Here is a 115,343-nt window from a genome sequence, read left to right on the forward strand (position 1 = left end):
AGAAGTTCGAAATTGATCAACGATCCATTCCCCCACTTTGTTGTCGTAAAGTTTGGCAGATTCGACCACGGTTCCTGTCTTTTCAAAAGCTTTATAGATCTTTTTGCGCTTATCAAACTTAGCATATTTGTAGGCGATGACGAGGATGGTACTCGGCGTTGGACGCTCCACATACTTGAGCAGCAATTCTTCTTCCGACTTCCATTTCAAATCCTGCGCTTCCTTAATGATAATCAATTGATGATCGCTCATCATCGGATATCGTTTGGCCGCATTGACGATGTTCACAATGCTACTATCCTTGCCGTATAGCACGGTTTGATCAAATCCCTTCTGAGCATCGCTCAACACCTCTTTTTCCAGCGCATCACTAATCAAATCAATATAATAGGATTCGTCGCCGTGCAACAGATAGACCACGCTGAACTTTCTCTTTTTTATATCGGTAAGGATCGCATTCACATTCATAGCAGACGAAAATACGAATTTAAATGGGATTGTCCGCCGCCCAACAATTTTGTTGAGAGCGGAAATAATTGTATTTTTGCTCATGTTTGAGCCCATTCCGCTAAATTTACCACCCTATTTATCAAAAATCACACAAAAGGAAAGTAAGCTCTTTATTTTTGACGAGCTGCGAAAAAAGGATCTAGTGTTGACACCAGAAGAATGGGTAAGGCAGCACTGGATACACTATCTGCACAACCACAAACAGTACCCTAAAGCGTTGATGCAAATTGAAGGGGGCTTGAAACTGAACAGTCTCCAAAAACGAAGCGATTTATTGATATACAACAATGCGGGCGAGAAGATACTTTTGGCAGAGTTTAAGGCGCCAACTGTCAAAATTACCGAAAGCGTTTTCCAGCAAATAGCCAACTACAACAGCATCCATCGGATACCCTTACTTTTGGTTAGCAATGGCATGGAGCACTATTATTGCAAGATAGACTTTGTAGAGAACAATTTTTATTTTTTACAGGAACTGCCAAATTATAATTCGGCGCTTAATTTGTAGTAGAGATTAAAATTATAGTTTTATATTAGTCTTTTAGAAAAGGAAAAAACATTAGCGATGAACATAGATAAAAACGAATTCAGAAAATATGCCATTCAACATCACCGTATCGGCAGCCAACATGTAGACGGTTACATCTCCCGTGTTCAGCAAAACATGCCGACCAACCTCACGCCTTACATTATTGAAGAGCGTCAGATGAATGTAGCCCAAATGGACGTATTCTCCCGTTTAATGATGGACAGAATCATCTTCTTGGGGGATGGCATCAACGATCAGGTAGCAAATATTGTACAAGCACAATTGCTTTTCTTACAATCTACCGACGCACAACGTGACATTCAAATTTACATTAACTCTCCAGGAGGAAGTGTATATGCCGGTTTAGGCATATATGATACGATGCAATATATTTCGCCTGATGTGGCTACTATCTGTACCGGTATTGCTGCTTCTATGGGTGCGGTGTTATTGGTGGCAGGAGCTAAAGGTAAAAGAGCTGCATTGCGTCATTCACGTGTGATGATTCACCAGCCTTCAGGCGGAGCACAGGGTGTTGCTTCCGACATGGAGATCAACTTGCGTGAAATGTTGAAATTAAAAGAAGAATTATATACCATTATTTCTGAGCATTCGGGACAGTCTTATGAATGGGTAGAAAAATCATCGGATCGCGATTATTGGATGAAAGCGGCCGAAGCGAAAGAATTTGGTATGATTGATGAGGTATTACTACCGAAAAAAGACGTAAAATAACAAATTAATCAATGAGTAAGGTTAATAACAGAGATATCCGTTGCTCTTTCTGCGGCATCAGCAAAAATGATGCGCAGATGCTTATTGCGGGTGACGGCGCTCATATTTGTGATCGATGTGTTACGCAAGCTGGCGAGATCCTTGCCGAGGAGCTTAAGCAGCGCAAGAGTAAGTCCTTGCAGACCACGTTGAAGCTGGTGCGCCCCATGGAGATCAAGCAACACCTTGACCAATATGTAATCGGGCAGGATGACGCGAAAAAGGTCATATCAGTTTCCGTGTACAACCACTACAAAAGGCTTAACCAAAAGGTAGACAAAGACGAAATCGAGATTGAAAAATCAAATTTGATTATTGTTGGCGAAACCGGGACAGGTAAGACCTTATTGGCAAAAACGGTAGCCAAGATCCTTAACGTACCTTTCTGTATTGTTGATGCGACGGTCTTAACAGAAGCAGGATATGTTGGGGAAGACGTGGAAAGTATTCTTACTCGCTTGTTGCAAGCGGCGGATTACGATGTGGCAGCAGCTGAACGCGGCATCATTTACATCGATGAGATCGATAAGATAGCACGTAAGAGCGACAATCCATCCATCACGCGTGATGTATCAGGCGAAGGTGTACAACAGGCATTATTGAAGATCTTGGAGGGCACCAATGTCAACGTTCCACCTCAAGGTGGACGTAAGCATCCTGATCAGAAGATGATTTCCGTAAACACTAGCAACATCCTCTTTATCTGTGGTGGTGCTTTTGACGGTATACAAAAGAAAATTGCAAACCGTTTACGTACGCAGACGGTGGGTTACAAGATGAAGGAAGATGAAGAAGATATCGATCTTACGAATCTATATAAGTATATCACGCCACAGGATCTGAAAAACTTCGGGCTTATCCCGGAATTGATCGGACGCTTACCGGTATTGACTTACCTGAACCCGTTAGACAAGGAAACACTGTTGAGTATATTGACAGAGCCGAAGAATGCGCTGATTAAACAATATATGAAACTATTCCAATATGAAGGTGTAGAACTGGTCTTTGACGAGGAGGTCTACAGCTTTATCGTGGATAAAGCTTGGGAGTTTAAACTTGGTGCCCGTGGCCTGCGAAGTATTTGCGAGGCGATTATGCTGGATGCGATGTTCGAAATACCATCCACCAAGGAAGACAGCGGCGAGAAAACCTTCCACATCAATTTGGACTATGCCAAAAAGAAGTTTGCTAAATCAGACATCAAAAAGCTACAAGTTGCATAAGAAACAAAATCCCTCAGCCTGCTGAGGGATTTTTTGTATAATAAAGGGCTAGAAAGAATGGCCCTATGGTTTCATAAAAACAATATATATGACAAAAAAGAAAACAGTAGAAACGCCCATCACGCCGGGATTAAAATCAAAGAAAGACATTGTGAACAACTGGTTGCCCCGCTACACCGGCTGCCCACTGGAAGAGTTTGAACCTTATGTGCTATTGACCAATTTTTCGAAATACCTGAAGATGTTCTCGGAAATGAACGACAATGCCCCCATCTATGGTGAAGACAAAGCGATGCAGGCCTGCACGGCAGGCGGAATAACTATCATCAACTTTGGTATCGGTAGCCCCATGGCCGCAACAATCATGGATCTTCTTTCGGCCATCAACCCAAAAGCCGTTTTATTTTTGGGGAAAACAGGCGGTCTGAAGAAAAAGATTCCCGTAGGCGAACTGATTCTTCCTATTGCAGCTATCCGCGGCGAAGGTACATCCAATGACTACTTTCCGCAAGAAGTTCCTTCCCTTCCTTCCTTTGCTCTACAGAAAGCTATTTCAACGACGATTCGAGACTATTCTAGAGACTATTGGACGGGAACGGTATATACCACCAATCGCCGCGTGTGGGAACACGACAAGGCCTTTAAAAAATACCTCCGCTCTATTCGCGCGATGGCGGTAGATATGGAGACAGCAACCATTTTTAGTGTTGGCTTTTCAAACAAAATTCCTACGGGTGCGTTATTATTGGTATCCGATCAGCCGATGGTACCGGAGGGCGTAAAAACTTCCGAGAGTGACTTGGCGGTAACGGCAAAATACGTGGAAACACACCTGAACATCGGTATCGATGCATTAAAACAACTCATCAATAACGGATTGACGGTGAAACATCTGAAATTTTAAAAAGAGCTATACCGCGGATAGCTCGATACATTCGTCGTATGTGGTATAACAACATCTTGGAAACCATTGGCAATACGCCTTTAGTCAAACTCAACAAAGTAACGAAGCATCTGCAGGGAACCATTCTGGCAAAGATCGAAACTACCAATCCGGGAAATTCGATCAAAGATAGAATGGCTATCAAGATGATTGAGGATGCGGAAAAATCGGGTTTGCTCAAACCTGGAGGAACGATTATCGAGGGCACTTCAGGTAATACCGGAATGGGCTTGGCCATGGCGGCGGTGGTAAAGGGTTACCGTTGTATCTTCACAACGACGGATAAACAGTCTAAAGAAAAAATCGATGCGCTGCGCGCCTTCGGCGCGGAGGTAATCGTATGCCCAACGAATGTGGCACCGGAAGATCCCCGATCATATTATTCGGTTTCTAGCCGCTTGGAAAAAGAAGTGCCTAATGCCTGGAAGGCCAATCAGTATGACAACCCTTCCAATGCGCAGGCACATTATGAACAAACGGGTCCCGAGATATGGGAACAAACTGCAGGGAAGATTACCCATTTGGTCGTCGGGGTAGGCACTGGAGGAACGATATCGGGTGCAGCTCGGTATCTACGCGAAAAAAATCCGTCCATTAAAGTTTGGGGAATCGATACCTATGGCTCCGTATTTAAAAAATATAAGGAAACGGGCATACTCGATAAAAACGAAATATATCCGTACATCACCGAAGGTATTGGTGAAGATTTTTTGCCCGCCAATGTAGACTTTTCCGTGATTGATCACTTTGAGAAAGTGACCGATAAAGACGCAGCACTGATGACGCGGGAGATTGCACGTCAAGAAGGTATATTTGCTGGAAACTCGGCAGGCTCAGCGATTGCCGGATTGCTACAGCTGGGGCATTCTCTAGCGGCGGACGATCTCGTTGTGGTGATCTTTCATGATCACGGATCCCGCTACATGGGCAAGATGTATAACGAAGATTGGCTGCGCGAACGCGGCTTCTTGCAGGATAAAAAGCTAACGGCCAAAGCAATCTTAGCAAAACGTGGTCATCAGGATACCGTTACTGCCGATGTGCAGCACAGCATCATGGAAACGTTTAATCTCATGAAAGCGTTAAATATTTCCCAGATCCCCGTAACGCAGCAAGGGATGGTGATCAGCAAGGTAACGGAATCGGACATCTTGAATGCGCTCTTAGACAATGCAGCCTTAAAATCTGCTCCTGTGGAAACCATTGCGAGCAAAGGCTTTCCTTTTGTTGACCTTAACACTTCTATCGATAAGATTTCGACCCTAATCGACAAAGATAACCAAGCCGTATTGGTAGAAGATCAGTCAGGAAAAATAAATATCATTACACAGTACGATATTATCAATGCTATTTCCGAGATTTAGTCGTTATACCATACAGCAGAAGCTGTATACCAAATTAAATCTGCACATATATGGAAAGAAACAGTAAACTTAAACGGTTTGAATACTGGATTAAAGCAAGAATCGGTAAAATAGCCTTTATTGACATCGAACATCGTATCGCTAAACGATGGTATGGTAGCGACTATGGAGGTTTCTATGTACACCCCGATGTGCTCCACCAAGATTCCATTGTTTACTCTTTCGGTATCGGTCAGGATGTATCATTTGACAAGGCTATTATACAAGCCCACCAGTGTCAGGTATTTGGTTTTGACCCCACGCCTAAATCTATCACTTGGATAGGCGAGCAGCAATTGCCGAAACAGTTTCATTTCTATCCGGTTGGTTTAGGCACGAAAACAGAAGAAGTAAAATTTCATCTCCCCAAAAATAAGGACCATGTATCAGGCAGCGTTTTTGACCACAAGCTGGTCAGTGAGGAAGATTATGTTGCTGTTCCCTTAAAAAGCTTTGCAGACATCCTTCTGGATACAGGACACCAAGCTATCGATGTATTGAAAATGGATATTGAGGGCTCGGAGTATGTAGTAATTGAAAGTATATTGCAGGCAGGTATCCCAATCAAGCAATTGTTGTTAGAAACGCATGAACGCTTCTTCGAAGATGGCCGCGAAAAGGGCGAACGTTTTTTTCAAACGCTCTATGACCATGGCTACCGGATATTCGCCATTTCGGACACCTATCAGGAAATATCGTTGATTAAAGTATAAAGCAAGAAACTCGGACAACCTGTAGAAAAACCAGATTTAACGAAAAGCTTAATCGTCGCTAGGCTCGACTTCTTGGATAACGTATACATCTTCGTTATCCTTTTTCATTTTATAACGCTCCCGTGCGATACGCTGTATCTCGCTAGGATTGTACTGTGCGTTTTTAATAGATTTCTCCATTTGCCCAATCTCGGTTTCATAAAAAGCCTTTTCTGTTTCTAGCTTGATTTTTTCTTGCTGGTAGGCAAATTGCGTACTGACATCATAACGATCAAAGAAACACATCCAAACGACAAAAGCCGCCCCTGCAATCAGATACTTGTTTCGGATAAGTGTTAGAAATCGTTCCATACAACAAAGTTAATCATATCTCCTTAAACTTACGTAGAATTTCGCTCACTTTCTACTCCTGTACGGATCATACATATTGTCGCGCAAGAAAATAAGCATATCGATACATCAAACATAATAAAGTTTAATCAACCGTAATATAGCTAAAAAGTAAGGCGTCCCTAGCAATCTATCATAAATGATAAACTGTAGGGACGCCTTTTTTTATACAATGACGTTGATCAATTATTTCTTGATCGCGTATTTAAAGTTTTTGCCGATGAAACGAGCGTTCACACCCAATTCTTCTTCGATACGCAATAGCTGGTTGTATTTAGCCATACGATCAGAACGCGAAGCAGAACCTGTTTTGATCTGTCCACAGTTCAATGCTACTGCTAAATCAGCAATGGTTGCATCTTCTGTTTCACCAGAACGGTGAGACATCACTGAGGTATAACCAGAGTTCTGTGCTAGTGTAACCGCGTTGATTGTTTCAGTCAATGAGCCAATTTGGTTCACTTTTACCAAAATAGAGTTTGCTGTATCGTTATCAATACCTTGTTGTAAGCGTTTTGTGTTTGTTACGAACAAATCATCACCAACAAGCTGCACGCGATCGCCGATTTTTTCGGTCAATGTTTTCCAACCAGCCCAGTCGTCTTCTGCCATACCATCTTCAATAGAGATGATCGGGTATTTCTCTGTCAATTCAGCAAGGTAAGAAGCTTGCTCTTCGCTAGAACGGATAGCACCTTTATCACCTTCGAATTTAGCATAGTTGTAGCTACCGTCTTTGTAGAATTCAGAAGAAGCACAGTCTAAAGCTAAACAGATATCTTGACCAGGTGTGTAACCAGCAGTTTCGATTGCTTTCAACACCGTGTCCAACGCATCTTCCGTACCATCGAAAGTTGGAGCGAAACCACCTTCGTCACCTACAGCAGTAGATAGGTTTCTGTCGTGAAGAAGTTTTTTCAAGGTATGGAACACCTCAGTTCCCCAACGCAATGCTTCCGAAAATGAAGGAGCGCCAACAGGCATAATCATAAATTCTTGGAAAGCGATAGGCGCATCGGAGTGAGAACCACCATTGATGATGTTCATCATCGGAATAGGCAACGTGTTTGCGTTCACACCACCGATATAACGGTACAACGGTTGGTGAGACTCTTGTGCTGCAGCTTTAGCCACGGCTAAAGAAACGCCAAGAATAGCGTTAGCGCCCAATACACCTTTGTTTTCCGATCCGTCTAAATCGATCATGATTTTGTCGATCGTGTTTTGCTCGAAAACATCAACGCCTTTCAAGGCTTCCGCGATTGTTGTATTAACGTTGTCAACAGCCTTCAAAACACCTTTACCCAAGTATTTTGATTTATCGCCATCACGTAATTCAACAGCTTCGTGAATACCTGTAGAAGCTCCAGAAGGAACCGCTGCACGTCCAACAAATCCATTTTGAGTGGTTACATCTACTTCGATCGTAGGATTACCGCGCGAATCAAGAATCTGACGCGCATGAACATCAATAATTAAACTCATTTTTTTATTTTGTCTTTTTCAATTTCCCAACTTAGTGTATAATCAACACTAAGATAGCATTTATACTTAGTATATTCAAACTTACCTAAAATTTACCTACAATTATATTTTCCGTAAAAATTGTCTGTAGGACTATGATTGAGAAGGCACAATCTGTCGCTTCGCCGTTGTGAATCAACATCACAAAAAAAGACCAAACACGCGTTTGGCCTTTTATATAAAATTTATGCTTTGATCATAGCAATGAAGTCATCGAACAGGTAGCGCGAATCATGCGGGCCTGGAGAAGACTCTGGGTGATATTGCACCGAGAAAGCTTTCTTGCCTTTCAACCGAATACCTTCAATCGAGTTATCGTTTAGGTTGACATGTGTCACCTCTACTTTGTCCGACTTTTCAATATCTTCAGCCACCACGCTGAAACCATGGTTTTGCGAAGTAATCTCGCAACGGTTAGAAATGATATTCTTTACCGGATGGTTGATTCCACGATGCCCATTGTGCATCTTTTGTGTACGAATGCCATTTGCCAAAGCGAGCATCTGGTGTCCTAGACATATACCGAACATCGGTTTTTCTGCTTCAACAATCTCCTTGATTGTTTCGATAGCGTAAACTATGGCTGCCGGATCGCCAGGGCCATTAGAGATAAAATAACCATCAGGGTTCCATGCCTCCATCTCTTGGAAGGTTGTTTTGGCAGGAAATACCTTTGCATACACCTGGCGTGCATCAAAATTGCGTAAGATGTTTTTCTTAATTCCTAAGTCCAATACAGCGACACGTGTAGGCGCATTCTCTTCCCCATAAAAGTAAGGCTCTTTAGTAGAAACAACAGACGAGAGCTCAAGACCTTCCATGGAAGGAACTTCCGCCAATTGTGCTTTAAGCGACTCCACATCTAGGTTTTCAGAAGAGATAATGGCATTCATGGCACCTTTATCGCGGATATGACGCACCAATGAACGGGTGTCTATATCAGAAATACCCACTAAATTTTGCTCCTCAAAATAGGTCTGAATGGATGAATCCGCCATTTGACGGCTATAGTTGATATTGTAGTTTTTACATACCAAACCGGCAATTTGTATCTTGTCCGATTCGGTATCATCCTCGTCGATACCGTAATTACCAATATGCGCATTGGTGGTTACCATAATCTGTCCGTAGTAGGACGGATCTGTAAAAATCTCTTGATAACCTGTTGTACCTGTATTATAACAGATCTCACCTGTTGTCGTTCCAATTTTCCCGGCAGCCTTGCCATGATAAACCGTTCCGTCTTCAAGCACCAAAATGGCTGGTAATTTACTGTAGTTGGTCATTCTTGTATTTTAAAGTATTGTGTTATTAATGATAAATCTGCAGATATAAAAAAAGCCCAACTGGGCTAAAATAAAATCAAATATCCTGTAAATCAATGTAAACATTGACCATTTGCTTCGCTGCAACGAGATATGTTACCCCATTTTTCACGAGAGACAAAGGTAGATATTAAAAGTAGAAAGGCAAAATTAAAAAGTAAAAAAGTGATCTTGTGCAGGGGTGATCGTGACAGACCCAAGTTTTCTATCATCTTCGCTTTAAAAATCGTCTTCGATGATTTCCTGTACACGTCCAATCTGCCCATCCTGCAAACGAACCTTTATCCCACGGTGGTGAAAGGCAGCCGAGGTCAAGAGGTCTTTCACGATGCCTTCGGTCAAGGTTCCGCTACGCTGATCTTTCTTTAATACGATATTGACCAACATCCCCGGTTTAATATTTGCTCTTGTTTTTCCGTCCATTTCTTTATTTATAAAGGAGAGCAGCAGGTGCTACTCCCCTATTCCGTTATCTACCACTTAATAATATCGTTACCCAAAGTAAAGAGAATAAGCGCGATAAGTATAAAGAAACCGATCATCTGTGCCTTCTCCAAAAAGTTATCGCTAAGCGGCTTTCCTTGGATCATCTCCACGATCAAAAATATCACATGCCCGCCATCCAATGCCGGAATCGGCAACAAGTTCATGAAGGCAAGTGCCATGGACAACATGCCCACTAGGCTCCAAAATTTAATCCAGTTTACCTCGGTACCAAACATTTTGGCAATACCTACGGGACCAGAAATAGCTTTGTCGGCACGCACATCGCCTTTGAATATTTTACCAAATCCTTTGATATTATCCGTCACCACGGAGAAAGCTTTGCTAGCACCTATCGGTAAGGACTCGATGAAGCCATATCGCTGCACAATTTCTGGAAACTGCGGTGCGCCCAAGTTTACCCCTATAGCTGCAGTCGAATCAATGGCTCCTTTTACGTTCAGTTGCTGGCCTTGCCGAATCAATGACAATTCCACTGTTTTTCCGATATTATTCCGCAGCGCACCGGAGAATTCATCGTAAAAGCGCGTGGTATTACCATTCACGGCAATAATACTGTCGCCCTTCAAGATATTCATCCGCTCGGCGACCGATCCTTTTTCCACATCCTTCACGCTATTCAAGGGATGACGTGGACTGACAAATTCATTTTTCTTATGCTCTGCCACGGCATTTAGGATATCCGCAGGAACCTTAAGCTCCTGCTTATTTCCATCGCGCTCAATTGTAAGTACGGCGTCGCCCATCAGTACTTCTGAGCTCATCACATCACCCAAAAACTTAATTGCGGGCTTGCCGTTCACGGCCAAGATTTTATCGCCGGGTTGGATACCGATTTCTTTACCGATAATACCGGGAACCACGCCATATTGTAACTTGGAGTTGTCGATATCATTCTCACCGTAACTAAAGGTCATCATCCAGAAGATAAGGATACCAAGAATTACGTTAACAATAATTCCTCCGAGCATCACGATAAGGCGCTGCCAAGCGGGTTTGGAACGAAACTCCCATGGTTGGGGCTCCTGTTTCAACTGTTCAGTATCCATCGATTCATCGATCATTCCAGATATTTTCACATAACCACCCAAGGGCAACCATCCAATACCGTATTCACAGTCTTTATAGGTAAACTTGAACAATTTTACTCCCCAAGCATCGAAGAAAAGATAGAACTTCTCTACTTTGATACCAAAAGCCCTCGCTGCTAGAAAGTGTCCCAATTCATGCAGTATGATTAAAATTGACAGGCCTAATACCACCTGCCCGATCATCACTAATGTTCCCATTAAAAAGTAAAAATTAAAAGGTGAAAAATCAAAACTTGGCGTTCGACAATATATGTTTACAGGTTAAAGTCTACGCCATGAATTCGATTACATCTATCTAAAAGTAAAAATTTAAAAGTAAAAAATAAAACCTTGTTAACTACAGTTTACCTATTAAATTCTGTGCCACAACGCGAGATTCACGATCTATAGCCAATAAATCGCTTAAAGTCGGCTTTTCTATCTTTTTTTGCTGACACATTGTCGCTTCGATAAGATCGCTCATACCCAAAAATGAAATCCGATCTTCTAAGAATGCTCCCACAGCTACTTCATTTGCGGCGTTGAGCACACAAGCCCGATCACCACCATCCCGTAGCGCCTGATAGGCTAATTCCAGATTACGAAATGTCTGTGTATCGGCCTTTTCGAACGTGAGCGACGGATAGTTTAAGAAATTAAAGCGTTCGAAATTATTGGGTTGCCGAGAAGGATATGTCAATGCATTCTGTATGGGCAACTTCATATCAGGCAATCCCATTTGTGCCTTCATAGATCCATCAGCAAATTGTACGATGGAATGGATGATCGATTGCGGGTGCACAATTACATCAATCTGCTCTACAGACAAATCAAATAGCCACTTTGCTTCAATGACTTCCAAACCTTTGTTCATGAGCGAGGCCGAATCGATCGTAATTTTAGCGCCCATCACCCAGTTGGGATGCTTCAGTGCTTCATTTTTGGTGACGTTGGACAAAAAGTTACTATCCTTGCCACGAAAAGGCCCTCCGGAGGCTGTAAGATAGATCTTCTCGATAGGATTCTGTTGCTCTCCCATCAAACACTGGAAGATAGCCGAATGTTCGGAATCTACCGGCAGCATAGCAACCTGATGCTGCTGCACCAACCCCATAATCAATTCGCCAGCCACAACAAGTGTTTCTTTATTGGCCAACGCAATATCCTTCCCTTGTGCAATTGCGGTGACAGTTGGCCTTAGGCCAGCCGCTCCGACGATGGCGTTCAAGACCATATCAATAGCCGGATCCTGAACCACGTCTTCCAAAGCTTCTTCTCCGGCCATCACCTGAATGTCCGTCGTCGCTAAGGCTTCTTTGACCGCCTTAAAGCCATCCTGACGTACGATAACCACCGCTTTAGGTTTGAACTCCAGTGCTTGTGCGATCAATAAGTCCGTGTTATTTCCCGCTGTCAATACAGACACCTGCAACAACTCCGGAAACGCCCTTACCACGTCCAAGGCCTGCGTACCTATGCTTCCCGTGGAACCGAGTATGGCAATATTTCTTTTTTTCAAAATTTAATGCTATTAAATAATATTCTTCAGCAGTTCAGGATCATCCCCTCCGGTGTAGTCTTTCATCATATCATGGTAGGCTACGGCCATCACCAAGCTAACTGATGGAATGATGACAAACGTATTGATGACATTGAATATTTTAGCGATGATAAAATATCCAAAATATTCACAGGAGGCCTGCAGAAAATAAGCTGTGCCCATGACCAAAAACAACAGCAACAAGCGCATGGTATTGCCGCGTGTTAATGCCACACTTAGTCGAAAAGAACGCATCAGGTTAAACTGTCGATCTACAATAAAATAAGGATAAAAGGTGATGCGTATCAACACAAACATCATGATGACGCCCGTCAAAAATGGGTTGACTTCCATACTCAAGGTTTCCATTTCTACATCTAAATAAAGCAATGGGAAGCTGATAACCGAAGAAAGAAGGTAAACAACGCCTACCAAAAAGGAATACAGTATCAAGCCTAAGAGGAAATTAACAAACTGTTTTGTGGACGGAATATAATCTTTAAAATCAGCATGCTCTATTCCCCTAGCCAACAGTAAGGATCTTTTGATCAGCACGAGCTGTGTACCAAAAAATAAGGTCACGAAAATAAAACAAAACAAGGCCTTGACAACATACGAGTTGGAGTCGGCCAAGGTCATCGCCAAATAAGAAGATGAATTCGATGTGATAAATAATAGAAAACACAGCCCAGCTATAGAAAAATAATGGCTTTTCAATAGCGACAATGCCCTTAGCACCACATCATTTGCTTTAAACGTACTCTCCTTTAAATACTGTAACATGCTAATAAATAATTATGCAAATATGAGATTATTTTCGGTAGACACCCAAAATAATCTGCCGATACTATTTAAATTCCGCAGGTACCGGCTTTTCCAAAAGGTACTGGTAGTAAAATCGTACACGTTCCTTAAAATCATACGACGATTTAGACCGCGCGAAGCCGTGTCTGCTCCCCGGATAGATCATCAATTCAAAAGGAACATTGCGATCAGTCAATGCATCCACCAATTGCGTCGTGTTTTGCAGATGTACATTATCGTCTAGATCGCCGTGCATGATGCGCAAACGTCCCTTATATTGATTGACATAGGTCAATACAGACCCATCCTTATATCCTTCCGGGTTATCTTGCGGCGTATCCATCCAACGCTCGGTATAATGCGTATCGTATAGATCCCAGCTCGTTACTGGCGCCCCCGCAATACCGTAATCGAAATAATCGGCTCCTTTTGTTAAAGCCAAACAGGTCATATAACCGCCATAACTATGTCCGGTTATCAACAATTTATCATCCGCTACCCAAGGTTTTGCCTTCAACCATTTGGCAATAGTGCTATAGTCGATTATCTCCCATTTGCCCAATTGGCGGTGCATCAGTGCGACGCCCTGCTTACCAAAGTGGCCTGAAGCACGGTGATCGCATGTAATCTGAATAATGCCCGCCTGTGCCCAGTATTGATTACCTGTACCTTTCCAAGTATTACGTACACTTCCGGCATCTGGTCCGCCATAAATGCTCATCACGACAGGGTAAACCTTAGTTTCGTCGAAATTTACAGGATAAGTGACGATCACCGGTAGTTGAAATTGCCCATCTTCGGATGGAATCGTAAAGTACTCCGTTTTACCAAGGTTGTAGGTATCAAACTCAGCAGCTTTACTATCGGCCAATTCACGTAGCAGCTTTCCATTGTTGTCAAGCAACGCTACTTTAGGGGGTGTATAAACATTGGAATAGGTAGTGATAAAGTGTTTACCATCTGGAGCCACCTTTACTTGGTGCGAATATTCGCCAAAGGTGAGCCGTTTCAAGTTTTTCCCTGAATAATCCACGCGGTATAGATCTACCGTTGCCGAGTGTTCTTTACGAGCAGTGAAATACACTTTTTTGTTTTTCTCATCAACAAGCTCTAAGGAGCTTACCTGCCAATCCCCTTGCGTTAATGCATTTAACATCTTGCCATCCAAGCTGTATAAATAATAGTGTGCCCAACCGCTACGATCCGACTTCAGGATATAATGCTTGTTGTCAGCCAGGTACGTAATGCGTTCATCGTGATCCAAATTGATCCAGCTGTCCTGATGCTCGTCATACGTTTCCTGCTTACGGCCATCGGTGGGGTTCACTGCATAAAATTTCAAATTATTTTGGTCCCTATTCATCCACTGTACCATGATAGACTGACTATCAAAACTCCAGTAGGGCTGCCCAAAATATTGATCGTCCTCTTCGTTGAAATCTGCCCAAACGATGGGCGATCCGTCAACTGCAACAAAACCGATCTTTACGGTAGGATTAGGATCACCAGCTTTGGGATACCGTGTTTCCTCTAGATAGCCGTGCTGACCGGTAGATACATAGATCGGAAACATAGGCACCTTGGTATCATCAAAGCGCATGAAGGCAATCTTCTTACTGTCAGGCGACCACCAAAAGGCTTTATAATTAGTCGAACGTCCCAAGATCTCCTCATAGTAAACCCAAGAAGACCATCCATTATAGATTACGTCGGTACCATCATTGGTGTATCGCGTTTCTTTCCCCGATTCCACATCGACGCTGTAGAGATCATTTTTGCGCGTGAAGGCTACAAACTTCCCATCAGGAGAAAGTGTTGGATTTTTTTCTTCACTATCCGGCGACTGTGTTAATTGCTTGGGCGCTTGCTCGCCGTAGCGGATAAAAACGTCTTTATCTTTTACAAAAACGGTTACATCAGACTTTGCTTCCGGCGTATAGGGTTTTCGTGCATTGGTTTTCACATCCAGCGTATAGAGCTTTCCATCTGCCGCACTTCGTTCTATAAAATGCGTATTGTCAGCCCACCCGACGTATTGACTGATAGTCTTGGTCACGGACGCCTCCTGTCCCCAAGCCTGTGCAAAAGAGAGTTCTTTTTTTTGTGCCGATAGTTGCGCAACGAACAATACGCTGAGCAACGAACTTGCTATAATTCTATTCATAACAGCTAATTGATAAAGCCACGAAATTAATAATAATTAGATGATTGGTTGGGGAAACACTGTAACATGTTTAATAAAAAAAGCCACTTCGTAGTGGCTTTGATATCTATTAATTAGAATACCCTAGAAAGTGAAATCGTCTTTTCTCGCGTACTCATTGCTTTCATATGCTGAATCTTCTTGATTGGGCTCGTATCGCTTTTCAACGACATCTTGATTGGCTTTGATGTAATCAACAACCTCCGTCAACCCTTCAGCAAACTTCTCAAAATCTTCTTTGTACAAGAAAATCTTGTGCTTGATAAATTGACCATCTTCAAAACGTTTTTTGCTCTCCGTGATGGTCACGTAATAATCGTTCGAACGAGTTGCTTTTACATCAAAAAAATAAGTACGTTTTCCAGCTCTCACCTTTTTTGAAAATACTTCTTCGCGCTCTTTGTTTTCAAAATCTCCCATTAGTATTGTAAGTATTTAAGTTTAAATCCTTTTTCAGTTATAAATATATAATTATTTAATTCAATAGCCCAACTTTTTATAAAAAATATTTTTTTTTCATAATCCATTTTACCGACTGTATTTCAGGCCATTTCAGCAAAGCAGTGGTAGCGGTGGAATTTTCACCGAAAAAATAGCGGCATTTACCGAAAAAGTGCGATGTATTACCTATTTTGGCTTACTGATTTTAATGTATTGCGCTACTTTTGAATCAAACAAATAAAAACACATTGTAATGGAAAGAGAAAGAGAATATAAAACAACAACGCCACCACCCATACCGCCTAGAAATAACAAAAGCGCGAACATTGTCGGTGCGGTCATCGTTTTCTTGGGCTTGGCTTTGTTGTTAAAAAACCTAAATCTAGGTATTTGGTTTCCTCGTTGGATATTTGGGTGGGAGATGATCTTGATTATCATAGGTCTTGTGATCGGGGTTAATTCTCAATTCAAGAAAAAATCTTCTATCATTTTAATATGTATAGGTAGTCTGTTTCTATTGAAAGACTTGATGGATCTATCTTTTGGACGTGTAATTATTCCATTGGGTGCGATTATTTTAGGCATTTACTTGATTATGCGCAACCGCAACCATACGCCGCCGCCAGTTCCGCCAATAAACAACCCTACACCGGAGAAGGATGAGTTTGATTGGGATGCACGCGTAAAGTCTGAAGGCGATGCCGAAGATTCTTTTCAATCACCTTTTGATCGTACGGAAACGAATTTCACGCAACAACCCGCTCCCGAGCAACGCCAAAACAAAGGTTACTCTTATGAAGGCGAGAATTATATAAAGGTGGACTCTGTCTTTGGCAATGCCAAGAAGATCATCTTCTCAAAGAATTTCTTGGGAGGAACGATGACAAATGTTTTTGGCAGCACAGAAATCAACTTACTGCAGGCTGATATGCAACAACCCATTGCGCTAGACGTATTTCAGTTGTTTGGAAGCACAAAAATTATTGTGCCTCCACATTGGGTTGTAGCCACGACGGTTTCCTCCATCTTGAGTGAAAACGATGATCGTCGTGTGATCCTCACAAATATCATCGATCAAAGCAAATGCCTCTACATCACCGGCACTTCTATTTTTGGAAATATCACGATAAAAAATAGCTAAGCGAGGCGTAAATGATATTCAAATTGACATCCAAAAACCGCTTGATCCACGTGACGACGTGGACCATTTGCGTTTTATACTTCTTCCTTTCCTATTTTCTGCTGTGGTGGGACTGCCGGCCCAAGCCGGTAAAACCTTACGAACCTTTGATTGGCGCACTGTCCATCACGATTTGTTGTTATCTTATCTACAGCACCCTGCAATACTACCTTCCGCGTAAAAATCAATATGTCAAGATAACATTGATCTGTATCACCTTGACGGTGATGAGCGTAGGGCTGTCCATCTTTTTATTGAACCAATTCTTCGACGATTTCTCGTTGACACATTTCTACGAGGTACTTCCTTACCGATTTATCATCAACTTTCTCTTACTTCTCTGTGTGATCATCATCAACATTTTTTGGAATATCCAAGAAGAATACCAAGAAAATAAGCGAAGAAAAGAAGAATCGGAGCGTATATTACGCGATGCGGAACTGTATAACCTGAGACAGCAGCTCCAACCCCATTTTCTCTTCAATAGTTTAAATTCTATTATTGCCCTTATCGGGATAAAACCAGATGAGGCACGTAATATGACATTCCAGCTATCCGATTTTTTACGTGGTACGATGCGAAAAGATGACAAACAGCTCATTCCCCTTGCCGATGAAATAGCCCATCTACGGCTATATCTCGATATCGAAAAGGTACGTTTCGGACATCGTTTGAGCACGACATTCGAGCAGCAGGAAGAATCTAGCCGCGCCAAAGTGCCTTCCATGATTATACAGCCCTTGCTCGAAAATGCCATTAAGTTTGGCCTTTATAATGTGATCGGCAATGTCGAGATCACCGTGGACATCCGCATGGTTAACTATATGCTGCATATTACTATTACCAACCCTTTCGATTCCGACCAGTTCGAAACGAAAAAGGGAACAGGTTTTGGCCTTTCCAGCATTAAGCGTCGCCTATTTTTACTCTATAGCCGTACTGACCTCTTGGAGACTTCAATAAAAGACAATATATTTACATCCACCTTAAAGATCCCGCAATATGATTAAGACAATTGTTATCGACGATGAGCCTTTGGCACGCATGATTATCATGGAGTACCTCAAACAACACGCAGATATACAAATCGTAGCGGAATGTGGCGATGGCTTTGAAGGAGCCAAGGCTATTCAACAGCACCAACCTGACCTCGTTTTTTTGGACATACAGATGCCAAAATTAACGGGCTTTGAGATGCTGGAGATCGTGGATGAAATGCCCAATGTGATCTTTACGACAGCGTTTGACGAGTTTGCTATTAAGGCTTTTGAGAAAAATGCCATTGATTACCTACTTAAGCCGATCAGTAAAGATCGTTTTGAACAGGGGCTTGCTAAATTCCGCAATAGCCATGTAAGCAGTAGCGCTCCAGCATTGTCAGAGCAAACTTCCGCAAAGGTCGCTGCGATAACTGAGGAGGAGTCTTTGGAACGTATTGTTGTCAAAAATGGTACCCAAATCAAGATTATTCCCGTACAACAGGTCACCTTCTTGGAAGCCTATGATGATTATGTAAAGATCCACACCAAAGATGGGGTTTTCTTGAAAAACAAAACCATGAGTTCCTTTGAGAAGCAGCTTGATCCCAAACAGTTCGTCCGCGTACACCGCTCCTTTATTGCAAAGGTTGACCAACTGGCGAAAATCGAGCCCATGGAAAAGGAAAGCTACATCGCCACACTGTTGACAGGGGAGAAAATAAACATCAGTAAATCCGGCTATGCTCGATTAAAACAAATAATTGGCTTATAACTATTTGTTTCTGTAATTTTGCGACTATGAGTCGCAATTTACTATTGATGCTATCCCTATTGTTCGCTACGCTCGGCATGGGACAAAGCAAATCAGAGTTGGCCAATAAAGCCGTATTCAATAAAATAGAGTTTTTCATCAACACCAAAATGACAGACTCTATTTATAACCTAGCTTCCGCAAACTTCAAAGAGCAAATCCCTGCAGAACAGCTGGCCTTTGTCTTAAACAACTTGTATCAACTTGGCCAGATTCGGCAAGTTCAGGTGTTGGATTTCAAGCAAAATACCGCAACCTACCTGCTACAATTCGACAAACATGCCTTGCAGGCAAAATTAGCGATAGACAGCACGTTGCACTACGATCTATTGGCCTTCGGCGCCGCAGAAACTCCTGCACCCAAAAAGGAAGAGAGAACTGCCGTAATTAGCCAAGTTGAAAAGGTGTCCCCTTTGGACTTCTATATAGATTCTTTGGCCAACAGCTACGTCAAAAAAGGAAGTACCCAATCGCTAGCCATTGGGATATTTCACCAAAACAATTACAAAACTTTTTTCTATGGGGAGACAGAACCCGGAAGTCAGACCCTTCCTACCGAAACGACGCTCTATGAAATAGGATCGTTGACAAAAGTCTTTACAGCAGTACTTTTGGCAGATTTGGTAACAAAGAACGTCGTGCACTTGGATGATTCCATTGCAAAATTCCTTCCCGACTCTGTATCATCGAATCCGGCAATCCAAGGAATGACCTTTAAGGAATTGGCTAATCATACTTCCGGCCTTCCGCGCATGGCTGGAAATTGGAATAAAGTCGCTGGGTTCCAAGAGCAGGATCCTTATGCGGCATACGACCGTAATGCACTATTTGCATACCTAAAATCCTTTAAGCCCACACGCGAACCTGGAGAAAGCTACGAATACAGCAACGTTGGATTTGGCCTATTGGGCGAGTTAATTAGTATTATCACGAAGAAGCCTTACATGCAATATTTGCAAGAGACGCTTCTTACGCCGTTGCAAATGGTTAACACCACGGATAAACCCGACGCTAAAAAACAACAGGTAGTACTGAAAGTATACGATGAAGAAGGCAACAGCACGCCTACATGGAATTGGAAGGCTTTGGTCGCTGCCGGCGGTCTGAAATCGACGGTGAAGGATCTCACCTTGTTTGCCACCGAGCAGTTTAAGATGCCACAAGATGAACGGCAATATGCCATGGCACTTACGCGTCAATTCACCTTTTTTACTCCCGAAAATATGGACATCGGGCTTGCTTGGCACATGAGTATGCTGGACGGATTAATCTATTTCCACCATACCGGAGGAACTGGTGGCAGCAGCTCCTTTATAGGACTATCTCCAGATACCAAAACATCGGTGGTGGTGCTTTCCAATGCGGCGGAAAGTGTAGGAAAAATTAGTACAGCTATTATGGAGAAGCTGTTGCAGCAACCGGAATAATAAACTTGCCAGAATATACGGTAGCTTTACATTAAAAATTTCGCCGACTCTGTACCCACAGAGTCGGCGAAATCTTTAACCATAGAACAGCATCTTAAAGCTGTTCAGCAACAGCACTGTAATATTTCAGACCATCGCCTTGCTCCCGCTCAACAATGACAATATTGCTGGTTGTCGTTTGCCAAATTGCTTTTGGCGTTGCATTGTCCAATTTATTGTGAAATAATTCTTCATACAGGGCTTCAACATCTTCAGCATCGGGTTGATCAATACGGCTTACCTTAGCCGCACCGTACAATGATGTTAACAACGAAGCGAGTTCAGTATCACCCTGCTGAATACGTTCCAAAAAATCTGCAGTTGCCTTTCCTTCTGGCGAAAAAGCAATCTCCAGCGTTACATAAGGTTTTACCTCATTGTAGTACTTTGTCGAAAGAGAATAGTCCTTAGCAGAACGCTGGAAATATCCGCCTTGGTTCTTGTTACCATCTCTCCAAATTATATTTAAAAAATCTCGCTCATCCACAACGAGTATATCAAGTTGTCGACTTTGAATAACTTTGGCATCTTTATAAAAAGACAAGGAAAACGTATACGTTCCAGGTTTAGTAAAGGATTGTCCCATCCCGCCGGTGACGGAGGAGGGTAATGATTTGGCATACAAAACCTCGGGTATGGACCACACTGCAGAATCGAAGAGTTCAGTGTTCCCCGCCAGTAGAAATGGGCTTGCCGGATTTCTATCTTCGCCGACATACATATTGAGATAAACATCTTCGAAGATATTCACCTTACTTTTGTCTACTACCATAATAACGTCCTCCAAGACATTTCTCTCTACCGGCGTTTCCTCTTTCTCTGGTTCTATCGGCGCTGGATCTTTCTCGCAGGACAGAAACAAGCAGCTCGTCACCAAGCCAACTAATAAATATTTTCTCATAGAATTGTTAATTGTTGCCAAAGATATATTTTATTCTCCTTTTAAAGAAAAAAAACACAACAATATGGATTATAAAATCGTAAAGCGAAGTCGCTTGACAGGTTAATTTACGACCACCAACGCATACGGCTTTGCAAGGTGTAGTAAGCTTATCGACTTGTTATAGATGCTAGAATCTTGGTTACATCACTTTCGCCCTGAAATGATTTGATAATTTTTTTTGTGCGCGCATCGTAGATGTAGCTTGCAGGATAGTTTTCCGGCATCATCTTTTCAATAAACTCGACGCCCTGATCCTTCCAGAAAGAGACGTTCTTCTTACCTTTTAGTCCCTTTGCAAACATATTGATATATCCGTCTACATATTCCTTATCATTCATGCTGATAAAGAAAAAAGAAACCTCTTTTAGCTTATCGATATTTTTACTGATTCCAGCCCCCAGCTCTTGGCAATGACCACAACCGGGATCATAGAATATAAAGACGATCTTTCCACTGCTGGGCAACGCATTTTGCAGCATTAGGTTGCTATCATAGACATTGCGGATAGAAGAAAATGAGGGCACGGTTGCGGGCGCTTGCTGTGCGGCACAGAAGTTGAACAATGCGATGAAAAATGCGATACATCCTATTTTTGTCATTATTTACTTTTTGAAAACATATTTAAAAGTCACAAAGCCGCAAAAGCACGGAGATATCCGAAAAATACCATATATTTGGTTACAAATCAATATTTAAAAGACAAAAGATTCAACATTGTGAAAAAACGCATCGCTATCTTTGCCTCAGGCTCGGGTTCAAATGCACAGAAAATAATGGAACACTTCAAGTATTCCAACTTAGCAGAAGTGGCATTGGTTTTAAGTAACAACGCCGAAGCTTATGTGTTGCAACGCGCCGACAATTTCGAAATCCCTTCTCATGTATTCGACCGCAAAACCTTCTACGAGTCTGACGAGCTGATCGATATTTTGAAACGTTTGGAAATAGACCTCGTCGTATTAGCCGGCTTTCTGTGGTTGGTGCCGGAAAACCTGTTGAAAGCGTTTCCTAACAAGATTATCAACATCCACCCTGCGTTGTTGCCGAAATTTGGGGGTAAAGGCATGTACGGAGACCGAGTACACAAAGCAATTTTGGAAGCCGGAGAGGAAGAGCACGGCATCACCATACATTTCGTAAACGAGCATTTTGACGAAGGCGAAATCATTCAGCAGGCTAAATTTAAAGTCGAACCGGATGACACATTGGAAACTATCAAATTCAAAGGGCAGCAATTGGAGCATCAATATTTCCCGAAAGTGATCGAGAACTTATTGAAAAAATATAACTAGAAAAAACGGGACACTTCAGATGTCCCGTTTTTGTTATTAGTCTTGAAAAAGTTGTGGCAGAAATTCCGTCAGATATAAACGCCAATTAGTCCAAGTATGTCCTCCCTCACTTTCCCGATACGTATACTTCATTTGTATATCGTCCAACATCTTACGATACTGTTCCCCAGTTTTGTACAGAAAATCTTCCTTCCCCATTCCTATCCAATAGAGCCGATATCCATTATCCTTTTGTCGTTTCAGATTTTTATCAAAGTCACGGAAAACGGCATTCTCGGCCTTTTCGTTCATTCGGAATGCGGCAGAAAAAAGGCCGATATAGTCAAATGTGTTCGGTAAGTAAGAGGAGATAAACAAGGTATGTGAGCCCCCCATGGATAGACCTGCTATCGCGCGGGCACTTTTCTGCTTTTTCACACGATAGTTATGTTCTATAAATCCGATGATATCCGCGAACGACTCTTCCATTTTGCCGGAACCTACATCCGGCGTGAAGAAGTCTATCGGGTATTGTCCTCTGGACGATTCGCCGGGCGCAGCAGTATTTGACACGTGCCCATTAGGCATCACGACAAGCATAGGTTTTATTTTTCCGGAGGCAATCATATTATCCAATATCTGCGCTGCCCTTCCTAACGACGGCCAGGCTTCTTCATCACCGCCCATGCCATGCAATAAGTAAAGCACGGGATATTTTGTTTTTCCAGCTTCATAGCCCGGCGGCGTATACACCGACAAGCGTCGGGTGCTGCCCAAGGTAGGCGATTCGTACCAACGCTTGGCTATGGTTCCGTGAGGAACATCCTGTACCTTATATAATGCAGCCTGCTCCCCTCCCGTCAGAAAATAGTTAAAGGTATTGCTGACGTCCCTCACTTGGTAAACATTCAACGGGTCATTCAGTACCGCACCATCGATATCTATTTGATAGAGAAACAAATCCGAGGGCAAAGCCTCCGTGGTATAAGACCAATAGCTACCATCCTTTTGCATGGCCTGCTTTCCATTTCCCCCGAAGGCATTGCGATCCATCCAATTACCAACAATGGACAATTTCTGCGCTTGCGGCGCAAAAATGCGAAAGGTTACCTTATTATCGGCATGAACCTCGGGCGAAACCACGCGTTTCTTCTCGGCAGGTCGAATATTTTCTTGCGCTATTGTTCGCTGCAAGCCAATACAGCCTAAACATAGGCCTATTATCATTATGTTTTTCACCATCTTACATGCTTTATTGGTAGCTATTAAAGATACAAAAAGATAGCAGGAAAGGGTTGACATTAAAAATAGAAAAAGTGAAATTTTATTCCTGTAATATTTGTATCTTTGCGGCTCCAAACATAACACAATGAATCATCCTGTTAAGATTAAAAATGCTTTGGTGTCAGTATATTACAAAGACAACCTAGCGCCACTCATTCAACTACTAAACAATTACGGAGTTACTTTCTACTCTACAGGCGGTACGGAAGCTTTTATCCGTGAGCAAGGCGTTGACGTCGTTCCCGTAGAAGATCTAACAAGTTACCCTTCTATCTTGGGTGGGCGAGTAAAGACATTGCACCCTAAAGTATTCGGAGGTATCTTGGCGCGTCGTCCTCTAGAAAGTGACCAGCAACAATTAGCGCAATACGAAATTCCGGAAATCGACTTAGTAATTGTCGATTTATATCCATTTGAAGAAACCGTAGCGTCCGGCGCTGCTGCACAAGATATTATCGAAAAGATTGATATTGGAGGAATTTCTTTGATCCGCGCTGCAGCCAAGAATTTCAATGACGTAGTTATCATTTCTTCAAAAAATGATTACAAAGAATTGGAGAACATGTTAGCAGCCCAAGAAGGACAAACAACATTGGAGCAGCGTAAAGAGTTTGCTAAACGTGCGTTCAATACCTCTTCGCACTACGACACGGCAATTTTCAATTATTTCAATCAAGAGTCACCACTTCCTGTATTCAAAGAATCTATACAAGAATCACAAACCTTGCGTTACGGCGAAAACCCGCACCAAAAAGGTACATTCTTTGGCGATCTAAACGCTATGTTCGAGAAGCTGAACGGCAAAGAACTTTCCTATAACAATTTGGTTGACGTGGATGCTGCTGTTGCGATTATCGATGAATTTACGGACCCTACATTCGCGATCTTAAAGCATACCAATGCTTGTGGTGTTGCTTCACGCTCAAGCGTTAAGCAAGCATGGATCGATGCGCTAGCCTGCGATCCAGTATCAGCCTTTGGCGGTGTATTGATCACCAATGGTGAAGTGGATAAAGAAACGGCTGAGGAAATCAACAGTTTATTTTTCGAAGTATTGATTGCTCCATCCTACACAAAAGAAGCACTTACCGTACTAACGGCGAAGAAAAATCGTATCATCTTAAAGCGTAACCCTATTGAACTACCTACAGCGCAGTTCAAAACCTTATTAAACGGGGTCATCTTACAAGATAAGGACAATACTGTTGAAGGTCCTGAAGCCATGACAACGGTTACCACGGTACAACCGACAACAGAACAACTGAACGATCTATATTTTGCTAATAAGATTGTAAAGCATACCAAATCGAATACTATTGTTTTCGCAAAGGACAATACGTTGATCGCTTCCGGAGTTGGACAAACATCGCGCGTAGACGCATTGAAACAGGCTATTGAGAAAGCGCAATCTTTCGGTTTTGATGTAAAAGGAAGTGTGATGGCATCCGATGCTTTCTTCCCTTTCCCTGATTGTGTTGAAATCGCTGGAAACGCAGGTGTAGCAGCTGTCCTACAGCCCGGCGGATCCATCAAAGATCAACTATCGACCGATATGGCCAACGAAAAAGGTGTGGCTATGGTGATCACTGGTGTTAGACATTTCAAACACTAAGTATCTGCTTAGACATAAAAAATGAGCCGGTGTACGATAGTATACCGGCTCATTTTTTGTATTAACTATTCTGCGAGCAGGAGAGTTAATCTCATGACGAAGCCCCGCTAAAATACAAGCTGTCTTGCCTACAAAAGTCCGAGTAGCCAGTATATGATGATAAAGGCAACAATCGACCCCAAACATCCGAAACCTAATTTCCGGGCTCCCCAGCCAGCCAACAGAACTTTAAAAAACTTATTCATATCTGTAATTTCTAGTAAAGTATTGTGATGCGTGACTAGCACAACGTTTTCTAAACAACACAATAACGGTGCCGAGGCCTAGCTGGTCTGTTTCAAAATATCTCGCACCAGAAGTTTCCCCGAAAAGTGTTGACGCAACATTCGCCCGTCGCCGTGAATTGTCCAGACCTCCTTCGGTGCTACCTCAGCAATAAAATAAAGCAGGTCATTCCAGTCGACATGATCTGAGATATAAAGCTCAATATCGTTTTGACGTTGCAAACGCTCCCATCCAGAAGCAAATGCCTTCAGCACATTCTTTGCTTTGAAATAACTGTTGAAGGTTAAAGGTGGCACCAGATATACTTTATTGGCAGGTCCTTCCTTCATCGCTTTGCGGTTGTAGAGTGCATACTTTAAGCGCGTTGGCCCCAATTCGTCGTAGAGACGATGCACCGGATACATCTTATGGTGCACCAGCACTTCGCGCTCCGGGAGATATTCGTTAATCAGTGCAGTCAAGCGTTGCGCTTTGCCTAAGGTGTAACAACCAAGCATAATATTGCTCGCTTTATCCTTGAGCTTCAAAATCTCCAGTTTGTCATCAGGATGCTGCACCGCCGGATTAGCAAAGGTAGACTCGGTGATCAATACGTCCGCCTGTACAAGCTGCAACGGTTCACATGTTACATCTGCCTGTAGTTTATAGTCGCCTGTATAGAGGTAGCGTACACTCTTGTAAACCATCAATATCTGTGCAGATCCCAACATATGTCCTGCGGCGAAAAATGTAATCTCTACATCATGAAGCATGAACGGCTGGCTGAAAGAAACCGTCTTCATACTTTCTTCGTGCATTTTACCAAACTTGTTACGCATAAAAGCAAATGTCGCAGCCGTGGCATACATGTCTTGATGGCCATTGGTGGCATGGTCGCCATGTGCATGTGATATTAAGTTGCATGCTACTGGCGTAGCGGCATCAATAAAAAATTTACCGTAACGGCAATAGTAACCTTCGTCGGTTTTTACCAAAAAGTCTTCTAGAATCATAGGCTGTCCGAGGACGCTTTCAAAAAATAATCGTGTAATTGTAAAACTTGGGGCAACAAGGGCTGGCTTCCGTCATTGACAATCTCAAAGTCGGCAAGCTTACGCTTTTCATCGTCAGACATTTGCTTATCTATTCGCTCGAGCACCTGTTGTGCTGTCACCGCATCACGCTCCATCACCCGTTTTACACGAATAGCTGTTGGTGCGGTGACCAATATCGTAAAATCCAATGTTTTGTAGGATCCACTTTCAAAGAGCAGCGCTGCCTCCTTCAGAGAATAGGCGAATGTCTGCAGGTTGGCCCAGTCCAGCCCATGCTGGATAACGGCAGGATGTACGATAGCGTTCAATTGCGCTAGCTTGGTTTTGTCTTTAAAAACTACGGACGATAAATAGGCGCGATCTAGCTTACCATCGGCAGCATACACATGGGCACCAAACGCTTTCTCCAGCGCTGCTTTCAATTCAGCGCTGCTATTCATCAAATCTTTGGCCTCCTTATCGGCATTGTAAAATGGAACGCCCAAAGCTTGGAATATTTTCGCAACGTAACTTTTCCCTGAACCGATTCCGCCGGTGATACCTATTTTAAGTCCCATATCTCCTATATCATCTCCTCACAAAAAAATCCACGTTCTGTGGCTCCACACTAATCACCTGGCTGTAATCAGGTGTCTTGGTCAAAATCACGGGAAGACTTTGTACTTTGTTCTTCTCCCAATTTTCCATATCAACGATAGCTTCAAAGTCACGCGACGACCATTTATTATAATCTTTCAGCGACACCAAAAAAACCACCTTCACCTTACTGGGCAAGGTTCTTACCGAAGTATAACGCGAGGCGTTCTCCACCTTTAAGGGAACTTCTACCACTTTCTCTGTAATCTCCCCAACGGGAATACTTATTTCGGAAAAGGTGGGGTATATTGTGATATTGTTTTTCTGATGCTTATTGAGGTAGGCCACGGTACGAATATCTGCCCCTACATTAGTACCTTTGATGGTATCGGTTTCCAAGAAATCGATATTAGCCACATCTTCCAAGGGGCCTGTTACGGTAACATATTCAGGGTTTGCTCGGGTATCGCCAATAATACCATACTGCTTCTTAAACTGCATATTGTATACCGGTCGAACAGGAACCTTACGTTGCGTTTGCTTGGAAAAATCGAAGAACAAGGTGTCGGGACTGACCGCCACCACTTGATTGTCGACCGGAAACTGCCTATTAATATAGCCTAGCTGATTGGTAAACACTATAAAATTTCTCGTTTTCAAACCACTTAGATCAACTTGGATATGTGGGGTATCTGGATGTAGACGCTTCATAAAGATCTTCCATCCGCTGATCTTCATCCGAATGCTTACCGTATCAGACTGCAAAGGGTGAAAGGCTTTCTTCTCAGGAATATTAACATAGGAAATACCAGCATTGATGGTATAGTTTTGCACGGTAGACACCGCAAACAGCAACCACGCGACAAAGGAAATCCCCATACAACGCAAAAAAATTGCAATCTTTCTACGCTTTACTTTGCTGATCCGTGGTTGAGCCATATAGACAAAGGTAATAAAACATCATCGATTTTTGTATGGCCAAACATCGGGATTAGCATTACAAAGGGGATAAAACAAACGGAGGCAGCCTTATTGGTTGCCTCCGTATTATGGATCGAGTTCTAAACGTCCTTATTTCTTAGCAGCATCGCCGTTAGCGGCTTTGGAAGCGTCCAAAGCGATAGCTGTTTTGTCAAAGCGCATTTTTACACCTGAACCTACATCAACCAAAAATGTCGTTTCGCTAACTTCGACAATGCGACCGTGGATACCAGCCGTGGTCACGACTTTAGAATTTACACCAAGCTCTTCGATATATTTCTTATGGTCTTTTTGTTTTTTCATTTGCGGTCTGATCATAAAGAAGTAAAAAACGACAATGATCAAGATCATCGGCAAGAAGCTCATTAAGTTGCTTCCACCGGGTGCTGCTTGTAATAAAGTTGTAATCATATTTTAAAGTAAAAATTCAAAAGTAAAAAATATAAAATTGAAATAAAGCCTCTTCGCCCTTATTTTGCTAAGACCTCACCTTTCAACTGAATTGTTGTCACGCCATTTTCAGCATTGGAAACGACGGTTACAATTTTTTGTTGCTTACCGACCTGCCCATTGCTATCAAAGCTAACTTTAATTTCTCCAGTTTTGCCTGGTAAAATTGGCGTTTGCGTATAAGAAGGTGTTGTACATCCACAAGATGCGGATACTCTAGAAAGTATAACCGGTGATGTTCCTGTATTGGTAAATGCATAAACGTGTTCAACAACTTCCCCTTCTTTCACCTGACCGAAATCGAAAGCCGCTTCCGCAAATTCTACTTTCCCTGTACCTGCGGCACTCGTAGAATCAGTAGCCGTGCTATCTGCCGTTTCAGTTGCCGTGCTGTTCGAATTGCCACATCCGACAAGGGTAGCAAATGCGAAGCAGAAAAAACTTGTTTTTATTATATTCATAGCCAATTTATTATTCCAAGAACCTCAGGTTCTGATTAAAATCTCTAGTGTAAACTAATCCTTTAAACCTCTTCCCTGCTTTTGGATACGCCCTTCTTGCGCTAAATCCGCAAGGATTTTATCCAAAATACCATTGATAAAGGTATTACTTTTATTTGTACTGAAAGCTTTCGATAGCTCGATATACTCGTTGATTGTTACCTTCACCGGTATCGTCGGAAAATTCACCAGTTCACATATCGCCATCCGCATAAGCAAGTTATCGACCAATGCAATACGATCTGCCTCCCAATTCTTTGTTTTTAGCGAGATGAACTCTTGGTATTCCTTTCCATAACGAATCGTTTGCTTTAACAAATCGGCAATAAACTCGCTATCTTCGTCCCAATTGGGTGTTAAATCTGCCAACTTATTATGCACAGGATTCTCGCTGCTGAAATTTTTGAACGTCTTGGCGATCATGGCCTGCAACACTTCCTTATCCACTGTCCAGTTGATAAACTTGGTATCGAATACCTGCTCCACCTCCGTCGATTTAAGTACGATCTTTTTGAAGATAAACTTGATAATATCTTTCTCGGCGGCAATAGAACGATCTTCCTGTTTTAAATAGGCCAAATATTCTTCCGACTCCTTTAACTGTGCAAAGATCGAGCGCACAATCTCCGGATCGAAGGTCCAAGAAACATTATATTTCTTTACATACTCCAAATAGGCGCGATTTTGACGCAAAGATTCGATGAAGCTGTTGTTGTTCAACTTCGTCGTGTAGATTTTGTCTTTTTCCGTAGGCAAGAACTTGTTTGCCCTTCCCTCCGCATCGATAAGTACATATTCCGCAACCTCATCAAGTAAGTTCAGCGTCCAGATGTACATCTGGTTAACCTCATCCACACTTGTAAAAAGTGCCTTTTCAAAATCCTTCACTTGTTTATCCTCTGATAAACTGAACGCATAAAGCGTTTGCATAACTTTCACCCGAAGGTGCCTTCTATTAAGCATAATTTAATTTAAAGAACGATTGTATATAAATAAGAACGTATTATACTTTATTGCGGTCTATGCTATGATGCATAGTACCTGTTTATCTTTTTATTTTTTTGACGTCAAAGATACGCTTTTCCGCCAATTGTTTTGCTGCCTCAAAGGTTGTAATATTATCTTCCTGCGATTTTTGAATGACGTGACGCGTCGCATTGTATATATTTTTGACTAAAGCCTCTGTGCGGTCGTTGCCATATCCTTCCAGTTCCGAATAGCAGCTGATCAAAGCACCAGAGTTAATCAAGAAATCTGGCGTATAGAGAATATTCTGCTCCTTCAATAGTCTGTTTGTTACTTCTTCATCCTTCAACTGGTTATTCGCTGATCCGGCTATGATTTTGCAACGCATACGCGGCACCGTTTCGGGATTCACCGTTCCCCCCAAAGCGCAAGGTGCATACACATCTGCATCCAATTCGAAGCTTGTAGAGTAGGTAATCGGCTCTGCTTTATACTTGGCGGCAATCTTCATTTTACGTTCTTCCGTCATGTCGGAAACGTAGACCCGTGCATTCTCTGCACGCAACATGCTGACCAACTGTTCCCCTACACTACCCACACCCTGAACGGCTACTTTTCGGCCGGCGAGGCTATCATCGCCGTACAACTCCTTGATGGCCGCTTTAATGCCATAGAATACGCCTCGTGCGGCAAAGACCGTCGTATCTCCACCACCGTTTAGCGAGGCTGGCAAGCCGGCCACATAGTTGGTTTCCGAAAGCATGTATTCTAAATCCTTTTGCGTAGTACCGATATCGGTAGATGCCACAAAGTTACCGTTTAGTCCTTCTACAAATTGTCCGAAACGACGCATCAATACCTCCGTTTTTTCCGTTCGGTTGTTGCCAATAATAATCGCACTTCCGCCACCTAGATTTAAACCAGCTAATGAGGCCTTATAGGTGATCGCTTCGGAAAGACGTAAAGCATCATCGATGGCATCCGGTAGAGACTCGTAAGGGAGCATACGCACACCACCAATAGCCGGTCCTAACGTCGTATCATGGATCGCGACGATAGCCTGCAACCCCACTGCTTTATCATGACAAAAGAATAAATTTTGATGGCCAGAAATGCCCATCTTATCAAATACAGAGGAATTGTTTGCTTCCATACCTTTAAATAATGCGTTGCGTTACGAATAACTCCTGCAAAAGTAGGAATAATTTCCCGCACCCTATTTCTATAATTTTGATTATTTGTACAATTGCAATAGGCTGACAGAAGCCTACACCTGGCAAGGTCTAAAATCAAAATTTTAGCCTTACATTTGTCCCTGATGAAAGAGCTGGCTTATCTTAATAAATACTTTTACAAGTACCGTTGGAAACTGATCCCTGGGGTAATTTTTGTCGTAATCTCCAACTATTTTGGGATATTACCTGCAAAAGTAATCCGGGAAGCTTTTGATCTGGTTAAAGAAAACATCGATCTCTTTCGTTTGTATGATGGATTTGAGCGTCAAGATCTCGTTTATCAGGTTTTCGGAAGCAGTCTACTGTTTTTCGGCTTTGTCGTTTTGCTCCTCGCCCTATTGCGTGGCGTGTTTCTCTTCTTCATGCGGCAAACCATTATCCTGACGTCCAGACACATTGAATATGACCTAAAGAATGAGATATACCAGCACTACCAGCAGCTTGATTTCGCATTTTTCCGCAAAAACAACACCGGCGATATGATGAATCGCGCAACGGAAGACGTCAACCAAGTGCGTAATTACTTAGGCCCAGCCATTATGTATGCGATCAATACCTTGGTATTATCTATTATGGTTATCTATGCGATGTATGACGTCAACCCTAAGTTAGCGACATACTCCCTGTTGCCTATACCTGTGCTTTCTGTTGTTATCCTTTACGTCAATAAGATCATCAATTTGCGAAGCGAAAGAATACAACGTCAACTTTCTACCTTGTCCTCCTTCGTTCAAGAAACCTTTTCTGGCATTCGCGTTATCAAGACCTATACTAGAGAACAGCAGAAAATGGATGTTTTTGCGAAAGAGAGTAACGTGTACAATCAAGTATCACTTGATCTGGTAAGGGTGCAAGCCATCTTTTTTCCATTGATTATTTTCCTTATTGGTTTCAGCACAATCATTACTGTCTACGTGGGCGGTATCGAAGTAAACAATGGGACAATTACGGCAGGTAATATTGCAGAGTTTATCCTATATGTGAACCAACTAACCTTCCCGGCGATGTCTTTAGCTTGGGTCACCTCACTTTTCCAACGCGCTGCGGCATCACAAAAGCGCATTAACGAGTTTCTGAAAACCGAATCGGAGATCCCCGATGGAGAGCTAGCGTTGCCTTTGCAAGGCAGTATCCATGTGGAGAACATCAGCTTCACCTATCCGGAGACAGGAATAAAAGCTATCGACAACCTTTCGTTCCACATCCCGCAGGGAAAAACCATGGCCATAATCGGGAAGACAGGATCGGGTAAGTCTACACTAGCCAACCTGCTACTACGCATGTATGATGTTGACAGCGGTAGTATACAATATGATGGCGTGCCGATCCAACAGCTAAAAACAGAGAGTCTGCGCGAACAGATCGGATTTGTTCCACAGCAAGTATTTCTATTCTCTGACACCATTGCCAACAACATTGCATTTGGAAAAGACACCTTAGAAATAGAGAAGGCCGAACAGGCAGCCAAAGATGCAGCAGTGTATGACAACATCATCGGTTTTGAGGATGGCTTCCAAACCGCAATCGGCGAACGAGGCATCACCCTTTCGGGTGGGCAAAAGCAACGTGTGTCCATCGCTCGAGCGCTTATCAAAGATCCGCAGGTATTGATATTTGACGATTGTCTTTCTGCTGTTGACACCAAAACAGAGGAGGAGATCCTGCATAACCTCGGTCGTATCATGAGAAATAAAACCAGCATATTTATCGCCCATCGGATATCAACCATCAAAAATGCTGATCATATTTTAGTGCTTGATCAAGGAAAAATAGTGGAGCAGGGCACTCACCAAGAGCTTATGGCGGCCGAGGGCGAGTATTTTGAACTGCACGAAAAACAATTGTTAGAAGCAGAGTAATTTTTTGTATTAAATAATTCTTGATAATATGTATATTGCAGGACTATTAACTCCTGTTATGCGCCATTTATTAGCAATTGTTTACATCTTCCTGTCGGGCATAGTGCTCGGACAAAACACCGAATTTCCTAACGTCAACCGGGCCTATTTTGCGGCACCTATACCCGAAATAGGGAACGACAAAAGTGCCGTCGTTATAGCCGAAGTGGGAAAAACCCAGTTGGAGATTGTCGAGTCCGAACAAGCTCTATTGGTTGTCCATGATTATAAAGCCCGTATTAAGATTTTGAAAAAAGAAGGTGTGGAACAGGCCAACTTCGAAATTCCGCTTTATGCTTTCGGCACAACGTTCGAAAAGATCGTGGAAATCAAAGGAAAGACCTACACCTTAAAAGACCAACAGATCGTAGAAACCGAAATGCCCAGCAAAGCTATTTTTTTAGATAAGGCATCACCTTATCTACATCTAGCGCGCTTTACATTGCCGCAGGTAGAAGAAGGATCCATCATAGACATACAATACCGGATACTTTCGCCAGACATTCTTAATTTCAGATCTTGGGAGTTTCAGCAGGATATCCCTAAGCTGTCAAGCGTTTACACAGCGATCATGCCATCCACCTACCAGTACCAGGTTTCTTTGAGAGGCCCCTATAAACTAAAAGATACCAAAAGCGAAATCTTACGGGAATATTTCCTGATCAATGGTACGCGGAACGACTGTTCAAAGATTACCTATATCATGGAAGATATACCGGCTTTTGAAGAAGAAGATTATATGCTGGCTGCCAAGAACTACAAATCTGCCATCAGCTTCGAATTAGAACAATATTACCTGAGCAATGGATCGAAATTTAAGGTTACCAAGGAGTGGCGCGACGTTGACCGCGAGTTGCTGAGCGAGAAATCCTTTGGCGGTCAACTTAAAAAAGAAGATATTTTCGCCGACATGTTACCGGTGATCCTGCTGGATAAAAATAGTGCGAGTGAAAAGGCGCGTGCTGTATATGCCTTTATCCAAAAGAACATCAAATGGAACGAAGTTTACGGCAAGTATGCCCAATATGGCATTAAAGAAAGCCTAGAACAACATAGCGGCAATGCTGCGGACGTTAACTTGGCACTGATTACCGCACTCAATGCAGCGGGAATACCTGCATATCCCATTCTCGTTTCCACACGACAAAATGGAATCCCAAACAATTTACACCCCGTCATTTCAAACTTCAATTATGTCATTGCCGGCGCAGAAATTGACGGTAAAACGGTCTTACTAGATGCAACGGATCATTTCACTTCCTTTGGTGAGCTTCCGTTGCGCTGCGTAAACGATCGTGGACGAATCATCTATTCCAAGAAATCTTCCGAATGGATTCCGTTGGTTAATGAACAGCCCTCTATGATGACCTTCACCATACTCGGAAAGATCGACAGCGCAGAAAACATCACTGGCAAGTTAAGCGTCAGTTACAAAGGGCTTGATGCATTACGCAAACGAAACGAAATTGCTTCCTTTACTAGCGAAGAGGAGTATCTGGAAGATGTAACGGCAAAAACAACAAATATGCAATTGCAAAACGGAAGCATTACCAATCTGCATAACAATGATGAATTTTTGGTAGAGCAGTTTGATGTAGAGCTACCTCTTGCCGACTACCTACGCGACGGCGTGTTGAGTTTCAACCCGATTTTTCTGAACCGCATCGCCAAAAACCCGTTCAATCTCAACGAGAGGCTTTATCAGGTAGATCTGGGCTCAAAGCGACATGTGACGCACAACGTTAACATCGAACTGCCCAGTCATTACTCCATAAAATCGCTTCCAAAAAATGTGAGTATGAAGCTCCCTGAAGAAGCCGCTAAATACAGCTACCAAACCATGCATGAAGACAAGCATCTGGTCTTTAAGCAGATTTTATCATTGAACAAACCCATATTCTCTGTTGATGAGTATTTTCACCTGAAGGAATTCTATTCGCGAATTATTCAGCAGCAGAACCAAGAGTTTGAGCTCCAGAAAATGCCGTAGCTTTTGGGCGGAGAACGATTAAAATGTTATATTCGCAAACAACTGTACTCCACCATTGTTAAATGGTGAAAAGACCATTCACATTCATGCGAAGTTATTTAGTCGTTCTCCTATTCCTGCTGACCCTCCAACCTGCTTCTGCACAAAACATCATCCTTAAAGATACCATCACTAATCAGGCAAAGGACACCATCGTTCCCACATTCGAGCATCTCTATGATATCAGCGATGCTTTCAAGGACATCAGCCGGTTCATCCGGCGAGACACCTCCAAAAGAGTTCACCGCAAGCCATCCGGCATCTCCATTCTCCCAAACATTAACTATAACCCGAGTATAGGTTTTCAGATTGGTGCTAAGGTTGTTGGAGGGCTTTACCTAGGCGAGCGAGAGAACACGGCCATGTCCACATTCGCCACGGCGCTTAGCTACACCACACGCGGAATTATGGTAGGCTATCTCGCACACGACACCTACACCCGCCATAACAAATGGAACGTGAAAGGTGGGGTGGTCATCGCCCGAATGGTGGCACTAGACTATGGCATGGGCATGGGGCATACCATTCCCACAGATATTCCGGAAGAAGAAGTGCTGAACAATCCGGAACGCAACCGTTACGTGAATCAATATACCGTGTATGGCTTTAACGAGCGTCTCTATAAGCAACTTTCGCCAGGGATGTTCGTGGGCGCTGGCGTGTTCGTCGAATTGAAACGCAACATCCACACGTTGGGCACTTATGAAACAACGCCGTTGAACGTTTACAGCGAGCTCACGGGATATAACCCTAGCCGATACAACAACAATGGATTGCAATTTAATTGGCAATACATGACTCGTGACAATCCAAACAGTGCTTACAAAGGTATTTATGCCGACATCGTGTTGCGCATGAGCCAAACTTGGATGGGCAGCGAACAAGCCTCTTACCAGTTGCAGACAGACTTCCGTAAATATTGGCCATTATCCAGCACTCGTCCAAACCATGTACTCGCCTTTTGGCACTGGGGATCCTACAACGTAGCCGGTCGCTTAGGCTACCTAGATCTCCCTGGCACCGGACGCGACACCTATGCTCGTATTGGGCGAGGATATACGGCTGGCTATTTTAAGGGTAATTCGTTCTTTTATTCGGAAGTTGAATATCGTTTCCCCCTATTGCGTAACCAATTTTTAAGCGGTGTGGTATTTGCAAATGTGCAAACGGCCGATGACCGACTAGGCACCACGCTTTTCCAAAAGTGGCAGCCTGCCGCCGGAACAGGGTTACGCCTACTGTTCAATAAAGCAACACGTACCAACTTGTGCATCGACTACGCAGTAGGTCGATTCGGACAACGCGGTCTCTTTCTAGGTTTGAATGAAGCCTTTTAATACGGGCATACTAAACAGTCGAAAAACACATATATCAATATCCCGCCATCAGCGGGTATGGATAAAAACTACGGAAACAAAATGCGTCACTTCCCCTCTATAATAGCCTTGTTCTGCCTGTTAGTTGGCAAATCGCCTTTATTGCACAGCCAAGAGCGACAAGATACAACAGCGTTGAAGCCGGTGAGCATTCAAGCTTACTTTCGGGAACAACCCTTACTTGGTCTAACGGCATCTGGTCAAACGATAGACGCCCAGCAGATACAGAGCCAACAAACCACTACTCTCCTTCCTTCTATAAACACCATAGCAGGACTACGCATGGAAGAGCGCTCGCCGGGCAGTTACCGACTGGCTATGCGTGGAAGCTTGATCCGTTCGCCCTTTGGTATCCGAAACACAAAAATATATGTAGGTGAATTCCCATTGACAGATGCCGGCGGAAACACGTACCTGAACTTAATTGATCCTGCCGCAATTGCATCAGTCAACATTTTGAAAGGTTCTGATGGTTCGCTCTATGGAGCCAACTCTGGTGGGATAATCCGCATAGAACCTAAAGGTTTTGGCAATCCGGCTACCAAACATGAGCTCCTGCTTTCCAGCGGATCTTATGGCCTCTTTCAAGAGCAGCTCTCTTGGCAGCAAAAAATAGCAGACAATTATTCCTTCTCGTTCGACCAGTCGTTTACCCGATCGGATGGCTATCGCGAAAACACAGCCTTGAACAAAAAGACTTTTCAGACAGCGCATCAATGGAATTACTCCACTGATAACAGCCTGCAATTGTTTCTGCTCTATGCGAACCTTGGCTATCGCACCCCAGGAGGGTTGACCGAGACGCAAATGCAGGAGAATCCGAGGCAGGCTCGTCCAGCGGGCGGCCCCAATCCGGGGGCTGCGGAACAGCAGGCAGGCATCTACAACAAAACGTTTTATGGAGGCTTGGCACACCGAGCGAAGATCAGCAACAAGCTATCCCATTCGGTAAGCATTTTTGGTTCAAACACCGATCTAGAAAATCCATTTATCACCAATTACGAGATACGATCTGAGCGAAATCTAGGCCTTCGAACCTTCTTTTCTTTCGTAGAGGAAAAAAACGAAGCTTTTACTTGGCAGATGCAATTGGGATTTGAAGGACAAAAGGGTTGGAACAGCATCAGAAATTTTGACAATGTAGGTGGTCGAGCCACAACGATGCAGTACAACGACGACCTTGACAACCTGCAAACCAGTTTTTTCTATCGTGCCTCCGCAACGATACTCAACAACCTTAACGTCGAGGCTTCTCTTGGGCTTAACCGCTCCAGCATCGATTTTACGCGATTATATCCTATTGCCGACGTCGGCAATGGCAACATTGACTTTGGCAATATCTGGATGCCGCGCGTTGCCGCATCCTATCGTCTCCACGATCAGTTTGCTTTCCGTGGCTCTATCTCCCGAGGATATTCGGCGCCTACCTTGGCCGAAGTACGCTCATCAGATAACAGCATTAATCTCGACCTTGAGGCCGAGACGGGCACCAACTATGAACTGGGTTTCCGCTGGGAAAGCAGTAACAGACGCTTTGTGGCTGATGCCGCTTACTATATATACCGGATGAACAACGGTATTGTGCGGCAGCAACGTAACGATGGCGCAGAGTTTTATGTCAATGCAGGAGAAATGAACCAAAAAGGAATAGAGGCCAGCCTACTCGCCTACTTGATCCAACCGTCGACTTCCGGCTTCATTCGCAGCCTAAGCTATCAAACGGCACTAACCCGTAATTTTTATATCTTCGGAAACTACGTGAACGGTGAAGACGACTTCTCCGGCAATGACATCACAGCCGTTCCCGATTGGACCGTTGCCAATACCTTGAACCTGCAATTTCCGAGTGCGGTGTTTCTACATATCTTCCATCACTATGTATCCGACATGCCACTCAATGATGCCAACACGGTATTTGCGAATAAATATAACTTGATGCAAGCAAAAGCGGGTATCAACATCCCCTTGCAGAAGCCTGTGTCCCTGCAGCTCTTCGTTGGTGCTGACAACATCCTGAATGAGCGCTACAGCCTAGGCAATGATATCAATGCATTTGGCAACCGTTTTTTTAACCCCGCACCGCCAAGAAATTATTATGCTGGAGTAAAAGTCGGTTTTTAAAGAATTCCGTAGCTTTAGCTTATGGAAATTATTGGACATCAGCTAAACGGAAAAAATATAGCGACGGTAAAAGGAGATGCTCCTATTGTTCGGGATGTGGAATCTGCGATCGATCTCATCGGAAACGTGTACTATTTGGGTTATGATGCGCTGGTACTACATGAAGCCGACTTTGTACCCGATTTTTTTGTGTTAAAAACGAAATTAGCAGGCGAAGTATTACAGAAGTTCAGCAACTACCGCGTGCGCCTAGCGATTGTGGGCGACTGGTCGGAAGTGGATTCCAGTAGTCTACGAGATTTTATTCGTGAAAGCAATGCTGGAAGAATTGTTTTTTTCGCCAACAGCGAGCAAGAAGCGATGAATAGACTGGTGGAGTGACCCAATCGGGGTCAAATATCTATAGCACCATACAATAAACACCATTTTCGACTACGAAGGAGTCGTACATACTTACAGCACTAGCGGTTTCACTGCGACCCACGATGGGGTCGTCGTTGCAGCCTATACATTTTCTATAAATATGTGACCTCTACGAGGTCAGCTAGCGTTCCGTGATATCAATAATGTCGTTAAAAACAAGAGCTGGCGAAAAAACGAAAAAAACAACACTAATAAACATAGCTAAACTACTAAAAATCAAACAAGAAATCTTCGCTGTAGTCCACCTCGTATCGATCTAACAAAGCTCTGTACTCCTCCCGAAAAGATCGCCGTTGATGATGTTTTTTTTGATTGCTGATGTAAGAGATAACTTTTTCTAATGCCGAATGGCTACATGAAAACGCAGCATAGCCTTCTTGCCACTGAAACTTAAACGCAGTTCTTTTATGTTTCCTGATAAACTCGCCAGACGATTTCTTAATTTCACGTACTAAATCGGACAAACAACAACTGGGCTTCATGCCAATAAGAATGTGGATGTGATCAGGCATCCCATTGATAGCAAGCATCTTTTGTCCCTTATTGCGAACAATCCCGGTGATGTACATATACAATTCTTCTTCCCAAGAGTGCTGTAAAGCGAAATCTCTAGCTTTAACGGCAAAAATTATATGAATATAAATTTGTGAAAAAGTTGCTGACATCTAATTGGTTCATAATTTACATCTAAAGTACAAAACTTCAATTGATTTACAACAAAGAAAAAAGCAATCATTAAAGTTTACTTACTCCTCAAAACCACGTAACATTTATCCCAACAATTTCTCCAAATGGTGATAACCAATGCCGAAATATGCCTTACTTTCTTCGATTTTAGCTTTTATTTCAGCCTGACGTGCAGCATTCGTGCCTTTTTTAACACCAACAACTAACACATTTTTAGGCGTATGCGCATCGGAGACAAACTGAAAAACCTTTGTTTGATAGCCGTAATACTCCATAATGAGTGCACGCAACCCATCGGTCAGCATCTCGGCTTGACGTTCTAAAAAGATACCATGCTTCAGTAAAAAATCCAGTTCATTCTTCGCCTTCCCTTTTTCCATCTCCCGGCGAATCTGCTTGTGGCAGCAAGGCGCCACAACAATGAGATCCGCGTTGTTTTTAATGCCTTTAGCAATCGCATCGTCCGTCGCGGTGTCGCAGGCATGTAAGGCGATCAACACGTTTAACGCATGGCTAGGCTCATAAGAATCGATGCTTCCTTCCACAAAGGACAGCTGATCGAAATCGGCACGCTGCGCCACTTCGTTGCAAAAATCAACCAAATCTTTACGATACTCCACCCCCGTGACCGCAACATCTCTATGTAATACATTCCTGAGGTAATCGTAAAGCGCAAAAGTGAGGTATCCCTTTCCCGAACCCATGTCTACAACCTGTAGTTGCTCGTTTTGGGGTAGATCTACCAACATACCATTCAATATTTCTATGTAATGGTTTATTTGCTTCCACTTATCTTGCGCATTCTTGTACACCTTGCCCTCGGCATCCGTTAGGCGCAGTTCCTGTAAATAACGCTTGCTTCCTTGCTGTAGCCTTCTTTCCTTGGATTCATCATGGCTCCGTGAGGTCGGCTTTTTTGCGGTGGCCTTCTCCTGTCTAATCGACCATTTACCCTGTTTTCCCCATTCGCATACCACATTGGCGGAGGCTGTAAAGAGTGTCGCTATCCGAAATGCAGACACGGACAACAAATCCTGTAGTTGCGAGAGCCCTTCTTCAATACTGTAATTTTTGGTCAGGTCACGCGTTTGGTAACGATAGGTGAAAGACAACATCAACACACGCTTGATCAAAACCAGCTTAACATAGACGTTTTTTAAAGCCGCCTCTTCACCTCGGTAATTGCCCAAGGAAAGCTTAATAAAGTCTTCAGTTCTGATGCTTTGGGAAAGTTGTTCGATAAATGTGGCCTGACTGTCCATAAAAAAAGTATTTGGGCAGCAAAGATAAGCATTTGAAGGAATACAAACGGATGTACGATGAAGCAATGTCTAAGCGACTGCTAATTTTACATAGCCTTAACAGCTAGTACTTTGCTTATCGCCCCTTATTTCATTAGATTTGTGTTATGCAGTACCCAACAATCAAGGCCGTTTTTTTTGACATTGACGGCACCCTGCTGAGCTTCAACACACATGAAGTTCCAGCATCTACAAAAGACGCGATCAAATTGCTTCAGGATCAAGGAATTAAAGTTATTGTTTCCACCGGACGTTCGATCAACAGCATAGAGCACATTAAATATTTGGACTTCGATGGCTTTATAACTTTTAATGGTGGCTATTGTGTCACCGTAGACGGCGAAGTCCTCTTCAAACAGGCCTTGCATGCAGACGACATCCAAGCGGTATTGGATTACACGAAGGAGAAACCGCTCAGTTTCTCTTTTATGTCCGAAAAGGAAATAACAATTTTTGATGTAACGCCTGAAATTGCAGGTATGTATGCACACTTAAACCTACCCGTCCCCCCTTTAGTGGACAAAGAAAAAGTCGACATAAATAGTATTTTGCAGACCAACATATTTCTAGGCCCGGAAGACGAGCAAGCGTTTATGAACGCTGTCATGCCCAACTCGGTCGCCTCGCGTTGGACCCCGCTTTTTGCAGATGTCAACCCTATGGGACAAAGTAAGCAAGTGGGCATAGATATCTTCTGTAAACATTTCGGTATAGACTTATCCCAAACCATGGCTTTCGGTGACGGTGGAAACGACATCACGATGCTGCAGCATGTGGGCATTGGGGTAGCCATGGGCAACGCCAATCCCGAAGTGAAGGCCATTGCCGATCATATCACCACAGATGTCGATCATGACGGTATTTGGCAAGCCTTAAAGCACTTTCACCTGATCTAAAAACAAAAGAGCCTTTAGTAAAAACTGAAGGCTCTTTTTGTTTTTAGTATAGAAATACGCGTTTATACAACGCTTTCTTTAGCGGCAAGATAGCGTTCTGCTTCCAGCGCCGCCATACATCCCGTCCCCGCCGCAGTAATCGCTTGACGGTAAACGTGATCCTGTACATCTCCGCAAGCGAAGACACCTGGTATGTTTGTCGCTGTACTATCAGCTTTAGTAATCAAATAACCTGTCTCATCCATCTCCAATACCCCTTGGAAAAGCTCGGTGTTTGGCTTGTGACCGATAGCGACAAAAAATCCAGTAACATCTAAAATACGCTTCTCGTTCGTTTCGTTGTTGGACACACGTACACCATTCACCCCTTGCTCATTTCCTAAAATCTCTTCGGTCTCCGTGTTATACAGCACTTCGATATTAGCGGTGTTCATCACGCGATGCACCATCGCTTTGGAAGCGCGGAATTCATCACGACGTACAAGCATATATACCTTTCTACACAACTTGGCTAGGTAGGTAGCTTCTTCCGCCGCCGTGTCGCCAGCACCGACGATAGCCACATCCTGTCCTTTGAAGAAGAAACCATCACAAACGGCACATGCCGATACGCCAAAGCCGTTGTACTTCTCTTCCGAAGGAAGACCCAACCACTTCGCCGTTGCTCCGGTAGCGATAATAACCGTTTCCGCCGTCAACCACTTGTTGCCATCAATCTGCACCTTATGTTCACCACCATCGGCAGACAGTTCCACTTTAGTGGCATAACCAAAACGTACATCCGTCCCAAATCGCTCGGCCTGTGCTTTCAAATCTTCCATCATCACAGGGCCAGTAATCCCTTGTGGGTAGCCCGGAAAGTTATCAACCTCGGTAGTCTGTGTCAACTGTCCTCCAGGAACAATCCCTGTATACACGACAGGCTTCATATCTGCGCGAGCCGCATAGATAGCCGCGGTATATCCCGCTGGACCAGAACCAATGATCACACACTTCAAGTGTTCTATTTCTGCTGTATTTGTCATTTATATTAACCTTATTTTTTACTTACCAAATTTGCCCTGCAACTGCTTTAACATATCCGATGTAATCGGCTTAGACTTATGCTCTGGCTTCGGTTGCTGTTCTTTTTGGGCTTCTTTTTTCTTCTCGGCACTTGCCGCCGCAACGGCATCCCGTTGTTCTTTACGTTGATTACGGAAACTATTCCAAAGCCCTTCAAGCACCTTTTTTGTGTACAATGGAAAGTCACCATTCTGCATCCAAGCATAGTAGCTCGGTTCCACCTCAAACACGTGGGTAACCTTTTTTCCTTTATGTTTACCGAAATTTATACAAGGATCGCCATCCTCATCATACACCAATCGACCTGCAAAATCCACTGGATTGCTCAGGTTAGTAAACTTGTGCAATGCAGGCACATCATTGACGACAGGTGTCGACACATTGCCATGTTTATCTTCGTAAGCTGCGCCTTCATATTTTGTAAGCTGCGCCTTAAGTACTTCGTAGGTGGCCCGCACATCCGCCTCTGCGGTATGCGCATTATCCAAATTGCTATCACAATAGAATCTGTAGGCTGCTTTCAGCGTTCGCTGTTCCATTTGGTGAAAGATATTTTGTACATCGACAAAAGCGCGTCCCTCCAACGAAAAATCAACCCCAGCACGCAGAAACTCTTCCATCAGCATCGGCACATCAAACTTGTTCGAATTGTAGCCGGCTAGATCCGAATCACCTAAAAATGCACGCACCTCTTCAGCTCGTTGTCGAAAAAACGGAAGATCCTTTACATCTTCATCGTAAATACCGTGGAACATCGATGATTCTGCCGGAATAGGCATCCCCGGATTGATTCGCATCGTCAACACTTCCTCTACCCCATCTGGCAATACTTTTAATATGCATAATTCGACAATACGATCCACCGCGATATTTACGCCCGTAGTCTCTAAATCGAAAAAGGCCAATGGCCGTTTTAGCTGTAATTCCATCTACTAAAGATTGATGATAAACTTGAATAACAAAAGTACGAAACTCTTTCGGTGTTCCCTTACTTGAACGAAATTAATGACACTATTCCCACGCAACCAATTAAGACACTTACATCCAAAGAAACAGGTATCAGCCCGCCCTTCCGCTCCAGCATAAAAAAGAAAAAGCCGAAATCAACAAAACTTCGGCTTTTTATCTTATGGGCGGGGTACTACCCCAAAAGTTCTTTCAATTTACTTACCTGATGATCCACTAGTTTTTGCAGTGGGCCGGAAGCCATCATCTTCATCATCATATTGAGCTCTGCTTCAATAACGAATGTAGCATTCGTTAGATCGGCCGATTTTTCATCTAGTTTCCAGCGTAACGTCATTGCAAATGGAGCCTCTGTAGATGGCACACAAACCAATTCCTTATGTTCGATGCGCTGACTAATCTTGAGGGCCAATTTGGCCATGTTCTTGATCGTGAAACTCGCCTCATCTGCCGTGGAAGACCAATTGTAGATATTCTCAGGCATCAGCTGCTCGTGATTGTTCAAATCAGCTAAAAAGGCGTAAACCTCAGCGACGGGTTTGTTGATGTCAATATTGTTTTGAATGATAGTCATAAGCCGTGCTATTTAATTATTATTCCCCGGTCCAATTTGATGGATCACGTCTCCATTGTTCCAAAAGCGCTACATCCGATTCCAACACATAGCTGTTGGTTACGGCCACTTTGATTAGGGCATCGTAGTTACAAAGGCTGAAAAATGGACATTTCGCTTCAGCGAAATTATTTACAGCAACATCCAATCCATAGGTGAAGATAGAAACTAAGCCAACGACGTTACAACCTGCTTCGCGAAGCGCTTCCACCGCTTGTAGACTGCTTTTCCCGGTAGAGATTAAATCTTCGATTACAACTACACGTTGGCCACTGACTACTTCTCCTTCAATCAAGTTTTGACGGCCATGCCCTTTTGCGCTGCTGCGCACATAGGTAAAAGGCAAACCCAAATCTTGCGCTACCAAAACACCCTGTGGTATTCCTGCTGTAGCCACTCCAGAAATCATTTCAACCGTTCCAAACTCTTCTTGAATCAATTGAGAAAGCTTCTGGCGGATATATGTACGGATAGCGGGATGTGATAAGGTTATACGGTTATCACAATAAATTGGCGACTTCCAACCCGAAGCCCATGTAAAAGGGTTTTTAGGTTGTAATTTTATTGCTTTAATTTGCAATAAGGATTCAGCAATTTTTTGTTCAACCTCATTTAAATTATTCATGGCACAAATTTATAAAATTTATATGAACGAATCTCAGCTAATTTTAGCAGATTTCGTTCCTAAAAAACTGTCTATTGTTCAAACAATTGGTTTACAAGATATTGACCTCGAAAAACTTTTCCAAGCCTCGAAAAATAAAGCCAGTAAAGACACGACCTATCTCTACGTACACCCTGAGGCTGAGAAGGTTTTTAAAGCCATCTTGCAAAAAAGCAACATCATAAAAGCCGCTGGCGGCATCGTCAAAAATGGTGACGGCGAATACTTGTTTATACATCGATTGGGAAAGTGGGATCTTCCAAAGGGTAAAGTGGAGGATAATGAAAAAATGAGAGACGCTGCCGTTAGGGAGGTAGAAGAAGAATGTGGCATTAAAATAAACTACCTCGGCGCCAAACTTCATACGACCTATCATACCTATATCATGCGTGGAAAATTTGTGCTTAAGCAAACGAATTGGTATGATATGGGTGTCAATAAATCCCCCAAATTAATTCCGCAATTGGAGGAAGACATCACTGAAGCTCGGTGGATCAGTCCGGAGGATCTTGACACCGTCAAAGAGAATACCTACCCCCTAATCGCACAACTCATCAAAACACTATAGCTGATAGTCTGAAAACAAGGGGGCCAAACAGCCCCCTCATTCATCAAAACATAAAAACGCAACACTTACTCTACTATCCAGCTGCTTCCACCTCTTTTTGAGGCATCACCTCTGTTCTACTTTTGCCTTTAAAACCGCCAGGCTTACGCATCATCTTTTCTTTTCTAGCATGCACAAACTTTTCTTTCAACAACGATTGCTGCTCGGCACTAAGCACGCGACTAAGCTTATCCTGCGAGCCCTTGGCTTCCTCTCTCCATTTTTGTTGTAGCTGTTTCATCTCGGTACGATGCGCATGTTGACGTTTAGCCTGATCCAGCTGTATGGCATAGACCTCTTTGCGCTGTGCATCGGTAAACTTCAGCTCTTTATCCAAACGATCTGTTTTCATCTGGGCCATTTCCTCCGGACTTCGGTTTTCCATACGACGTTCCTGCCGCGCATGTTTACGCTCCTGCTTTGCCGGACGTTCTACCTGTTGTTTGTCTTGTGCAAATGTTGCCACGCTGATTCCTGTAAACAGGATGGCCAAGGAAAGGATCTTTTTCATATTCTTATTTTTTTAATGAAACTTCTGTTTATTGCTTCTTTAATGGGATAGAGTCGCGAGAGCACCAAACGTTTAATCGGGCTTCGTTAAATAATGTTAAGCGATCCTGTCGACTATTTTCCATGCGTGTAGTAGGTCAATAAAAATTAAATAACTTAAAAATCAGCAGGTTTGTAAAAACATCGAAAATATATTTTGGAATACATAAAACAACTTCTATATTTGCATCGTCAAACAAGGATAGCAGCAAGCCCAGCTGGCGGAATTGGTAGACGCGTTGGTCTCAAACACCAATATCTTCGGATGTGCCGGTTCGACTCCGGCGCTGGGTACTAAAAGCCTTAATAACAATGTTATTAAGGCTTTTTTTATGTTCCAAAAATGGGAACCCCATAAAAAAAGCAAACTTTACAGTTTGCTTTTTGATACTAATATGGTACTATTTTTTAATTCAATTCAAACTTGTAACCTACCCCTTTCACCGTAGCCACATAATTTTCACCAATCTTCTCCCGCAGCTTGCGGATATGCACATCAATGGTTCTGTTTGTCACGACGACTGAATCTTCCCAGATAGCTTTTAATATCTGCTCGCGTGTAAACACCTTATTGGGCTTAGAGGCCAATAGGTAAAGTAGTTCAAATTCTTTTTTCGCCAAGGTAATACGATCGGTGTCGCGATACACCAGGAATGAATCCCGATCGATCACCAAATCCATAATCTCCAACTTATCACCGCTACTAATCTCTGCCTCCGCGGTATTGCGTCTTAGGATTGCGTTAATGCGGCTCATCAGCGCACGGGGTTTGATCGGTTTCGCGATATAATCGTCAGCACCGACATTGAAACCCGCAATTTCGGAATACTCCTCGCTACGAGCGGTCAAAAACACCATGAACGTATGCTTAAACTCGGGCATAGAACGCATCAAACGACAGGCTTCTATACCGTCCATTTCGGGCATCATCACATCCAAAATAATCAAATCTGGGTTGACCTGTTTAGCCATATCGATGCCTTCTCTACCATTGTGGGCCTGATAAACTTGATATCCTTCTTTTGTGAGATTATACGCTATCAAATCAACGATATCGTGCTCATCATCTACCACTAGTATTTTCTGGTTGGCGCTCATTACTTTTTTTTTGCTAAATTATGTACTAAATGGTAAAATAAAGTTAAAGCAACGTTATTAAATTGTTAATACTTAACACTAGTTAAACATAAAATTTAATTTAATGTTTTCTCGAGGAAACGCTCCAGCTCTTTACCCCGTAAATTCTTAGCTATAATGAGGCCATCCGGATCCAGTAGGTAAGAAGTTGGTATAGCCTTGATCCGATAGTCTGTAATCAAGGACGAGCTCCAAGCCTGCAAGTCCGACACCTGCATCCACTCCAATTTATCATCCTCGATCGCCCGCATCCAACTGCCCGGATTGTTATCCAGGGATACGCCTAAGACCGTAAAGTTCTTGTCTTTGAATGCCTGATACTGTTTGACAATATTCGGGTTTTCCTGTCGACAAGGAGCACACCAGGATGCCCAAAAATCTACCAGTACATATTTCCCTCTAAAATCCGATAGATTTACCGATTTATTGTTGGGGGTAAACGACGCAATATTAGGCGCAGGCTGTCCTACTGCCAAACGCTTCAACTTCTTGGCCTCTTCCTTAAATTGAGAAACATACCTATTGTCTGGAAATTTAGCATCAATCTCTTCAGCATAGGCTAATATTTCCGCTTCTGCCACATCCGGATCCAACGTACTAATTGCGTAAAAACCTGCCAAGTTGGGCTGTGCTTTCGCAAAGCCAACGGCCTGCCTCGTGTATAGTGCCAATTTAGATTTAAATTCGGCAAGATAATCAAAGCGAAGGCTTTCTATCTCTTCCGCAGATTTGTTCAAGGTTGCCTTCGCAAAAGCCCCCTGCAGGGAGTCCTGCACATACTCCTTGCGCCGTTTATAGGGCGCAAAGTCTTTCAAGGCCGTCGATAGTCCAGACCCTTCTACCGTATAATTCTCTGGTTGATGCATATCCGCAACAAAGGTCAATTTCTCTCCAGGGCTTAGAATAACCGGATATTTATTGTTTCCTATCGCCAAAGAAAGCAATCGTGGTTGTGTCGCTTCACGTTCGAAAGTAAATCTATTCCCATCTGCAAGAAACACCGAATCCAATTTCCGATCGCCTTCGTAGAAAGCAACAACCTTTACATTTCCGGGGTTATCGATATGTCCAGAAACGTGGATAACATCACTATTAGTACAACTCGACAGCGCATATACTGCACTCAACAAGCTCAGAAAAAGTCCTCTCATTCCGATAATTTTTATTTTACAAAATCCCGTGCTCTAGCAATGGCAGATGACAGTCCAGCACTTAGTTTACCACCAGCGGTCGCAAAAAATGGTTGTCCACCGCCACCTCCTTGGATATCTTTTGCCAGATCCTTCACAATAGTCCCCGCATTCCAGCCACGGGCTTTAGCGAGCTCGTCCGAGATAGCGACAGTAAGGCTTGGCTTACCATCAAAATTAGCGCCGATTACCAAGAACAGGTTTTCTACTTGGCCCTTCAACGCGTAAGCCAATGTTTTCACGGCATCAGCATTCGGAAGATCCACCTGTACCGCTAAGAAATTCACCCCATCGATTACTTCAAATTTAGACTCGAGGTCTTTCTTCATCGCGAGCGAACGCTCCCGTATATTGTTTTCGATTTCCTTCTTCAGATCACCATTGTCATCGATCAATTTCGAGACCGCCGAAACGAAATCTTTGGGATTGTTCAACAAGTCGCGCATCTTGGCCACAAGTTCAAACTGCTCGCGAATGACAGCGTAGGCCTGTGTGCCGGTGATAGCCTCGATACGACGTACACCCGCTGCCACTGCTGACTCAGAAGTGATCTTGAAAAACCCAATTTGTCCGGTAGCAAGGACATGGGTACCGCCACAAAGCTCCTTGGAGAACGTTTCATCAAAGGAAATCACGCGAACATAGTCGCCATACTTTTCACCAAAAAGAGCCGTAACGCCAGCATCTAATGCATCCTGAAAAGGCACCATGCGTTCTTCCTTCAACGCAATATTTTCACGTATCTTCTGGTTCACGATGTCTTCTACCTGTTTGATTTCTTCTGCTGTGATTTTAGCAAAATGCGATACATCAAAGCGCAAAATATCCTGCGTAACCAACGAACCTTTTTGATTAACATGGTCGCCCAACACGGACTTCAATGCAGCATGTAGCAAGTGCGTTGCAGAGTGGTTGTTTTCTGTATCTTGGCGTTTCGCGCTGTCGACTATCGCTTTAAAGTTTCCTTCCAAACTGATGGGTAGCGCCTGTACAAAATGCACGATCAATCCATTCTCTTTTTTCGTATCGAGTATATATGTTTTTTCGTTATTGTCAGATATCAACACACCGGAATCACCTATCTGTCCACCGCCTTCCGCATAAAAAGGCGTTACAGAGAGAACAAGTTGATATTGTTCCTTTCCTTTCGCCGTTACTTTGCGATATTTGAGCACTTGTGTCGTAGCCTCCAATTGATCGTAGCCCACAAAAACACTCTCTTCATCATCCTGAAGTACAACCCAATCACCCGTGTCAACTGCTGTGGCTGCACGCGAGCGTTCTTTTTGTTGTTGCAATGCGTGCTGAAATCCATCCATATCCACGGTCAGTCCTTTCTCACGCGACAATAAGTCGGTAAGGTCAATAGGAAATCCGAAGGTATCGAAGAGCTCGAAGGCGAAATCACCATCCACGGCACGGTGATCTGCAGCATAGTTTTCAAAACGTTGGATACCAGTCGTCAGCGTACGTAGAAAGGAAACTTCCTCTTCCAGCACCACTTTTTGCACAAAGCCTTGCTGTTGTATCAATTCATCAAATACACCTTCAAACTGCTTCGCCAACAGCGGCACAAGCTCGTTTAAAAATGGCGATTTAAAATCTAAAAAAGTATAGGCGTAACGCACCGCGCGACGCAGGATACGACGGATGACATAGCCCGCTTTGTTATTGGAAGGCAACTGCCCATCTGCAATGGCAAAACTTACCGCACGTATGTGATCGGATAGTACACGCATCGCGATATCCGTTTTTTCGTCGGCTCCATAAGCAATACCAGAGCGACCTGCTATATATTGAATGATAGGCTGAAAAACATCCGTATCATAATTGGACGTCTTGCCTTGGATAGCCCGCACGAGGCGTTCAAATCCCATCCCGGTATCGATATGTCGTGCTGGCAACGGTTCGAGCGAACCATTCTTCAACCGATTGTATTGCATGAATACCAAGTTCCAAATTTCGATAACCTGTGGATGATCTGCATTTACCAAATCTTGTCCAGGCTCCGCAGCACGTTCGGCATCGCTACGCATATCAAAATGGATCTCCGAACAAGGACCACAAGGCCCTGTCTCGCCCATCTCCCAAAAGTTATCCTTTTTATTACCCAAAAGAATACGGTCTTCCGCAATAAGTGCTTTCCAAAAGTCGAAAGCTTCCATATCGCGTGTCAAGCCTTCTTTATCGTCGCCCTCGAAAATTGTCACATACAAACGGTCTTTATCCAGTTTATAGACCTCTGTCAACAATTCCCATGCCCAGCTAATGGCCTCTTTCTTAAAATAATCGCCAAAAGACCAATTGCCCAACATCTCGAACAAGGTATGGTGATAGGTATCAATCCCTACTTCCTCCAAGTCGTTGTGTTTTCCCGACACACGCAAACAGCGTTGTGTATCGGCCACGCGTGCAAATTTCGGCTGTGCTTCACCGAGAAAGAACTCTTTAAATTGGTTCATTCCTGCGTTTGTGAACATCAGGGTAGGATCGTTCTTCACGACAACAGGTGCCGACGGTACAATTTGATGGGACTTGCTTTTGAAAAAACTTAAATAAGCTTCACGTATCTCTTTACTGGTCATGGACTATTAAAAAATTTTAATTGTGCGAAGTTACTTAAAATTGATTGCTCTTACAATCCACATCCTTCAGGAGGAGCTGATTAGGGTTAAATCTGACAAATAGCTAACCCTCGTCGCAATATTTCCTATATATTTTACGTATATTTAGGCAGTAATCCACCATATTTCTATGAAGAAACTCCTCGTCCCAACTGATTTTTCAGATAACGCCTTTCTTGCCGCACAGTATGCTGCGGAGCTCTGTAGAAAACATAAATACAGTTTACACATCATCCATTTTTATACGGCAAGCTCTTCGGCTTTTGCGGACAATGAGCTGACGGAGGAAACCGAACACACCGGTGTATTGAAGGCCGACATAACAATCAAGGCATGGGCCGAACGACTGAAACAACAGTATCCGACAGTGTTGATATCTTTTCATAACGAACGCGGGTTGCTTGACGAAGCGCTGGCCAAGGAAGCATCGCGCGATGGATACGCTGCCATTGTGATGGGCACTACAGGTGCCACGGCCGACAAAAATATATTCTGGGGTAGCAACACCGCTTTGGTAACGACAAAATCACCTATTCCGGTGATTGCCATTCCAAACCGACCCTTTGCCGTGGACGTCCAAAAAGTTGGTCTGCTTACCAATTTCAACCAGGAGGAACTGCTGACTCTACAGGAATTTGCACACACCTTCAAAGAAACCTTTGACCTCAGCCTTATCCATGTGTTTAAGGAAAGCGAATCCGCTTCATCGATCCACGATCGGCTAGATTCATGGTCTTTCAATGTAGAAGAGTTTTCCGCTGTTCGTCATATCGAGAAGCTTGTAGCCCCGGTGGTTAAAGACGACAAAGATTTAGATACTATACCAGAGGTTGTTGCCCAACTTATCGAGGAAAACCATATCGATATGATCTTAGTATCCAAAAGTCGAAAAACCTTTATCGAACGTCTTTTTACCGGTTCGGTATCAAAGGCTATTGCCCTTGATCTCCAAAAACCGGCTTTCTTTGGAAAAACCATTTAACACCTTTTGTCATGAAAAAAATATTGATTCCCGTAGACTTCTCTGAATATTCGCAATGTGCGGTAGATTATGCCTGCCAACTGATTATTGCGAACGAAAGTCAACAAGAGTTGGATTTAGTGCATGTTTTCACCAATCAATCCAACCTGTATGTCAACCGACAATTGAGCCCAGATTTGGTAGACCCTCAGGTAGAAATCTCCAAAAAAGAGATGAAAAAGCTGAAGGAAATTATCCATATCAAATACCCAAATATCGTATGCCACGAGATCTTTAAATCTGGAAATCTATTTGAGGAAGTTAGCAAGGTGACCGCTACCTTTGCTTATGACGCCGTCATTATGGGTACCAAGGGAACTTCTGGTCTGGAAGCCATCTTTTTGGGCAGCAACACCTACGATGTTATCCTCAATACAAAAACGCCGGTCTTTGGCATTCCTAAAAATTCCGATAAGTTTAAAAAAGATCGTATAGGCCTGCTCTGCAACTTTAAAATTGCTGAACTCGAGGCTCTGCAACAGGCGATCAAACTATTTGGCAAAGACTTTGAGCTCATTTTGATCCACGTCAATAAAGAGGATAAGGATATTAAGGCTATTGACGCTCAATTTAAGCAATGGATTGACGAGATTATTGCACAAACCGGGATAGATAATATTTCCTATACGGTGAAGGCACAGGTACTGTACAATCATGTCGTAGAGAATATTTCCCATGCCATCAACAATGCGCTGATCGATGAGCAGATTGATATTATGCTGGTCACAAAAAGTAGAAAAAGCTTCTTCCGTCAAATTGTTGGCGAAAACATAGTACGAAAACTCGCCTACCAAATGACCGTTCCGACATTGTTTGCACGCGTTCACGCGAAAAGTTAGCATTCCGAAAACAAGCCCCCTGCACATAACGATTTTCACATTACCTATGTGCAGGGTTCATACACCATCAGTCCGATCTCCCTTCTGTTCGTGGATTTCCATGTCATATAGCGACTACAAAATTTGGTCTATAACAGAAATTTTATTTTAAGTCATTTTTTTGGCAAAACAATTGCATAAGGTTGAACATACATTTAACAACGTTTAACAATTTGTACATGGGAAACTTTAACTCTAAAAGAAACGTCGCCTTTTTAGGCTTGTCGTTCATGATCGGTAGTTTGACTGTTGCACAGGCGCAGAACAGAACGACCATTGAAGGCACTACACCACTAGGGCCAGAGACGCAGTACCGCACTTGGTCTATTGGTGTCAATGCAGGTTTATTAAACCAAAGCAACATTTTCGGATTCAACCAAGATGGATTCAACAAATTGGAGCATAATGTGGGTTACAGTGCCTATATCAAAAAACAGATTTCACCTTCATTTGGCATCAAAGCACAATATCTAGGTGGTAAGGTTGGTGGCATTAATGAAGATGCGATCACGGGCGAGATCTCTGCTTTTGAAACGAAGATGCCTTGGTCTGGCGCCATATCTGGAGAGTGGACGATGGCCAACACCAACTGGCGTTTCTTCAACAGTATTATCAAGCCCTATGCGGCAATTGGTATCGGTGCTCTAAATTTCGAAACCAGCACCACTATTGGAGACCAAATGACTACAGCGGAAAGCCAAACGAAACTGTATGTTCCTGTGGATTTCGGATTTAAATTTGCCGTTGCCAAAGGCATCAACTTGGATCTTGGCTACCAACTGAACTGGGCAAACCAAGATTTTGATGGAAAAGCAGGCGGGCAATACAAAAATGACCTGTTCTCCTACGCACATGCAGGCATCGAGGTTGCGCTGGGTAGCGGATCAAAACCGACATTGAGCAACTCAAATCCTGTTGCCACTTTAGTCAATGATTATACCGCTAAGTATGATGATCTAAAAGCGGAACGTGATGAGCTTGTTGCAGCCAACAATGCATTGAAATCACAGATGGAGACCTTAAACCAAGAGTTGCAGGACGACGATGGTGATGGCGTCGCAAACCGTTATGACAAATGTCCTAATACACCTGCAGGCGTTAAAGTGGACGGATCGGGATGTCCGCTTCCAGAAATGAAGAACGAAACTCGGGTAATCGAAAAAATTGTTGTTACCGAAGAGGATCGAAAAGTTGTCGATGAGGCGATTAAAAACCTTGAATTTGATTTAAGCAAATCGACCATCCGTTCGACATCTTTCCCTTCATTGAACAGCGTTGCGTCTTTGCTTATCGAGAAGAACTTCAGCTTGAAGCTAGCGGGCCACACCGACAACACCGGTTCTATGCAAATCAACATGCGTTTGTCGAAAGAGCGTGCGGAAGCTGTAAAAGCATATTTGGTTTCCAAGGGAGCCAATGCATCGCGTATTGAGGCTACGGGCTACGGTCCAAATCAGCCTATTGCTACCAATGCAACAGCTGAAGGCCGCCAAGCGAATCGCCGTGTAGAGTTTACGCTTTATTAATAAATAGGCGTTATACATAGCAAAGGGGCATCTTTATCGAGATGCCCCTTTTTTTATTTTCTATGGTTCAGTTAATTAAACATCTCTTCATACTCTTTCTGATAATGCTTTAAGATTTCTTTGCGTTTCATTTTGAGAGTCGGCGTTAATTCGCCACGTTCTATACTAAACTCAGCAGGTAGGATAGCAATCTTCTTAATCTGCTCCCAGTTTCCGAAGTGTTGATTTGCCTTTTTGACGTCTTGATTAACACGCTTGTGGATGGCTGAGCTTGTCAAAAACTGTTCTTTGGGAAGCGCCAACAAGGCAGGCTCGTTCACTTGTGCCCAGTCTTTAAGGTTCCCATAATGGGGAACAATCAAGGCCGCGGCATATTTCATACTATCGCCCACCACCATCGCCTGTTCAATGAACGGAGATTCTACCAGCTTGGTTTCAATAGGCTGCGGCACAATATACTTACCACCCGAAATCTTGAACATTTCCTTCTTGCGATCGATGATTTTCAGAAAACTACCATCCACCCATTTGCCCACATCTCCCGTATAGAGCCAACCGTCTTTCAACACCTCCGCTGTTGCTTCCGGATTTTTGTAGTAGCCCTGCATAATATTGGGACCCTTCACCAAAATCTCGCCGTCGTCAGCCAGCTTGATCTCGACATCCTTAACAGCATTCCCCACTGTCCCAACGCGTATACCTCGATCAAAAAAATTAACCGAGATCAAGGGCGATGCTTCCGTCAATCCATAACCTTCAAAGATCGGAATACGTGCTGCCAACAATACGCGGATAATTCTGGATTGCAGCGAAGCACTTCCCGACACGACGGTCACCAACTCGCCGCCCAAGGCTTCATGAAATTTATCCAAAACCAATCGCCGCGCTAAGCGTAGCTTCTGTCTATACAGTAGACCATTATCGGCCCCGGTAGGATCAAAATCGCTAGCCACCGCAATCGCCCAATCGAAAATCTTTCGCTTTATGCCCGTCAAGGTGGATCCCGTTTTCATGATATTTTCAAAAACCTTCTCCATAATACGCGGCACAGCCGTCATAATATGTGGCTTCACCTCTTTAATATTAGTCGCAATGTGCTCCAATCCTTCGGCAATATGCACGCTGATGCCTATATAAAAGTAGGTGTAGATAACCATACGTTCATATGCATGGCAGGGAGGTAAAAAGGTGAGCGCTCGCGTATAAGCATTTAAGGGTGTTACTTCTCGTGCAGCAAAAACACTGCTGAGTATATTGCCATGTGTGAGCATGACACCCTTTGGCTTCCCGGTTGTGCCCGAGGTATAAACTAAAGTTGCTAAATCATCCCACTGCACCCGATCACGAAGAAGCTGCACCTGCTCATCAGCAAGCTCCTGTCCTATTTCAATCAGGGCTTTCCAATTTCGGGAATCTGCAAATTCGTTGATGGCAAAAATATAATGCAACGCGTAAATGCCGTCTTTCAAATTACATATCCGCTGGTACAACGATTTATCGCTGACAATACAGATCCGTATCTCAGCATCGTTGAAGATAAATTGATAGTCCGCATCCGTAATATTGGGATACATGGCTACCGTGACCGCACCGAGTTGCTGAATAGCAAAATCGATCACATGCCACTCATACCGGCTCTCGGAAATCAACCCGACCCGATCACCCGCTTTAACACCCAAAGCAAGCAATCCCTTCGAAAGGGCAAGCGTTTGCGCTAAAAACGCTGCAGTACTTATCTTTTTCCATTCTCCTTCCTGCTTTACCGCGAACATAGGTAGCTCTGGGTAGAGCTCCAGTTGCCGATAAGCCAAATCAAAAATTCTGCGTGGTTCACTCATAGTTTCATAAGTTGACACGACAGCGCTAACGGCTGTCTCTATTTCAAAAGAAACGTCTTTTGTAGGAAATTGTTCTATCTGTATACGGCCAGCAATGCGAGCCTCCTGCTCCCTATAGTACATAAAAAAGCCAGGCATCCCGAAGAACACCTGGCTTTTGCAAAAAAATGATTAATATTTAGAACGCGTAGTTTGCTTTTTGCCCGAGAAATCACGGAAGCCACCTGAATCACGTCTATCTCTAGAACCACGTCTGTCTCCGCCGCCACGGTTACGATCACGATCGCCACCGCCACGGTTTCTGTCGCCTCCGCGAGGAGGACGTCCGCCACGGCCTTCACGACCTCCTGTAGCTTCTCCAGAAACTTCGATACGTACCTGACGTCCGTTGAAGTCAACGCCTTTGAATTCTTCAAACACCTTGTTCACCTCTGCATCTTCCACTTCGAAGAAGGTAAACACACCTTTCAAATCAATTTTACCGATTGATTTACCAGAAATTTTAGCGGTATTACAGATAAAACCAAGCATGTCTCCACGGCTGAATTCATCTACAGAACCTAAGTTCATGAACAAGCGCGTGTATCCTCTTGACGAACGCATACCACGCTCACCACGTTCTCCTCTGTCGCTATCTCTACGGCTATCACGGGCATCGATATTTAAATCAGGTGCATTTTGATAGTATTCCAAGAAACGATTAAACTCTAAAGAAGCGAAACGTTTGATGATATCCTCTTTGGAAAGATCTTGCATGCTTTCCATAATCTTTGGAATGAATGGTGCGATCTGCTCCTCATTGATATCCACATTGTGCACTTTGTCGATCATTTTGAAAAGTTGTTTTTCACAAACTTCCGCTCCTTGTGGAACTTCTTTCTTTTCAAACGGCTTACCGATAATTTTTTCGATATGACGGATCTTGCTCAACTCTTTCACGTTCACCAACGAAAGGGAGATACCTGTTTTACCAGCACGAGCGGTACGGCCCGAGCGGTGGGTGTAGTTCTCTACCTCATCTGGTAAAGAAAAGTTAATAACGTGCGTTACGTCGTTAACGTCAATACCACGTGCAGCAACATCCGTTGCAATCAACAGCTGTAAGCTACGTTCGCGGTAGCGCTTCATCACCTTGTCGCGTTGTTGCTGCGACAAATCGCCATGCAGTGAATCGGCATTATATCCATCTTTCACTAAAGCTTCTGCAATCTCTTGCGTTTCGATCTTTGTACGGCAGAAAACGATACCGAAAATTTCCGGATAGAAGTCTACAATACGTTTGAACGCCGCATATTTATCTTTAGCCTTAATTAAATAGTAATGGTGTTCAATGTTTGCATTCCCGGTGTTTTTGGTACCTACTGTTAGCTCGAAAGGATTGCTCATATAGTTTTGTGCTATACGGCGTACCTCTTTAGGCATCGTAGCTGAAAACAACCAGGTTTTCTTAGTGTCGGGCGTCTCCGAAAGAATATTGTTTATATCCTCTTGGAATCCCATATTCAACATCTCATCGGCTTCATCCAACACGACATATTTAACGTCGGAAAAATCGATGGCATTTCTGCCGATGATGTCTAACATACGTCCGGGCGTAGCAACAACAATCTGCACGCCGCGACGGATTTGACGCAATTGATCAGAAATGTTGGCGCCACCATAAACAGCAACGACATGTACATTGTCAATGTACTTTGCGAATTTCTCTAAATCTTTTGCAATTTGTAAACACAACTCACGAGTAGGACATAATACTAGTGCCTGTGGGTGTTTTTGAGTAAAGTCAATTAACTCTAATAATGGAAGACCAAATGCCGCGGTCTTTCCTGTGCCGGTTTGGGCTAATCCGACAAAATCGTCGTTACCAGTCAGTAATACAGGAATGGCTTTTTCCTGGATGGGAGATGGTTTTTCAAAACCGATCTCAGCGATGGCATTAACAACTTCATGACGGATTCCCAAGTCTAAAAATGGGTTCATGAAATAAAATATACAATAGGCTCTATTGCCTAAGGCGGTGCAAAGATAGGAAGAATATTTGAAATAAAGAAACGTTTAATCATTTCTGTGTCACAATATGGCACGCGAAATCATTAGTTCACTTGCAATTAGCTACGCCCCGACTTGAGCTGCACACGGCGTGAACGGCGTAGCCTTGATTTTTTGACGGGATAATGGCGCCGTGGCGTCATGTTGTTAAAGATGAGCGCCACCACAAACAAGATTAAGCAGCCCGACAAGACGGGGCTTAAGACATACCAGTACCCCATAGCTGCAATCTTGGTCCCGCTGCTTACCGCGATAAGTGCCGTGGCACCTCCTGGAGGATGCAAAGTACGTGTCACCTGCATAAGGACGATTGACGAGGCTACAGCTAACGGAGCGGTGAGCCAAATAATTTCGGGTAGCAGTTGAGCCACGGTAACACCAGCAATGGCTGATACGACATGACCACCGATCAAGTTTCGCGGTTGTGCCAAAGGGCTCTGTATAGCACCATACACCAAAACCGAAGAGGCTCCAAAGGAGCCTATGAGAAATACGTTTTCCGAAACGGGAAGGTTCAACGATTGCAGCAACGCAATCAAGAAGATACCGACAAAGGCACCAAGGAAAGACCAAAAGTGTTCACGCGGGTCAACAAGTGTTTCCCGGTAAAAAACATAGCGATATACCCGCAGTTGACGCTGTATATGTCTACGCAAAATACCTTACTTTAGATTACGTTGACGAATTGCTTCGTAGATGACGACAGCCGCAGAAACGGATACATTCAACGAGCCAATATCACCGAACATCGGGATTTTCGCCAACTTATCGGATATACGAATCAGATCGTCGGACACTCCGACATCTTCCGCCCCCATCACAATACAGGTTGGCGTCGTATAGTTAACATCATAAATAGAATCTTCTGTTTTTTCGGTACTGACCACGAGCTGTACGCCCGATTCGATCAGAAAACGACCTGTTTTCCCTAAGGAATCCTGCCGACATACCGGGATTTTGTATAAAGCGCCTGCCGATGTCTTTATCGCATCCGGATTGATCTCTGCCGATCCTTTTTTGGGCACGATGATGGCGTGAATACCAGCACATTCCGCAGTACGCGCGATAGCACCCATATTCCGCACATCGGTTACGCCATCGAGCATCAGCAAAAATGGCGTTTCCCCCGTTTCGTAGATAACAGGAAGCAGATCTTCGATATTTTGATAAACGATGGGCGAGATCACGGCAATTACGCCTTGGTGGTTCTTGCGTGTTATGCGATTCAGCTTTTCTACAGGAACCTGCTGAAAACTAATATTACGCTCCTTCAACAATGCTTTGAGCTCTAAAAATAAACTCCCCGTCAAACCGCGTTGCACGAACAACGATTCGATTTCCTTGTCGCTATCAATCGCCTCTATAACCGCACGGATACCAAACACCATTTGATTCGTTTCTCTCCGCTCGCCCCTATCGCGCTGTTGAAAATGTTGCATTATTGAAAAATTAAAACGTGAAATAAAAGGCTTCACCATGTAAGGCACAAACACCCACCAGAAAACACTAGTTGGCAAAGATAAGAAAAATTGCCAACAGTTTCTCGCATTACCTATCTAACAACAGCACAATGAAAATCGGGAGCAAAACGGTTCGATCGGTTGCACTAAACTTAACTCAAGCCTAGATTAAATGCTTTTCGAAGGCTTTCGAGAGCTGGATTTTTGGACAACATCGCCTGGTATTTTTCTTGCGACGTGTAGGGTTTACGTACTTTTGTCAGCTCCACCTGTACGCCCTGTAGATCGATAGAGAAGTTATTCAGCTGCACGCGTAGGTAATTCAAAATATCGATCTTACCAACCTTAAGCTCATCCATCTGCACGGCGTTTTCTACATCGACTTCAATCATAGTGCCCTGCAAACGCGGCGTACTCGATGTCATGATGGTATATAGTGTGACGCGAGTCGTTTTCTTCAGCCCATCCGCAAAGGCATTCCATTTGGAAAGGAAGGCATTCAACGTAACCTCGCTATAGGCATTTCCCTGAACGAGGTCATTCTCTTCAGATTCCTCAGCCTTCTTTTCTTCAAAAATGGTATTGAGATTGGGAATATCGATGGAAGAAGAAACCTTTCCCCATCCTTTTTTGGGAGCAGCCGCAACAGGCACTTCAACCGCCTTCGCAGGAGTAGCCGCTGCTACAGGCTCGGCTTCGCGCCCCACCGGTGTAGACGGAACAGCAGTCGTTGCTGGTTTTACTGCTACCGGAGCAGATATTACCGACTCAGGACGTGCTATGGATTGCTCAGGGAGTTTTTTTTTTACCTCAGTCGACGCTGAGGGAACGAAACTTCCTTGCTTACTCAGTACAATGGCGGCAGACACATGGCACATTTTTAGCAAAGCTAACTCGACCTGTAAACGTTGGTTTTTGCTATTCTTATAGTTGATCTCACATTGATTGGCAATGTTCAATGCAGACAGCAACAAACCGGAGCTCAACGCTTGCGATTGCTCCAAGTACTTGCGCTTTATATTATCACTAACCTCTAAGAGTTTCAAGGTAGCCGGTTCCTTGGCTACCAGCAGATTGCGGATATGTGTTGCCAATCCGCTGATAAAATGCCCGCCATCAAAACCGTTGTTCAGCACCTTATCAAAAATAAGAAGCGTCTGTGCAGCATCTTCCGCTGCAATACGCTCCAACAGCTGGAAATAGTAATCGTAATCCAGAATATTCAGGTTATCGATCACCGACTGATAGGAAATATTTTTATTGGAGAAGCTCACGATTTGATCAAACATGGACAATGCATCCCGCAAACCGCCATCGGCTTTCTGCGCAATGATATGTAGTCCATCTGCTTCATACGTAATCGACTCTTTCTGCGCTATGCTGGCAAGGTGCAAAGCCATGTCTTCCACCTTGATCCGGTTGAAATCAAATATTTGACAACGGGACAAGATGGTAGGTAGTATTTTATGCTTCTCGGTCGTCGCCAAGATAAAGATGGCATAGGAAGGAGGTTCCTCCAAGGTTTTTAAAAACGCATTGAAAGCAGCCTGCGAAAGCATATGCACCTCATCGATGATGTATATTTTATACTTCCCGGTTTGCGGCGGTATGCGCACCTGCTCAATCAAGCTTCGGATATCGTCTACCGAGTTATTAGATGCGGCATCCAGCTCGTGTATACTAAAGGAGTTGCCGTTCTGGAAGGATTTACAGCTATCACAGGTTCCGCAAGCTTCTACATTTTCACGGATATGCTCGCAGTTTATCGTCTTGGCCAAAATACGAGCACAGGTAGTCTTCCCCACTCCCCTAGGCCCACAGAACAGAAAAGCCTGAGCCAGTTGGTTGTTGTGGATGGCGTTCTTGAGCGTACTGGTAATATGCGCTTGTCCCACGACAGAATCGAAGGTTACAGGGCGATATTTCCGTGCCGAAACAATAAAATTATCCATTGCACGAAGATAGCAAGTAAAAATTAAAAAGTAAAAACTAAAAGCTCGGAAAATAACGACCGACGATTCGCTAACGTCGTAAGCGAAGCGCAAAAACGAGCTCCGTTGTCAGAAACAGCGGAGGCTCGTCTGTAATGAATAAAATGAAAAATATTAGATTGAAAACTCTTTAGGAAGATTAGCCGGAGTAGCCTTCTCAGCTGGCCCCAACAGCTTCCACAGGAGGGCAGCAAAGATGGCTCCCATAATAGGTGCTGCGATAAACAACCATAGTTGAGCCAGCGCTTGTCCGCCGGCAAACACGGCAGGACCAAAAGATCGTGCCGGATTAACAGAAGTACCAGTGATTGGAATCGCAACCAAATGAATAAGAACTAAGGTAAATCCGATAGCAAGACCAGCCATATTACTGTTGCCTACGGTAGAAGTTGTTGCTAGAATAACAAAGACAAAAATAAAGGTGAGCAAAACTTCAACCAAAAAAGCCGTTTCCATGCTATACTCATTTTGGTAACCTATCCCCCAACCATTGGAGCCATAAGCCCACTCTCCTGCCGTGAAACCACTCAACTGCCCATGTAATAGTTGCTGTAAGACACAGGCGCCAAGCAAGGCACCTACACACTGAGCCACAATGTAGACCAACGTGTCGCGCCAAGAAATTTTCCCGGCAATCAGTAGGCCTATCGTCACCGCCGGGTTAATATGACAGCCCGAAATACCACCAATAGCATAGGCAAATACGAGCACCGCAAGTCCAAACGCTAACGAAATACCCAGTAGACCCAAGCCCGACAGACCGCCTAAACTATTTGCTCCCGCAACGACAGCAGCGCCGCAACCGAAAAGAACCAAGCCGAACGTTCCTATCGATTCGGCGACAAACTTTGAAGAGGTTTTGATTTCCATAATACCGTTTATAATATATTAATTAAACTATGAGACTCATAAAGAACCGTATCCAAATATAAAATAACAACCATGGTTAACAAATTAAATTTAATAAAAACAAAATAACCACAAAAAGATAGATAAATACTAAATTGAAATAAAAATATCAAAACAAGAAACACAAAAACCTAGAACAATGGACTAAATAAAGGAAGATAAACACAGATCACGATTAAGCCCTAAACTGACAGAATAATAATTCTAAAAACGAGATAAGAAAAAACTAAATCTCATTTCCATTCTTGTAACAAAAAATAGGTTATTTTTGTAAGGATACCGATGAAAAACTTATCTAGCAAACCAACATTTCATCGTTATTTTAACCAGCTGATCGCAAGCACCAAATATATGGCGAATACACCCTTCTTCAGAAATAGCTTATTACTGGCCTTTGTCGTCCTAAAATTCCTTATACAGTACAGCTTAATAAACGCTGATTATGAGCTGCATCGGGATGAGTTTCTCCATATCAATCAGGCTCAACATCTTGCTTGGGGCTATCTTTCGGTTCCGCCGTTTACTTCTTGGATATCGTACCTGATTGGCTTATTAGGAAATAACATATTTTGGATAAAATTCTTTCCGGCTCTTTTTGGTGCACTAACCACTGTCGTTGTATGGAAAGCCATCGAAGCATTAGGGGGGAAATATATGGGCATTACTTCTTGGAGCGAGCTGCATCAGCTTTTCGGTGCTTCTTCGCCTAAATGTACTCTATCAGCCTAATTCGCTAGATGTGCTCTGCTGGACTAGTGTCTACTACTTTTTACTTCAGTACATCCGTAGCAACCAAACAAAATGGCTGTACATCCTTGCTATTGTCTTTGCCATAGGCTTCTTAAACAAGTACAATATTGTTTTTCTTTTTCTTGGTATCTTACCAGCCATCGGCCTTAGTTCGGCGAGGAAGCTTCTTTACAACGGTCATTTTTATGGCGCATTATTACTGGCCTTGTTACTAGTATTCCCGAATTTACTTTGGCAATACCAGCATCGCTTCCCAGTATTCCTGCACTTAAGGGAACTTGCCGAAACACAGCTGAGTCATGTAAACCGTTGGACCTTCATCACTTCACCTTTCCTTTTTTTCTCGGGTTCACTTCTTGTACTACTTGTTGGCCTATACGCTTTGGCTAGACAAGATGGATGGCGAAGATACCGGCTTTTCCTATGGTCGTTTATTTTTACTTTTGCGCTCTTCGTTGCGCTTAAAGCGAAAGACTATTATGCTATTGGCTTGTATCCCATTTATTTCGCATTTGGGGCCACCTATATAGGTCGTCTTTTAGCTGATAGCAAATGGTACTATTGCACTGCCGTGGTCTTGTTACCCATTGTTTTCTTTCTGCCCATATACGATGTTGCTTTCCCAAACAAAACACCGGCATACATTGTCACACACCAAGATGCGTATCGAAAATTAGGCCTATTACGATGGGAAGATGGTAAAGAACACAGCTTGCCCCAAGATTTTGCAGACATGCTGGGGTGGAAAGAGCTTGCAAGAAAAGTAGATAGCGTATATCTGCAGCTCGGAGCACCCGAACATACCTTGGTGTTATGCGACAATTATGGACAAGCAGGCGCCATCAACTATTATTCATCCTGTGGCGTTCAGGCTGTTTCCTTCAATGCCGACTACATCAACTGGTTTGATTTGGAGAAGGACTACAAACATCTGATCCGGGTAAAAAACTCGCATGAAGAACTGGAAGAGATGCGACAAACAGGCCCATTATTTCAACAATCCGTCGTTGCAGCGCACATCCAAAACCCTTATGCACGCGAATATGGCACTGTTATCTTTAGCTTCCGTGATGCCAACGTGGACATCAACCAACGCATACGCAACGAACTACTAGCGCAACCGACCTATTTCAACAAACAATGACAACACACCCCTACACGGCTGTAGCGATGCGTTGTTTTAAGCTTCAGCCGCCAGCTTTACCTTTCCAAGGTCTGTTTGCGATCGGGCCCAGTTGAAAGATAAGCAATAGGCACATGTAGCTCATTTTCCAAAAAGCTGATATAAGTTTTTAATGCTTCAGGAAGACCTTTATCGTCGGTCAAATCCGAAATATCCTCTTGCCATGCTGCAAAGCGACGGTATATCGGCTGCGCTGTGCAGCCTGCGTCATGCGTAGCAACATAGTCCAGTGTCTCCCCTCCATCATCACTGTAAGAAGTACATACGTCGATATAATCGAGACCAGATAGCACATCTGCTTTGGTCATAATCAGCTTATCAACACCGTTGATCATGATCGCATAGCGTAAGGCCGGCAGATCCAACCAACCAATCCGCCGCGGACGCTTCGTGAAGGAACCAAACTCCCCGCCCTGCAGACGGATATGATCGGCAAGTTCGCTTTGAAGCTCGGTGAGGAACGGGCCGCTACCTACACGTGTACAATAGGCCTTAAAGACGCCCATCACCTCGCCAACATGCTTGGGCGCCACGCCCAATCCTGTGCATACCGCTCCCGCCGTAGTATTGGAGGATGTTACGTAGGGGTAACTTCCATGGTCTATATCCAGCAAGGTTGCCTGCGCGCCCTCAGCCAGCACTTTCTTCCCATTGGAGAGCATCTTGTTAATAGTCCATTCTGCATCAACCAACGGAAACTGTTTCAAAATATCGATATGCTGCATAAAATCAACTAAAAAGTCATCAACGGAAAGCTGAACGCCGTAGCGATCCTCCAACAGCTTGATATGCTCACCAAACAGCTGGCTCACGCAATTTTCGAAATCAGGACGCTGGATATCCGCAACACGCAATCCCCTTCTTAGCATCTTATCAGAGTAAGCCACTGCAATACCTTTTTGTGTGGAGCCGATCTTGGCGTCGCCAAGGCTTTCCTCTGCATATTTATCCAACAAGGCATGGGTAGGCAGTAACAGGTGGGCCTTTTTAGCGATTAGCAACTTTTGGTTGTCGATGACCGGGTAGCCCATGGCAGTCAGCATATGGATCTCCCGAGCGAATGATACCACATCCAGCACCACGCCGTTTCCAATAATATTGATAATTTTCGTATTTAGGATCCCGGAGGGGATGCTGTTGAGCACCACCTTTTTGCCTTCAAAAATAAGGGTATGCCCAGCATTGGATCCACCATGGAAACGCGCTACCGCATCATAGTGCGCAGCAAGGGCATCTACAAATTTACCTTTGCCTTCATCACCCCACTGAAGGCCCAACAATACATCTACTTTCATGTTATTCTTTTTTATAACACAAAACTGTTGCTTTTCCGATGAAGCACCATTGTCAATTGGCAAAATCGAAAACTATTTTACCTGCCTTCGAATACGGCTTAATGAGGAGGGGGTTATTCCTAAAAAAGATGCCAACATCGATTGCGGAACGCGGTTGCCGAGACCGAGATAATGATCGAGAAAATTAAGATAACGCGTGTGGGCATCTTGCACCAACATATTACTGGCCATCTTCATCTTATTCTCCAACACCTGCGCGTTAAGCTTCGCAAAAATGGCCGACCAGCCAACTATTGATGTCTCCAGGATTGCAAAATCAGCTCGGTTTAGCGTAAGCAATGTACAATCAGTGATGGCTTCGATATATTCCAATGCCGGACTTTGGTCCAAATAACCATTCACGTCGCCAACAAATCGACCTTCGTATATAAAGTAACGTGTGAAATCATTGCCCAACTTGTCATAGTAGCAAGAGCGACAAACACCATCGCTGATAAAACCTAGCCTTGCGCATACACGGCCGGACTCGACGAAGTATTGACCTTTTTCAAGATAAAATGGTTGGATCAAGCTGGCAAGCAAGTCCTTATCAGCTACCGTGAGATGACCGTATTTTCCGAGATAAGCGAGTAGTTGCTCCATGTTTTAAATACACGAATGTGTATCCCCGTAGCCATTGCCATTTGACAAAAAAAATCCCATGTCTCACGACAGGGGATTTTCCAACAAAATTTAATTTCAAGTATCATTTCAACGTATAAACAACGCTGTTTGGTATAATTTCGTTTTATCTATCACACTTTTTTATTTAAAAAAAGTTACCATCCTATGCGCTCGCCTGATAGGGCAAGCCTTAGCCAATCACCTTTGCCGCATCACGTAGCACCTTTATTTCATCGTGGCCTTGCTTAATTTCCAGACCTTGTTTCATCACAAGCGAAAGCGCTTCGCCCTTCAGCGCAGCATGATCTAGCGCTGCTTTGTAGGCGGCTTTTATGGCATCTTCTCCACGCTCGGCCTCGTTAAGCACGGCCAACCTATCGGCTCCGGTAAAAAGCGTCTTGATATCGATCCATGCACGATGCAAGGTGCTGGTCACACTACCCCCTTTTTCGGCTTCAGCTCCCTGCTGCCTAACGAATTCGGCTAGTTCAGCGGCAAACTGTCTGCTCTGTTCACTATAATGCTGAAATACGGCTTTCAAATCCATATTACCCTCTTCCATATCGGCGATAGCTTTATCAAAGCCCGCCACACGATCATTATTTATTTCGATCAATTCGTTTAAAACGGCTATATTTTCCATAGTAATTTCATTTGTTCTCCGTATAGCAATACAAAACAAAGACCATAAACAATCGTGTTTACCCCTAATCATAAGGCACATATACGCTTTTTCGTTCGTATTAATCGCTCGTTACATGTTACTTGGCCAATGCGCTATTTTCAAAAAACAGTTATCATTATGCTGTTCGGCAAAAGAATAGCATTTCAGGAAACTTAAATAGCTTTTGGAAGTTCTCTTAAAAACAAATAAACGCGTATGTCAACAGTTATAAATAAAACAGGAGCGGAAGAAGTTGCCTTAAATCTTGTCGATTACGGCACAGGACAACCTATTATATTGATTCACGGATGGCCATTGAGCCACAAATCTTGGGAACAGCAGATCCCTGCCCTCGTGGCGGCAGGCTACCGCGTGATCGCTTACGATCGGCGCGGCTTTGGCGATTCATCGCGACCTTGGGATGGCTACGACTATGATACGTTGGCCAGTGACCTGCATGCTATTATTGAAGAACTGCAGTTGAGCGATGTTATCTTAGCTGGGTTTTCCATGGGCGGAGGCGAGGTTGTGCGTTATATTACGAATTATGGTGAAGCCAATATCGCTAAGGTAGTTTTGATATCTTCGATCATCCCTCTGGTGAAGCAACATACCGACAACCCGGATGGCGTTCCGTCTGAAAAGTTGGAAGAAATTGCCCAAGCCTTGCAAGACGACCGCGTGGGATTTCTAAAAGGATTTCACGAGCAGTTTTACGGGGTCGACAAAGATGCAAGCGCGGTATCGCAAGGTCAATTGGATTACGACTTTAGCATTGCTGCACACGCTGCACCACAGGCCACCGTCAAAGCTGCCGACGCTTGGGCCAACACGGATTTCCGCGCAGAATGTGCGGGCATTAGCACACCAACCTTAATCATCCATGGCAAGAAGGATGCAACAGTACCTTTCGAAACGGCCGCTCAACAGGCGCATCAGCTTATTGCCAACAGCCTTTTAGTTACATATGATGATGCCGCGCATGGCTTAAATGTTACACATGCAGCGCGATTAAACGAGGACTTAATCGGTTTTTTGAAAACCTAATATAAACGAGCCTAGAACAGCATTCGCTGACCACCATTATCTAGGAGGTGTTTTCCCGGGGAGCTTTTCCAAGCAGATGGGGAGACACCTTTTTTTAACAAATTGACATCATTTGTTAAAAAAACTGATATGCCGAAATCAATATAACATGGCAGGTATTGTTCAAATCTGCCATTTCCGACTAGTAAGATGAAACATCCGACGGAAAATGAAGAGCATCCAACCTAAGCGGCAAAGTAACTTACGTATCTTGCAAACCTTCCAACGGTAAATCATAGGTATCCTACGGTAGCGAGAAAGCATCCGACGGAAAAGAGAAAGCATCTGACGGGAAAGCTGGAGTATCCTACTGAAAAGACAAAGTATCCAACGTAAAATATGCTTCATCTGACGTAAATGTTGTAGCATCTGACGTAAAATGTATTGTATCTTACCGTTAGACAACATCATCTTACTAGTCCGATGGCTTGCCGCACCTATCCGACAATGTTCCGACAGGGTAGTCCTGGTTCTCGGCAGTTATCCCCACTTGTTGCCGTATATACCACAAGTCTTCCTCAAGGTAAAGATATGTTGCGTTCAAGTTTGGCAGATGGTGAATACTATTCTTTGGATTGCGCTTGGGGGAGGGAGGCTTTAGAAACATGATCTCCAATATATCTTGGCCTTCCGACAATCTTCCGTACTATGCAGTAAGAATGTAATTAGATGACTAAGTGACAATTGATGTTGGTGATATAGTGAAATGCTGATAAGGTGACATAGTGATAAGGTGACGATTGATTGCGGTGATCTAAAGGTTCCGCTTATCGCACTACGCTATACGCTCTACCATGAAAAACTATAACGCTTCAATATCTGTAACAGAAAGGCCTGTAACTTTAGCAATATCAGCAACAGAAAGTTCCATTTTTTTGAGTTCTAGTGCTATCGCCATAGCCTTCCGCCGTTCACCTTCTTCTAAACCTTCTTCCCTTCCTTGTTCCAATCCCCGCTCTAAACCTTGTTCTCGTCCTTGTTCTAAACCTTTTTCCAAACCTTCTACTAAACCTTGCGCCAAACCTCTCTCTAAACCCTGTTCTAAACCTTGTTCCCGTCCTTTTTCTAACCCTCTTTCTAAGCCTTGCTTCAAGCCGTTCTCAATTGCATCTGCTAGATCCAGCTCTTGAGTTTCACGAATGGAGAAGGCATCCCATTTGCGTTTTAAACTTACATCATACATATTTCTTTCCTCCTTATTTAACTGTGTGTAGGCAGCGATATCAAACAGTCGCTCAAATATAGGCTTCCGTAGATAGACCGAAAGTTTTTTCAGCTTAGACATATTCTTCAGCACATAAAGCCACCGATCGAGATCCGTCTGTAATTCAACCTCTTCCTTATCAAATTTAACTAATTCTATGTAAGTATATCCCAATTGTTTATAAAAAACTTTTCCCGTATTTGTATCACACAGCCCGATTTCGTGAATATAACGTCCATCACCGTCGTGATCGGGCATCGGGAATCCATCTAACAACACAATAATGTATACTTCGCCGATTGCATAGTTCCAGCCAAGGCGATTACCTTTGGGCGCCATATCGGCAATCAGTTTGCTCCCATAATATAACATCCGACGTTTCAGATTTCGCTGCATACTGCGCTGCACCTCAATCAGGAACGTTTCCCCACTGTCCGTCGTGCACACTAGGTCGAAGATCACTGTGCCTATATCTTCGGCTTCACCTACATGCTCGTTCTTCCCGTAGTGAAAGTCCGCTATATGTTTGCGCCCGTGGAACAACTCGTTCAAAAAGGACTTTAAAAATTCCTTGCTCGTCTCCGATCCAAAGATTCGCTTAAAGCCGAAATCCGTCGTCAAATCAATGAACTTAGGAGCATGCATCGTTATTTATATTTGGTTTCAAAGCCAAAGTTAAGGACGTTCTTTGGGAGTAGTCGGTTGTTAAACGGATATAAACGTTTAAGTTCGGTTAAAAAAGGTGATGTAGTGACATAGTGATAAGGTGATATAGTGACGGAATGACGAGCTGATCGCGGAAATCTCTATAGTTGTCGCTATCCTTATCTACACACTCTGTACTCACTACTAAGTACTTTCTTGTCCCTAAGCCCGGGACGGGGCGATACTTTTGTAGGGCAAAAGTATCCAAAACCATGTCGCGAATTTTTGTTGCATCCTTGTGGGACAGTGCAGAGGCAAATGTCTACAGACGCAACAAAAATAAGGCGACCTTCGTGTTAATATTAGGTAGGTGCAGTAATTGCATAGTTTGTGAATTTAGTGACGAGGTGACATAGTTACGAAGATCACAGCGATAACTTTAGGATTTACCGCGACCTTATCGCATTACTCAATACGCATTACGCACTACTATAAATAGCGATCGAAAAGCTACATCATACGGTAACCGTTTAACGCAACTCTTCCAGTCTCCTTCCAAGTGCTGGGAAACAAAGAACATGTTTAGGGAATCGAGGGATGGACAAAGCCTAGAAATTATGTCGGAATCGCATCCAAAGCGATTTCGACGTTATTTCAGCTTTACCAAACATGTTGCTTTGTGCGCGCCGGACTTGCGCGAGAGGGCATCTGAAGGAGACGAAGGCTTTTGAGCACTTTTGGCTTTCAAAAGTGCTACCCTGGCGTGGCGAACGGCGGAAGGGTTTAAGGGATGGGATGATAAGGTAAGGTAGTAATAGCGGTGATCTTTAATTTAGCGCTACCCTTATCTACATACTCCGTACAAAATACTAACTACTATTCATCGGCTAACGGTGGAAAGGATTTGACAAAATCTGCAAATTTGGGGATTGCAGAGATGAATATGTAGATCAGCCCACGGCGGAAACCTGCCATTTTTGACAAGTAAGATAAAGTAAATGACTTTAACTTTACGCTATCCGATAGAAAGATTATAGCATCTTACTTAAAAGATAACGCATCTGACAGTAAAAAGAAACCATCTTACTGTCATGTAAAAGCATCCAACAGTAAAAAATAAGCACCCGACAATAAAAAGAGTGTATCCGACTTAAAAAATAACGCATCTGACATAGAAGTTGACTCATCCTACAGCAAGATGTAGCCATCCGACTTTAAAAATAGTTCATCTTGTTGTCGGATGAAATCAAACTACTAGTCGGATGAGTCAAACTTCTTTGCAAATATGCCAACGGATAGGTAAGGACAAATCCTTCGCTTTAACCTACTTTCGTCTAATGCACGAAGCAGATTTTCTTCAAAATAGCCACCCGTTCAGATTAAGCGCATTGGTTTGAGAATCTTCTTCTTTAGATTGCGATTATACGTGGTCTCCGTCATATTCATTAGCTTCATTACATCTTGCTTGCTGTATATCTTCCACTCGGCCAAGGGCGGTTTATCGATAAATGATATTGCAACTATTTTCTGTAGCGCATCATCAATGTCGCTAAGCTGCATGACATCAATATCTATATATTTTCTCATAATCAGTCAGTTCTTGTACAACAGGGTTTTATCGAAAGTTGAGCATACCATTTCGAATTGTTACTGGTTACGGCTACGCTATTCTTATCGCAATACCCATTGCGCAATACTCTTTTTCCCTTTCAGGGACTGGTTCGTCCCTAAGCCCGAGACAGGTACGTCCCTAAGTCCGGGACAGGGGCCTTACTTTTGTGGGGCAAAAGTATCCAAAACCCTGTCGCGAATTTTTGTTGCATCCTTATTAGGTAGTGCAAAGGCTAGTGTCTACAGACGCAACAAAAATAAGGCGACCTTCCTGTTAATACTTGGCAAGTGCGGTAATGGTATAGTTTTCAAATTTAGTGACAAAGTGATATGGTGACATAGTTACAATTGATAGCGGCGTCTTATAATTTACCGCGACCTTATCCCAATACGCAATACTCACTACCCAATACCATTTCCCAGCTATCGAAAAGCTACATCATACGGTAACCGTTTAACTTCACTTTTCCAGTCTCGTTCCAAGTGCTGGGAAACAGAGAACATGTTTGGGGAATCGAGGGATGGACACAGCCTAGAAATTATGTCGGAATCGCATCCAAAGCGATTTCGACGTTATTTCAGCTTTACCAAACATGTTGCTTTGTGCGCACCGGACTTGCGCGAGAGAGCGTCTGAAGGAGACAAAGGCTTTTGAGCACTTTTGGCCTTCAAAAGTGCTGCCCTCCGTGGCGAACGGCGGAAGGGATTGAAGGGGGTATAGTGATAAGGTGACGATTTCGCACCAACCATTCTTCATCTAAAGGACTCTGAGCAAGCTCATCTCCACGTAAAAAGGGGATGCGCATAAGTTTCCTACTATCCGACTCATTTGAAACGCCCATAAATTGCGTTTTAAAAGGCACAAGACTACTGATACCGAGCGACAAATTAGCAAGACCGAACACCGATAGCAAAAAATTTGTTACCCTTCCTAATCAACAAATTCAACCAACACACAAAATTCTAAATTATTAGATTTTTATTAACAAAATGATAACAATCTGGACACACACCGAAATTAACTGATCACTAAATTTGTATAACTAATTTACAATAATGAAATTAAAGAGTGCCGATACTGATATTAATCCTTTAAACGTAGATCAAGCATATCATTGCTTTACCAAAAGCATTCCAATACAAAATAAATAAAAGCCCACACTATCTGTTGCACACGACGGTCTAAAAAAAGTAGAAATTAAATAACTTATGAAAGATAATCCTAACACTTTATATCTTCGTGCTATTAATTAAAGCTACACTTCTAATCTGCTTCTTCTGTCCCTGTTACTCCTTGGTTGCGCAAGTATCACACAGAACTATTTTACGAGATTTTGAGCTTGACTCTAATGAGACTAGCTTTAGTTCAAAGAAAGACCATTCTCTAAGCCTAGTTGAGCGAATTGAGTTAAACAAAATCTATTCTATCAGTTCATTTAGTTGGTCAATTGCAGGACCTAAAAATGTACCTAATGTATTATCCGAGTTAGTTTGGAAAAATCTACAGTCTTACGGCGTGAGTATGAATACAAAATTACGATTCACGCAGATAATAGCTCCTCTGATAACAGTCCACTTAGAAAAAAACCTCAAAGGTACGGTGACCGATAAAGATTTTACAGCGGATAATCGTCAAGAAATTGGATATAGCAGAGATTTTGATAGTCAAGATGGCTATTACAGAAAAGTATCGTTACTACAACCAATAAATAGAAAGCAAAATCTTCTTATTGGTCTTTCATCATCATTTCAAAAATTAATTATTTTCCACTCCGAGGCTCCTAAAAACAGTGAATACAAAGCTATTTGGCTGGGGTTAGAAGGGAAATCATCGAATGACCTTTATAATCGAAAACGATTTACCATCAAGTTCGAAAACGATATTAGATTGTCAAGGTACACCGCTATTGGCACTTGGACGCTTCGTGATGATCTCAAACAACCTAACAGTTTCAAGCACTATACATTTCTAGGAGAGCTTGAAAGCGCGGTAAATCTTCTATTTAATCTGCATAGAAATATTTCAACAGGAGCGGGATGCCAATTAACGCTCCAAAAATCATTAAAAGGGGAAGATATCTTATTTTTTTCTAATGGAGACATCGCAAGTACTCAGCTTAATGGCGTCAATGGACGTCGGTTTATGTGCTTTTTTTTATTAAACATCAAATTATAGATTATGAAAATTAAATTTTTAGGCTTATACGCCTTAGTACTTTTAGCAACTGCAAGTTGTAAAAAAGAATTTGACACTGTGGTAGAAACAAAACCGCGACACCTGGACCCCGGCGATGGCGGTTTGGATGTGCTAGGATATGGATATGATATCATCAACGGTCAATATGCAATGGCCAGCTCCGCCACTAGACGAATAGTAGATGTCAGAAAGATAAAAAATGAACAACCAGGTAGAATTCATGAAATAAGCGGTACTTACGTTAACTATAATATCGAGTCCGGCGAGAATTATGACAAATTCAAAAAGAAACATGCTATCAATGTTGATGTGCAATCAGGAATTAAGATTTTCGGACTTTCACTGTTTGGTGCGGATTTCAAATCTTCATTTGACCAAACAACACTTAATGAAAGCACGAGATCTTTTGCGCGGGTGGATATGTTGGTAAAAACCGCAACTTTAGAGATTTTTAACCACAATTTAAGTTACAATTATCTTCGTAATTACCTAGACCCTGACTTTGTTGATGCATGTAACACATTGACTGCCGCACAGCTAGTAGATCTTTACGGAGTTGGCATGATTAGAAAAATGGATGTGGGTGGAAAATTGTCTTTAGATTACTCAAGTGTCATCCTAAACGGAGAAAAAAATACGGCCGTATCAGCGGGAGGAGGAGCTGCCTTTAAGTTCTTGTTTAACGTCGATGTAAATGCATCCTACTCTTATAGCCAAGAAGACGTCAACAGAAACACCAATCAGAAGATTGCATATAGCTCTATGGGAGGAACCGGCTCGATTGGAGTCACTCATGGCAACCTCAACCAATCCGCTTCATTCAACCCTAACTCCTGGTCTAGCACCGTACAAAGGAGTAACAGTGTCCTTATCAACTTCTACGATGACAGTTTTATTTTACTACACGAATTAATACCGAATGTTGAAAAAGCTAAACTGGTTAGAGATATTATCTATGAAAGATTAGGTATGGTCAATTATGTATATGCTCCCAATAACGGGAAATTATTGGCAAAGATTTGGGGAAGCCCGAACTTAAACGATTATGCATTTACATCATTTGAAATATTGGATGCTACAGGATACAACAGCCATAATGAACTAGACTACATCATGTCACATAATGTCATCCTAAACAAAGGAGGAACAACACATGACAATGAGCATGCTTACAGCGGCCTAAATTCTTTCAAATTCCCAGAGTGGGAGGCTTCTCGAGCTATAGGCGTGAAAAGTCCCCTGAACCCCGCTGTACGATATAAAATCAATTACAAATACATGTCTTACGGAAGTAAACCAATTCCCAATTTTAGCACTTACCAATCCCAATCACTACCGCCAGCGGTTTGGAGTGATGGACCATGGTATCAGGTAAGCAAAACCATAAGCGGTGTTTCATCGTTTGAAGAATGTTGTTTTGTCAGCAAGGTGGTCGATGATTATGTGGTGTATCCAGAAGGAAGTAAAGTGGAACTATATCTATACAATAGATCCACGGGCAACATAAGCCAGACGCTAGTCTTTGATTAAATTGTTACAATCTAATTAAACAGAACTGTGATACCAAGGCTGTTTATAATGTTCTTCGCGTTTCAGCGCTGAATATTATAAACAGCCTTTTAATATACTCAATTAATAATCAAGCTTAAAAAAATAATTTTCAAGTAAGTACAAATCTCCAAGATACGATAATGAGAGTACAACTGACAACTTTAGCGATCAATTCCCCCCTTCCATTCCACGCTATACAGTAACCGATCCACTTCTTCATAGAATTTACTTAATTCGGCTGTCCCCCGTCCGCCGTAATCGTTGATTTTCTTTTCTTGGTCTTTACCATAGCGGATACTTGTGTTGACCGATGGCAAATCGAAAACATTTCGACTACCATACTCCTCATTTAGCTCTCGAAATTTCATGGTCTGCAACATAGTCGTTAGCTTTTGCCATTCACTGGCCGCTACATTTCCTTTAAACTGACCTTTAAGGTTATTTTGAAGATGATCTTGCGCATCCAAAGAAGCGGTGCCGTCGGCGTGAAGCTGCACCTCATAAATAGGACAAAAACCGAAACATGGCGTACGCTGAAGTGCTATGCTGGTAATGTTATCTTTACTATCTCCGTTAGGCTGCTTACTGCTCTTACAGGAAAGCATAAGCATGGTTGCGATCGCTATATAGAAGTAGTTCATATACTTTTTTATACAGCATACTCCAAAAACATTGCCACAATTATTTAAAGCAAAAAAAGACGGCTCCTGATGGGAACCGTCTTTTCTTTGTTTTATTAAGCGTTAGCTTGCAGTATCTTACAAACCTACAGTCCAACCTTGTGTCCAAGTAGGCGCATTCACACCATTACCTGCACCTGTTGCATTTGCATTTTCTGTAAACAATCTAGCGACATCAACTGCAACACCAGCAGTAGAAGAACCTTTAGACTTCGTAGTTACATTATCAAATCTAACATTAGTAGCTTTCAATGTACCTGCTGCTACGAAAGCAATACTCTCGTCATGTTGAATATCAAAACCTGTACTCCAGTTGCTCAACACGATATTATCGAAGTTTCCATTTGTTCCAACACGCATCTTGATTGCTTGAGGCTCAGACCCTACTGAACCTGCACCTATCAATGTCATATTCTTGATAGTCGGATTAGACAAAGGTGTCGCAGCGTGGTTACTGGAGTTGTTATCCGCTTCAATACCTCTGTTACCAGCATTTGTTCTTTTTCCGTACCAGTTCTCTCCAGTACCGTTCCATCCTTCAGTCCAGTCAAAAATGTCGTCACCAACTACTGCTGTAGACGTATTAAGAGCTACAAGATATTTCGCGTTTACTGTACCACCAAACCATTCGAAAGCATCATCTGAGCCATCTAAAGATTGAATATACTCTACTGTTGTTCCACTTCCTACACCGAAGAATGACACTCCATTAAACTCTTTTTCATTATTGTAAGCGTAGCCAGAGTACTCAATTCTCAAATATTTAATAGAACCTGAATTATCATTCGCAACTGTACCTCCGTAAGTTAAATCGGAAACCTCGGCAGAAGCTGTAGTTCCCTTATTTATTGGCGCGCGGCCACAGATTACAAGACCACCCCAAGAACCAGGTGTTTTAGTAGTCGAGGTCATTACAACCGGACTAGTCGCAGAACCTTCAATATTAATTTTTCCACCTTGTGCAACAGCAATGTAACGAATATCCTGACGGGTTTCAGTAACATCAGTTGATTCAATCGTCACACCCGGTTTGATAGTAAGCGTAGCACCATCTTTAACAATAATTTTACCAGTTAACTTATACGTTCCTGATTCCAATACTACTTCGCCGTCGTTGATATCACCTCGGAAATCATCACGAACCAATTCGAAAGACGAGTCTTCATCTGGTTCAACCGTATCGTCATCGCTACATGAAGTAAATGCCAATGAACCCATCAAAAATCCTAGACCTAAAACTCTAGCTTTCAAAAATGTAGATTTTCTCATTTTTTATGTTATTTAAATTTATAATGCAAAAATAATCGGCGTCAATTTCTTAATCATTAAGCTAGTATTAAGATTATATTAATCGCTTAAAATAGATTATACTTCAGGCCAAGAGAAAATCTTACTCCCTTTTTATACGATAAGATTGTTACCGGCGCATTTTGATTTTCTTGAACTCTCTCGTAAGATGGATCCAACAAGTTTCTCGCGGTAAGATCTATACCGAAGCGTCGATTCAATTTATATTTCATAATAAAATCCAATGTACCAACCGCTTTATCTACCTGATTTCCTTTACCTTCTGTACCAAGAGCATACAACCTATCTGAAAAATGGTTATAAACAACAGTCGCCATTAAATCAGACTCTGCATTCCATTTCTTAACATAAGATAAATCCGCGTTCGCTAAAAAGTCCGAAGCCCCAGTGAAACTCGCTTTATCGTATGTGAGATTTAGATTGAAATTAGTTTCATTTCTAACTTTCTCAGCACTTAGATCTTGATTAGTTTTCATGTAGGCAGCATTAGCTCCAAAGGTTAATTTATCTCCGTTATCAAAAGTTACAAGGTCTTTTTTAACCTCTATTTCAGCACCGTATACCGTTCCGTAATCGCCGGTGTTTAGGAAAGAGATATCGTTGGTAGACGATGCTAATGTCACCTCATTGATTGGATCTTTAATATATTTTCCAAATGCAGTAAATGATAATAATTCACCTGATTTTGGAAACATTTCCCATTTCAAATCTAAATTGTAATCTTCAGAAGGATACAAATCGGGGTTACCAACTTTTATTTCCGTAACATCTTCGTATATAAAATATGCTCTTTCCTTAAACTGAGGTAGTGTATATGTTTTGCTAGCTCCTAAACGAAGGTTTTGTTTATCACTAACCTCATACTTCAACATAAGATTTGGAAGGAAACCATTACGGTTGAAGGTATTTGTTGTTCCTGATCTATCCAAATTGGTTCTGTAAAAGATGGATTGCATAATATTTTCGTACCTGAACCCTAAGATACCGGTCAATTTATCCGTCAGTTTGTAATCAACATTTGCGAAACCAGCGTGAATATTTTGTCGACCAGAATAAACTTGCGGAAAATCTCTTACAAACCCCTCTATACCAAAATAGCCATCTTCGTAATTCCCTTTGTTAAAGAAAGCGTCTAAGTTATTCGGATCAACTTCTTGTTCTAAGCCGGTCGCACTAACACGTAGATTAAATTGGATATCCTCAAATTCTCTGCGTTTTATTTTTCCGTTATAACCTATCGACAATTTTCCGCGCGAGTTATCTGGATCCCCCAACTTATAGTTACCCACCAAATTAAAAGCTAATTCGTTTTCCGTAAGGTCTTGATAATACCGATGGTTGTCAGTCGGTTGATTTTGCGCAATGGTCCGGAAATTCAAGTTATCGTCTTGTCTCGTTATGTTTTGCGTACGATCTGGAATTGAACTAATAATATTATTGTAGGACGCACCCCAATCTACACCTATTCTATCTGTAAACTGATGGTTTCCCAATAATTGCTCTACGAAAAGCTTATTTTGAACGAAGGTTCCGCGTTGTATAATGCCGGTACCATTTTCGGCTAAATCACGTATAAAACCAGAATAGGTGTCGCGAAATTGATCAGAAGAATTAATAAACAAGAAATTGTACGCGATCTTATGATTCGGATTGAAAACATAGTTTGCATTCAACATAGCTGTTGAATTTGTTGAAAACCCAAATCGTGTCTGATGGAAATCTTTTAACTGCTCTCCTCCTGCCGCAACGCTTCTATTCACACCTTCGCGATAATTATAATCGCTAGTATAGTTAGCGATGGCAAATAGATTTAGTCGTTGTCCATTTTTAAATTCGAATGATTTACCTCCTAAAACACCAACATTAGCTGGAATTGGATTGACGTTAACTGGATTTAAAGTATTAGAAAAGTTATACCCTCCTAACGGGTCGTTTGGAACACCGTAATTAACGAATCCAGATCTTGAGGGCCCTTGTTGCAAACTAAAGTTTCCCCATTTATCGACTACGTTAGTATTTATACTACTACCCAGCGATACTTCAAGTAAACCTGTTCCAGAGTAGCTTTTGGCGGCAATATCAACGTTACCGCCTGCAAAATCACCAGACATGTAGGAATTGTACACTTTGTCAATAGCTATATAATCCACAATATCCGTAGAAAAGATATCTAGGTTGATATTCTTACGTTCCGGATTATTAGAAGGAATAGGCAATCCGTTGTATGACGTAGAATTGTATCGGTCTCCTAATCCACGTACATAAACTTGATTACTGCCGTCTACTTTAGACACCCCGCTCATTTTAGCCATGGCTGACGCTGCATCACCTACACCTTTTCTTGATAATTCCTGCGATCCCACTTTTTCAACCATTAGATTGGAAAGTCTCCTCTCATCCAACAAAGCAATTTCGCTTACACGTTCGCGTCTCCGAGTAACGACAACTTCGTCTAAGGTAGAGCTGGAATTGATTAGGGAAACCGGAACAAACTCCCAGCTATTCGTTTGTAATGTAAATTTGGTAGAATCGGCATCGTACCCAACAAAAGTACTTACCAATATATATTCACTTCCTTTTGTCGGTAGGGTGATCGAAAACTCCCCACTTTCATTGGTTGATGTCGCCAAATTGGTATTGGCAATCTTGATGCTTACCCCCGGGATAGGCTGGTAGGTCTCCAAATCCAAAACCTTTCCTTTCACCCCGAATTGCTGTGCTTTGACCACCGAATGTTGAATGGTTAATAATGAAATGATTAAAGCAACATAATAGCTGAACTTGTTCATAGCGTGTTAAAATTATGTTGCAATATTATCACCTAAATATTAGCTAAGTGTTACCGATCGGTTATCAAAACATCACTGATTTGTTAATAAATTATTAACTAACGAGGAACTTTCTGTTACTCGCCTCGCTAAAAACCGATTAGGCGCAATTTCCCTTGCACTGTCTGTTCAAGCCATAGTTTGACAACATGATAGGATCGCAGCGAGGATGCGATACTTGTGCTGTGGAATTGTATTTTTTTCGTTAATTAAGGTAGATGCAACCCAATTTCATTCGCACTTCTATGGAATAGTTAGTAATTTGCAGCATAAAACAAACATGTATGGCAGATACCGTATTATCCTCCGTCCAGCTTAGCTATCAATATCCGCAAGGGGCGCATCTTAGCTTTCCCGATATCTTGGTCAGCAAAAACCAGCACAGCCTTTTGCTGGGTGACTCAGGGCGAGGAAAAACCACGCTGCTACATTTGCTCAGTGGTTTATCTAAGCCAACGCAGGGTGAGGTAGAACTGATGGGAAAAAGCCTATACAGTCTTTCCGGCTCCGCATTGGATGCGTACCGGGCGCAGCATCTTGGTTTTATCTTTCAGGAGGCACATCTATTAAAAAACCTCAGCGTAGCGCAGAACATCAAGCTGGCACAGCATTTAGCAAAGCGGCCAGTGGACGAGCAAGCGATTTCGGCGGTGCTGGAACAATTGCAGTTGGCAGATAAAGCCGATGCCTTGCCCCATCAGCTTAGCAGAGGCCAAAAACAACGTGTAGCCATTGCGCGTGCCGTGATCAATCGCCCGGGGTTGCTGTTGGCCGACGAGCCTACCGCCTCGCTGGATGATACCAACACCGATTTGGTTCTTAAGCTGCTATTTGATGCGGCGACGACACATGGCTCGACCTTACTGATTGCGACACACGACAAACGTATCAAAGATCATTTCACGCAGGCCTATCAGCTGTAGCGCAAGATCAATAGTGCATAGTAAAGACTTTAGACAGGAAATAGGCGCTGCGCGCCAGCAATAACGAACGACATGAACAATCTGCAACTCGTCTGGAAAAATATAACGCAACAACTGGGCTCCACCTTGCTTAGCATTTTACTGACATCCTTTGGCGTAGCCATTCTCTGTGTAATATACATTACCGGCGATGCCTTTGAAAAGCAACTCACGAACAACAGCAAGAACATCGATTTGGTGGTCGGGGCCAAAGGAAGTCCTTTGCAATTGATCTTAAGCTCGCTTTACCATGTCGATAACCCCACCGGCAATATTGCATTAGCTGAAGCACGCAAGCTGGGCAACAACCCCTTTATCGAATATGCGGTACCTATCTCCCTCGGTGATAATTTTAAAGGACACCGTTTAATAGGAACAGAGCCTAGCTACTTGGAACTCTATGAACTAAAAATAGCGGAGGGAAAAATATGGGGTAAAGCCTTTGAAGCATTGATCGGCAGTGAAGTTGCCCGCAAGCGGGGATTGAAGATTGGCGACACCTTTAACACCGCACACGGATTATCGGCCGAAGGACATGTGCACGATGAACACCCTTTTCATGTGGTGGGAATTTTGGAAAAGTCTAATTCGGTGGTGGACAACCTTATTCTCTGCAACCTTGAAAGCGTTTGGGATGTCCACGGTATTGCACACGGCAATGAGGAATCAGATCATGATCATGCAGAACATGCACATGAACATGAAGAGCATCATCATGACGCAGCAGAAGGTCATAACCACGACACGGAGCAGCATGATCATGGAAAGCATGAAGAAGATCATGATCATGACCATAGCGACGAAGGCGAAATTGTGAGCGAGAAGCCGAATGATGTCTTCGTGAAGAGCATTGGCGAAGATATGCTGGAGCATCGTGGCGACGAAGTTACGGCATTGCTGGTCAAGTATGCATCACCAGCGGCCATGGGCATTGTTCCACGCTTAGTAAACCAGTCTACAGACATGCAAGCAGCGTCTCCGGCAATCGAGAGCACTCGCTTATTTTCCCTATTGGGTGTCGGACTTGATTCCTTGGCCATCTTGGCCTATGTAATTATGCTGATTGCTGGGCTCAGTGTATTCATCAGCCTCTACAATGCCTTAAAAGAAAGAAAGTACGATTTGGCCATCATGCGCTCCATGGGAGCCTCACAAACTAAACTTTTCAGCCTAGTCATAGTCGAAGGTTTAGTGATCACGTTCATCGGCGGTGTATTGGGCTTGTTATTCGGCCACCTCGCGCTCTATCTTATCAATCAGCAAACCAGTGAAAGTGCTGATTTCATTGAAGCGTTCCGCGTAAATAGCAAGGAATTATTCTTAATTTTGGCTGCGGTCATCATTGGAATGCTTGCGGCACTCATTCCAGCAATACGTGCTTACAAAACATCGATTTCAACAATTCTAGCAGATAAATAACATGAAAAAAATCATCATATTTCTATTCGTAAGCTTCGCTACCTTATCTTTCGCTCAAGCACAAGTAGGTCAATTTCCGGAGATGAATGTTCCGGATCACACGCCCATGATGAACAGCACTTGGGAAGCGATCGACAAAATGATGTATAAGGTAACCTACGAAGGGAACAAGAAGGTGTATACCCCCACCTATCCACCTGTATTGAAGGCCTTGGAAAATAAAACGGTAGAGTTACCTGGCTATCTAGTACCGTTGACCAGTGGTCGATCACATAAAAAATTCATGCTGTCGGTACTTCCCGTTATGCAATGTATGTTTTGTGGATCCAATGGTATTCCGCCCATGGTAGAAATATTCTTAAAGGATGGCTCGGTATTGTTTACCGAAGAACCGATCAAAATCAAAGGAAAAATGAAATTTAATCCGGAGCCGTTGAAAGGAAATTCGGAGATTCAAATTGTAGATGCCCTTGTGATCAAATAAAGATAATATGGATAAGGCCTTCTGCGTATCCAAGCACGCACAGGCCTTTACCTATTTAGCAATGCAACCTCTATACAGCTGGTCAAGCCAGCTGTCTCGGTACGCAAACGACTGTTTCCCAAAGATATCGCATGAAAGCATGCATCTTGTGCAAGTTTGATCTCGTTTTCTGAAAAATCGCCTTCAGGGCCTATCAACAGTAAATAATTTGCGTGGGGTCGGGCGACATCTTGTAAGTACTTCTTTTCGCCATCGGCACAATGCGCAATGCATTTTACCAAATCTTTTTTTTCGTTCTGCTGCTGCAGAAATTGCGAGAGGGAAATAGCAGGATTGATCTGCGGTAGGTAAGCCTTCAATGACTGCTTCATGGCCGAAATGACAACCTTGTTCAAGCGATCGAGCTTTACCTCTTTCCGTTCGGAATGCTCGCAGATTATAGGCGTAATTTCTTGAATGCCAACCTCGGTAGCCTTTTCCAAAAACCACTCTATACGATCGATATTCTTTGTTGGGGCAATAGCAATATGTAAATGATAGGAAGGCTTTTCATATTCCTGCACGACCTGGGTAATAGTTAATGTCGTCCGTTTTGGGTGCGGATCAAGGATTTCCGCGGTATACCAGCCTCCCCTTCCGTCAACAAGATAAACCATGTTTCCAGCCTGCAGCCGCAATACACGCACTGCATGCTTACTTTCCTCCTCGGTCAGTACAAAGTTTTGATGCGCTGGCAGTAATGTCGGGGTGTAAAAAAGGTGCATATGCTAGTCTTCGTCAATATCGTCATTTGGCGTCTCGACAAGATCAAGCTTGACAAACTCGATATTCTGTTGTGTTTTCTTGATGATCGTAATTGCGTAACCTTCCACTTCTTTCACTTCGCCCACATCCGGGATCTTCTCGAAGAAATGGCTTACCAAACCTGCGATGGTATCGTAGTCTGAGCTTTCAGGCAGCTCCAGCGGCAAATAACCGTTGGCATCATGCACATTCGCTCCTGCATCAACCATATACTCGGTTTCGGAGATACGTTCGACAACAGGTGTTTCCTCATCGTACTCATCTTGGATCTCACCCACAAGTTCCTCCACGATATCCTCCAAGGTGACCATACCGGCCGTTCCACCAAATTCATCCAACACGATCGCTATCTGAATGCGCTTCAGCTGAAACTCCGTCATCAAGTCATTGATTTTCTTGGTTTCCGGGATGAAATAAGGCTTACGCATAATATTCTTGAGCACCACCTCTTTACCCTTGACAATAATAGGTAAGATATCTTTGGTATGCACGATACCGACGATCTGATCAATATTATCATCGTAGATCGGTATACGGGAGTAGCCTTCTTCGGTAACGGTGCTGATAAAATCATCCGCTGAATCCAGCATATCTACAGCCACGATCTTGGTGCGAGGCACCATGATATTTTTTACGATGCGTTCGTTGAAATCGAAAACATTTTTGATCAATTCATGCTCCGCATTGTTGAGTGCTCCACTCTCTTTACCCTTTTCTAGTAAGTACTGCAACTCTTCCGAGGAATGGCTGGCTTCGTGACCATGCACATCGACACCAATAAGGCGTAACAAGAAATTGGCAAAGCCGTTGAGCAACCAAATAATCGGGCGAAAAATGTAGTAAAAGAACTGTAAAGGAGCGGCGATACGCATCGTTGTGGCCACAGGCCGTTGGATAGCAATGGATTTCGGTGCCAGCTCGCCAAAAACGATATGCAGAAACGTGATGATACTGAACGCAAACACATGTCCTAAGTTTTTCGCTATAGGCCCGGTTAGCTCCACGTTAAAAAGGCCGAAAATCTTATGCACGATCTCGGTCATTACAGCTTCTCCCACCCATCCCAGGGCAAGAGAAGCCAATGTAATTCCTAATTGCGTTGCCGCAAGATAACCATCAAGGTGTTCGGTAATATTTTTGGCAATTTTCGCCACTTTGCTACCTGATTTTGCTTGCAGTTCAATTTGCGAGGCTCGCACCTTCACGATGGCAAATTCTGCTGCTACAAAAAAACCATTAGCTAAAACTAAAAATATTGTCCAAAAAACGTCGACGGCCATGTTAGAATTTATTGATTACCAAATTCTTTCTTGTATAATGCTATACTTTCTAAAAGGATTTCCTGCGCACGCTCGCGGCCATGCAATCCTTCCACTTGTACAGATTTCTTTTCCAATGCTTTGTAACTTTCAAAGAACTGTACGATCTCTTTCATCACATGCGGCGCCAATTGCTCGATATCCGTGATGTAGTTGTAAATAGGATCGTTTTTCGCTACCGCGATGATTTTGTCATCCTGTTCACCACCATCAACCATATTCATCACACCGATCACCTTTGCTTCAACCAACGTCAAAGGCAAGATGTCTACTGAGCAGATCACCAAAATATCGAGGGGATCTTTATCGTCACAATAGGTTTGTGGAATAAACCCATAATTGGCAGGATAAACTACGGAAGAACTTAATACACGGTCCAACAAAAGTAATCCGGTATCTTTATCCAACTCGTATTTCCCTTTGGAACCATTTGTAATTTCAATAATCGCATTGACGGAATTTGGCAAGTCGCTTCCGGGAGCTATCTGATGCCAAGGATGTGTTGTACTCATTAATTATTATGACTGTTTTGTTTGTTTTTTGTTTTTCAACCATCGTTTCAGCAGTGCTATCGCGATTGGCAAGAAAGCAATCACGATAAGGCCAACGATGATGTATTCGACATAATGGATGATAAACGGAAACTTGACGCCCAAGAAATAACCTGTCAACGTCAACAAAGAGGCCCATAAAAATGCTCCAATTATGTTGTAGAGGACAAATTTCCTGAAGTTTAGTTTTACCACTCCGGCGAATATAGGTGCAAATGTACGAATAATAGGAACAAAGCGCCCTATAACCAACGCTGTTCCACCATATTTCTGATAAAACTCTTCTGCCATGATCACGTACTTGCGTTTGAAGAGAAAAGAATCTTTGCGTTTGAAAAGCATGGGCCCCGTTCGATAGCCGAACCAATAGCCCGTAAAGTTGCCCAAAATGCCCGCCGATAAAATACCAAGGTACATGGTAGTGATGTCAACATCGATCTTACCCAGCGCACAAAAAAGCCCCGCCAAAAACAACAGGTAGTCACCAGGAAGGAAAAATCCAAAGAAAAGACCCGTTTCGGCAAAGACAATCAATACCACAATGTAGAAACCACCATGGCTCAACAGGTACTCGGGATTCATTAATTGCTGGATGGACAGCCACAAATCTTGCATACGTTATCGTTAAGGAGCTGTCGAGAGACAGCTCTTTTCGTTCTTACTTGTTATTGGGATTTATTAGCACCTGTCACTTCCGAAATCGCTTCCCGAATTTGTTCCGCAATCTGCGTCATCTCTTCCGCCGCTATCTCCAACTTAGGTCTTGCAAAATTCATGTCATCAACCTGATTCAATGGGATCAAATGTATATGTGCATGGGCTACTTCCAAACCAACCACAGCAACTCCAACCTTACGGCAAGGAAACACCTTTTTTATACCTTGGGCAACAATTTTTGCAAATACCCACATACCCATGTATTCGTCGTCATGAATATCAAAGATATAATCAGTTTCCTTTTTTGGGATCACCAACACATGCCCTTGGGTTAACGGACGCACGTCCAAAAAAGCGAGAAAATCATTACTTTCCGCCACTTTATGGGCTGGAATCTCCCCCGACACTATCTTTGAAAAAATCGTTGACATAGCTTATCTTCATTAAGAATCACAAACAAACTTAGATAAATTTGCTTTCATATGCAATTATAATCGCCTTGAATATTCGTTTAACATCCCCTTTTTACGGCCGACGGAGCCTTCGCGCTACATCCACGCTCATACATCTCGCTTCGATTGCTGCACATGCGGACAACCTAAGCTTAGAAACAAAAAGACGGTTGCATATTTCTGCAACCGTCCTCCGCAATATGTTAACATCATGTGCGGTTATGGCAGTACCGCACATAACCTTCACGTCAAATTACCGTGATATTTCAAGAATTTCAAATTCCAAGACACCCGCCGGTGCTTCTACTTGTGCAACCTCGCCTACGGATTTTCCCAATAAGCCTTGCGCAATAGGAGATTTGACGGAAATCTTTCCAGACTTCAAATCAGCCTCTGTCTCAGACACCAATTGATAGGTCATCACGGCGTTGTTTTTCTTGTTTTTGATCTTCACATAAGACAAGGCCAAAACCTTGGAAGTATCCAATGTGGACTCGTCGATAAGACGAGCACTAGCCAATACTTCTTCGAGCTTTGCTATCTTTGTCTCGTGTAGACCCTGCGCTTCTTTAGCTGCATCATACTCTGCGTTTTCGGATAAATCTCCCTTATCCCGTGCTTCGGCTATCGCTTTAGCAATATTAGCTCTACCTTCCGTTTTCAACTGCTGTAACTCCTGTTTCAGCTTGTCCAAACCTTCTTGCGTGTAATACGTTACTTCTGCCATATTTCTACCTAATTTATTTTCCAAAAAATCAAAAAAAAGACAAGACCATACCATCCTTCTTCAGGACAACATGGTCTTGTACCTTGCTTGCTAAGATAGCAAGCAACATGCATAAAACCAAATTTCTTTTTATTCTTCCTCTTCGCTATCTATGAATTTATAGCCTAGACCACGCACCGTCTGTAGATAATGCGGTTTATCGGGGTTCGTTTCGATTTTTTTACGCAAGCGCACCACATGCATGTCCAAGGTGCGCGTGTTCACATTGGAGCTGTAGCCCCACACCACTTCCATCAGCTGTTCACGGGTGATCTCCTTGCCGACATTTTGCAAGAAGTACAATAAAATTCTATTCTCCAAGATCGTCAGCTCAATCTTACGCCCATCACGCACTAAGGAATGTATGTTTGGGTGGTGTTCGGTATTACCGAAGGTGTAAATGTCATTATTCTTTGGCAAGAAGAAACGTACTTTGTTCTCGATCATCGCGACCAGCACATCCATATTGAATGGCTTGGTAATATAATCGGTAACGCCATAACTGTAGGCGTCAATTTTGTCGACATCCTGCGATTTTGCCGTCATCATAATGATGATATGCTCAAATCCAGCCTTCCTGACCGCTTCACACACTTCAATCCCCTCTTTCCCAGGAAGCATCCAGTCTAACAATACAACTGCAGGCTTCTGCTGAATAATAAGCTCTTCGGCATCTGTACCATTACCGGTTTGGATGACCTTATATCCTTCTGTTTGCAAACGATGGGCAACTAAAAAACGAAGATTTTCATCGTCTTCCACTACCGCTATGGTGATATCTTTACTCATAATGTTTACTTAATTCTTTTTTGGACCTAAGGGTAGCAGCAACGTAAATGTCGTGCCCTGATTAAGGACACTTTCTACCTTGATCTCTCCGCCCATGAAATCTACTATTTCTTTACAGAATGCCAACCCCAAACCGATGCTCCCTTGTTGGTTGAATTGGTTCTTCACGCGGTAAAACTTCTTAAAGATACTATTAAATTCTTTCTTACTTATACCTATGCCTTGGTCTTTAAACCTAATAACAAAATTCTTTTTACTTTGTTGTATGTCGATGTTTAAAAACTTACGCTGCGCCTCCGAATACTTGTACGCATTATCGATCAAGTTTTGAAAAACGCTCAACAATAAGGTGGTATCGACCATCATGTTGTTTTGGACTTCGATTTGGTAGGAAAAGTTTAAATCGGGATATTTCAATTTTACAGCATCAAAAATTGGCGCACAAAATTCCCGTACTCCAACCTCTTCCTTATTCGGCTTGATCGACTTGTTTTCTATCTGTGCAAAAGATAGCAGCTTATTCATCAGGCTGTTCAACTTATCGGCCTCCTGGTCGAGAATCTTCCCATACATGCGCTGTTCCTCGGTAGATAGCTTTTCGGAGCTCTGTATATTGTTGCCTGCAATTTTGATCACGCTTACTGGTGTCTTGAACTCATGTGTCAAGTTGTTGATAAAATCGTATTGTAACTGGAAGAGCCTACTGTTGATCGTCACGTTCCGATAAATCAGGTAGGCAATAAAGATAAGGATCAAATAAATAATGGAAATACCGACGCTTACCGGTAAAAATCGACGGTTGATCTCTTTATTCAAAAAGCTCTCCGAGCTGGTGTATTGCAATTTGTAATCGGAAAGTGCGCCCGGGAGCGATAGTTCCGTTTGGAAATAGAACCGTTGATCGGTAACACTTCCCGATACGATAGGCAAAATCTCGATCTTCTCGTACAGATTGGGCGCCACGTTTCTGATCTGAATCTTGCTAGGATTGATCAAAAACAAAAACATATCCTGATCATATGACACAATGGGATTATCCGGAGACGACATCATTTGCTTGTAGGCCAGCAAATCGGAAATCCGAGGAATGTTCATATATGATACCTTACCTGCATTTAGCGTGTAAAAGACCTTATAGATATCGCTATCCGACATACGCGTTGAATCGTTGACACGATCGAGAAAGCCCACAAACTTCAATACCATGCTATTAAAGTCCTCCGTGTAGGCTCGTGTTTCATTGCTTTCCTTTCGTTGGGCAACCAAACGGTTGTCCCCATCCAACTTAAAGGAGATCACATTTTTTGGATAGACCAGCAAATGGTTGTATTTGATTCCTGCCTCAATAGAGTCTGAATTTGTCACCGTGATATCGTAAAAGAGCACACTTTCAACGAAAGCGTTCTTACGGATAACATCACTCACATAAGACGCCGCTTTAACAGAATCTAAATAGCCCTGGTAGTAGGAAATTTCCGGAATCTTATCATTGAAAAACTCTTGAAAGGGCTGCACCGACTGATCAAAGACCTCCACCTTACGGTTGTTGAATTCCGTTTCTATAAAGTTAGCGATCATGGAGCGCGCCGCCAGCATGGCCACCACAAAAAGTATGGTAACCAATACCACGAAAGCAATCAGCAATCCAAAGTTCTTACGGTATTTAAGCTGGTTATAGGCCATCGATCGCTACAAGTACGTCCTTAAAAAGGTTTCCACTTCTTGGTAATAGTTGATGATATTTTCCTCGCTCTTGAATCGTCGTCCTTCCTCCTCTCGGTAAATATACTTAATGGGCACCTTATTGTTTTTCAATTTCTGCACAAATTGGTTGGCATCGGTCAATGAGCTGTAGCGATCACTTCCTCCCTGCGCAAAAAGAACGGGAATCTTCACCCGATCGGCATGAAACACCGGGGAAATGGCTTTAAACATTTCGTACTCTTTTGTAGGGTTTCCAATGATATTGTAGAAAAGACGCACATACTGCTGCTGGTAGGGAGGTATTTCCTTAAAATAAGTAAACAGGTTAGTATATCCCGACATGGAAACGGCACAACGATAAAACGAAGAATTGTAGGTAGCAGCGTGCAACGCCGAATATCCACCAAAGCCTGTGCCCATAATGGCTACCCGCCTTTTGTCTACGATACCTTGATGTATCAAGGAAGTGACCCCGTCAATGATGTCGCTTTGAATCTTTCCGCCCCATTCCTTAAAGCCTGCCGTCCAGAATTTACGCCCATAGCCCACCGATCCACGGTAGTTTAGCTGAAAGACCAAATAACCACGATTGGCCAAAAATTGCACTTCAGCATCAAAATCCACACTCTCCCTCCTGTTTGGTCCATCATGAACCAACACCACGACGGGAAGATCCTTACGCTCGTCTGTATTGGGATAGGTTAAAAATCCATGAATCGTTAAGCCATCTCTACTTTGATAGCGCATGGATTGTTTCGGTGAAAGCTTCGCTTTGAGCAATTTAGGATTGATATCCACCAGCAAGTCTGCTTTCTGTTTTTTTACGTTGAAATAGTAGATACCGCCAGCGTTAATATCGGTTGAAATCTTAACGATCCAATTTTGCAGACTGGTATCGGTATCGATAATGTCGATATCCTGTCCTTTAAACTCGGCAGCAAGTTTCTCAAAGTTGCGTTGAAATTCCTTATTGAAAAATAGTTTCTCCGTCTTATCCGCAGTGTACTGACTGAACACCATTTCCTGCAGATTGTCTGAATATCCTCCCTGCTCAAGATCAACCTCGCCATTGCTGTAGATCAAACGCTCTTCCTCTCCTCTTTCTATATTATACTCTACCAAGGCCAGTTTGTCACGGCCATGGTTAGAAAGTGCGTAGATCATATTCTTCTCGTTTTTCACGAAGCCCAATGGCTGAATAAGCGTTTGATAGTCGGTAGTAGCCACCTGCTTAAATGGAAGCTGTTCATCGGCTCGGTACAATATACTCTCTTGCACACTATCGCTGGTCACGGCCAGCCGCACCTTACCATCGGGCGATGGAAACCAATTCAGGATATTACCCGGATTGCTGGTAACAAGCTCGGGCTTACGACCGTCGAGAAAAATCTTATACAAATCAAAAACCGTAGAATCGCGATCGTTCATAGCGGCCAACAAATAATGACCATACAGCTTTTGTGGCTGTAACCAACGCAACTTTACTTTCTTTACCGGAAGCAGCGGTTTACTTTTTTCATCGTTTATGGATATGCCAAATAGCCGTAAGCTATCCGTTGGGGCATGGCTATTGGAATAGACGATCGAAGAGTCCGATGCCCAAAAGAAATACTGCACATTCATATCTGATTGATAAGTAAGCTGCTTGGACTTACTTTTATCTTCGAGATCGAGCACGAAAATATTGCGACAATGGTCATCCACACCCAAATAAGCGATTCGCTTGCCATCGGGCGAGAGCCTAAAATTACTTTTCTCGGCCTTTACAAAAAAATCTTCTACAGGTATAAGCTGATCGGTATTTTGCCTATTTCCACAAGACACCAATAAGCCCATCATCCCAAAAGCAAAAACCCAAAGCAAGAATCTATACATAATCCAATCCTATTCCATTTCAAATATTGTCAATTTTTACCACATTGAGGCATGTGCAACCTTATTTTTACAGATGAAATATGCTGGTTTTTTGATACTTTTACGCATGATTTTATACAATATTTCCATAATCGTCGAAGATAGTAGCCATGATGATGTGCTGGCTTGGATCAAAAAACAGCTCCCACAATTGTCTGCAGATATCCGACTGTTAAAGATGTTGGATTCACCGCACGAAGGCACAACCTATTGCTTGCAGATTACAGCGCAGGATGAGCAAGCCATCGCATCTTTTCAAGAGGAGCTATTACCGGACCTGCAGCAGTACATAGCAACAAAACACACGGAGAAGGCTTTTATATTTGATAGTAAGATGCAGTACCTATCCTTAGATTAATTAGGCTTCAGCAAAAAAGCGGATGCAAGGCACAGGTAAAGCACCTGTGTCGATTTTTCTTATCAAATATCTTACTTCTGCAATTCCTGCTCAAACCTTGGGTTATAGACCACTTTGGGCGATAAGTAATGCAAGAGCACAAGCCTAGAAAACCGAAGGTTGAACGGCGCAAAGATAAAAATAGCGAGAAAAAGCACAGCGATGTACAGCCAAGGGGATTCACTCGCTGTAAAAAAAGCCGTTGCCAACCCTAAGGTGACGACCTGCGCAACGGAGAAAGCATAGCTTACATACATCGCCGCATAAAAATAACCGGGCTCTATTTCAAACTTTAATCCGCAATGTGGACAATGCTCGTGCATGTGCTGCTTTTTAAAGCCATAAATTGGCCCTTCAAACATCTTACCGACCCTACAACGTGGACATTTGGATTGTAAAAGAGCTGAAAATCTTGAGGTAGACATCTGTAATCCTTATCGTTCAAATGGCGAAACACGCTTCGGTTGGTTCTTCCGGTATTTTTTATACCACAAAATACCCACCCCGACAGCAATTAAGTATGGGATAGCCAATAAGAAAAGGATACCGTCATTCAGCCCTTTCCCCTGCGTATTGCCATTCGTCGTGCTGTTTTCCGCATTCAAGGAACACATGGCACATTGGGCAGCAACTTCGGTACATAGGAATATCCCTATTAGAAGAAGCGTAAGCATCAAGAAAGGTGCATATTTTGATTTCATAGCACAAAAGTACCTAATTTTTCCCAGAGTTATTCATCGTGAACACTATCGCCGTACTAAAGCAATACATTGAATTTCTCCCAAAAACCGTCGACAGGTAAATCTGCCGTGATCTGCATAGGCTCCTCTTTGATGGGATGCACAAAACTTAACGCTCGAGAGTGTAAACAAATAGAACGGCGTAAGCTTCCACGCGGGTAGCCGTACTTATTATCCCCTACAATGGGGCAGCCCATATACGCTAACTGGCAACGAATTTGATGGGTACGTCCGGTCAGCGGCGTTACTTTCAACAGATAATAGCCCTCCAGCTCACCCAGCACCTCATAATCTAGCTCAGCAAAACTACCGCCCTTCACTTCGCGGTCGTATGCTTTGGTGACCATCTTCTTACGGTCGCGCAACAACCAGTTTTTCAGGGTATCCGCCTTCTTTTCGGGTCTGTTGCGAACCAAGGCCAAATACGTTTTTGACACTTTCCTGTCGTGAAACAAGCGGTTCATTCGATCGAGACCTTTGCTGGTTTTTGCAAAAAGAATCATCCCACTTACAGGACGATCAAGACGGTGAATGACCCCTAAAAAAGCGCCATTAGGCTTCTCATATTTGTGGGCCAAATATTCTTTGACCATATCCTCCATCGACTTGTCTCCGGTAGTATCCACCTGCACGATATCGCCGGCGCGTTTGTTAATTGCTATATAATGGTTGTCCTCATAAATGACATCCCTATCCGTAATGCTCATGGTATTCTTTAAGCAGGAAAGTGTCGTTAGATCGACCTTTCCTGTATGTTCTATTTTAACGAATCGGCTGCAAGCTTGGCCTTTTCTTTCTCTTGTTTTTTGAAATATCCGCGGAAGAGGAAGTTACTTTGGAGCGCCTTCATGTTATCATCCAATTTCTCCGTACTCAAGTTTAGATTTCTTAAAATCTGTTTGATTTCTTCAGCTGCTTCCGGATCATTCGTCAATACGCCGATGGCATTATCCTTATCGTTCAGACGAGCAGAAGTCGTGTTCAAATTTTCCATCAAGGCCGATGCTGTTTGCGTTACGCCCTGCAATTGAGCCGCTGATTCACGCAAGCTGGCAAAAACAGCCGTATCAGTTGTTAAATCATGGATTAAGCCTTGGTTGCTATTCAACTTGCTCATCAGCACCGCTAAATTTGCGGAAGCTTTGTTTGCATCGGTCATCACCTTGTTCAGAGAATTAACGGAACCTTTCAACGATAGTGCTATGGTCGAGTCGGTCATCAAAGCCCCTACAGTGCCTTTACCTTCAACCATCTGTTTGGACAGCAGCGCAAAGTTCTTGGTAATCTCCACCAAATTCTCGTTGTTGGTCTGTAACGTGGCAAACATCGCATCCGTATCCGTGCCCGTCACCGACTTAACAACATCCCCGTCTTTAATGGCTGCGGCTTGGTCCGATCCGCCGATCAAACTAACAATCGCGTTACCGATCAATCCGTCGGATCCCAATTTGGCCACCACATCCTCCCGAATAAATTCGCTTGATTTCTCTTCGATGTGCATCACCACCTTAACATCATCGATACTTTGGAACTTGATTTCTTTGACGATACCAACCTTCACCCCAGAAAACCAAACATTATTACCCACCTTCAAGCCTTTCACATCGTGAAAATAGGTAGTAACCACCAAGTTTTTACTAAATTTATTCTGTTGCGTCCCTAGTACCAAAATTCCGGCCACCAAAATAACCAATCCGATTAAAACAAATAACCCAACTGTAAGCGTACGCTTTCTTTCGTTTGTACTCATATATCTTTAAACAATAAAATTATAATCATAAAATGGTTTGACACGTTTATCATCCGTATCAAAAATCTCCTTAAATGTACCTTGACGCTCGAATTTACCATCTAAAAGCATCACCATCCTATCGCCAACCATCTTCGCGCAGGCCAAATCGTGGGTGATGATGATGGACGATGTATTATACCGTTCCTGCACCTCATTGATGAGCGAGTTTATATCGAGACAGGTTATGGGGTCTAGTCCCGCTGTAGGCTCATCATAAAGCATAATATCAGGACGTAGAATTAAGGTGCGCGCAATACCGATACGCTTGCGCTGCCCGCCCGACAATTCGGAAGGCATTTGGTTGATCGCCTGCGACAATCCGACACCTTCCAAAACCTCCTCGACCTCTTTATTGATCTCCGACCGCGATAAATTACGTTTGTTCCGAACGAGCGGAAATTCCAAATTCTCCCGAACGGTCATACTATCATACAGCGCGCTATTTTGAAAAGAAAAACCGATCCGTTGCCTCAACGCTCGTAGCTCACGGTCGTTCAGGTCATTGACCACCTCACCCAAAACACGAACGTTCCCGCTATCAGGACTTAAAAGACCAGAAATCAATTTAATAAGAACCGATTTCCCTGTCCCTGACCGCCCCAGCACCACAAGGTTCTCTCCCTTAAACAGCTTGACGTCCACATTACGGAGAACGTGCAGGTCGCCAAATGATTTACTGACATCATCGACATGGATCACCGTTTCATCGCGATCTATATTCACTTTGTTCTTCTCCATCTTCTATCAATTAAGCAAGGCCAACAATTGAACAATAAGCAGCTCTTCCACGAACACCAAAAACATTGACGAAACAACGGCACTGTTTGCCGCCTTCCCAACGCCCTCGGTTCCCTTCGTAGAATAGTATCCCACATATGAACTGGCAAAGCCAATGGTAAAGCCAAATACTACAGCTCTAATAACCATCGCAAAGATGTCCTTAGCAGCAATAGACTCAAACACTTGGGTAAAGAAAGCCAACATGCTGAGATCATCTTTACCGATAATACTAAGGTAACCGCCAAACAAACCGATACCAGCCACGTAGAAACAGAGCACGGGAATCATAAAGGTTGTCGCAATAATACGGGTAGACACCAAAAATTTTGTCGGGTTGGTTCCCGAAACTTCCATGGCGTCAATCTGTTCCGTTACATTCATGGAACTAAGCTCGGCACCAATCTGTGAGCCCACTTTCCCAGAGGCGATCAACGCCGTAACTAAGGGAGCCAAAGCGCGTACAATAGCAATAGATATCAAGGCAGGAAGCCATGACGTAGCTCCAAACTCTTCCAATGACGGTCTAGATTGTTTCGTAAAAACAAAACCAACAATAAAGCCCGTTAAGCTGATTAATGGGAACGATTTCCATCCAATTTCATAACATTGGCGAATAATCTCTTTGAATTCATAAGGTGGAGATACCGCTTCACGCAGAAAGCTCATCATAAAACGATGAATCCGCGCGAACTCGATAAGCAGTTTTTCTATTTTACTTCCCATTTAAGTATTGAAGTTAACACTGAAGCCTAAAATGATGACCTGTCAAAAATACCCGACAAATGTACGAACTTTTTGTTTTTTCACCGACGCCATCATTTGCTAATAATTACATAACCAAAATATTTACCATTTGTTTACAGTTTCGTATCAAAGATTAAACCTTCCTATGTTTCAGCCAGTCCTAACAGTAAACAAGATTAGTTTCACCTTTAAACGAATAAGACTATGAAACGCATGAAAAATTCCACACGATATGTAGCTATTGTAGCCCTGCTTTTTGCGGTATTTTCTTTTAAAAAGGCTGATGCGCAACCTTATGGTGAGGTTTCATTTGATCTTTTCTATGATGAATTATCGCCTTATGGAAACTGGGATCGCGATGCGAACTATGGTGATATTTGGTTTCCGAATGTAGATCGAAACTTCCGCCCCTACGGCACCAATGGCTATTGGACTATGACAGAGTATGGTAATACTTGGGTGTCCAATTACGATTGGGGTTGGGCTCCTTTCCACTATGGCCGCTGGGTATATACCAACTATAACGGATGGGGATGGATTCCTGATTACGAGTGGGGACCAGCATGGGTAGACTGGAGAACTGGTGGCGGCTATTATGGCTGGGCACCAATGGCTCCGCGCAGCAGAGTACAGGTATCTGTAGCAATGCCTCTCAACTTATGGGTTTTCCTTCCCGTACGTCGCATCTATGACCCTTACATTTCGCGCCACTGGAGCTACGGACAACGTAATATATACAACCGCACAACGATCATCAACAATACTTATGTGGTGAACAATCATCACTATTATGGAGGTCCCGGTCGTCGCGATATTGAGCGCAACATTGGACGTCGCGTAAGCGTTAGGGAAATACGCACAAGCGACCGCCCTGGACGTTCTCGCGTAGACAGCAGGTCGGTGTCGATCTACAGACCTGATCGTAGTACAACGCGATCTTCAGGCAACAGCACCTCGCGTGCAAATGTTGGAAATACGAGCCGAAGCAATGCCAACTCGAGCCGCACAGAACGCGCAACGGAAGCCACACGCAGTTCTGCAACTAGTAGTAGAGCTACAAATGGAGCAGGTACATCACGTAGTAATGTTGGTACAACGCCGACAACATCACGCAGCAACACGCGCACTACTACCACCGGCCGTACGACGCAAAACGAAGGCCGTGTAACGCGTAGCAACGAGCGTCCCGCCACAAACAATGCGGGCGCACAAAATAGTAGTCGCAGCTCCAGCACGACGGTAAGAGGAGAGCGTCCATCGTCCACGGCGGGACAACGCACCGAAAGCAGAAGCACGACGCCTGCACAAGGGCGAAGCCGTAGCAACACGACCGAACGGCCGCAAACTGCACCGCAGCAACGGAGCACGCCTAATCGCAGCGAGAGCCGTGCACCGCAACGCCAAACGGCCCTGGTTCAACAAGCCAGTCAACGGAGTAGCGGCTCCAGCTCGCAGGTGAGCCGTAGTAGCTCATCCCGCACAGAACGCAGCAGCTCAGGTGGAAGCAGCAGAGCTGCAAAAAGCAGCAATAGTGAGCGCTCTAGCGGCCGCAGCACACGCTAAACAACATACTATTTTAATTGAAAACAAAGCGCGGAGGGTACTATGCCCTCCGTTCTTATTTTACTTCAAGCAAGCACCAATTAACTAATTTCCTATTTCTCGCGAATTAGCCTAGAGACCTGCTTTGTCGTCCATGGGATTACATAGTAAACCATCAACGGAAAAATGATGATGGAGCTGACAAATATCTTACCTATAGGGTGGAAATCAACCATCAGATCCTTCAGAAGGAAATTGATGATGACGGATAGCGGAAACAAACCTAACCAAATACATAGGGATGCCTTCAATCTGGGAGCTAATTTCATCGATGTCTTTTTTTTGCGAAGATAGAAGAATTCCGGAGAGATGTGGTATGCCCATGCATACAGATAGCATCGGCTGAAGCTATAAAAAGTGGCTCAGGAAGCACGAACGCTCTAAAATAAACACCTTACAGATAAAAGCTTAGCAGCGCGTCACTCGGCTTTCGTGTTTTTATTATTAACTTCACCTGTTTTTAAATTTAAGTTTCTTACATGGCGGCATTATCATCGATACTCGATAACGACTTCTATAAATTCACGATGCAATTTGCAGTCAGCAAATTGTTCCCCAAAGCAAGGGCTCGTTATCAGTTTATCAATCGCGGGAAACATCAGTTCCCTGCAGGCTTTGACAAACTGTTGAGAGAAGCGATAGGCGAAATGGCACAGCTCAAATTGAGCAAAGCCGAAAAGCAATTTCTGCACGACAAGTGTCCCTACATTGACCCCACCTACTTGGATTTTTTACAAGGTTATAGGTATGATCCAGAGGAGGTACATATTGAGCAGCAAGGTGGTGAACTGCGGGTGCATATTGAAGGATACTGGTACCGCACTATTTTGTGGGAAGTACCGATCATGTCGTTGATCTGTGAGCTGTACTATGAAGCTAGTGGGCTAGCCCGGATCTCGAACGAGGATGTATGTGCGATCGTATCGAACAAGATGGACAAATATGATAAGCTGCAGATCACCTTGGCCGATTTCGGCACACGCCGCCGACATTCTTATGCCGTACATGACCTGGTGATACGCACCTTGAAAAACCACCCTTCCAAAACCTTTATCGGTACGTCCAACGTACATTTGGCTATGAAATATGAAACCACCCCTATAGGCACCCATGCCCACGAATGGTTTATGTTTCATGCGGCCAAGTATGGTTATAAAATGGCCAACCTGCTTGGCTTGGAACATTGGGCAGACGTATACCGTGGAGACCTCGGTATAGCCCTCTCGGACACCTATACAACAAAAGTGTTTTTCACACAGTTTGACAAGAAACTGACCAAGCTATTTGATGGCGTGCGTCACGACAGCGGCGATCCATTAACCTTTGCCCAAATGACCATCGATCATTACCAGCAAAAAGGCATCGATCCCCGCTCCAAGACCATTATATTTTCGGACGGCTTGGATTATGAGAAAGTGGAACATATCGCGGCCTTCTGCAACGGAAAAATCGGGCATTCCTTTGGGATAGGTACCGATTTCACCAATGATGCTGGACTACCTCGTATGAACATCGTCCTAAAAATGACGGAAGCAAAGCCCGAAGATGGCGAATGGACCGAAGTGATCAAGCTATCCGACGAACCCAATAAACATACCGGCACAAAGCAGGAAATAGCGATTGCCAAAGAAATTTTAAAGATACAGGGCTAATGGAGAGAGATGTTTACGGCGAAGCATTATATGACTTCCATGCATTAGGCACGCTAACGGAACCACTTTTATTGCACAGCAGCTATGGCGACATCGAGGAGATGCCCATTGAAGTTTTTTTTCGCGAAGAAGAAGATTTTCCAGAACTGGAACACATTGCTTTAGCCTTGTGTGATGGCCATGTTCTGGACGTAGGAGCCGGTGTGGGCAGCCATGCGCTACACCTGCAACACAAAGGCTTTGTGGTCGATGCAATAGAACAATCGGCCGCCGCATGTAACATCATGGCGCAGCGCGGTGTGCAACGCGTCGTTGAAGGCGACTTTTTCAAACTGGAAAACAAGCAGTACGACACCCTTTTATTCCTGATGAATGGTATTGGCTTGGCGGGAACACTAGAAGGTTTCCGATCACTGTTAAGCCATGCCAAAACGTTACTTCGACCAAATGGGCAGCTGCTATTCGACTCTTCAAACATTGCCTATCTGTATGATGAGTACAAGATCAAAAAACCAGATCATTACCTTGGTGAGATTCGATTTCAATATGCCTACAAAGGTCATATGGGGCAGCCTTTTGCTTGGCTGTACATAGACCAAGACGAACTGATAAAAATCGCGCGAGAAGAAAACTGGGTTGTGCAGATACTCTTTGAAGATGACAATGACCAATATTTGGTGAGGATGGAGCCACGGATACCGCAGGAAGCGGAGGAGCAAGACGCAGAAGATTAGGCTGCTTTAAGCGGCGCCGCAATGCCACATCATGCAACAAAAAAGCGTAGACGAAATGAAACGTCTACGCTTTTTTTATGATAGCCGAAGCCTGTGTCTAGTCAATCCACTCAAAACCAGTATAAGGCACCAGTACTGCTGGCACACGTATTCCTTTTTCGGTTTGATTGTTTTCTAATATAGATGCCACGATGCGCGGCAAAGCCAATGCAGATCCATTTAACGTATGGGCAAGCTGCATCTTTCCTTCTTCATTTTTAAAACGTACCTTCAAGCGGTTAGACTGGTAAGTTTCAAAGTTGGAAACGGAAGACACCTCTAGCCAACGCTGTTGTGCTGCGCTGAAGACCTCCATGTCATAGGTCAAGGCAGAGGTGAAGCTCATATCACCACCACAGAGGCGCAACACACGATAAGGCAATTCCAGTTTTTGCAACAATCCTTGTATATATAGGCTCATCTCTTCGATAACGGCATACGATTGGTCGGGGTGCACGATCTGAACAGTTTCCACTTTATCAAACTGGTGCAACCTATTCAATCCACGCACGTGAGCCCCATAAGAACCGGCTTCACGGCGAAAACATGGCGTGTAGGCCGAATGCTTGATAGGGAACTCATCTTCCTTGACAATAACATCGCGGTATAGATTGGTTACGGGCACCTCAGCTGTAGGGATCAAGTAAAAGTCGTCTCCGGTAACGTGGTACATTTGCCCCTCTTTATCTGGAAGTTGTCCCGTAGCAAAAGCAGAAGCTTCATTGACGAAGATCGGTACCTGCACCTCACTGTAACCAGCTTCGGCCGCTTGATCCAAGAAAAAATTAATCAATGCACGCTGTAAGCGAGCTCCCTTGCCTTTATAGACGGGAAAGCCCGCACCTGTTACCTTCACCCCAAGTTCCAAATCCACAATATCATATTTTGTCAATAGCTCCCAGTGTGGCTGCGCGTCGGCCGCTAACGTTGGAACTTCGCCATGTGCCAGAACCACTTCATTGTCATCTGCCGTGTGACCCACAGGAACTGAGCTATGTGGCAGATTGGGCAGTTGCACAAGCTTGTCGTGCAATTCTTTTTCGACATTAGCTAACTGTTCGACGAGCTGTTTCACCTGCTCCTTATATCCGGAAGATTTCGATTTAACGGCTTCGGCTTCATCTTTCTTTCCTTGGCGCATTAAATCTCCAATCTGCTTTGCCGCAGCGTTGGCTTCCGCAGCGATCGAATCGGACTCGTTCTGAATTTTACGGCGCGACTCATCCAATTGAATCAAATCATCAACCAAGTTCACCTCTTTAAAATTCTTGACAGCCAATCGTTCGATTACGGCATCCCTGTTTTCACGGATATAATTTATTTGTAACATAAATGAAAAATAACTTTTTACAAGCACAAAGATAAGAAGTGTAAATGAATTCGCCCATTATCACCAATATTCCAATGTTATTTTATTTTAATTATCATTTTTATATAAATACATTTTTATTTTTAAAAACATTTTATATTTTTGATTGTTTACCGAACGAATTAACAATTATTTGATTTGGACGTAATTTCCAGTTCATAACACAAGGTTACATTTGATTGTACATATTTAAACAAACACGATTATGTTGAAAGATTTAGAAATTTTCGAACAAGACATCCAAGTGGATCTTCAGGAGTTTGCCTACGACGGCGATGACTTCGTGAACTTGGAAGACTAGTTATTGGGGGTGCGCTTGCCACTATGCACAGGAGGTTATCCCAAACAATCTCCGCACAAATAAAAAGCATAGTTCCAAGAAACAAAACCCAGTAACTAGCTCTTTTCCCACCTCCTATTCACACGTTAGCAACAATAATTCTCGGAATATAATAGCAGCACTAATTTAAGCATGCCTGCAAGGCGATGAGAAATCAACAGAACGCTCGTCACAATCACTAGGCTAGGTAAATACACTGTAATTTTCTTAACTTTGTTTATGCTATATCTAGTACCCACGCCTATTGGCAATCTGGAAGACATGACCTTTCGGGCTATCCGCATTTTAAAGGAGGCCGACTTAATCTTGGCGGAAGATACCCGCACAAGTGCGCCGTTGCTCAAGCATTTCGGTATTGAGAAAAAGGTGTTCGCCCATCATCAACATAATGAACACAAGGCTGTTTCAGAGATTATCAAATTCCTAAAAGAAGGACAGCAAATAGCGTTGATATCTGATGCTGGTACACCTGCAATTTCGGATCCTGGATTTCTTTTGGTGCGCGAGGCGATTAAAGAAGGATTAGAAGTGCAGTGCCTACCCGGCGCAACAGCCTTCGTACCGGCACTGGTCAACTCTGGGCTTCCAAACGACCGTTTTTGCTTTGAGGGATTTCTTCCTGTAAAAAAGGGCCGTCAAACACGCATGAAACAATTGGTGAAGGAGAAGCGCACGATGATTTTCTATGAATCTCCTCACCGTATCCTCAAGACAATAGATGAGTTTATTCAATATTTTGGAGAGGAGCGCGAGGCTTCTATCGCGCGCGAGCTGAGCAAGCTCTATGAGGAGAATGTGCGTGGCACATTGGCAACGTTAAAATTACATTTTGAGAACAATCTCATAAAAGGAGAATTCGTATTTTGTGTGGCAGGGGCCGACCAATAAACAGCCGAATGCCTACAGGTTTACATTAATTTGATTATAAAATGGCTATAGAAAAATTTCTTCAAGACGGACAAGACCCCAAAGTGGTCGAAAAGATCCATGATAAAATTATTGATATGCTCACCGCTGGTGAGTTCATACAATACATATCGTTGCAAAAGAAACCCGCGGTGACCCTGTTACCAGACAGTATAACCGTGAGCAACAAGCGAATCTTTCTATGCGAGTTCACCAAGCTTGGATTGGCAACAAATTTCGAGATTTTCTCTTGGACGGATATCAAGGACATTGCCTTTAAGGAAGAAATTTTTGGCTCCAAGGTAACGGTCATCCCACAAGCTGGTGAAAACCTAACCATCGACTACATTCCCAAGGTACAGGCTCGGAAGCTCTATCAATTGATTAAAGAGGCACTGGAAACAGCGAAAGCCCCAGCGGCAAAACCTTTGGTTGAACCTAGTGTGGAACGACCTAAACCTGAACCTACGGTAGCTATCGTTCCTCCACAAAGTAATGAAGCAAGCCCAGCAAAACCAGTGGAAAACGCCGAACCTGCGGCGCCAACTCCCCATGTCAACGAGATAAAACCACCCGTAACGTCTATTCCATCATTTATTCAGGAAGCGCCCGCACCAAAACCAGCGGAAGAAGAGGATGAGCTGACACAAAAACTCAAGAAACTGAAAACACTTTACGACAGACAGTTGATTACGCAGGCGGAATACGAAACAAAAAAAACAGAGCTTTTATCACAACTGTAAGACGTGAAGAGTAAATACATCTTGGCGCTCTGCAGCGCCGTTCTATTGTGGTTGGCCTGGCCGCCTATTCCCTACAGCAGTCCTATTTTGTGGATTGCTTTCGTACCGCTACTTATCGCCATTGAGCAGACCATCCGTAGCGATAGTTCAAACAAAGGACGAAAGGTTTTTTGGCTTGCTTTTTTGACAGGATTTCTTTGGAACACGGCTTCCATCTATTGGGTGTACAATGCTATGAGCGCCTACCTTCCTAGTTATGTCGCCCTACCGATTTCTCTGATTCCCTTCGGATTAGCACCACTATTAATGGCAACTGTATTCCGTTTGTACTACCAGCTGCGGAAGAAAACCAATATTGGCTATAGTTTTATCGGCTTGGTATCCATATGGATGGGCTACGAATTTCTGCACCAATGGTGGGATTTAGCTTTCCCTTGGATGACCTTGGGCAATGGCTTTGCCGGTTTTCACCAGTTAGTACAGTGGTACAGTATTACGGGCGTTTATGGCGGCACCCTTTGGATCTGGGTTTGTAATATTCTTTTCTTTTTACTGATTTGGCAAAAGCTTGAAAAAATTGAAGCGATTAGCAACAAGAAATTAGCCTTATCACTTACGGCACTTATCGTCATTCCCAGCGGCCTTTCCCTGTGGCAGTATAGCGCGTACGAGGAACATGTAAATCCTTCGGAAATTGTCGTTGTGCAGCCGAACATCGACCCTTATCAAAAATTCAAGTCCATCAGCCCGGAAGAGCAGCTGAAAAACCTTATACAACTCTCTTCCAAGGTAGGCAAGCCAAATACAGAATTTTTCATTTGGCCTGAAACAGCCATCTCTGCCGCACGCGGCATCAATGAGGAGGAATTCAGAACCTACCCCGCTTTTGATAGCCTTCAGGTATTCCTTAACAAATACAAGAACGGCAGTGTACTTTCTGGGATTGAAAGCTACCAGATCTATAATTACCAGAAAACGCTAACGGCACGTGATTATGGAAATCAGGTATTTTTAGATCCTTTTAATGCAGCCGTGCTGGTAGATCAGTCCAGCAAGCTACAGTTCTATCATAAGTCAAAGCTAGTTCCCGGTGTAGAACAATTGCCGTTTGGTGATGCTTTAGCCTTTATGAAGCCGCTGTTTGCCCATTTTGGCGGATCCACCGGAGGCTATGGCAGCCAAGAAAAACCATCTGTTCTTTACGCACAAAGTGGTATTGGCGCAGCACCCGTGATCTGCTATGAGTCTATTTGGGGCAACTACGTGGCCGAATATATCAAACAAGGAGCCCAATTTATTGCTATCGTCACCAACGACGGCTGGTGGGGCGACACCTCCGGAAAAGATCAGCACTTGCAATATGCAAAACTCCGCGCTATCGAAAACCGCCGCTGGGTAGCACGATCCGCCAACACCGGTATTTCCGGCTTTATCAATCAACGTGGTGATATTGTTCAACGGACAAAGTGGTGGGTTCCCGATGCGCTTACGCAAGAAATAAACCTCAATGAGGATTTGACATGCTACACGCGTTATGGCGACTTTGTGCTCTACTTCGCGCTCTTGGGAGGATTGTTTTCCGTATATACGCTTATCAGGAAGAAGAGATAAAGCGACAACATCTTGTCAAGGACATCTATATTTAGTGAAAGAGCCTCCGCAGCGGCTCTTTCGCTGAAAGTTTGACAGAGGCCTTATACACATATTGTTTATTATTACATTTCCTTTGATTACTTTTGCAGCATGCAAGTATATTTTGATAATGCCGCGACAACCCCGCTAGAACCTGAAGTGATTAAAGTCATGACAGCGACGATGCAGGAGAATTTCGGCAATCCCTCGTCTATTCATGCGCACGGACGGCAGGTAAAAACGATCGTTGAAAAAGCCAGAAAAACGGTTGCAGGCCTGTTGAAGGCATCACCTTCCGAAATCTTCTTTACTTCCGGCGGAACCGAGGCCGACAACATGGCGATCGTACGGTCTATTGTTGATCTAGGCATTACACATGCGATCACCTCTCCTTTGGAGCACCATGCCGTTTTGCACACGCTAGAAGAGCAAGAAAAGCGTGGACATATCCAACTTGACCTTGTTCGTATCGATGAGCAGGGCAACGTGGATCTTGCTCACTTACGCGAGTTGCTGACAAGAAATCCAAGAACATTTGTATCCTTGATGCACGCCAATAATGAAATCGGGAATCTAACGGATATTAAAGCGGTATCTGAAATATGCCAAGAATTTAATGCGGTGTTTCATTCCGACACGGTACAAACAATGGGACATTATATACATGACCTTTCCGATTTGCACATTGATTTCATCACCGGAGCGGGGCATAAATTTCATGGACCAAAGGGCGTTGGATTTCTCTATATCAACGGGCGCAACAAGATTCAACCGCTTATATATGGCGGAGCGCAAGAGCGCAATATGCGAGGAGGTACGGAAAATGTGTATGGTATCGTTGGCTTGGCTAAAGCTCTAGAGCTTTGTTATCAGGAAATGGATCAACATCAGCAACATATCCAAGGACTGAAGGATTACATGATCCAAGAACTTGAAAAAGCTTTGCCCGGCATTGCCATCAATGGTAACAGGGATGCGGCACAGTCGCTCTACACGGTACTGAATGTTTCCCTTCCAAAGACCGAGATAGCCGACATGCTATTATTCAGCCTCGACATCGCTGGAGTATCTGCTTCTGGAGGCAGTGCCTGCAGTTCTGGTTCGGAAATTGGAAGCCATGTGCTGCGCGCCCTGAAATGTGATAGTGAACGTCCTTCGGTGCGTTTCTCCTTCAGCAAATACAATACAAAAGAAGAAGTCGACTTTGTCGTGAAGACTTTAAAAGATCTTTGTGAAAACCATAAATAGCAAAAAGACCTCTAGCGAGGTCTTTTTTTATATCGTAGTACTTATAAAATAGTATGTATACGCTGTGTACAGTCAACAAAGATGTTAATTCTTAAATATTGAGTCTATTCCAGAGAGTGTAACACATAACGCTCCGCTAAATCACCGGTAATCTCATTTCCAGACAAGTCCAACTGTCGTAACTGGTTGGGCTCCACTTTGTATTTAAAGTCAAGTCCTTCTAAGTTGAGCTCTCCTTCTTGCAGTTCCCATTTTCCAGATTTTGAAAACGCTTCGGTGCTCTTACCGACATAAACATATTCCAAGGTGTAAGCTTTATCGCTTCCAATGGTCAGCACGGTAGCAATGGCTTCACAATCTGTACAGGGCAGATCGCCGCGGTAGGTTCCAACGAGCCTCCCTTCTGTCACCTTTCCAAATTTATTATTGTCTATACTCGCATTGGTTCTAGTGTTTATGCAACTAACAACTGCAAAAACTACGATTAAAAGTCCAATTAAGTATACAACAAAACGCATCACATAAGATTTTGGATATCAATAACAAAAAAGATACCACAAAATGTTAACTATGCAATTTCTTTATTCTTTAATCGTCCCAATCGTCTTCATCGATACCACGCGCCAAGTTGTATGCCGACACTAGTTCGCCATATGCATGGCGATTACGAACACGTTGGGCGACCTCCATCCCCTCTTGGTATATTTTCAATGCCTGTTCCTTTTCTTGCAGTGTCTCCAAATATTTCGCATAATGGTAATAGGTGCCTACATAATCTGGGTGGTTGGTTACTAAATCCAAAAATCCCGCTAAGGTTTTTTCCTTGTCCCCTTCCTTCTTGTACTCCATTGTTAATGCATATTTCAAAAACGGATCCTGCGGCGTTTCAGCGAGAAATATCTTAAGTTCTTCAATTCTATTTGGCATAGCCTTACGTTGATTATTAAAAATCAAAAGTACGAAATTATTAACAGCGTAAAACCATTCGTTACGTTCGTTTTTAAAATGAAATTACTATGCTAGCATACAAAAATGACAATCTATTGACCAAGACACAAGTGTATATATTATTGATAATTTATTAAAATAACACGCGAAAATCAAAAAACAAATAACAATATCACATTATTACAGCTAATAAAATACAAATAACATAAATAAAAAACATTATAAACATGTGCAAGGCATAGAGAAAAACTCTTGCTTTTCGAATTAAAAATTGATAGGTTTGTGTTGTTAGCTAGTAGTAAGGGGATTAGTTTTGGGTATATTACCAATGACAATTATTCCGTTTCTGCACCATTTAAACTTTAATAAACGATAATCTGATGAAAATACTTGTATGCCTGAGTAACGTACCGGATACGACATCCAAGATCACTTTTACGGACAACAACACTGCATTTAATAGCAATGGTGTCCAATACATCATCAATCCATATGACGAAATTGCCTTATCGAAGGCTGTTGAATTGGCCGAAGGCGAAAAAGGTACCGTAACGGTAATCCATGTTGGCGAAGCAGCGGCAGATGCAACGATTAGAAAGGCATTGGCTGTTGGCGCCGATGACGCAGTGCGTGTTAATGCTACAGCTCGCGACGCTTGGTTTGTAGCAAACCAAATAGCGAACTACGCAAAATCCAATGCCTTTGATCTTATCTTAACAGGGCGGGAATCCATCGATTATAACGGAGCTCAAGTTCAGGGGTTTCTGGGAGAATTGTTAAACATCCCATCTATTTCTATTGCGAAAAAACTGGAAATTAACGGAACTGAAGCATCCGTAGAGCGGGAAATTGAGGGCGGAAAAGAAGTGTTGAGCGTAACCTTACCTATTGTGGTGGGTACAGCAGAAGGTGTAGCCGAACCAAAGATTCCAAACATGCGTGGGATAATGACAGCGAGAACCAAACCACTTCAGGTGGTCGATGCCATTGACGTGCCGGTACTTTCAAAAATCAGCCATTACGACACGCGAGCTCCACGTGGACAGGTAAAACTTATCGACAAAGCCGACATCGCGCAGTTGGTACAGCTGCTACATAGCGAAGCTAAAGTCATTTAATTTTGATCACCTTTTAGAAGAATAATTATGTCAATCTTAGTATATATAGAAAACGTTGAAGGTGCACTGAAGAAATCTGCATTTGAATCGCTGTCATACGGTAAAGCCGTTGGTGATCTCACGGGCGAGAAAGTCACGGCCTTAAGTATAGGAAATGTTTCGCAGGAAGAACTTAACAAAGTCGGCCAATACGGTGTAGAGAAAGTTATTGAAGTCAATAGCAGCGATCTTGGACAGTTTGTTAATCAGGCGTACGCTTCGGTTATCGCCGAGGTGGCAAAAAGCATCGATGCACAAACGGTGATATTGTCCAACTCTTTTAGTGGAAAGGGTCTTGCTCCGCGCATAGCGGCAAAGCTTGGTGCAGCCTTGGCAGATGGCGCCATATCCCTGCCGACCATAAGCGGTAGCATCTGGCAGATTCAAAAAAGTGTATTCTCGAATAAGGCGATTGCAACGGAAGAGTTGCAGGAGCAAAAAAAGGTGATCGCATTAACACCTAATAGTTTGGAAGCAACGGAATCCGCTGTGCCTGTAGCTATTGAAAAATATGAGCCTCAGGTTGCCGCAGCCGATTTATCGACAGTGATCAAGGATATCGTCCGCGCGACGGATAAAGTGTCGCTACCAGAGGCAGACATCGTGGTTTCCGCCGGCCGCGGCTTAAAAGGACCCGAAAACTGGGCGATGGTGGAAGAGCTTGCTGATGTACTTGGTGCAGCCACAGCTTGTTCGAAACCCGTATCTGACGCGGGCTGGCGTCCGCATGCCGAACACGTTGGCCAAACAGGGTTGGCCGTGACGCCAAACCTCTACATCGCCATCGGTATATCCGGCGCTATACAGCATCTAGCGGGAGTTAGTGCCTCAAAAACCATCGTGGTGATCAACAAAGATCCGGAAGCGCCTTTCTTCAAAGTAGCCGATTATGGCATCGTTGGAGATGCTTTTGAGGTTGTGCCACAGCTGATTGAAGCCCTAAAAGCGTATAAAAATAACTAAACAACAATATCGAAACAAAGTAAGTGGCTAGACATCAAGAAATTGTGTCTGGCCATTTTTATTTTGGCTTGAATATTTACATCTTTGTACGAAGGTAAGGCTTTAAGAATGAAGAAAATCAAATTAGATATAGTTGGGTTATCCTACAGTCAGACACAATCCGGAGCATATGCGTTGGTTCTTGGAGAAATTGGCGGCAATCGCCGTTTACCGATAATCATTGGAGGCTTCGAGGCACAGGCCATCGCTGTTGAAATTGAGAAAATGCAGCCCTCCCGTCCTTTAACGCATGACCTTTTCAAAACATTCGCCGACAACTTCCAAATAAAAATCCAGGAAATATTAATCTACAATCTTATCGACGGCATTTTTTTCGCTAAACTTATTTGTTCCAATGGCGAGAAATCTATCGAACTGGACTCCCGCACGTCTGATGCTGTTGCGCTGGCTGTCCGATTTGGATCTCCAATCTATACCTACGACTTCATTATGGATGCTGCAGGCATCGTGATCGAGAGCAACGATTTTGCTTTTTTAGAGAATATAGAAAATCTACCGCCGAAGGAGAATACGCTACAAAAAGAAGAAGCTAGCGCTGAGCAAGACAAAGGCCATGCCTCTCCTTACGCCAACCTGAACGATGAGCAGCTAGAAGCAACATTGAACAAAGCTATCGAAGCCGAGCAATATGAAACTGCGGCCAAAATACGCGATGAGATTGAACGAAGAAAATCATAATTACCCTAATACAATACTATGTCCATAAAATTACGATTAACCATCATGAGCTTCTTTCAGTTTTTCGTGTGGGGAGCTTGGTTAATTACAATCGCGAACTATTGGTTTGGCACAAAGCAATGGGATGGCACGCAGTTTGGAGCCATATTTGCCACCATGGGTATTGCATCACTCTTTATGCCTACACTTATGGGCATCATCGCAGACCGATGGGTGAATGCAGAGAAGCTGTATAGTCTGATGCACTTTCTTTATGCGGCCACTTTATTCTACCTCCCACAGGTCGACGATCCGCAGCTTTTTTTCTATATCATGCTTTTGGCTATGTGTTTCTACATGCCTACGCTAGCATTATCCAACTCGATTTCGTACACGGCATTGACCACCGGTCAGTACGATTTGGTTAAGGCCTTCCCTCCCATCCGCGTATGGGGCACCATTGGTTTTATTGCAGCAATGTGGTTGGTCAATCTTACAGGAAGCAAAGCCACTGGGCATCAGTTTCACATTGCCGGTGCCGCCGCCTTTGGGTTAAGTTTATTCGCTTGGACACTTCCAAAGTGCCCACCAAGAAATGTGAATAGAGAAAATCAATCCTTGATACAAACCTTCGGTTTAGAGGCATTCAAGCTTTTTGCCAACTATAAGATGGCGCTGTTCTTTATTTTCTCCATGTTTTTGGGTGGAGCACTCCAACTGACGAATGCCTATGGCGACGTGTTCTTGGATGAATTTAAATACTATCCCAAATATGCAGACTCTTTTGTGATCGAATATTCCACGATCATTATGTCTATTTCCCAAGTTTCGGAAACCTTATTTATCCTAGCTATTCCTTTCTTTTTGAAACGCTTCGGCATCAAGAAAGTGATGTTACTATCGATGTTTGCTTGGGTACTGAGATTTGGACTATTCGCCTACGGCGATCCCACAACAGGCTTATGGATGATCGTTCTATCTTGTATCGTTTACGGTATGGCCTTCGATTTTTTCAATATCTCGGGGTCGCTATTTGTGGAAACCTCAACAAACGCACATATACGCAGTTCTGCACAAGGCCTGTTTATGATGATGACGAACGGATTTGGAGCTGTCTTAGGCAGTCTTTTATCGGGATGGATCATCGACAAATACTTTACCCTGCATTTTTCCAATATATCCAATCTTGCGAGTTACCTCGAAACCGATAGCCTAAATGCGAGCCTTCTAGGCTTTGTCAAGGAACGCGGTTTCACGGTCTTCCAAGATGGTTCACTCAGCGGTGAAGTAATGCTGAAGGATTGGCATCACATTTGGCTCGCATTTGCCGGCTATACGCTTGTTATCGCTATTTTATTCGCCTTGTTTTTCAAGCACAAACACGACAGGAAAAGCCTATAAAAGTATCGAAAGATGGCCTACAAGCCATCTTTTTCATTTTTTGTATATTTGCCTGTTCATATGGAAAAAACAAACTTCATTAACATCCCTACCCTACAAAAAAGCTTTATTTACGATTGGACACATAGCAAGGTCGAAGCCATAGGCCTACCCGATCAAGCGGAAAACAGCGTCACCTCAGCTATCTTATTGATTGCTACCGTCATCCTGCTGCTAATGGCCGACTTTATCACGCGTAGAATTATTAAAACAGTATTTGTCAAGCTCATCAAAAGAACAGCAGCCACTTGGGATGACAAATTACTGGACAATAAAGTGTTGGATCACTTAAGTCATTTAATACCACTTTTTATTGCGCAACAACTACTTCTAGCAATCTTCATTGGTTTTCCAAATTTCACGGCGATACTCATCAAATGTCTTTCGGTGATCGTCACGGTCGTCGTCTTTCAGCTGTTCAGCGCGCTGCTGAAGACAGTAAGGGACATCTTAAAAACGTCCAAGGCCTTTCTTGACAAGCCACTAGACAGTTACCTACAGGTGGCTCAGATATTCCTGATGTTTGTCAGCGGCACCATTATTTTCTCCGTCGTGACTGGAAATTCGCCCTGGTCGTTCTTGGTTTCTTTGGGCGCGGCATCAGCCATTTTGATGTTGGTATTTAAAGACACCATATTGGGATTTGTCGCCAGCATACAAGTCTCGGCCAATGATTCGGTGCGTGTAGGCGATTGGGTAGAAATGGCTAAATATGGTGCAGATGGTGATGTCATCCAGATAAACCTGAACAATGTGAAGGTCCAAAACTTCGACAAAACAATTGTATCCATACCGACCCACACCTTGCTCACGGATTCGTTTAAGAATTACCGAGGTATGCGACAATTCGGAGGGCGAAGGATTAAGCGCGCGATAAACATCAAGATTTCATCGATAAGATACCTGACTGAAGAAGAAATACAGGAACTAAGCCGAATACATTTGCTAGCGCCTTATATTGACGAGCGGCAAGAAGAGATAGCTCAATATAACGACAGGATGCATGCAGACGCCTCCATGCCCGTAAACGGAAGGAGAATGACAAACATTGGCTTGTTCAGGGCTTATATTACACGTTACATACAAAACAATCCAAATGTGCATCAAGACCGCATGCTCATGGTTAGACAATTGGCTCCCACCGAACACGGTCTTCCTTTAGAACTCTATATGTTTGCAGCAAGCACCGAATGGACTTTCTACGAAGACACTATGGCGAATATATTCGACCATCTTTTTGCTGCAATTAAATACTTTGATCTCGAGGTTTTTGAGTTGCCTGCGTCAGACGACTTACGCAGCTTACTCAACGAACATATGCAAAAATCTGAGGCCATCCAGCAGCTGTAGCAAAGCACAAGCGCTGTTAAAAAGAAAAAGGTTGCCGAGGGGCAACCTTTTCTTATTTGTATGAAAACAAATTTTGTTTCAGCATATTTCGCAACAGGCCTAACATTAACCATAACACTATGAACAAAAATTACTCTGATCCAAAGGTGGGCATTTCATATTAATTGAATATTAGCAAGCCATTAAATAAGAAATTAGCGTGCTTTTTTTACCTTTTATTACTCCACTACGGTTATATCTTTCTTTGCTGTATGCAAACGGCCAAATATATCTTTGGCTTCTACCGTAAGCGTATGCTTGCCAACAGGCAGCTTAGGAAGCTTAATTTTCCAAAGGTGCGTTGACGCCACTACATCAGAGGGTCTTCTGCCTTCGATCAGTTCTTCGGCACCGTCAAAAGCGAGTACATCTTGCGTGTATGCCGGATCATAGTCGTCCACGCGTTCCATTTCTTTCCATTTGCCGCCATCTACATTGTACCGCAGCTGATCGTTTTTAGCTCCAATGTAGAAATTAGCATATAGTGCGTGGCGCTTCACGTATTTCTCTGCCACAACAGCTGGCCCAAATAGGCCTATACTATGTTTATCGTCTTTTCCCACAACCTTGTAGTCAAACGTATACGTATTGTTATCAATATGCAAGATAGCGTAGCCTTTTGGGGTTCCGTCGCGCATGGTGGATACGGGAACACCTTGTGCATTCAATTGTCCCGAATACCAGTCTCCCGATGTTGTGCCAACATTGTATTCATGATGTGGCTTTTGTCCTTTCCATCCGTGAACATCGCTGTAAAAATTCTGTTGTTGAAAATGGGTATGTGCGGACAGCGACAAAGTATTCGGATAATCTTGCAATAGATCAAACAGACGCTGTCTATCGTCGTTTCTAAACCATGCTTCATTATCGGGATTGAGGGGAATATGGAAAGCTAACACGACAAGCTTTTCTTTAGGAACAAACCGCAGATCATTCGCCACGAAATCCAATTGTTCCTTGCGGAATCCACCTTGATAGCCTTTCCCGGTTGTAGGGTGCGGATACAGCACATCATCTAACACGATAAAATGGGTGTTGCCAACATTGAACGAATAATTTGCGGGACCGAAAAGTCTTTCAAAAGATTCATCCGATAAGGAGTCACTTTTAACATCGAAATTAAGATCGTGATTTCCTATTACGTTGTACCAGGGAAGTCCCATTTGGCTGATTGTCTTTCTATAGCTGGGATGCAAGCTCAAGTCATTGCCGACAAGGTCGCCTAGGCTAATACCAA

The 115,343-nt window shown here is 43.2% G+C and carries 107 protein-coding genes and 1 tRNA gene (2 of these 108 running past the window's edge); 44 read left to right on the plus strand and 64 right to left on the minus strand.

All coding sequences use genetic code 11. The features are described from left to right. Positions 1-468: the 5' end (the start) of a DNA polymerase III subunit delta gene (gene holA, locus SCB77_RS06135; RefSeq protein WP_320186610.1), read on the minus strand. It extends 543 nt beyond the left edge of the window; 468 of the gene's 1,011 nt are visible here — the first part of the coding sequence; it begins with the start codon at positions 466-468; its stop codon lies beyond the left edge, outside the window. 82 nt (positions 469-550) lie between these two features. On the opposite strand from holA, the gene SCB77_RS06140 reads away from it, so the two are divergent. The 6 genes from SCB77_RS06140 (at position 551) to SCB77_RS06165 (ending at position 6,095) form a co-directional block, all read left to right on the plus strand. After that, a complete protein-coding gene (locus SCB77_RS06140; RefSeq protein WP_320185549.1) occupies positions 551-1,018 on the plus strand; it encodes a type I restriction enzyme HsdR N-terminal domain-containing protein in 468 nt (155 codons plus the stop codon). 57 nt (positions 1,019-1,075) lie between these two features. Beyond that, positions 1,076-1,774, plus strand: a complete 699-nt coding sequence (gene clpP / locus SCB77_RS06145) for an ATP-dependent Clp endopeptidase proteolytic subunit ClpP (protein WP_320185550.1) — start codon at positions 1,076-1,078, stop codon at positions 1,772-1,774. An 11-nt stretch (positions 1,775-1,785) separates the two neighbouring features. Next, the gene (gene clpX / locus SCB77_RS06150) at positions 1,786-3,036 is read left to right on the plus strand and encodes an ATP-dependent Clp protease ATP-binding subunit ClpX (RefSeq protein WP_320185551.1); all 1,251 of its coding nucleotides are present in this window, start codon (positions 1,786-1,788) and stop codon (positions 3,034-3,036) included. An 88-nt stretch (positions 3,037-3,124) separates the two neighbouring features. Beyond that, positions 3,125-3,940 (plus strand): AMP nucleosidase, encoded by an 816-nt coding sequence (locus SCB77_RS06155; RefSeq protein ID WP_320185552.1) that lies wholly within the window; start codon positions 3,125-3,127, stop codon positions 3,938-3,940. A gap of 38 nt (positions 3,941-3,978) precedes the next feature. Next, positions 3,979-5,343, plus strand: a complete 1,365-nt coding sequence (locus SCB77_RS06160; RefSeq protein WP_320185553.1) for a pyridoxal-phosphate dependent enzyme — start codon at positions 3,979-3,981, stop codon at positions 5,341-5,343. 50 nt (positions 5,344-5,393) lie between these two features. Then, positions 5,394-6,095, plus strand: a complete 702-nt coding sequence (locus SCB77_RS06165) for an FkbM family methyltransferase (protein WP_320185554.1) — start codon at positions 5,394-5,396, stop codon at positions 6,093-6,095. A 48-nt stretch (positions 6,096-6,143) separates the two neighbouring features. On the opposite strand, the gene SCB77_RS06170 is transcribed toward SCB77_RS06165, so the two are convergent. The 9 genes from SCB77_RS06170 to SCB77_RS06210 all read right to left on the minus strand — a co-directional run bounded on the left by SCB77_RS06170 (position 6,144) and on the right by SCB77_RS06210 (position 15,875). After that, positions 6,144-6,446, minus strand: a complete 303-nt coding sequence (locus SCB77_RS06170) for an FtsB family cell division protein (RefSeq protein WP_320185555.1) — start codon at positions 6,444-6,446, stop codon at positions 6,144-6,146. Positions 6,447-6,671: 225 nt separating this feature from the next. Continuing rightward, positions 6,672-7,970, minus strand: coding sequence for a phosphopyruvate hydratase (eno, locus tag SCB77_RS06175; RefSeq protein ID WP_320185556.1), 1,299 nt, complete (start codon positions 7,968-7,970; stop codon positions 6,672-6,674). Positions 7,971-8,194: 224 nt separating this feature from the next. Beyond that, the gene (carA, locus tag SCB77_RS06180; RefSeq protein WP_320185557.1) at positions 8,195-9,295 is read right to left on the minus strand and encodes a glutamine-hydrolyzing carbamoyl-phosphate synthase small subunit; all 1,101 of its coding nucleotides are present in this window, start codon (positions 9,293-9,295) and stop codon (positions 8,195-8,197) included. 258 nt (positions 9,296-9,553) lie between these two features. Beyond that, complete coding sequence (locus SCB77_RS06185; RefSeq protein WP_320185558.1) at positions 9,554-9,757, minus strand: YwbE family protein; 204 nt, start codon at positions 9,755-9,757, stop codon at positions 9,554-9,556. A gap of 50 nt (positions 9,758-9,807) precedes the next feature. Next, positions 9,808-11,127, minus strand: a complete 1,320-nt coding sequence (gene rseP, locus SCB77_RS06190) for an RIP metalloprotease RseP (RefSeq protein WP_320185559.1) — start codon at positions 11,125-11,127, stop codon at positions 9,808-9,810. A gap of 139 nt (positions 11,128-11,266) precedes the next feature. Further along, complete coding sequence (locus SCB77_RS06195; protein WP_320185560.1) at positions 11,267-12,427, minus strand: 1-deoxy-D-xylulose-5-phosphate reductoisomerase; 1,161 nt, start codon at positions 12,425-12,427, stop codon at positions 11,267-11,269. 12 nt (positions 12,428-12,439) lie between these two features. Then, positions 12,440-13,231: a hypothetical protein gene (locus SCB77_RS06200; protein WP_320185561.1), complete on the minus strand. Its 792-nt coding sequence runs from the start codon at positions 13,229-13,231 to the stop codon at positions 12,440-12,442. A gap of 64 nt (positions 13,232-13,295) precedes the next feature. Continuing rightward, positions 13,296-15,416 carry a S9 family peptidase gene (locus tag SCB77_RS06205; RefSeq protein ID WP_320185562.1) on the minus strand — a complete coding sequence of 707 codons (2,121 nt, stop codon included), beginning with the start codon at positions 15,414-15,416 and terminating at the stop codon, positions 13,296-13,298. A 123-nt stretch (positions 15,417-15,539) separates the two neighbouring features. Then, entirely contained in the window at positions 15,540-15,875 is a 336-nt protein-coding gene (locus SCB77_RS06210; RefSeq protein ID WP_320185563.1) for a DUF3276 family protein, read from the minus strand. 274 nt (positions 15,876-16,149) lie between these two features. Between SCB77_RS06210 and SCB77_RS06215 the strand changes: the two genes are divergently transcribed. Genes SCB77_RS06215 through SCB77_RS06230 form a run of 4 tightly spaced genes read left to right on the plus strand, consistent with a single transcriptional unit; the run spans position 16,150 to position 20,294 of the window. Continuing rightward, the gene (locus tag SCB77_RS06215) at positions 16,150-17,037 is read left to right on the plus strand and encodes a LiaF transmembrane domain-containing protein (protein WP_320185564.1); all 888 of its coding nucleotides are present in this window, start codon (positions 16,150-16,152) and stop codon (positions 17,035-17,037) included. A gap of 11 nt (positions 17,038-17,048) precedes the next feature. Beyond that, the gene (locus tag SCB77_RS06220; RefSeq protein WP_320185565.1) at positions 17,049-18,086 is read left to right on the plus strand and encodes a sensor histidine kinase; all 1,038 of its coding nucleotides are present in this window, start codon (positions 17,049-17,051) and stop codon (positions 18,084-18,086) included. Beyond that, positions 18,079-18,828 carry a LytR/AlgR family response regulator transcription factor gene (locus tag SCB77_RS06225; RefSeq protein WP_320185566.1) on the plus strand — a complete coding sequence of 250 codons (750 nt, stop codon included), beginning with the start codon at positions 18,079-18,081 and terminating at the stop codon, positions 18,826-18,828. The genes SCB77_RS06220 and SCB77_RS06225 overlap by 8 nt, the downstream gene beginning before the upstream one ends. Before the next feature lie 26 nt (positions 18,829-18,854). Then, positions 18,855-20,294 carry a serine hydrolase domain-containing protein gene (locus tag SCB77_RS06230; protein WP_320185567.1) on the plus strand — a complete coding sequence of 480 codons (1,440 nt, stop codon included), beginning with the start codon at positions 18,855-18,857 and terminating at the stop codon, positions 20,292-20,294. A gap of 94 nt (positions 20,295-20,388) precedes the next feature. Here the strand turns inward: SCB77_RS06230 and SCB77_RS06235 are convergent, their stop codons facing one another. Then, a complete protein-coding gene (locus tag SCB77_RS06235) occupies positions 20,389-21,234 on the minus strand; it encodes a hypothetical protein (RefSeq protein WP_320185568.1) in 846 nt (281 codons plus the stop codon). Positions 21,235-21,383: 149 nt separating this feature from the next. Further along, a complete protein-coding gene (locus SCB77_RS06240; protein WP_320185569.1) occupies positions 21,384-21,875 on the minus strand; it encodes a redoxin in 492 nt (163 codons plus the stop codon). Positions 21,876-21,992: 117 nt separating this feature from the next. Here SCB77_RS06240 and purN point away from each other — a divergent pair, with 117 nt between their 5' ends. Further along, entirely contained in the window at positions 21,993-22,568 is a 576-nt protein-coding gene (purN, locus tag SCB77_RS06245; RefSeq protein ID WP_320185570.1) for a phosphoribosylglycinamide formyltransferase, read from the plus strand. A gap of 36 nt (positions 22,569-22,604) precedes the next feature. Here the strand turns inward: purN and SCB77_RS06250 are convergent, their stop codons facing one another. Further along, complete coding sequence (locus SCB77_RS06250) at positions 22,605-23,774, minus strand: esterase (RefSeq protein ID WP_320185571.1); 1,170 nt, start codon at positions 23,772-23,774, stop codon at positions 22,605-22,607. 142 nt (positions 23,775-23,916) lie between these two features. Here SCB77_RS06250 and purH point away from each other — a divergent pair, with 142 nt between their 5' ends. Further along, positions 23,917-25,443 carry a bifunctional phosphoribosylaminoimidazolecarboxamide formyltransferase/IMP cyclohydrolase gene (gene purH, locus SCB77_RS06255; protein WP_320185572.1) on the plus strand — a complete coding sequence of 509 codons (1,527 nt, stop codon included), beginning with the start codon at positions 23,917-23,919 and terminating at the stop codon, positions 25,441-25,443. Between the two features lie 323 nt (positions 25,444-25,766). Here purH and SCB77_RS06260 read toward each other — a convergent pair whose 3' ends face one another. The 7 genes from SCB77_RS06260 to SCB77_RS06290 all read right to left on the minus strand — a co-directional run bounded on the left by SCB77_RS06260 (position 25,767) and on the right by SCB77_RS06290 (position 31,388). Continuing rightward, the gene (locus tag SCB77_RS06260; protein WP_320185573.1) at positions 25,767-26,720 is read right to left on the minus strand and encodes an exonuclease; all 954 of its coding nucleotides are present in this window, start codon (positions 26,718-26,720) and stop codon (positions 25,767-25,769) included. Next, positions 26,717-27,319, minus strand: a complete 603-nt coding sequence (coaE, locus tag SCB77_RS06265; RefSeq protein ID WP_320185574.1) for a dephospho-CoA kinase — start codon at positions 27,317-27,319, stop codon at positions 26,717-26,719. Before coaE ends, SCB77_RS06260 begins: the two co-directional genes overlap by 4 nt. A 10-nt stretch (positions 27,320-27,329) precedes the next feature. Beyond that, positions 27,330-28,277 (minus strand): CdaR family protein, encoded by a 948-nt coding sequence (locus SCB77_RS06270; protein WP_320185575.1) that lies wholly within the window; start codon positions 28,275-28,277, stop codon positions 27,330-27,332. Between the two features lie 132 nt (positions 28,278-28,409). Next, positions 28,410-28,730, minus strand: a complete 321-nt coding sequence (yajC, locus tag SCB77_RS06275; protein WP_320185576.1) for a preprotein translocase subunit YajC — start codon at positions 28,728-28,730, stop codon at positions 28,410-28,412. Positions 28,731-28,789: 59 nt separating this feature from the next. Further along, on the minus strand, positions 28,790-29,230 hold the full coding sequence (locus tag SCB77_RS06280; protein ID WP_320185577.1) for a DUF1573 domain-containing protein: 441 nt from the start codon (positions 29,228-29,230) through the stop codon (positions 28,790-28,792). Positions 29,231-29,284: 54 nt separating this feature from the next. Further along, complete coding sequence (gene nusB / locus SCB77_RS06285; protein ID WP_320185578.1) at positions 29,285-30,232, minus strand: transcription antitermination factor NusB; 948 nt, start codon at positions 30,230-30,232, stop codon at positions 29,285-29,287. Positions 30,233-30,314: 82 nt separating this feature from the next. Beyond that, on the minus strand, positions 30,315-31,388 hold the full coding sequence (locus SCB77_RS06290) for a Leu/Phe/Val dehydrogenase (RefSeq protein ID WP_320185579.1): 1,074 nt from the start codon (positions 31,386-31,388) through the stop codon (positions 30,315-30,317). Between the two features lie 165 nt (positions 31,389-31,553). On the opposite strand from SCB77_RS06290, the gene SCB77_RS06295 reads away from it, so the two are divergent. From SCB77_RS06295 to SCB77_RS06315, 5 genes are all read left to right on the plus strand, one after another. After that, positions 31,554-33,329, plus strand: a complete 1,776-nt coding sequence (locus SCB77_RS06295) for an ABC transporter ATP-binding protein (protein ID WP_320185580.1) — start codon at positions 31,554-31,556, stop codon at positions 33,327-33,329. Positions 33,330-33,387: 58 nt separating this feature from the next. Beyond that, complete coding sequence (locus SCB77_RS06300; protein ID WP_320185581.1) at positions 33,388-35,358, plus strand: DUF3857 domain-containing protein; 1,971 nt, start codon at positions 33,388-33,390, stop codon at positions 35,356-35,358. An 86-nt stretch (positions 35,359-35,444) separates the two neighbouring features. Then, positions 35,445-36,734: a BamA/TamA family outer membrane protein gene (locus tag SCB77_RS06305; RefSeq protein WP_320185582.1), complete on the plus strand. Its 1,290-nt coding sequence runs from the start codon at positions 35,445-35,447 to the stop codon at positions 36,732-36,734. Between the two features lie 57 nt (positions 36,735-36,791). Beyond that, complete coding sequence (locus SCB77_RS06310; protein ID WP_320185583.1) at positions 36,792-38,894, plus strand: TonB-dependent receptor; 2,103 nt, start codon at positions 36,792-36,794, stop codon at positions 38,892-38,894. 21 nt (positions 38,895-38,915) lie between these two features. After that, on the plus strand, positions 38,916-39,275 hold the full coding sequence (locus SCB77_RS06315; protein WP_320185584.1) for a DUF4180 domain-containing protein: 360 nt from the start codon (positions 38,916-38,918) through the stop codon (positions 39,273-39,275). Positions 39,276-39,526: 251 nt separating this feature from the next. On the opposite strand, the gene tnpA is transcribed toward SCB77_RS06315, so the two are convergent. Together tnpA and SCB77_RS06325 are read right to left on the minus strand one after the other, a co-directional pair. After that, complete coding sequence (gene tnpA / locus SCB77_RS06320) at positions 39,527-39,982, minus strand: IS200/IS605 family transposase (protein WP_320185585.1); 456 nt, start codon at positions 39,980-39,982, stop codon at positions 39,527-39,529. A gap of 105 nt (positions 39,983-40,087) precedes the next feature. Then, positions 40,088-41,266 (minus strand): class I SAM-dependent methyltransferase, encoded by a 1,179-nt coding sequence (locus tag SCB77_RS06325; protein ID WP_320185586.1) that lies wholly within the window; start codon positions 41,264-41,266, stop codon positions 40,088-40,090. Positions 41,267-41,412: 146 nt separating this feature from the next. Between SCB77_RS06325 and SCB77_RS06330 the strand changes: the two genes are divergently transcribed. Then, positions 41,413-42,201, plus strand: coding sequence for a Cof-type HAD-IIB family hydrolase (locus SCB77_RS06330; protein ID WP_320185587.1), 789 nt, complete (start codon positions 41,413-41,415; stop codon positions 42,199-42,201). 62 nt (positions 42,202-42,263) lie between these two features. Here SCB77_RS06330 and trxB read toward each other — a convergent pair whose 3' ends face one another. The 4 genes from trxB to pyrE all read right to left on the minus strand — a co-directional run bounded on the left by trxB (position 42,264) and on the right by pyrE (position 45,470). Beyond that, a complete protein-coding gene (trxB, locus tag SCB77_RS06335) occupies positions 42,264-43,226 on the minus strand; it encodes a thioredoxin-disulfide reductase (RefSeq protein ID WP_320185588.1) in 963 nt (320 codons plus the stop codon). An 18-nt stretch (positions 43,227-43,244) separates the two neighbouring features. Further along, positions 43,245-44,195 (minus strand): exonuclease domain-containing protein, encoded by a 951-nt coding sequence (locus tag SCB77_RS06340; RefSeq protein ID WP_320185589.1) that lies wholly within the window; start codon positions 44,193-44,195, stop codon positions 43,245-43,247. A 212-nt stretch (positions 44,196-44,407) separates the two neighbouring features. Continuing rightward, complete coding sequence (locus SCB77_RS06345) at positions 44,408-44,806, minus strand: SRPBCC family protein (RefSeq protein ID WP_320185590.1); 399 nt, start codon at positions 44,804-44,806, stop codon at positions 44,408-44,410. 19 nt (positions 44,807-44,825) lie between these two features. Then, complete coding sequence (gene pyrE, locus SCB77_RS06350; RefSeq protein WP_320185591.1) at positions 44,826-45,470, minus strand: orotate phosphoribosyltransferase; 645 nt, start codon at positions 45,468-45,470, stop codon at positions 44,826-44,828. A 22-nt stretch (positions 45,471-45,492) separates the two neighbouring features. Between pyrE and SCB77_RS06355 the strand changes: the two genes are divergently transcribed. After that, positions 45,493-46,077 (plus strand): NUDIX hydrolase, encoded by a 585-nt coding sequence (locus SCB77_RS06355; RefSeq protein ID WP_320185592.1) that lies wholly within the window; start codon positions 45,493-45,495, stop codon positions 46,075-46,077. A 73-nt stretch (positions 46,078-46,150) separates the two neighbouring features. Here SCB77_RS06355 and SCB77_RS06360 read toward each other — a convergent pair whose 3' ends face one another. Further along, positions 46,151-46,627 carry a hypothetical protein gene (locus SCB77_RS06360; RefSeq protein WP_320185593.1) on the minus strand — a complete coding sequence of 159 codons (477 nt, stop codon included), beginning with the start codon at positions 46,625-46,627 and terminating at the stop codon, positions 46,151-46,153. Positions 46,628-46,877: 250 nt separating this feature from the next. Here SCB77_RS06360 and SCB77_RS06365 point away from each other — a divergent pair. Continuing rightward, positions 46,878-46,959 (plus strand) — tRNA-Leu (locus tag SCB77_RS06365). A 114-nt stretch (positions 46,960-47,073) separates the two neighbouring features. Here SCB77_RS06365 and SCB77_RS06370 read toward each other — a convergent pair. From SCB77_RS06370 to alaS, 3 genes are all read right to left on the minus strand, one after another. Next, positions 47,074-47,763 carry a response regulator transcription factor gene (locus tag SCB77_RS06370; protein ID WP_320185594.1) on the minus strand — a complete coding sequence of 230 codons (690 nt, stop codon included), beginning with the start codon at positions 47,761-47,763 and terminating at the stop codon, positions 47,074-47,076. Between the two features lie 95 nt (positions 47,764-47,858). Then, on the minus strand, positions 47,859-48,953 hold the full coding sequence (locus tag SCB77_RS06375; protein WP_320185595.1) for a TlpA disulfide reductase family protein: 1,095 nt from the start codon (positions 48,951-48,953) through the stop codon (positions 47,859-47,861). Positions 48,954-48,964: 11 nt separating this feature from the next. Beyond that, the gene (alaS, locus tag SCB77_RS06380; protein WP_320185596.1) at positions 48,965-51,577 is read right to left on the minus strand and encodes an alanine--tRNA ligase; all 2,613 of its coding nucleotides are present in this window, start codon (positions 51,575-51,577) and stop codon (positions 48,965-48,967) included. Between the two features lie 169 nt (positions 51,578-51,746). On the opposite strand from alaS, the gene SCB77_RS06385 reads away from it, so the two are divergent. The 3 genes from SCB77_RS06385 (at position 51,747) to SCB77_RS06395 (ending at position 55,041) form a co-directional block, all read left to right on the plus strand. Beyond that, positions 51,747-52,598 (plus strand): universal stress protein, encoded by an 852-nt coding sequence (locus tag SCB77_RS06385; RefSeq protein ID WP_320185597.1) that lies wholly within the window; start codon positions 51,747-51,749, stop codon positions 52,596-52,598. A gap of 11 nt (positions 52,599-52,609) precedes the next feature. After that, entirely contained in the window at positions 52,610-53,476 is an 867-nt protein-coding gene (locus SCB77_RS06390) for a universal stress protein (RefSeq protein WP_320185598.1), read from the plus strand. A 218-nt stretch (positions 53,477-53,694) separates the two neighbouring features. Beyond that, complete coding sequence (locus tag SCB77_RS06395; RefSeq protein ID WP_320185599.1) at positions 53,695-55,041, plus strand: OmpA family protein; 1,347 nt, start codon at positions 53,695-53,697, stop codon at positions 55,039-55,041. A 71-nt stretch (positions 55,042-55,112) separates the two neighbouring features. On the opposite strand, the gene SCB77_RS06400 is transcribed toward SCB77_RS06395, so the two are convergent. The 6 genes from SCB77_RS06400 to SCB77_RS06425 all read right to left on the minus strand — a co-directional run bounded on the left by SCB77_RS06400 (position 55,113) and on the right by SCB77_RS06425 (position 63,249). Next, on the minus strand, positions 55,113-56,879 hold the full coding sequence (locus tag SCB77_RS06400; RefSeq protein ID WP_320185600.1) for an AMP-dependent synthetase/ligase: 1,767 nt from the start codon (positions 56,877-56,879) through the stop codon (positions 55,113-55,115). A 171-nt stretch (positions 56,880-57,050) separates the two neighbouring features. Continuing rightward, complete coding sequence (locus tag SCB77_RS06405) at positions 57,051-58,859, minus strand: DEAD/DEAH box helicase (RefSeq protein ID WP_320185601.1); 1,809 nt, start codon at positions 58,857-58,859, stop codon at positions 57,051-57,053. 128 nt (positions 58,860-58,987) lie between these two features. Next, positions 58,988-59,584 (minus strand): HPP family protein, encoded by a 597-nt coding sequence (locus tag SCB77_RS06410; RefSeq protein WP_320185602.1) that lies wholly within the window; start codon positions 59,582-59,584, stop codon positions 58,988-58,990. A gap of 6 nt (positions 59,585-59,590) precedes the next feature. Beyond that, entirely contained in the window at positions 59,591-60,367 is a 777-nt protein-coding gene (rlmB, locus tag SCB77_RS06415; protein WP_320185603.1) for a 23S rRNA (guanosine(2251)-2'-O)-methyltransferase RlmB, read from the minus strand. A gap of 173 nt (positions 60,368-60,540) precedes the next feature. Continuing rightward, positions 60,541-62,340, minus strand: coding sequence for a DNA polymerase III subunit gamma/tau (locus SCB77_RS06420; protein ID WP_320185604.1), 1,800 nt, complete (start codon positions 62,338-62,340; stop codon positions 60,541-60,543). Between the two features lie 153 nt (positions 62,341-62,493). Then, positions 62,494-63,249 (minus strand): MIP family channel protein, encoded by a 756-nt coding sequence (locus tag SCB77_RS06425; RefSeq protein WP_320185605.1) that lies wholly within the window; start codon positions 63,247-63,249, stop codon positions 62,494-62,496. A 321-nt stretch (positions 63,250-63,570) separates the two neighbouring features. On the opposite strand from SCB77_RS06425, the gene SCB77_RS06430 reads away from it, so the two are divergent. Together SCB77_RS06430 and SCB77_RS06435 are read left to right on the plus strand one after the other, a co-directional pair. Then, positions 63,571-64,017: a hypothetical protein gene (locus SCB77_RS06430; RefSeq protein ID WP_320185606.1), complete on the plus strand. Its 447-nt coding sequence runs from the start codon at positions 63,571-63,573 to the stop codon at positions 64,015-64,017. Further along, positions 63,983-65,182, plus strand: coding sequence for a glycosyltransferase family 39 protein (locus SCB77_RS06435; RefSeq protein ID WP_320185607.1), 1,200 nt, complete (start codon positions 63,983-63,985; stop codon positions 65,180-65,182). The genes SCB77_RS06430 and SCB77_RS06435 overlap by 35 nt, the downstream gene beginning before the upstream one ends. A gap of 56 nt (positions 65,183-65,238) precedes the next feature. On the opposite strand, the gene SCB77_RS06440 is transcribed toward SCB77_RS06435, so the two are convergent. From SCB77_RS06440 to SCB77_RS06450, 3 genes are all read right to left on the minus strand, one after another. After that, positions 65,239-66,516, minus strand: a complete 1,278-nt coding sequence (locus SCB77_RS06440; protein ID WP_320185608.1) for an adenylosuccinate synthase — start codon at positions 66,514-66,516, stop codon at positions 65,239-65,241. Between the two features lie 72 nt (positions 66,517-66,588). Continuing rightward, the gene (locus tag SCB77_RS06445; protein WP_320185609.1) at positions 66,589-67,158 is read right to left on the minus strand and encodes a Crp/Fnr family transcriptional regulator; all 570 of its coding nucleotides are present in this window, start codon (positions 67,156-67,158) and stop codon (positions 66,589-66,591) included. Between the two features lie 211 nt (positions 67,159-67,369). Further along, entirely contained in the window at positions 67,370-67,822 is a 453-nt protein-coding gene (locus tag SCB77_RS06450) for a ferritin-like domain-containing protein (RefSeq protein ID WP_320185610.1), read from the minus strand. A 237-nt stretch (positions 67,823-68,059) separates the two neighbouring features. On the opposite strand from SCB77_RS06450, the gene SCB77_RS06455 reads away from it, so the two are divergent. Further along, positions 68,060-68,890: an alpha/beta fold hydrolase gene (locus SCB77_RS06455; RefSeq protein ID WP_320185611.1), complete on the plus strand. Its 831-nt coding sequence runs from the start codon at positions 68,060-68,062 to the stop codon at positions 68,888-68,890. 841 nt (positions 68,891-69,731) lie between these two features. On the opposite strand, the gene SCB77_RS06460 is transcribed toward SCB77_RS06455, so the two are convergent. Further along, positions 69,732-70,778, minus strand: a complete 1,047-nt coding sequence (locus SCB77_RS06460) for an Rpn family recombination-promoting nuclease/putative transposase (RefSeq protein ID WP_320185612.1) — start codon at positions 70,776-70,778, stop codon at positions 69,732-69,734. Positions 70,779-72,152: 1,374 nt separating this feature from the next. Beyond that, on the minus strand, positions 72,153-72,365 hold the full coding sequence (locus SCB77_RS06465) for a hypothetical protein (RefSeq protein WP_320185613.1): 213 nt from the start codon (positions 72,363-72,365) through the stop codon (positions 72,153-72,155). 1,546 nt (positions 72,366-73,911) lie between these two features. Here SCB77_RS06465 and SCB77_RS06470 point away from each other — a divergent pair. Both SCB77_RS06470 and SCB77_RS06475 read left to right on the plus strand, forming a co-directional pair. Next, positions 73,912-74,565, plus strand: coding sequence for a hypothetical protein (locus tag SCB77_RS06470; protein ID WP_320185614.1), 654 nt, complete (start codon positions 73,912-73,914; stop codon positions 74,563-74,565). 78 nt (positions 74,566-74,643) lie between these two features. Further along, the gene (locus tag SCB77_RS06475; protein WP_320185615.1) at positions 74,644-76,116 is read left to right on the plus strand and encodes a hypothetical protein; all 1,473 of its coding nucleotides are present in this window, start codon (positions 74,644-74,646) and stop codon (positions 76,114-76,116) included. A 182-nt stretch (positions 76,117-76,298) separates the two neighbouring features. Here SCB77_RS06475 and SCB77_RS06480 read toward each other — a convergent pair whose 3' ends face one another. The 3 genes from SCB77_RS06480 to SCB77_RS06490 form a co-directional block, all read right to left on the minus strand. Then, a complete protein-coding gene (locus SCB77_RS06480; protein ID WP_320185616.1) occupies positions 76,299-76,778 on the minus strand; it encodes a DUF6438 domain-containing protein in 480 nt (159 codons plus the stop codon). Positions 76,779-76,895: 117 nt separating this feature from the next. Next, the gene (locus SCB77_RS06485) at positions 76,896-78,086 is read right to left on the minus strand and encodes a hypothetical protein (RefSeq protein ID WP_320185617.1); all 1,191 of its coding nucleotides are present in this window, start codon (positions 78,084-78,086) and stop codon (positions 76,896-76,898) included. A gap of 86 nt (positions 78,087-78,172) precedes the next feature. Then, positions 78,173-80,914 carry a TonB-dependent receptor gene (locus SCB77_RS06490; RefSeq protein WP_320185618.1) on the minus strand — a complete coding sequence of 914 codons (2,742 nt, stop codon included), beginning with the start codon at positions 80,912-80,914 and terminating at the stop codon, positions 78,173-78,175. A gap of 323 nt (positions 80,915-81,237) precedes the next feature. On the opposite strand from SCB77_RS06490, the gene SCB77_RS06495 reads away from it, so the two are divergent. From SCB77_RS06495 to SCB77_RS06505, 3 genes are all read left to right on the plus strand, one after another. Further along, on the plus strand, positions 81,238-81,876 hold the full coding sequence (locus SCB77_RS06495; protein ID WP_320185619.1) for an ABC transporter ATP-binding protein: 639 nt from the start codon (positions 81,238-81,240) through the stop codon (positions 81,874-81,876). 72 nt (positions 81,877-81,948) lie between these two features. Continuing rightward, positions 81,949-83,334, plus strand: coding sequence for an ABC transporter permease (locus SCB77_RS06500; protein ID WP_320185620.1), 1,386 nt, complete (start codon positions 81,949-81,951; stop codon positions 83,332-83,334). 1 nt (position 83,335) lies between these two features. Then, positions 83,336-83,818: a hypothetical protein gene (locus SCB77_RS06505; protein WP_320185621.1), complete on the plus strand. Its 483-nt coding sequence runs from the start codon at positions 83,336-83,338 to the stop codon at positions 83,816-83,818. 47 nt (positions 83,819-83,865) lie between these two features. Here the strand turns inward: SCB77_RS06505 and SCB77_RS06510 are convergent, their stop codons facing one another. From SCB77_RS06510 to SCB77_RS06550, 9 genes are all read right to left on the minus strand, one after another. Then, complete coding sequence (locus SCB77_RS06510) at positions 83,866-84,582, minus strand: 16S rRNA (uracil(1498)-N(3))-methyltransferase (protein ID WP_320185622.1); 717 nt, start codon at positions 84,580-84,582, stop codon at positions 83,866-83,868. 3 nt (positions 84,583-84,585) lie between these two features. Further along, positions 84,586-85,902 carry a hemolysin family protein gene (locus SCB77_RS06515; protein ID WP_320185623.1) on the minus strand — a complete coding sequence of 439 codons (1,317 nt, stop codon included), beginning with the start codon at positions 85,900-85,902 and terminating at the stop codon, positions 84,586-84,588. Between the two features lie 8 nt (positions 85,903-85,910). Continuing rightward, the gene (locus SCB77_RS06520; RefSeq protein ID WP_320185624.1) at positions 85,911-86,453 is read right to left on the minus strand and encodes an inorganic diphosphatase; all 543 of its coding nucleotides are present in this window, start codon (positions 86,451-86,453) and stop codon (positions 85,911-85,913) included. A 6-nt stretch (positions 86,454-86,459) separates the two neighbouring features. Next, the gene (locus tag SCB77_RS06525) at positions 86,460-87,107 is read right to left on the minus strand and encodes a DedA family protein (RefSeq protein WP_320185625.1); all 648 of its coding nucleotides are present in this window, start codon (positions 87,105-87,107) and stop codon (positions 86,460-86,462) included. A gap of 50 nt (positions 87,108-87,157) precedes the next feature. After that, positions 87,158-87,580 carry an HIT family protein gene (locus SCB77_RS06530; protein WP_320185626.1) on the minus strand — a complete coding sequence of 141 codons (423 nt, stop codon included), beginning with the start codon at positions 87,578-87,580 and terminating at the stop codon, positions 87,158-87,160. Between the two features lie 274 nt (positions 87,581-87,854). Beyond that, a complete protein-coding gene (greA, locus tag SCB77_RS06535; RefSeq protein WP_320185627.1) occupies positions 87,855-88,328 on the minus strand; it encodes a transcription elongation factor GreA in 474 nt (157 codons plus the stop codon). A 129-nt stretch (positions 88,329-88,457) separates the two neighbouring features. After that, entirely contained in the window at positions 88,458-89,156 is a 699-nt protein-coding gene (locus SCB77_RS06540) for a response regulator transcription factor (RefSeq protein ID WP_320185628.1), read from the minus strand. 9 nt (positions 89,157-89,165) lie between these two features. After that, positions 89,166-90,839 (minus strand): sensor histidine kinase, encoded by a 1,674-nt coding sequence (locus SCB77_RS06545; RefSeq protein ID WP_320185629.1) that lies wholly within the window; start codon positions 90,837-90,839, stop codon positions 89,166-89,168. Between the two features lie 6 nt (positions 90,840-90,845). Further along, the gene (locus SCB77_RS06550) at positions 90,846-92,735 is read right to left on the minus strand and encodes a S9 family peptidase (RefSeq protein WP_320185630.1); all 1,890 of its coding nucleotides are present in this window, start codon (positions 92,733-92,735) and stop codon (positions 90,846-90,848) included. Positions 92,736-92,841: 106 nt separating this feature from the next. Here SCB77_RS06550 and SCB77_RS06555 point away from each other — a divergent pair, with 106 nt between their 5' ends. Further along, entirely contained in the window at positions 92,842-93,132 is a 291-nt protein-coding gene (locus tag SCB77_RS06555; RefSeq protein WP_320185631.1) for a DUF4286 family protein, read from the plus strand. Positions 93,133-93,203: 71 nt separating this feature from the next. Here the strand turns inward: SCB77_RS06555 and SCB77_RS06560 are convergent, their stop codons facing one another. From SCB77_RS06560 to SCB77_RS06585, 6 genes are all read right to left on the minus strand, one after another. Next, a complete protein-coding gene (locus SCB77_RS06560) occupies positions 93,204-93,494 on the minus strand; it encodes a DUF983 domain-containing protein (RefSeq protein WP_320185632.1) in 291 nt (96 codons plus the stop codon). A gap of 111 nt (positions 93,495-93,605) precedes the next feature. Then, positions 93,606-93,845, minus strand: coding sequence for a hypothetical protein (locus SCB77_RS06565; RefSeq protein WP_380936269.1), 240 nt, complete (start codon positions 93,843-93,845; stop codon positions 93,606-93,608). Between the two features lie 83 nt (positions 93,846-93,928). Then, entirely contained in the window at positions 93,929-94,618 is a 690-nt protein-coding gene (locus tag SCB77_RS06570) for an RluA family pseudouridine synthase (protein ID WP_320185634.1), read from the minus strand. Between the two features lie 50 nt (positions 94,619-94,668). Beyond that, on the minus strand, positions 94,669-95,661 hold the full coding sequence (locus SCB77_RS06575) for an MlaD family protein (RefSeq protein ID WP_320185635.1): 993 nt from the start codon (positions 95,659-95,661) through the stop codon (positions 94,669-94,671). 6 nt (positions 95,662-95,667) lie between these two features. Then, a complete protein-coding gene (locus SCB77_RS06580; protein ID WP_320185636.1) occupies positions 95,668-96,441 on the minus strand; it encodes an ABC transporter ATP-binding protein in 774 nt (257 codons plus the stop codon). Positions 96,442-96,447: 6 nt separating this feature from the next. Beyond that, the gene (locus SCB77_RS06585) at positions 96,448-97,206 is read right to left on the minus strand and encodes an MlaE family ABC transporter permease (protein ID WP_320185637.1); all 759 of its coding nucleotides are present in this window, start codon (positions 97,204-97,206) and stop codon (positions 96,448-96,450) included. A 225-nt stretch (positions 97,207-97,431) separates the two neighbouring features. Between SCB77_RS06585 and SCB77_RS06590 the strand changes: the two genes are divergently transcribed. Next, on the plus strand, positions 97,432-98,790 hold the full coding sequence (locus tag SCB77_RS06590; protein WP_320185638.1) for a DUF6600 domain-containing protein: 1,359 nt from the start codon (positions 97,432-97,434) through the stop codon (positions 98,788-98,790). A gap of 92 nt (positions 98,791-98,882) precedes the next feature. Here the strand turns inward: SCB77_RS06590 and SCB77_RS06595 are convergent, their stop codons facing one another. Next, positions 98,883-99,098, minus strand: a complete 216-nt coding sequence (locus SCB77_RS06595) for a hypothetical protein (protein WP_320185639.1) — start codon at positions 99,096-99,098, stop codon at positions 98,883-98,885. A gap of 210 nt (positions 99,099-99,308) precedes the next feature. On the opposite strand from SCB77_RS06595, the gene pncB reads away from it, so the two are divergent. Both pncB and SCB77_RS06605 read left to right on the plus strand, forming a co-directional pair. Continuing rightward, positions 99,309-100,481: a nicotinate phosphoribosyltransferase gene (gene pncB, locus SCB77_RS06600; RefSeq protein WP_320185640.1), complete on the plus strand. Its 1,173-nt coding sequence runs from the start codon at positions 99,309-99,311 to the stop codon at positions 100,479-100,481. Then, a complete protein-coding gene (locus SCB77_RS06605; protein ID WP_320185641.1) occupies positions 100,481-101,215 on the plus strand; it encodes a class I SAM-dependent methyltransferase in 735 nt (244 codons plus the stop codon). The genes pncB and SCB77_RS06605 overlap by 1 nt, the downstream gene beginning before the upstream one ends. A gap of 97 nt (positions 101,216-101,312) precedes the next feature. Here SCB77_RS06605 and serS read toward each other — a convergent pair whose 3' ends face one another. Continuing rightward, positions 101,313-102,584, minus strand: a complete 1,272-nt coding sequence (serS, locus tag SCB77_RS06610; RefSeq protein WP_320185642.1) for a serine--tRNA ligase — start codon at positions 102,582-102,584, stop codon at positions 101,313-101,315. A 598-nt stretch (positions 102,585-103,182) separates the two neighbouring features. Between serS and rsmI the strand changes: the two genes are divergently transcribed. The 4 genes from rsmI to SCB77_RS06630 all read left to right on the plus strand — a co-directional run bounded on the left by rsmI (position 103,183) and on the right by SCB77_RS06630 (position 107,492). Then, a complete protein-coding gene (gene rsmI, locus SCB77_RS06615) occupies positions 103,183-103,851 on the plus strand; it encodes a 16S rRNA (cytidine(1402)-2'-O)-methyltransferase (protein ID WP_320185643.1) in 669 nt (222 codons plus the stop codon). A gap of 41 nt (positions 103,852-103,892) precedes the next feature. Next, complete coding sequence (locus SCB77_RS06620) at positions 103,893-104,612, plus strand: PH domain-containing protein (protein WP_320185644.1); 720 nt, start codon at positions 103,893-103,895, stop codon at positions 104,610-104,612. Between the two features lie 3 nt (positions 104,613-104,615). Beyond that, the gene (lnt, locus tag SCB77_RS06625) at positions 104,616-106,223 is read left to right on the plus strand and encodes an apolipoprotein N-acyltransferase (protein WP_320185645.1); all 1,608 of its coding nucleotides are present in this window, start codon (positions 104,616-104,618) and stop codon (positions 106,221-106,223) included. A 132-nt stretch (positions 106,224-106,355) separates the two neighbouring features. Beyond that, positions 106,356-107,492, plus strand: a complete 1,137-nt coding sequence (locus SCB77_RS06630; RefSeq protein WP_320185646.1) for a cysteine desulfurase family protein — start codon at positions 106,356-106,358, stop codon at positions 107,490-107,492. A 104-nt stretch (positions 107,493-107,596) separates the two neighbouring features. Here the strand turns inward: SCB77_RS06630 and SCB77_RS06635 are convergent, their stop codons facing one another. Next, on the minus strand, positions 107,597-107,902 hold the full coding sequence (locus tag SCB77_RS06635; protein WP_320185647.1) for a copper resistance protein NlpE: 306 nt from the start codon (positions 107,900-107,902) through the stop codon (positions 107,597-107,599). A gap of 178 nt (positions 107,903-108,080) precedes the next feature. Continuing rightward, positions 108,081-108,419 (minus strand): tetratricopeptide repeat protein, encoded by a 339-nt coding sequence (locus SCB77_RS06640; RefSeq protein WP_320185648.1) that lies wholly within the window; start codon positions 108,417-108,419, stop codon positions 108,081-108,083. A 401-nt stretch (positions 108,420-108,820) separates the two neighbouring features. On the opposite strand from SCB77_RS06640, the gene SCB77_RS06645 reads away from it, so the two are divergent. From SCB77_RS06645 to SCB77_RS06665, 5 genes are all read left to right on the plus strand, one after another. Next, positions 108,821-109,558 (plus strand): electron transfer flavoprotein subunit beta/FixA family protein, encoded by a 738-nt coding sequence (locus tag SCB77_RS06645; protein WP_320185649.1) that lies wholly within the window; start codon positions 108,821-108,823, stop codon positions 109,556-109,558. Between the two features lie 27 nt (positions 109,559-109,585). Continuing rightward, positions 109,586-110,560, plus strand: coding sequence for an electron transfer flavoprotein subunit alpha/FixB family protein (locus tag SCB77_RS06650; RefSeq protein ID WP_320185650.1), 975 nt, complete (start codon positions 109,586-109,588; stop codon positions 110,558-110,560). Between the two features lie 108 nt (positions 110,561-110,668). After that, positions 110,669-111,298 (plus strand): bifunctional nuclease family protein, encoded by a 630-nt coding sequence (locus SCB77_RS06655; protein WP_320185651.1) that lies wholly within the window; start codon positions 110,669-110,671, stop codon positions 111,296-111,298. Between the two features lie 18 nt (positions 111,299-111,316). Then, entirely contained in the window at positions 111,317-112,678 is a 1,362-nt protein-coding gene (locus SCB77_RS06660) for a nucleoside permease (protein ID WP_320185652.1), read from the plus strand. Between the two features lie 60 nt (positions 112,679-112,738). Beyond that, complete coding sequence (locus tag SCB77_RS06665; RefSeq protein WP_320185653.1) at positions 112,739-114,067, plus strand: mechanosensitive ion channel family protein; 1,329 nt, start codon at positions 112,739-112,741, stop codon at positions 114,065-114,067. Between the two features lie 218 nt (positions 114,068-114,285). Here the strand turns inward: SCB77_RS06665 and SCB77_RS06670 are convergent, their stop codons facing one another. Next, on the minus strand, positions 114,286-115,343 hold the 3' portion of the coding sequence (locus tag SCB77_RS06670; RefSeq protein WP_320185654.1) for a calcineurin-like phosphoesterase family protein. 505 nt of this gene lie beyond the right edge of the window; only the last 1,058 of its 1,563 coding nucleotides appear in the window; its start codon lies beyond the right edge, outside the window; it ends in the stop codon at positions 114,286-114,288.

The organism is Sphingobacterium bambusae, assembly GCF_033955345.1.
Lineage (GTDB): Bacteria > Bacteroidota > Bacteroidia > Sphingobacteriales > Sphingobacteriaceae > Sphingobacterium > Sphingobacterium bambusae.

Excerpts from the sequence above, each read along its gene's own strand:
- SCB77_RS06330 (WP_320185587.1), top strand. The coding sequence starts at position 41,413 with ATGCAGTACCCAACAATCAAGGCCGTTTTTTTTGACATTGACGGCACC.
- coaE (WP_320185574.1), bottom strand. The coding sequence starts at position 27,319 with ATGGGACTTAAAATAGGTATCACCGGCGGAATCGGTTCAGGGAAAAGT.
- SCB77_RS06390 (WP_320185598.1), top strand. The coding sequence starts at position 52,610 with ATGAAAAAAATATTGATTCCCGTAGACTTCTCTGAATATTCGCAATGT.
- SCB77_RS06595 (WP_320185639.1), bottom strand. The coding sequence starts at position 99,098 with ATGAAATTAGCTCCCAGATTGAAGGCATCCCTATGTATTTGGTTAGGT.
- SCB77_RS06485 (WP_320185617.1), bottom strand. The coding sequence starts at position 78,086 with ATGAGAAAATCTACATTTTTGAAAGCTAGAGTTTTAGGTCTAGGATTT.
- purH (WP_320185572.1), top strand. The coding sequence starts at position 23,917 with ATGAATCATCCTGTTAAGATTAAAAATGCTTTGGTGTCAGTATATTAC.
- SCB77_RS06470 (WP_320185614.1), top strand. The coding sequence starts at position 73,912 with ATGAATACAAAATTACGATTCACGCAGATAATAGCTCCTCTGATAACA.
- SCB77_RS06290 (WP_320185579.1), bottom strand. The coding sequence starts at position 31,388 with ATGGAAGCAAACAATTCCTCTGTATTTGATAAGATGGGCATTTCTGGC.
- SCB77_RS06665 (WP_320185653.1), top strand. The coding sequence starts at position 112,739 with ATGGAAAAAACAAACTTCATTAACATCCCTACCCTACAAAAAAGCTTT.
- SCB77_RS06495 (WP_320185619.1), top strand. The coding sequence starts at position 81,238 with ATGGCAGATACCGTATTATCCTCCGTCCAGCTTAGCTATCAATATCCG.
- SCB77_RS06225 (WP_320185566.1), top strand. The coding sequence starts at position 18,079 with ATGATTAAGACAATTGTTATCGACGATGAGCCTTTGGCACGCATGATT.
- SCB77_RS06630 (WP_320185646.1), top strand. The coding sequence starts at position 106,356 with ATGCAAGTATATTTTGATAATGCCGCGACAACCCCGCTAGAACCTGAA.
- SCB77_RS06300 (WP_320185581.1), top strand. The coding sequence starts at position 33,388 with ATGCGCCATTTATTAGCAATTGTTTACATCTTCCTGTCGGGCATAGTG.
- SCB77_RS06235 (WP_320185568.1), bottom strand. The coding sequence starts at position 21,234 with ATGAGAAAATATTTATTAGTTGGCTTGGTGACGAGCTGCTTGTTTCTG.
- SCB77_RS06580 (WP_320185636.1), bottom strand. The coding sequence starts at position 96,441 with ATGGAGAAGAACAAAGTGAATATAGATCGCGATGAAACGGTGATCCAT.
- SCB77_RS06310 (WP_320185583.1), top strand. The coding sequence starts at position 36,792 with ATGGATAAAAACTACGGAAACAAAATGCGTCACTTCCCCTCTATAATA.
- SCB77_RS06570 (WP_320185634.1), bottom strand. The coding sequence starts at position 94,618 with ATGAGCATTACGGATAGGGATGTCATTTATGAGGACAACCATTATATA.
- clpP (WP_320185550.1), top strand. The coding sequence starts at position 1,076 with ATGAACATAGATAAAAACGAATTCAGAAAATATGCCATTCAACATCAC.
- SCB77_RS06645 (WP_320185649.1), top strand. The coding sequence starts at position 108,821 with ATGAAAATACTTGTATGCCTGAGTAACGTACCGGATACGACATCCAAG.
- SCB77_RS06590 (WP_320185638.1), top strand. The coding sequence starts at position 97,432 with ATGAAACGCATGAAAAATTCCACACGATATGTAGCTATTGTAGCCCTG.
- SCB77_RS06220 (WP_320185565.1), top strand. The coding sequence starts at position 17,049 with ATGATATTCAAATTGACATCCAAAAACCGCTTGATCCACGTGACGACG.
- SCB77_RS06395 (WP_320185599.1), top strand. The coding sequence starts at position 53,695 with ATGGGAAACTTTAACTCTAAAAGAAACGTCGCCTTTTTAGGCTTGTCG.
- trxB (WP_320185588.1), bottom strand. The coding sequence starts at position 43,226 with ATGACAAATACAGCAGAAATAGAACACTTGAAGTGTGTGATCATTGGT.
- serS (WP_320185642.1), bottom strand. The coding sequence starts at position 102,584 with ATGTTACAAATAAATTATATCCGTGAAAACAGGGATGCCGTAATCGAA.
- pncB (WP_320185640.1), top strand. The coding sequence starts at position 99,309 with ATGGCGGCATTATCATCGATACTCGATAACGACTTCTATAAATTCACG.
- SCB77_RS06305 (WP_320185582.1), top strand. The coding sequence starts at position 35,445 with ATGCGAAGTTATTTAGTCGTTCTCCTATTCCTGCTGACCCTCCAACCT.
- SCB77_RS06640 (WP_320185648.1), bottom strand. The coding sequence starts at position 108,419 with ATGCCAAATAGAATTGAAGAACTTAAGATATTTCTCGCTGAAACGCCG.
- rsmI (WP_320185643.1), top strand. The coding sequence starts at position 103,183 with ATGCTATATCTAGTACCCACGCCTATTGGCAATCTGGAAGACATGACC.
- alaS (WP_320185596.1), bottom strand. The coding sequence starts at position 51,577 with ATGACCAGTAAAGAGATACGTGAAGCTTATTTAAGTTTTTTCAAAAGC.
- SCB77_RS06540 (WP_320185628.1), bottom strand. The coding sequence starts at position 89,156 with ATGAGTAAAGATATCACCATAGCGGTAGTGGAAGACGATGAAAATCTT.
- SCB77_RS06460 (WP_320185612.1), bottom strand. The coding sequence starts at position 70,778 with ATGCATGCTCCTAAGTTCATTGATTTGACGACGGATTTCGGCTTTAAG.
- SCB77_RS06375 (WP_320185595.1), bottom strand. The coding sequence starts at position 48,953 with ATGAGAGGACTTTTTCTGAGCTTGTTGAGTGCAGTATATGCGCTGTCG.
- SCB77_RS06370 (WP_320185594.1), bottom strand. The coding sequence starts at position 47,763 with ATGAGCGCCAACCAGAAAATACTAGTGGTAGATGATGAGCACGATATC.
- SCB77_RS06500 (WP_320185620.1), top strand. The coding sequence starts at position 81,949 with ATGAACAATCTGCAACTCGTCTGGAAAAATATAACGCAACAACTGGGC.
- SCB77_RS06170 (WP_320185555.1), bottom strand. The coding sequence starts at position 6,446 with ATGGAACGATTTCTAACACTTATCCGAAACAAGTATCTGATTGCAGGG.
- SCB77_RS06385 (WP_320185597.1), top strand. The coding sequence starts at position 51,747 with ATGAAGAAACTCCTCGTCCCAACTGATTTTTCAGATAACGCCTTTCTT.
- SCB77_RS06295 (WP_320185580.1), top strand. The coding sequence starts at position 31,554 with ATGAAAGAGCTGGCTTATCTTAATAAATACTTTTACAAGTACCGTTGG.
- SCB77_RS06490 (WP_320185618.1), bottom strand. The coding sequence starts at position 80,914 with ATGAACAAGTTCAGCTATTATGTTGCTTTAATCATTTCATTATTAACC.
- eno (WP_320185556.1), bottom strand. The coding sequence starts at position 7,970 with ATGAGTTTAATTATTGATGTTCATGCGCGTCAGATTCTTGATTCGCGC.
- SCB77_RS06525 (WP_320185625.1), bottom strand. The coding sequence starts at position 87,107 with ATGCAAGATTTGTGGCTGTCCATCCAGCAATTAATGAATCCCGAGTAC.
- SCB77_RS06565 (WP_380936269.1), bottom strand. The coding sequence starts at position 93,845 with ATGCTTACGCTTCTTCTAATAGGGATATTCCTATGTACCGAAGTTGCT.
- nusB (WP_320185578.1), bottom strand. The coding sequence starts at position 30,232 with ATGCTTAATAGAAGGCACCTTCGGGTGAAAGTTATGCAAACGCTTTAT.
- SCB77_RS06260 (WP_320185573.1), bottom strand. The coding sequence starts at position 26,720 with ATGATTCTAGAAGACTTTTTGGTAAAAACCGACGAAGGTTACTATTGC.
- SCB77_RS06620 (WP_320185644.1), top strand. The coding sequence starts at position 103,893 with ATGGCTATAGAAAAATTTCTTCAAGACGGACAAGACCCCAAAGTGGTC.
- SCB77_RS06315 (WP_320185584.1), top strand. The coding sequence starts at position 38,916 with ATGGAAATTATTGGACATCAGCTAAACGGAAAAAATATAGCGACGGTA.
- SCB77_RS06360 (WP_320185593.1), bottom strand. The coding sequence starts at position 46,627 with ATGAAAAAGATCCTTTCCTTGGCCATCCTGTTTACAGGAATCAGCGTG.
- SCB77_RS06215 (WP_320185564.1), top strand. The coding sequence starts at position 16,150 with ATGGAAAGAGAAAGAGAATATAAAACAACAACGCCACCACCCATACCG.
- yajC (WP_320185576.1), bottom strand. The coding sequence starts at position 28,730 with ATGATTACAACTTTATTACAAGCAGCACCCGGTGGAAGCAACTTAATG.
- SCB77_RS06520 (WP_320185624.1), bottom strand. The coding sequence starts at position 86,453 with ATGAGTACAACACATCCTTGGCATCAGATAGCTCCCGGAAGCGACTTG.
- pyrE (WP_320185591.1), bottom strand. The coding sequence starts at position 45,470 with ATGAATAATTTAAATGAGGTTGAACAAAAAATTGCTGAATCCTTATTG.
- SCB77_RS06440 (WP_320185608.1), bottom strand. The coding sequence starts at position 66,516 with ATGAAAGTAGATGTATTGTTGGGCCTTCAGTGGGGTGATGAAGGCAAA.
- clpX (WP_320185551.1), top strand. The coding sequence starts at position 1,786 with ATGAGTAAGGTTAATAACAGAGATATCCGTTGCTCTTTCTGCGGCATC.
- SCB77_RS06550 (WP_320185630.1), bottom strand. The coding sequence starts at position 92,735 with ATGTATAGATTCTTGCTTTGGGTTTTTGCTTTTGGGATGATGGGCTTA.
- SCB77_RS06480 (WP_320185616.1), bottom strand. The coding sequence starts at position 76,778 with ATGAACTACTTCTATATAGCGATCGCAACCATGCTTATGCTTTCCTGT.
- SCB77_RS06545 (WP_320185629.1), bottom strand. The coding sequence starts at position 90,839 with ATGGCCTATAACCAGCTTAAATACCGTAAGAACTTTGGATTGCTGATT.
- SCB77_RS06605 (WP_320185641.1), top strand. The coding sequence starts at position 100,481 with ATGGAGAGAGATGTTTACGGCGAAGCATTATATGACTTCCATGCATTA.
- SCB77_RS06655 (WP_320185651.1), top strand. The coding sequence starts at position 110,669 with ATGAAGAAAATCAAATTAGATATAGTTGGGTTATCCTACAGTCAGACA.
- SCB77_RS06425 (WP_320185605.1), bottom strand. The coding sequence starts at position 63,249 with ATGGAAATCAAAACCTCTTCAAAGTTTGTCGCCGAATCGATAGGAACG.
- SCB77_RS06200 (WP_320185561.1), bottom strand. The coding sequence starts at position 13,231 with ATGTTACAGTATTTAAAGGAGAGTACGTTTAAAGCAAATGATGTGGTG.
- greA (WP_320185627.1), bottom strand. The coding sequence starts at position 88,328 with ATGGCAGAAGTAACGTATTACACGCAAGAAGGTTTGGACAAGCTGAAA.
- SCB77_RS06430 (WP_320185606.1), top strand. The coding sequence starts at position 63,571 with ATGAAAAACTTATCTAGCAAACCAACATTTCATCGTTATTTTAACCAG.
- SCB77_RS06560 (WP_320185632.1), bottom strand. The coding sequence starts at position 93,494 with ATGCACGAGCATTGTCCACATTGCGGATTAAAGTTTGAAATAGAGCCC.
- SCB77_RS06270 (WP_320185575.1), bottom strand. The coding sequence starts at position 28,277 with ATGGCTCAACCACGGATCAGCAAAGTAAAGCGTAGAAAGATTGCAATT.
- SCB77_RS06205 (WP_320185562.1), bottom strand. The coding sequence starts at position 15,416 with ATGAATAGAATTATAGCAAGTTCGTTGCTCAGCGTATTGTTCGTTGCG.
- SCB77_RS06420 (WP_320185604.1), bottom strand. The coding sequence starts at position 62,340 with ATGGATAATTTTATTGTTTCGGCACGGAAATATCGCCCTGTAACCTTC.
- SCB77_RS06355 (WP_320185592.1), top strand. The coding sequence starts at position 45,493 with ATGAACGAATCTCAGCTAATTTTAGCAGATTTCGTTCCTAAAAAACTG.
- SCB77_RS06160 (WP_320185553.1), top strand. The coding sequence starts at position 3,979 with ATGTGGTATAACAACATCTTGGAAACCATTGGCAATACGCCTTTAGTC.
- SCB77_RS06450 (WP_320185610.1), bottom strand. The coding sequence starts at position 67,822 with ATGGAAAATATAGCCGTTTTAAACGAATTGATCGAAATAAATAATGAT.
- rlmB (WP_320185603.1), bottom strand. The coding sequence starts at position 60,367 with ATGCAACATTTTCAACAGCGCGATAGGGGCGAGCGGAGAGAAACGAAT.
- SCB77_RS06505 (WP_320185621.1), top strand. The coding sequence starts at position 83,336 with ATGAAAAAAATCATCATATTTCTATTCGTAAGCTTCGCTACCTTATCT.
- SCB77_RS06280 (WP_320185577.1), bottom strand. The coding sequence starts at position 29,230 with ATGAATATAATAAAAACAAGTTTTTTCTGCTTCGCATTTGCTACCCTT.
- SCB77_RS06250 (WP_320185571.1), bottom strand. The coding sequence starts at position 23,774 with ATGATAATAGGCCTATGTTTAGGCTGTATTGGCTTGCAGCGAACAATA.
- SCB77_RS06515 (WP_320185623.1), bottom strand. The coding sequence starts at position 85,902 with ATGGCCGTCGACGTTTTTTGGACAATATTTTTAGTTTTAGCTAATGGT.
- carA (WP_320185557.1), bottom strand. The coding sequence starts at position 9,295 with ATGACCAACTACAGTAAATTACCAGCCATTTTGGTGCTTGAAGACGGA.
- SCB77_RS06405 (WP_320185601.1), bottom strand. The coding sequence starts at position 58,859 with ATGAACCCATTTTTAGACTTGGGAATCCGTCATGAAGTTGTTAATGCC.
- SCB77_RS06510 (WP_320185622.1), bottom strand. The coding sequence starts at position 84,582 with ATGCACCTTTTTTACACCCCGACATTACTGCCAGCGCATCAAAACTTT.
- SCB77_RS06445 (WP_320185609.1), bottom strand. The coding sequence starts at position 67,158 with ATGGAGCAACTACTCGCTTATCTCGGAAAATACGGTCATCTCACGGTA.
- SCB77_RS06465 (WP_320185613.1), bottom strand. The coding sequence starts at position 72,365 with ATGAGAAAATATATAGATATTGATGTCATGCAGCTTAGCGACATTGAT.
- SCB77_RS06325 (WP_320185586.1), bottom strand. The coding sequence starts at position 41,266 with ATGGACAGTCAGGCCACATTTATCGAACAACTTTCCCAAAGCATCAGA.
- SCB77_RS06575 (WP_320185635.1), bottom strand. The coding sequence starts at position 95,661 with ATGAGTACAAACGAAAGAAAGCGTACGCTTACAGTTGGGTTATTTGTT.
- SCB77_RS06240 (WP_320185569.1), bottom strand. The coding sequence starts at position 21,875 with ATGACAAAAATAGGATGTATCGCATTTTTCATCGCATTGTTCAACTTC.
- SCB77_RS06455 (WP_320185611.1), top strand. The coding sequence starts at position 68,060 with ATGTCAACAGTTATAAATAAAACAGGAGCGGAAGAAGTTGCCTTAAAT.
- SCB77_RS06530 (WP_320185626.1), bottom strand. The coding sequence starts at position 87,580 with ATGTCAACGATTTTTTCAAAGATAGTGTCGGGGGAGATTCCAGCCCAT.
- SCB77_RS06210 (WP_320185563.1), bottom strand. The coding sequence starts at position 15,875 with ATGGGAGATTTTGAAAACAAAGAGCGCGAAGAAGTATTTTCAAAAAAG.
- SCB77_RS06185 (WP_320185558.1), bottom strand. The coding sequence starts at position 9,757 with ATGGACGGAAAAACAAGAGCAAATATTAAACCGGGGATGTTGGTCAAT.
- SCB77_RS06555 (WP_320185631.1), top strand. The coding sequence starts at position 92,842 with ATGATTTTATACAATATTTCCATAATCGTCGAAGATAGTAGCCATGAT.
- SCB77_RS06340 (WP_320185589.1), bottom strand. The coding sequence starts at position 44,195 with ATGGAATTACAGCTAAAACGGCCATTGGCCTTTTTCGATTTAGAGACT.
- SCB77_RS06140 (WP_320185549.1), top strand. The coding sequence starts at position 551 with ATGTTTGAGCCCATTCCGCTAAATTTACCACCCTATTTATCAAAAATC.
- SCB77_RS06585 (WP_320185637.1), bottom strand. The coding sequence starts at position 97,206 with ATGGGAAGTAAAATAGAAAAACTGCTTATCGAGTTCGCGCGGATTCAT.
- tnpA (WP_320185585.1), bottom strand. The coding sequence starts at position 39,982 with ATGTCAGCAACTTTTTCACAAATTTATATTCATATAATTTTTGCCGTT.
- SCB77_RS06165 (WP_320185554.1), top strand. The coding sequence starts at position 5,394 with ATGGAAAGAAACAGTAAACTTAAACGGTTTGAATACTGGATTAAAGCA.
- SCB77_RS06650 (WP_320185650.1), top strand. The coding sequence starts at position 109,586 with ATGTCAATCTTAGTATATATAGAAAACGTTGAAGGTGCACTGAAGAAA.
- SCB77_RS06155 (WP_320185552.1), top strand. The coding sequence starts at position 3,125 with ATGACAAAAAAGAAAACAGTAGAAACGCCCATCACGCCGGGATTAAAA.
- SCB77_RS06660 (WP_320185652.1), top strand. The coding sequence starts at position 111,317 with ATGTCCATAAAATTACGATTAACCATCATGAGCTTCTTTCAGTTTTTC.
- SCB77_RS06345 (WP_320185590.1), bottom strand. The coding sequence starts at position 44,806 with ATGACTATCATTCAAAACAATATTGACATCAACAAACCCGTCGCTGAG.
- SCB77_RS06400 (WP_320185600.1), bottom strand. The coding sequence starts at position 56,879 with ATGAGTGAACCACGCAGAATTTTTGATTTGGCTTATCGGCAACTGGAG.
- SCB77_RS06230 (WP_320185567.1), top strand. The coding sequence starts at position 18,855 with ATGAGTCGCAATTTACTATTGATGCTATCCCTATTGTTCGCTACGCTC.
- rseP (WP_320185559.1), bottom strand. The coding sequence starts at position 11,127 with ATGGGAACATTAGTGATGATCGGGCAGGTGGTATTAGGCCTGTCAATT.